Origin of the sequence: Pleomorphochaeta sp. DL1XJH-081, assembly GCF_049310885.1 — a bacterium.
Lineage (GTDB): Bacteria > Spirochaetota > Spirochaetia > Sphaerochaetales > Sphaerochaetaceae > CAYZJV01.
This window is the reverse complement of record NZ_JBMDYO010000001.1, coordinates 286,592-401,934: the sequence shown is the minus strand read 5'-3', so window position 1 is coordinate 401,934 and position 115,343 is coordinate 286,592. Positions and strand designations below refer to the sequence as shown.

Below are 115,343 nucleotides of genomic sequence, written 5' to 3'. Positions count from 1 at the left end.
GGTATCCGGTAGCGATTGCCCCAGCGCTATAACAAAAATGGAGCAAGGGGATGTATAAGGAGCGTTTTTCGTAATAATCACCAGCCAAGGCTGCATTCGATCCACTATCGATGAGAAAGGTTCCCAAACCCAATACCAGATAGAATATAAAGAGCGCTATGTTCCCCGTTGAGAAAGCTATACCGGTCAATGCCAATATGAGGAACAGGTAACCGATCTTCGCTACAGTCGATTGTTTCAACTTCTTCATTAGGACGAGTGAGGCTATCATGGAGAGTAGAGCCCCGATTTGTTGAAAACTTACGAGGCTCCCCGATTCGGTGAGTGTAAGTCCGGTGGTTTGCATGATATTCGTCGCTAATGGTCCAATCAGATTGTATGCGACAGCAAAAAAGAAGAAACCAATGAATAGTATGATAGGGTGCATGTAAGGATTCCTTATCTTTTAGGAGGTGCTGTAAATCTATCATGTAAGGATTTACTTATCAATCATTCTCGATACTGCAGGATAATTTTGATTGTATATGTATTTGGATTGCATTAGTATATGACAATGAAACGACTAATTATAAACATTTTGAAGCGTTTCTTGGCAATTATCCCTATCGTACTACTTTTTCTTGTTATGTACGAACAGTTGATCGTGCTTGAAAAGTCCAATGCACGGCAAAAAGTGATTTCAGAGCATACCGGACACCTCAACCTCATGGATTACATGATTTCGAATGTATTCGATGAATACTATTCTACCTTGCATTTAATCAAGAATTCCAATGAAATGTCCTCCTACCTTGCCAATCCGACCGCAGAGAACCAGAGAGAAGTAGAGCTGTTCTTCGAGCGCATGGCCCAGAATCGTTCCTATATCAAAGGCCTTGCTGTCGGCGGTGATCCAAAAGGCCCCAAACTAGCGCTTGAGGCTTTGGGCGATTCATACAATGTAGTGGAAGATAGCGTACCATACCCCGAATTCTGGAATCTGATCCGACAGGATGTATTGTCGCTACCGGAAGACGGATTTTTCTTCTCTCCTCTGATGACTCTCCCACCTAGTACGTCGATCTCCTCAATTACTCAAATAGTTCTCACTGGTATTCCGATCTATCGGGAAGGAAAGGCTTCATCATTGGTTGCCATGATGGTGGATGGAGATCATATTCTCTCAATTGTAAGTCAGTTTTTCGCAGAACATGCGGATGAGGTGAGTTTCTACCTTGTCGATAGTTCAGGCAATCTGTTTTTCAATAGCAAACCACATGGACAGGACGCAGGTTACGTGAATGGGGATGTGAATATATTTATGCCAAGAATTCTCAAGGAGGCCGAATTCGAGAACTCTGGAGAATTTTCAGTAGATAACCGTAACTTCCATTATAATACGTTCGATCCGTATGTTGGGCTCAGTTCATTCTATGATACTCATCCACATTTCCTCATTGGGGTAATTTCGTTTTCCGATGAGGATGTCGCTATTCTGGAAGATTCTTTTCTGTTGAGAAACGAGGAACTTCGATGGGTTTTGGCATTCTTGATCTTCTTGTTGGCTGGATTTATCAATCTATTGGCATATTTTAGAAGAAATGACCGAGAGTTGTTGTCAGTAAGCAATCTGGTTTCTGACCAGTCACACGATGGTGTCGTGATAACTGATACTTTGATGCACATAACTTATTGCAACCACACATTTGAGCTGATGACCGATCTGCGTAGTGATGAGATTAGGGCAGGAAAGCATGGTGTATTCAATTTGGATGGTTCTTTCTATAACGCTCATGATAAGTTAGCCAATGCATCAGATGGTGGTATGGACGTCAAATCATGGAAAGGTTTCGTTTGGTTACAAGGCAAGCGACACATCGGATTAACCCATCTCATGTTAAGCAGAATAGCGCAAAATCAAGGCCATGTGGTGCACAATGTGGGGCTATATTCGTATCCAAGGAATTTTTCTCGAGAGTCCTTCGATCAGTTGATCATATCGGGCACAACTGAGACCGAAGAACTCGATATGTTCCCAATAACGTTGATTGAGAAGAAAAGGACCCAAGATTCACCATTCCTTCTCATCTATATGAAGTTGGTTAACATTGATCTGATTGAGGCTCAATACACCTTGGAGGAACATTATGTTCTCAATGCACGGACTCGAGAGAGGCTCTCAGAAGTCATTGCCGATGATGATCTCATAATCCAATATTCTCCCGATACGTTTGTTCTCACACTTACAGTAGATAAAAAAGCTCAAGAACAGGCTCTGGATTTGATAAGGAAAGCCTTTGAGAAACCACTGGATGTCCATAATCAGAAAGAATGTATCAGCATTCGATGTGGAGTCTCCATGGTCAGTCATGCCTGTGCGAATGCAAATATGATGTTATCACAGGCAAAAATGGCAATCGCTGCCCAAAACCACTTCCAGCAAGAGGGGTTGCTGCGTTATGACGAGTCCGTGGATGCGTATCTCCGTCGATATCACGCAATTCTACAAGCCTTCCCTGAAGCTTTGGAGAGGGAAGATATTCAGTTGTATTTCCAGCCTGTAGTGGAAGTTTCGACGAACAGGATAGTTGGTGCCGAGGCTTTGGTTCGATGGACGCACCCAACTCTAGGATCAATCTCTCCTGGTGAGTTTATTCCGATTGTGGAACAAAATGGTTTAGAGAGAAGCTTGGGAATCTACGTTGTTCATACAGTTGCCAGTTTTTTGCATGATTTGGGAGACCATAGACCATCTGGATTCAGTATTTCTGTCAATCTGTGTCCTACTGAGCTCCAGGATGATGATCTCGTCCCACAAATCGTACGAGCCTTGGATGCCTTTTCCGTACCCCATGAAGCATTGGTCATCGAGTTAACCGAGCGTACTTTGCTCACTGATATCAAGGTAGCCAATTCAGTACTTAGGCAATTGGACGATGAAAGGATTCGTGTAGCGATTGATGATTTTGGAACCGGTTTTTCATCATTGAGTTATCTGCATGGTCTCGATATCGATGTTCTGAAGATCGATCGTTCATTCATCAAAGATTATCCGGCTTCTGATGAAGGGGTAATTCTCAAGGCTATGATTGGAATGGCGAAGGAGCTAGATATCACCGTTATCGTAGAGGGTATTGAAATTGTATCCCAGCTTGAATTTGTCAGATCCCTTGGGGTTGCCGCATATCAGGGTTTTCTCTTCTCTCCGGCAGTAGAAGGGTCGACATTAAAGCAAATGTTAAAAAAACGACATTGAAAATGTCAAAATAAATGTAATAAAACCTCTCAATTCATGTTATACCAGTAGTAAGCAGTAAAAATGCTAAACATTAAGAGAGGATTTGTTATGAAAAAAGCATTTCTATGTATCTTTGTCGTATTGGTAGTGTTGTTCGCTACCGGCTGTCCGGAAGCTTTAGGAGAATTGGAAGAGTTCGATATAGTTTCTTCTCCACTGAATTTACTTTTCTTGGAGAACTCACAAAATACCCCAACTTGGGGTCGTGAGGCAGATATGTTCTTTCCGTCAGTAGAAGACTTCGGAGCTAATCGTTATGTGCTCTACTATTCCACGACTAAAGATGGCAGCTACGAGGAATACAAACCTTATGGAGATACTATTGATGCCGTTCCGAAAGAATCTCCAACTGTTGGGTTTGGAGTACCTGTGCCATCGGGAGGAGCATGGTTCAAACTCTTAATCGAGGGAGGGGCCTATGATGGTGAATATTCAAATAGAGTTTTTGCTCCTGAGTGTACTGGAGATGGAAGATTGAGTGGTATGAGTTTGGATGAATCAGTTAGTAATACAGGTGTGATTGCTCCCACCGTTGGCTATGGTCTCTCGGCCTCTTTTACAGTCGTCGATTCAGACGATAATGTACTGACTGATTGTCTAGATTACCAATGGTACAGAATAGATCCTAACAATTGGGAAGATGAAGAAGCGATTGCAGGAGCTACCTCACTAACCTATACGACTACTGATGCGGATAGAGGTTATACGCTATTGATCCGGGCTTCTGGTAAGAATGGATTTGTGGGTGGGTTATTACAGCAACTTTCAACTAATGTAGTAAAATAATCTAATACACCCACGAAGCTCCCAGCATCATCGACAGTCCTGATGGTGTTTGGACGTTTGACTGCTCCCAACTGAACGTATCGGTGTCATCGCCTGCATAGATTGTGGCATACCCGTTTATGCTGAGGCCTTGCATGACATTCCAGGATCCTCCCAACATAATATTTGCACTAGCGTCGATAGGAGATACGACAGAACGGATGCTGAAGTTCCATACATCGTCCGGGGCGAAGGAGATTTCGGGATACAGGTACATGCCATAGTTCTTCTCTACCGATGTTTCCCAATCGCCGAATGGTCTGACCAAAGCCTCAAGCCTGAACGAGAGGGTACTTTGCCAACCGACGTTCATGATATGAAGTAGACCTCCGCTGATGATCCAAGAGTCTTCCAACTCATCTGCGATCTCTTCGGTAGGGTAGGCTACATTCACTGAACTGGCGACATACCAATCGGGGCCAAAGTTTCCCTGTAGGGCTATGTACGGGGAGAGTACTCGTCCCGTATCATTTGTTGTACTCGTATCAGCCCTATAGGCTCCGCCGATTTCAACCTTTGTTGACGATATCGTTGTATAGTACCGGCCGCCGAATGAAGTATTCCTCAGAGCGAAATCGGGCCCTTCAGGTGCAATTACCAGAGCCTCCAAGAACGAGAAGGGTCCTAGGGGGTAGGTTGCCGAGGTAAGCCACCTGGTCGCCGTGCGAAGCTCCTTGTCGGTAAGCGTGACATCGGTATTCGTGCTACCGAACAAGAGGTCGGCTGCATTGAACATCGCACCATCTCCCCAGCCGATTCGGGTCTTACCAGCAGTAATCCTGAACTTGGGGAAACGGACGCGTAGGTAAGCTCTATCGATTGAGAATTGTGGATCCCACGATGTACCTGAATATGAATCGACCATGGATATCGCCACATCACCACGGACATTGGATGAGTTGGGGCTTTTGAATGATATGCCTAGCTGTGATCCCATCATATAGGAAGGCGAAAGCTCTTCTCCATCATCAAGCAACCCCATGACATGGAATATATTCATATCCACTATTGTATCTGTTGCTGCAAATGTCCCAGCAGAACCAAGAAGGAGAAACAAGAGTACCATAACCAATCGTAGGGTTTTCATTGTAAGGCTCCTTACCAGGTGAGATTCTGCAGAGAGAATATTGAAGGATCGAGTTGCACATCGATCTCCAAGTGGTCGATCCTCATCTCTGTAGCTGAATCACGCTTCATCTTGTCTTCTATCTTCGTTATCTTGGATAGCGTCCTTCCATCCACTTCCATAGTTTCCAATACTTGCATCTCTTTCAGTAGACGCCCTGATTTGGTAGAGAATTCACCCTTCCAGACCATATAGGTCTCAGTATCCACCCATAGTTTTTGTATAGGATAGGCTACCGTCCTGGTTTTTGCAGTCAGTTCGAGGATATGGCATTGCCTTCCTTTCACCTGTTCAGTACCCAGTAACTTAGCTGAATAGTCGGACAAGGTATCTTTTTCACCAGTCATATCCTCATATGAGATATCGCTACCGAGCATCGATTGGCGCAAGGCGGCACCCTGCAGTCGAATCAATTCTTGGGCATCCGGGTAGAAAAGATAGAGCTCTCCCGAAGTCCTTAAAACCTTTTGCCCTCTCTCTGCTACACTGGTGAACTCGATCAAAGAATCATATGCACCTCTTGACCAGGCCTTGAATGTACTCGTTTTCACCCCGAATCGATCGGTGGTTACGATTTCCCCCTCCGAATAGGAGGTGTCGAATGTTTCCAGATCGTCCACAGAACGGACAACCTCTTCAGCGGTAATCGCCCCGAGTGTTGAAATTGCCAAACAGAGAATCATTGTTATTGCTATTATTTTGAATTTCATAAAGTTGCTCCTACACATAGCGTAATGCCTCGACCGGTTCAATGCGGGATGCACGACGGGAGGGAATCATAGTTGCTGCAGCCGATATTACCACCGAATAGATATATACGATAATGGTGGTCCAAATATTGAATTTTGGATAGAGTACGCTGGAAATTTCCATATCTATACCACTCATAGCATCGGTGAAGTTCAATCCGACATTTCCTAAGTACACGATCATCACCGTACCCAATAAGACACCCGCAGCGGCACCAATAGCGCTGATCATAGCGCCTTCTAGAAAGAACAATCGGGTCAACTCCTTCCCATGCATACCCAAAGCACTGAGTGTGCCGATTTCACGCATTCGTTCATAGATAACCATCATGGTGGTATTGATGATTACCGTACTGCCGAGGAGGAGGAAGAATACTCCGATCACATAGTAGATGTATTGTGCAATTTCTATGAAGCCATACATCATACTTATATCGGTATAGGCCTGTACTTCCAGCTCGTTGCCTGTAGCCGACTCCAGCCGTTCCTTGATGAGTGTCGCAGCCTCCCGCTCATCTTCATCAACGGTTATCAGGACCTCTTGTACTTGGTTGTCCATCCTCAGAAAGTATTGTACACGATCAAGCGGAGCCCAGAAAAATTGCGCATTCAAAGCAGCTACCGGGAATGCAGCGATTCCCACTACTTCGAAGGTGATGGCATTATTGCCCCTGGCTGCGGTCGTGCTGATTACCGTTATCTTATCTCCAATCGATGTTTTCAAGTCTCTGGCCAATACAGCTCCGATCAACATCTCATTCTTTCCACTCTCTGGAATGCGACCCTCTTTTATGATCGATTCGAGATCTTGGTAACTTGCTTCTCGATTAAAATCGGCTCCGATGCCAACAGCGGGATGATTTCCTCCATTGACGTAAAAAGCCGCACCAAACGTAATCCTTGGCACATAGTCGACTACACCGGGAGTCTGGGCCAAAGTCCTATCGATCGTCTCCCAATCCACAGAGAGATGGATTGGATTGTAACGCTCATATTCCTCATATTGAGCATTCCGTACCCTGACCTCTCCTGTATAATAAATTGCTAGGTTTTGTGCCATATCGTCACGCATTCCCTGTACCAATGCGAAGAGGAATACGATACTCATCGAAGCTACGGCAATTGCGATTCCCGAAAGGATAGATCGTCTCTTGTTTCGTGTTATGTTGCGAAAAGCAACATGTATCAATTTCATTGTCATCTCTTGGCTCCTTTACTGGTGTCTCAGACAGGACGGGATATCCATCTTCAGTGCCCGGCGGGTAGGGATGTACGCGACGAGCATGGACAGTATGGTGCCGAACAAGAATGCCGTAACTAGGGTAGATATGCTCCAAGCGCCTCTCATTATGCTCTGTATACGGTATCCCATATCCATATCGCGCATAAGGAATCCAAGGTCTATCCCTACATTGACCAAATAGAGATTTACTCCAATTCCCAATAAGACTCCTACGATGGATCCTATGAGTCCGATACCACCAGCTTCGATCATAAATGCCAATTGGATATTCCTATCTTGCATACCCAAGGCGCGCATCATGCCTAATTCCCGTATCCTTTCATAAATAGCCATGAGCATGGTGTTCGAGATTCCCACCGCCGCTATGATGAAAACCAGAAAGAGGATCATTCCCGTACCACCCCGTTTCGCTTCGGCAAGGGCGACATAGTCTTGAGCCAATTCGTCCCAAGTGGCAACACGGAGTTCATTACCATTATCGGTTATGAGTTGCTTGATCCTTTCCACCTCTTCAGGTATATCGGCACTTTCGGGGAGCCCGATATTGATCTCGGTAACATTACCTTCCATCGCAAGGTAATCTCCGATCGTATCGATGGGAACCATCAACAGTGTCCTGTTCACATTCGGATTTGGACAATTGACAATACCGACAATCTCCATATCCATCGCCTCATAGAATCCACCGTTCCCTCGTGTGACCAAAGTGATCCAATAGCCTACTTCGGCTCCGATATCCTCGGCAAACCAAGATCCAATGACCATCTGGTTTGTCCCCGGTTCGGGGAAGTTCCCTTCCACCAAGGTTTCCTCAAATCGGAATACTGTGTTATCCAATTCCGGATCTATTGCGGTTACTTGAACCGACATATTTCCCTCTTCTCCAAAATCGTCACTATAGAGGATCATATCGGCAGCAAAATTGATTCGTGGTGTAGCCGCTATTCCTTCATTGTGAAGTAGGTCGACTATTTCATAAGGATCTTCAATAGACATATCCAGCGGCATCAGCAAGCGGTCTTCCCAATAATCGGGATGCATGATCCGAGCAGCCGATGTCTCATACCATCGTAGGTTTCTCATCGATTCAGATTCAACACCAATCAAGACCGAATCCACGACTATGAACATCATCAATCCAATGGCTATGGCGAATGCTGTGATCAGCGTCCTCCGCTTGTATCTCGTAAGGTTCTTGAAGGCAAGTGTGATGATGAATTTCATCGTTACCTCCTCTCGTCATTGGTTATCTGCCCATCATGTAACAACACCAATCTTTTTGCATAATCCATTACCATGGCATCGTGGGTAGAGAAAATGAATGTTGTGTGGTACTTCTCATTCATTTGTTTCATCAGTTTGAGAATCTCTTCGCCAGTCTTTGAATCGAGATTTGCAGTCGGTTCATCGGCAAGCACAATCTTGGGATTTTTCACCAAAGCCCTAGCGATAGCTATCCGTTGTTGTTGTCCTCCTGAAAGACGATCAGGACGACGATGCTCCATCCCTTCAAGGCCAACTTCCTTGAGTATCCGCATTGTCCGTTCTTCAATCTCTTTTTCCGGAATGTTCAATATCGATAGCACGAATGAGATATTCTCATAAGCACTCAAGACCGGTATAAGATTGTATGTCTGGAACACAAAACCAAGGTTGTTTCTCCTGAACTCGGTCTTTGCCTTCTTGTCCATTCTCGATACAGGTATGCCGTCTATGGTGATTTCTCCCCCATCGAGTGCATCGATACAACCGATAAGGTTCAACAATGTGGTCTTTCCTGAACCGGAAGGTCCTGCAATTGAGACGAATTCTCCCTCTGTGATCTCCATCGATACACCTTTGAGTGCTTTTACAACGGTTTCTCCCGCTTGATAGTTTCGTACGACCTGTTGTACTTGAATCATATGACTCTCCTATTATTGATGTCTCAGACAGGTGGGAATATCTTTCCTTGTTGCCCGCTTAGTCGGAAACCAAGCGACAGTTACTGAGAGTATTACTCCTGCCACAAATGTCGTCAGTATTCCACGGATACTCCAAGCACCCCTGAAAATACTCTGTATTCGATATGCCATATCCATCTCACGCATGAGGAACCCAAAATCGATTCCATACTTTACCAAGAATATATTAGCCAAGATGCCTGCGATGGTTCCGGCGATAGAGCCCAGTAGCCCGATTCCTGCGGCCTCAAGGAGAAAGAGGAGATGGATACTTTTATCACTCATTCCTAAAGCCCGCATCATACCCAATTCCCTAATCCTTTCACTGATCACCATAATCATGGTATTGGATATGCCAACAGCGGCAATGAGGAATACCAGAAAGAGCATGAGGGAAGATCCACCTCTTTCAGCTTGTATCATTGCCATATAATCACTTGCCAGTTGATCCCACGCCATTACCGACAAAGGAGTTTCCCAATGCTCAGTCAAAGTCAAGATCTGTGCAGTCTCCCTTTCAATATCTGCCGATTCCGGTAGGGAGATATTGATCTCTGTAGCCATGTTCTCCATTGCCAGATAGTCGGAAATGGTATCTATGGGGACCATGAGAAGTGATCGGTTCACATTGGGGTTTGGGCAATTCACAATTCCCACAATCTGCATATCCATGGCCTCGAAGAACCCTCCATTACCACGGGTTACCAACGTTACCCAATAGCCTATCTCAGCATTGAGATCTTCTGCCAGCCAAGACCCAAGGACTATCTCATTGCTTCCCATGTCTGGAAAGCGCCCTTCGACCAACGTCTCTCCGAATCTGAAGACTTGTCTATCTAAGGGAAAATCTACCGCAGTCACTTGGACTGGTAGGTTTCCATTTTCTCCAAAATCATCGCTATACAGGATCAGATCGGCAGAAAACATGATCCTTGGAGTTGCCGTATATCCGGCTTCTTCCAGTTCTTCCACCAACCGGTAGGGGTGATCGATCGCCATATCCAATGGCATGAGAAGGCGGTCTTCCCAATAATCGGCATGCATTATCCGTATGGATGATGTCTCATACCACTTGAGATTCCTCACCGACTCTCGATCGATCCCGATAAGTAATGAGTCGATCAGGAGAAAGAACATGAGTCCTACGGCAATTACTCCGGAGGTGATCAATGTCCTACGCCGGTATCTGAAGAGGTTCTTTCCTGCAAGCAGTATCAGGAATTTCATGTTCTATCGATCCTCTTCTACCTCTGTTCCAGTCTGCCCGGAGGAGACCAGTTCAGGACTCTCCGATTGGAGTTTCTGTAAAGCGGCGCTTCCGAGTACTGTTCCAAGATTCATGTTATCGAGGATTGATGCCGGCATGAGCATCATGGAATTGTTCCTCCGTATCCCCTCGTATACCATATTCATTGCCCGCAACTGCAAAGCTGTTGGATTGTCGGCGTATTTTAGGGCAGCTTCTTCGAATTGTTTGGCAATCTCGACCTCTGCAGCAGCTAAGATGATACGTGATTGTTTTTCACGTTGTGCTTGCGCCTGTTTGCTAAGAGCATCCTCCAATTCCTTCGGGATAATGATGTCGGTTATTTCAATTGAAAGGATGGTGACACCCCAAGGATTGGTTTTCGCATCCAGCGCTTGTTGGATTTCCCTTCCGAGTTCCTCTCGTTCAGAAAGTAGTGACGATAGTTCATGTTTTCCAATTGCATCTCTCAGCGCCGTCTGTGCCGATAGTATGACAGCTTCGATATAGTTCTCAACTTCTAGAACCGCATGTTTGGCATCCCAGATCATCCAGAATGCGAGAGCATCCACATGGACTGGGACCGTATCTCGTGTAAGTGTCTTCTCAGCACTGAAATCGGTAGCTCGGATACGGGTATCGACAAATTCGGCGATTCTATCAACCAATGGGAAGAGAAAGAGCAACCCAGGGCCATGTACACGTTTGAATCGCCCCATACGAAGTACAACGACCTTGTCCCAGTGGAGCACCAATTGTACAGAAGCCGAGATGAACAGGCCTATAGTCCCAAGAACACCCAATGGATAGAGCGCATTCCCCAAGACACCGAGTATCACGAGCCACAGGATAACCGAAAGTTGGATAATCGATGCCCACAAGGGCAGAGCCGCAATGAGAATGCCAGCGACAAGGATCAGTACAGCCAGATAGATGACTGGTTGGAATGGTATCCTTGGGAACATGGACATCTGGAGCCATATGCCTCCTGCAATGAATAGTGCCAAAAGAAAGAATGATACAGAACCATAGGCAAAATCCTTTTTCAATGTGAAGCTCTGCATATTCTTTATACGTTCGAATTTCTTGGTAAAAAGGTTCATGTCTTTTCTCCTTTTTGTAGGGTGTCGCTTCCCAGTTCCTGTATGTGGTCAAGGATTTCCAGGAGTGTGAACCCGTATGAAGCTGCTTTGGTGATATAGGATCGGGTGATCTCGGTAAGGATCCTTTCCCGTTCGATGCTGTCTATACTTATTTCTTTATCACTGATGAAGGTACCGGATCCTTGTTGCGTGACCACAATATTTCGGATTTCCATCTCATTGTACGCCCTAGCTACCGTATTGGGGTTTATGCTAAGGTCAACCGCAAGACTTCTTACTGTGGGTAACCGTTCTCCCTTGGTAAGTCTACCGTCAGCAATCGCCATCTCTACCTGTAGGATTATTTGTTTGTAATAGGGGACCCCGCTTTTAGGATCAATCGTGAATGTAAGTGATTGTGGTTCGATCTGTTTTGTCATATCAATTCACCTGATAAAGATTGTACTAGTGTATTAGTACAATGTCAACAATAATTTTTAATTGCCTTCTAGGAGACTCTGAAACTTGACGCTTTGCCGATTGTTTATCATAGTACAATGAATTGAAGAAAGAGGTTTATACTATGCGTTACATGATACAGATGGTACTGTTACTGCTCATGATATTCGTCCCTTTGGTCTCCTGCACTGGTGGTGCCGGTTCGTCCGATAGGGCAGAGAGTGTGGATGTGGTTACTGCGATGACAGCCCAATATAGGAAAATTTCACCCCAACTCGCCAAAGAGATGATTGATTCGGGAGATCCCGTCACTGTTGTGGATGTCAGGACACCATCCGAGTACGCAGCAGGACATATTGAGGGAGCGCTCCTCATACCTAACGAAACCATAACGACTGCTAGTAATCCTGAGTTGTTACCGAATTTTGATGATACCATCTTGGTATACTGTCGTAGCGGTAACAGGAGTTCCCAGGCAGCAAGGAAATTGGTTTCGCTCGGATATACGAACGTATACGATTTTGGCGGCATAAATGATTGGCCGTATGAAATAGTGCGTTAGAATTCCACCATGGTAATACTCTCGGTTGAAGACATCTCCAAGACGCTTAAAGACACGCCTCTCTTTGAGCATGTTACTTTTGGTATGGAATCGGGTGACCGGATCGGTCTTGTCGGTCCGAATGGATGCGGTAAGAGTACTTTTTTAAAGATTCTTGGTGGTCGTATGGATTCGGACAATGGAACTATCGCAAAGGCGAAGGATTTGACCCTGTCCATCCTCGATCAGCAACCACAATTTACCACGAGTCAAACCGTAGAGGAGTTCCTCTATGACAGTGACCATCCAACTTGTCAATTGTTGAACTCCTATCGAAATGCCCTGCATGGACATACAGAGCTCTCTAATGGTTCCTCAGATAATACTTTACATCGGATCATGGATGAGATAGAGAGAATCCACGGGTGGGATGTAGAGACCAGATACAATTCATTTCTTGGGGAATTGTCCGGTCCAACTCCAGACCAATTGATGGAAACTCTTTCTGGCGGGATGCTCAAGAAAGTCGCCATTGCAAGAACCCTTGCCCCGAATCCTGACCTCGTTTTCCTTGATGAACCTACGAACCATCTCGATATCCAGACGATTTCCTGGCTTGAGCGGTATCTGGTCAACAGCGGTATGTCTGTCATCCTGGTAACCCACGATAGGTATCTTTTGGACCATGTCTGTAATACGATCATGGAGTTCGATAATAGTGCGGTATATAGTCATCCCGGTTCCTATAAAACTTTCTTGGAGAGACGTGGTCAACGTCTTTCCAGTCAACAGGCAGAGCAGGAACGTTTGAAAACAATTTTGCGACGTGAACTGCAGTGGCTCTCTCGTGGTCCGAAAGCCAGGACCGGAAAGGACTCTGGGAGAAAATCCCGCATCGAGGATATGCAAAGTTCTTTGACCAAGGAACAGGATATAATCGCCGATTTTTCATCCATGCATCGACGAATGGGGAAAAAGATCCTTGAACTTACAGAAATCGGTAAAGAATATGATGGACGGCGGGTTGTGGAACCTTTTTCACATAGTTTCTCACGAGGGGAGAGACTTGGGCTGATTGGTCCCAACGGATCGGGAAAGACCACTTTACTGGAGATCTTGAGCGGTCGAATAGAAGCCGACTTCGGCATGATAGATGTTGGTGTGAATACTGTTTTCGGCTATTACGATCAGATGGATGAGAATCTGGACACGAGTAAGACGGTATTGGAACATATATCCGAAATGGCAGAAGAGATTACCCTTGGTCCGGGGGAGACGGTAAGTGCTGTACGATTTTTGGAAATGTTTGGTTTTCCCAACTCTTTTCATCGAATGGAGATCGAAAGACTCAGTGGCGGTGAACGGAGAAGACTTCATCTGATCGGAATTCTGATCAAGGCTCCGAACTTCCTTCTTCTTGATGAACCAACCAATGACTTGGATATTGATACCATCCGAAGACTTGAGGAGTATCTTATCGATTTTTCCGGTTGTGTCATGGTAGTATCGCATGACCGAGCTTTCCTCGATCGCGTAGCCCAAACCCTTCTAGTGTTCGACGCAACAGGTACTATTACTGAATTCGCCGGCAGTTATAGCGACTACGAAGATTCCCAGAGAGCTCTTACCGAGCAAAAGGTGCAGGAATCCAAGAGTCAGACCCAAAGTGACAAGAACCGTAGCTGGCCTGTGAAGCGGGAAAAAAAACCGGGTCTTACGTTCAAGGAGAGGCATGAATTAGAGTCTCTCTTGGAAAAGATAGACAAGTTGGAACTGAGTATCTCTGCTTTGGAGGATAGTTTCGTGGCTTCAGATTCTGATCCCGAAACACTTGAACAGAGGACTAAGGAATACGGACTGAAGCGAACACAGTTAGAAGAACATATGAAGCGGTGGGAATATCTAGCAGAAAAGGATGTATAACATATCTTATCCTATGATTATACTAGGCAACTGTGTCTTTAGGCTCCCCTTGTCCTAGGGTTTTTGCACCTTTCATTTCCCACACTGAGAAGAAAATCAATGAGGTTACAACGGCTAAGTAGCCAATCATTCCTAATGGGGTCAGTCGTTCTCCCAGTACCACCATTCCCAAAAATGATGCAGTAATCGGCTCAGAGAGACCATAGAGGAAAGCATGGCTTGCTGGAATTCTCCTTGCTCCTGTAGTGAACAACCAATAGGGTATCGCAGCAGAAAGTAGTCCGAGTGCGAGGGAAAGAAAAATTACCCTACTATTGTCAATCCACGTCGCTGCCCCTTGGAGCAGTGCTATGGGTAACATGACCAAGGATGCAGCCGCCATTATGACAAATGAGGATTCAACTGGGGATGCAACCTTTTCCATATCTCTGAGCATAGTTCCCACCATAGTCCAACTGGCACCCGCGACTGTTGCAAAGATACTTCCCCATACCAAAGGAGAACTCTGTGCTGTCACACCTTCACTGATAGCCATGAGATAACACCCGAACGCTATCACAAGAGAAGATGTGAGCCATGACATGCTTTGCCGTTCTTTTCTAACTACAAGGGAATATAGGCCACTGAAGAGGGGAGGAGTACCAATGAATATCATGGTAGCAATCGTGACTCCAGCATTCCTAATACCTATATAGAGGGTTGTTTGGGCAACTGCCAATGCAATAGCCCCCAAGGCAATCGTCCCCAGGTTGAAGTGATTGCCACGTGTTATTACATGACCTTTATGTCTTATCGCAAGTACAAGAGCCAACCCAAGTGCACCTACTCCTAGACGGATGGTGCCCACGGCGAGGGATGGGATTCCCGCAGGCAAGTGGGATGCAATGGTTCCGTAGGTTCCCCAACATATGCCTGCTAGCAATACTTGGATCGAACCAAGAATGGATAGATGCACACAATACCTTCTTACATGAGAATTGAACGTAGGTAAGAAAAACGAAAAAGGTGCGTTCGGTATCGTGGTTTCGGTTCAACTTGTAGCCTCCAGCATGGGACAAATCGCTGGGATAAACTTACAATCACCTAATTTTCACAATCCGAATCAGCACCTTTTTACCACGAAAATCGTAAAGATATCCGCGACGGTTCAGGCTAGATTGGGAATCGAACCCGTTTCAAAGTCACCAGACCTTGCCTCTGTTCTTATGGTAAAGTATCAGTTTCTGCAGAAAGAGTCAAGTAGATTGGATTTAATTCAAAAATGGACAGAATAGCTGCGTGCTTAATGCTTGCATGCAGTTCAATGTGATGGTATCTTCACTCATACTTTCACCTAAATAAAGCGAGATCGGCAGGGTGACAACCGTTCTCAAGGGGAACTGGATGACAGGAATAGAGAAATTGCATGCCGCGATTCGGTTTGATATGGTCAAGAAGCCGATACGACAGAGGGGATTCCTTAGACCGCTTACCTGGATATTGAGTTTTCCGACTGTCTGGAAATATAGATTGAGGATCCATAGGCATAGGATGGAAGGGGTAGAACCTCCCTATCTCCTTCTCTGTACCCACCATGCTTTCAATGATTTTAAAGTAACCACCGCTGCGATATTTCCCCACCGAGCAAATTATGTAGTCGCTATCGATGGTTTCATAGGACGAGAATGGCTCTTACGGCAGGTTGGAGGTATCTGTAAGCGTAAATTCACTAATGATGTACAATTGGTTCGACAAATCCGCCATGTCCTTGTAAAACATAAGGATATCTTGGCGTTATATCCGGAGGCGAGATATTCCCTCATAGGAACAAATGCCGTATTACCTGAATCGTTGGGTAAGATGGTGAAATTACTGGGAGTTCCTGTGGTGATGCTCAATATGCACGGCAACTATCTGCATTCACCCTGTTGGAATCTCACACCAAGGGGAAATAGGCTTGAGGCTGACCTTTCCCAAATTTTCACACCGGAAGAATTGGCTACAGCGACCGTAGCAGAAATTAACGGAAAAATTAACGAGGCCTTTTCCTATGATGAGTATCGTTGGCAAAAGGAGCATGGAATTATCATTGACCACCCCAAGAGGGCAGAGGGATTGCATAAGGTTCTCTATCAATGCCCCCATTGTAAAAGTGAATATCGGATGGAAAGTGAGGGAACGAGAATAACTTGTGGTGCATGCAATAAGAGCTGGGAGATGACCACTCTTGGCGAATTGCAGGCAGTGGTAAAAGCTTCCGATGAGGAGGTATTGTATACCGAATTCCCCCATATTCCTGATTGGTATGAATTCGAACGATCCCAGGTGAGCCAGGAAATAGAACGGGGAGAGTATGCATTCTCCTGCGAAGCGACTGTTGATGCGTTACCGAACGCTAAGCGATACATCCGGTTAGGGACTGCGAAGCTTACTCATTCAAATCAAGGTTTTATTTTGGAAGGAGAATTCGATGGCGAGGCTTTTAGGTTGGAAAAACCTGTTCCTACCATGTACTCCTGCCATATTGAGTATGACTATTTTAATAAAGGCGATTGCATCGATCTCTCTACGCTTGATGACACCTACTACATATATCCCCATGGGAAAGAATTCTCTGTAACGAAGTTGGCATTGGCGACAGAGGAGCTCTATTTTGCGTTTAAAAAGTCTCCTCGTGGTTGATATCCTCTACCATGGTTATCAAGTCGGCCATAGGTAAATCAAGAGCTTTACAAAGGCGTTCGACAGTCACCAACGTAGGGCTATGCTCATCTTTCAGGATTTTATACAATTGGCTTCGTGACATTCCTGCAATTCTTGCAAAAGTGGAAATGGTGTAATTTTTTGCCCGTAAAACTTTATGCAGGACTTGTCCGATGTACATGTTTACATGTCTAACATGAACTGAAGAATTATTACAGACAATTTCCTGATATATTTGCGGGTTTATGAGAGAGCGCTCTCATCTATATCTGCATCGGGAGCAGCTCTTCCGATTGCTTCAATTCCATTCATGCAACCCGATTTCGTTGCATATCCCTCTTCTGCTATCGCAATATTCTGACCATTCGAAGCCAGCAGTCTATACCGATATTGATTCGCATTGTCGAGATACACTTCGTACTTGGGATTCTTCTTCGGTTCAGGTTTTTGCAACGTCTGGTCTTCTATCTGGGAAAGTGCATTCTTCTTGATAGCCTCGATGCCATCCTTGCAATTGCGCAGACTACTATAGTTCTGGCTTGTGAGAATCGTCTGGTAGTTGGCAGCCTGGAGGCTGAAACGAAAAAATCCTTTTGGTGTTTTTGAAATAATGAATTTTCCTGGCATGACCCTCTCCTTCTTTTTAGTATCAGACTTAGTATAGCCCAATACATGTGAAATGGGTATAAAAATTTAATAGGTACGTAAATGTATCCAGGTCATGGATGCTGATATAGTTCCTACTATGCGTAGTTATCAGATTTAAAAGAGGTCTTTTGGATTATGGTTTTAGTTGTTTGAAAAATGGAACAGTATTTCAAAAATCATTGACCTTTTTTCTACACATGATATAATTCCCATGAATCCAACTAGAAGGAATAGATTATGAAATATGTAACGACATTTGGCGAAATCATGCTTCGCCTCAAATCTCCTCACCATGAACGGTTCTTCCAATCTCCAGCTCTTGAAGCTACTTTTGGGGGAGGAGAGGCTAATGTAGCCGTTTCCTTGAGTCTCCTAGGCGATAAAGCGCGCTTTGTAACTGCATTGCCTAAGGATGCTATCGGTGATGGAGCCGTATCTGAAGTGCGAAAACATGGTGTGGATACCGCCTCCATCGTTCGGACAGACGAGGGAAGGGTTGGCATCTATTTCCTTGAGACAGGAGCTAACCAAAGACCATCCAAAGTCGTCTATGATCGAGCAGGCTCTGCAATTGCCATTGCTGAATCGTCACTTTTCGATTGGGCTGCTATCCTGAAAGATTCAGATTGGCTGCATATAACGGGTATTACCCCCGCCATTTCACAGTCGGCTGCTGATTGTGCCCTTGCCGCGATGAAGGCCGCAAAAGAACTTGGACTAACAGTAAGTATCGATTTGAATTACCGCAAGAAATTATGGAAATATGGCAAAAGCGCCCCAGAAGTGATGGGGGGGCTTACCAAGTATGCTGATGTGGTTATCGCAAATGAGGAAGATATCCAAAAATGTCTGGGTATCGAAGCTGATGTCGATGTAACCAAAGGTGAACTCTCCGATTCAGTCTACGAGCAATTGGCGAAGAAAGTCCAACTTCAATACCCCAATGTACGCAATGTCGCAATAACACTCCGTGAGAGTATCAGTGCTGACCGTAATGGCTGGCGAGCGGTACTTCTTGGAGAAAAGGGATTTCATGTGTCGCCCCGCTACGCTATTGACGATATTATCGATAGAGTAGGAGGCGGTGATTCATTCTCTGCCGGTCTTATTTTCGGATTACGCCATATGGAGGAGCAAGAAGCTTTGCGATTTGCTGTTGCAGCTTCCTGCCTGAAGCATAGTATCGGGGGTGATTTCAACTTGACAACCCGCTCTGAGGTGGAATCCCTTATGAAAGGTGATGGCTCCGGAAGGGTGCAGCGTTAGAGATCCAAACTGACATGAACGATCCCCTGGATCAGGATGTCACAAACCACTAATAACCCATGAGTGCCGATATCACATCGGCACTCTTTTTTACGGATTCGATGTAGTATTCCCGTTTGGCTTCATCGAATCGAAATGTTGGCCAAGAAACGGACAACCCTGCGATTACCCGCTTGGAATAATCGCGGACGGGAGCCGCGATACATCGGATTCCCTCTTCATGTTCTTGCAGATCTTCAGAGAATCCTCTCTCTCTGATCTGTTTCAGTTCTTGTTGGAGTTGCTGTTTCCCTACGATGGTAGTACGAGTGAATGGAACCAATTCCATGATGTCTATAATCTTTTTTGCATCATCCTCGGACTTATCGGCCAAGAGTATCTTCCCGATAGCTGTACAATAGAGAGGAATCCGTTTCCCTACTCGACTATACATTCGGATAGTGTATTGCGATTCAATCTTGAGGATATACATTGCCATATCATCATCAAGCACTCCCATATGGACAGTTTCCCCTAAGGTTTTGCCCAGATTCTCAGCAACTGGTCGGGCATCCTGGGCTAAATCCATATGGGACAGACCCTTTGAACCGACACTGAACATTCGTAGGGTCAGAGAGTATTGATCATTTTCATCTCTGAACACATAACCGAGATTCACCAACGTTGATAGGAATCGGTGAAGTGTCGGTTTGGGGAGTCCGGTTTCTTCGGCAAGTCGCTCTAGGTTAATTTTATGGTGTCCAGAGAGACATTCCAGGATTCCGAGGGTCCGTTCCACTGAACTGAGATGGGATCCCGCCTTTTTATCGGCGGGGTCGATTGGTATTACCATGTGCAGTTGCTCCTATGCGAAATATCGCTGGGCGTTGTGGAAGCTAATGTCACGGACTATCGTATCCAAAAGGACAGGATCGGCAGGAATTTCACCAGCTTCAGCCCACTTGCCCAGAATATTGCAGAGAATTCTCCTAAAGTACTCGTGTCTAGGGTAGCTAAGAAAACTTCGTGAATCGGTGAGCATACCGATGAACCGTGGGAGGGACCCGAGGTTGCCCAGAATCTTCATTTGGTCTTCCATGCCATCCTTATGGTCACAGAACCACCATCCGCTGCCGAGTTGGATTTTTCCTGGAATACCATCACCCTGGAAAGCTCCCATCACAGAACCCAACACATAGTAATCCTTGGGATTCAGGGTATACAGTACCGTCTTAGGTAATGCATGCTCTGATTCCAAGGCTCCTAGCATTCTGCCAAGCTTTTCGGCCATTGGAAGATCGTGCGAGGCATCGAAACCAGTATCGGGTCCCAGTTTCGAGAATTGTGGGGGATTCAGATTTCGGATTGAGTTCATATGGAGCTGCATCACCACCCCATGTCTTGCATACTCTTTACCAAGATAGAGCATAATGGAGGTCTGGTATGCATCCAGCTCATGGGCAGTGAGACTTTTACCTGTCAGTGCTTTCTGGAAAATCGCCTCTACTTCCGATTCCTTTGCTTCAGTATAGGGGACCATCGGAATACCATGGTCGCTTGCCTTACAGCCTTGGGAAACGAAGAATTCCAGCCGCTTACCCAACGCGGTTTTAACATTGGCTACAGAATCGATAGCAATTCCAGCTGCCTTTCCAAGTTTTTCGATATACTCTGCGAAGGTCGCATGTTGTGCAAGAAAAGCCTTATCTGGTCGGAAAGATGGCATGACAACAGTATCTATTTTTCCTATCGGGGCGTTTCCACTGTTGATCTTTTCATGGACAGCAAGATCGTCGGCAGGGTCATCTGTTGTTCCCACTGCTGCGACCTTAAAGTTTTTAAAGATGCTGGAGACCGCTAGATCATCCGATTGCAGCATTTCGTTGGCCTTATCCCATATGGATTTCGTACTCTGTTCATTCAAGGGATCATGGATGCCGAAGTATCGCTGTAATTCCAAATGGCTCCAATGGTAGAGCGGGTTACCCAGTAGCTGAGGCATTGCCTTTGCCCAAGCCATATATTTTTCGAATGGTTCGGCATCTCCGGTGATGTAGCGCTCCTCAATACCTACAGAACGCATTGCCCGCCATTTGTAATGGTCTCCTCCAAGCCAGATCTCGGTGAGATTGGCAAACTTTTTGTTTTCAGCGATCTGCTGAGGAATGAGATGACAATGATAGTCGAATATCGGCTGTTTCGATGCGCTATCGTGGTACAACGATCTCGCTGTTTCATTCTCCAAGAGAAAATCGGGGCCCATGAATGGTTTCATATCGTTACTCCATCATATATAGGATGTGTTATCCGAATTCATCGAATCCGTCGCCTTGCTACAGTATACCCCAAGTGGTACTACAGCACAAAGGGGTAAGCTAGGATAATACTGCTTGAAGTCTCTGGAGTGGTCACCTTGACCATGAACGTTCAGTATGATAGCACGATTCTTATGGAACAGATTCATTCCTTCGACCCCATAATCGATTCTGAGAGCAGGGTGCTGGTTCTTGGGAGTATGCCAAGCGTTAAGTCGCTTGAGATGGTTGAGTATTATGCTCACCCGACAAATGCCTTTTGGCCTATTATGGCGAGTCTCAGTGGACATGGGCTTTCAACATGGCAGGAGAAAGTCGCTATGCTGAAAACTTGGCATATAGCGCTTTGGGATATTGCGAAGGAGTGTTACCGCGACGGTTCCTCAGACAGCAGTATACGGAATGTCGGTTTCAACGATATTCGGCAATTGTTGATCGATCATCCGGGCATAAACTACATCGTATGTAACGGTACCGTCTCCATGCAGCTTTTCAAACGGTATTATCGATCATTGGGTGAACAAGCGATACATTTACCTGTTTTACCATTACCTTCAACGAGTGCAGCAAATACCTTGTTATATGAAAAAAAATTACAGAAATGGCATCAAACTATGCGAAAGGTATTGGATTTGTCTCAATTAAATCAACTCTGACGAATTGTAATATTGTGTCAAAGCTATGAATCGGGTAGACTGGAAATACTTGAACCGAATTCACTGGAGGCCTTCGTAATGGACAAAAAGAACCATACTCCGATATTTGACAAATGCTATGCATTTACCCAGGCTGCGGAGGTACGTGCCTCAGGCTTGTATCCTTTTTTCAAACCGATAGGGAGGAGCGAAGGCTCCAAAGTATATATCGATGGTCGAGAGATGTTAATGCTTGGCTCCAACAATTATCTTGGGCTTGCAAATGATCAGAGGATGAAAGAGGCTGCAGAAGCTGCAGCAGAGCGGTATGGAACCAGTTGTAGTGGTTCCCGCTTTATGAATGGTACGCTTGATCTTCATGAAGAACTTGAACATAGGCTTGCCCGTTTCATAGGAAAACCGGCTGCCTTGTGTTTTACGACCGGTTATCAGACAAATCTCGGTTCACTTTCAGCGATGTTGAATCGTGGTGATCATGTGATTGTAGATAAATACGACCATGCTTCCATCATGGATGGTATCTTTCTTGCCGATGGGACGAAGAAACAGATCAATCTACATAGGTACAAGCACAACAATCTTGAGGATCTCGAGCGGGTATTGGAGAGAATACCTTCTGGTGCCGGCAAGCTGATAGTCATTGATGGTGTATTCTCAATGGAGGGTGATATCGCCCATTTGCCCCAGATACGTAAACTCGCAGATGCTTATGATGCTGGGATATATCTCGATGAAGCGCACGCTCTTGGTGTCGTGGGGAAAACCGGTCGGGGTACCTGCGAACATTATGGTAATGATCCTTCCCTCTGCGACCTTTTGATGTGCACATTCAGCAAATCTTTCGGGTCGATCGGCGGATTTGTCGCAGGAGAGGAGGAGGTTATAGATTATATAAAACATTTTGCCCGTCCACTTATCTTCAGTGCATCCATGCCTCCGGCGAATATCGCAGCAACGATGAAAGCCTTGGAGATCATTGAGTCGGAGCCGGAACGGGTTCATAGGCTACAGCACAATGCTCGTCGTCTTATTGATGGTTTTACCGCTCTCGGATTCAATGTAGGAACGGCCGAGACCCCAATAGTTCCCTTGATCATTGGCGACAATGATAAGACATTCCTACTCTGGAAGAATTCCTTTGAAAGAGGGGTATATGTCAATCCGGTTATTTCACCAGCAGTCCCTCCTCAAAGGGCTTTGTTGAGGACCAGCTGCATGGCGATTCATACAGATGAGGAACTCGATACCGCGATGGGCGTGATTGGCGAAGAGGCGAGGAAACTCGGAATCATCTGAAGTACTGTCCGATTCCCTTGGGAATCGATATATTGAACATATGAAGAGAATCCAAGTCGATAATCCACAGGCCTTCGCACATATGGTAACCGCTCATATCCAACAAGTAGCTGAAGGTAACGATCGTGAAATCCTCATAGGAATTCCTGGCGGCAGGGGTGCAGTAGCGGTGGTGGCAGGAGTACTCGAATGCCAAGATGCCCTTCTCAAACGTATACAGCTTTTTCTTGTAGACGAGAGACTGGAAGGTCCAACCAATCTCGAGACACTTTTAGATGTGGGGTTATCCGATGCGATAGGAACCGGGAGATTGCGCTCCTCCCAGATTCAGGTGTTAGCTCTGGACAAGCCTTTTAATTCTACCGGCCGCCCACTTGATCTACTGTACCTTGGTGTAGGTGAAGATGGCCATGTTGCCTCACTTTTTCCAGGTTCTTATCCGGCATTGGATGCGAAGGATATTTCCGATACTGCTTTGGTTGAAGATAGTCCCAAACCGCCTCCTACACGGGTAACCATTACGTATCGTGGCCTAAAGACGTATGCGAAACGGGCACAGGTTTATCTTCTCTTTTTCGGAGAAGGCAAGCGTCTCGCTCTGGATCGGTTTCTGTCTGGTAATGAGAGCCCCTCAACTTTACCCTGTATATATTTCCCGAGGGAGTGGTTTTCGGTCGATATCGTTACTGATTTGAAGGAGGCTGTAGGATGAAGCAGGTGGTTGTCCAGTTCGGTGGTACAGGGGACTTAGCCCAAAAAAAGTTATATCCGGCGTATGAACATCTTATGGAGAAGGGCTTCGATTTCACCGTTCTTGCCCTAGGTAGAAGATTCAAGAAACGGGATGAATTTCTGAAGGCCATGCTTGAAGAGGGTACCTCGAAGAAATTCTTGGAAAGATTGCAATATCTCTACTATGATATGGCAGACGAGGGTGCTACCGGTCCCTTGAAGGAGCAGATCCAATCGATAATCGGAGACCATGAACAAGTTGAGCTGATCTACTATCTAGCACTGCAACCCTCTCTCTATGAAGAGGCAATCAGGCAGATCCAGGTGGTGGATTCTCAACTCTCATGCCATTGCAACCTTACCAAGAAGATTGTGGTGGAAAAGCCTTTCGGCTTCGATCTGGAGAGTGCTGAACGATACAATGAGATTCTTCTCAAAGCATTCGCCGACAAGGAAATCTACCGTGTAGACCATTATCTAGGTAAGGAATTCATGCAGAACCTCCTTATCTTACGATTTCATAACGATATCATACGAAGCATCTGGGACAATCGTTCGATTGAGAGTATTCAGATCATTTTCGACGAGACCCATGGAGTCGACCAACGATTGGGATTCTACGAGCAGATTGGTGTTGTCCGCGATACGATACAAAACCATATCATGCAGATTATCACTTATCTTACGATGAATGAGCCGGCTACGCTCTCGCCTGATGATATCGAGATAGAGAAGGTGAAGGTGTTGCGCTCGATCGCCCCCGTTTCGGAATTTCATACCGGTCGCTATGAATCTTTGGGAGTTAATAGTGGGCATATTGTTCATACACCTACGTATGCTGCTCTCAAACTTTCTGTGAATACATATTACTTTGCAGGCGTACCGATCTATATTAGGACTGGGAAGATGCAGAGTGAGGCGAAATCCCTTATCTATGTTAAGTTCCGTAATACTACGCAGAAGGTCATGCATGATGATACAATAGGGGAGAATGGTGTGATCATAACCATACATCCCGAGCTTACCATTGATATCAGTATGAATCTTAAGGAGCCCGATACCTCTTGGAAATCAAAGCCAGTGCGGTTCCGTTTCAACCAAGCTGAGACGTTCGGAGCCAATACTCCTGAAGCCTATGAGCAAATAGTCAAGAAGATCCTGCAAGGGGATAAGAGTCTGTTCCCATCCATGAGGGAGATTACCGAATCTTGGCGTATTGTCTCTCCCATGTTGGAAGACAAACAGCATATGGAAGTATACCCGGTACGGACGCTACCAAGATTCGCCCATGATCTGGCTGAAAAGAACGGATTTACCTGGTTTCAATAATTCTCACGCTAAAAGCAAAAATAATGGGCTGCTCCGGTTTTCACTGGAACAGCCCTCTATTCATACCGAGAGAATTACCATTCTACTCTTCATCGAGCAGTCTTTTATCTCCCTCAAGTTTTTGGATAGGAGCGATATTCTGTGTAACTTCAAGTGTACCGAGGTAAGTTCCCGCCTCATCACGGACAGGATAATACCGGATATGGGCATAGACTTCCCCAAGGTGGATGTAGAATTCAGCGATATCCCGTTTTCCCGACTTGAAATCATTAATAATTCGTTCAACGATATGCATGCTCGCTGGTGGATGACAGTTGACTACTTTTCTTCCTATGATTGCTGAAGTGCGGGGAAAGATTCTTTCACTTGCTTGTGAGAAATAGGCTACTTCATCGTTCGCATCGACAAAGGTGATATCAATCGGCAAGGTGTTCAGCACACGGGTTAACATCTCAGGAGTAAATGAACCTGTCGGCAAGGTTACCACACTTTCAGACATTGCAGCGGTTTTCGATTCCACTTTCATTTGAGCGGGAGGTGTCCATGTCGGGTGGTCATTGAGAAGACAATAACCAATCTCGGGGCTACCCTCGGAAATCTGGCGCCAGTCTGTAACGAAGAAGACTTCGCTGACCATTGGAATGAGAATATCTTCCTCCTTGGAGATCATCTCAATAATCTTCTCCTTCGTGGACTCAACATCGGAGACGAACTTCTGTAGCGCTTCAGGATTTGGCCTTCCGCCAGCGATCAATTCATCGAGATTCTTTCTGACAAGCTTGACCATATCGCGGATTTCATCATCCACTCCCCACATAACCTTAGGTGGAGCAGTTATCCCATAGCGCTCCATGATTGGAAACCAGAGATTTTCCTTCTTCGAATAGTGAATATCGATTTGCCAGAGATCCTTAAGGTCTTCGACCAGTGCAGTGATAGCTTTAAGGTCCCCTTTTTGCATACTAGCCATATGGGTGTCGATACGATCTGAAAAGAGTTTCTCAATAGCACGATTCTCTTCCCGCAATACCCATGTCGGATGCCCATGGTCCTTTGTTTGGTTTTTCTCGGCATGGATTTCAGCTACGGAGCCTTTGAATAATGAAGCATGTACATCACACAGTTTCTGCACCTCTTCAACCTTTACGGCTCCTTGGTCTATGAGGGCTTTCTCCACATTTGCGATCTCTTCAGCTCCGACACCCTCAAATTCCTTGGCGAAGTCGGCTTTTACCGCGTCGAAGTCATCTCCGGCATGGAGACGTCTGATTAAACCTTTCAACAATTCTTGACGATGGACGCTGTTATTGATTTCCGCACTCATTACTTTTCCTCCTGAGGATTGTTGACCACCTGGTATCCCTGTTCTTCCAATGATGTGATGATGGTCTTGATATCGAGGGACCGCATACTGGCCCCCTTGGGTAATGTCATGACCTTTCCTACTGTAGAGAGCATAATGGGTTTTACTATTTCGGTGAATCCCAGTTTTGCCAACACATGCACCAACTCCGGGTTTTCGGAGCAGAGCGCATGTACAGTTTTCTGTAGGTCGATAGTTTTGTTTGTCATAGCTTACAAATTCCTCTTTACCTTATCATGATTGGGTTTATTATTATGTTGCAATTGCAACAGTATAGAAAAAGAGCCCAGAAGAGGCAATACTCCAGGGCTCTTTCATAGCGGAAATTTCATGGCATATTATGAGAAGAGGGTAGCGATCTCCTTAGCATAGATTTCTGCGATCTTATGTCGCATGACCTCTTGCTTGGCCGAAAGTTCTTCTCCAACTTTGAACGAGTTTCGAAGGATTGCGAAACGATTGATCCGTTCGTAGCTCTTGAAACCATTCTTGGCACTCACCATCTCATTGATCTCGGTATTCAAAAGGTCGTGTACTTCAGGAAGATCGGTGATATCATACCGCGCCATATAAGGGATATTGTTCTCTTTTACATACAATTCGAGCTGTTTGGTATCGGGGACGATCAATGCAGCGAGGTACTTCTTATCCTGTCCTACAACAACTGCTTGCTCAATATATTCCGATTCCCGCAAACGGGCTTCGATGGGCACTGGTTCGATATTCTCTCCACCAGAGAGTACGATAGTATCTTTCTCACGTCCACGGATCGCATATTCGCCTTTATAGGTCCATACACCAATATCTCCGGTATTGATCCAACCCTCTTTATCTATTACCGCTGCAGTCAAGTCGGGGCGTTTGTAGTATCCTGCCATCACCTGACCACCACGGGCGTGGATTACTCCCTTTTGTCCAGGCTTCACAGTATTTCCCCGTTCATCGATTATCTTTATCTCCGTCTCGGGAAGGGGAGAAACGGTACCGGGAACCTGGTGCGCCATCTTTCTGAGACCGATTACAGGAGCCGTTTCGGTAAGCCCATACCCATCAAGCAATGTAATTCCGATTGCTTTAAAGAAATTGTCCACAGAGGATGGTAGTGATCCACCTCCCGAGACACCAGCACGGAAATTCGTTCCGAATTTTTTCTTGATGGTCTTGAAAACCAGTACATCCCCGAGCATCTTCAATGGTGTTAAAAGGATGACTGGTATTATCCCTACCAGAAGATCGAAAAGGTATACTCTCTTTCGGAACTGCGGCATCTTGTTGCCAATCAGGTTCATAGCTCTGGCATGGTTTGCACCCACCCATACGAAGAAATGGAAGAGACCACGTGCTATTGGACTTTTACCTTTTACATTTTGATATACTCCGGCTTTTACCGCCTCCCAAATTCTGGGTACAGAGCCCATCCAAGATGGATTAACCCGTTGCAGATCAACGAGCATGATCTTCCCGATCGGCTTCGAGTAAGCGATTGCTGATGCTTGGGAAATGATTACGTACTGGAGGATACGTTCGAAGGAGTGCCAGACCGGGAGTACACTGAGCCAACGTTCTCCCTTATGGAAATCGATGACCTTTGGCAGTTGCTCCAATTGGAAAAGGAAGTTCCTATGGGTAAGCATTACTCCTTTTGGTTCTCCGGTCGTTCCGCTGGTGAAAATGATGGTTGCGATATCATCTACTTTCCCCTTAAGGATCTCTTTTTCCACAAAATCGGCATGTTCTCCATTGGACTTCTTTCCGGCATCAATAACATTCTGGTAGGTAATGACATCGACATCATCACGATCATTCAACTCCTGTGTCGCATGGTGGGTGGTATCTATGACGATGAGGGTTTTCAGATGGGGCAAGTTCGTCTTCAGATCGAGAATCTTACGGGCTTGTTCCGAGTTCTCGGCAAAACACACCTTGCTTTCTGTGGTCTTCAGGATGAATTCCAACTCGTAGGGCATGGCATCACGACCTCTGGGTACGTCTGCTCCTCCCAATGAGAGGATTGCCATATCGGCAGCAAGCCATTCCTTCCGGTTGTCGGATATAAGTCCGATTGGATCTTCTCTCTTCACTCCCAAGGTCGCAAGTCCTGCAGCAAGGTCAAGTACTTCCCTGTAGAACTCCTTATACGTGCGAGCGATGAAGGATCCATTGTCATCTTTCGATAACTGGACTTCATTACTGGGGTATTGAGCTACGATGTTCTGAAGTAATTTGGGGAGGGTATTGTGCATAATCAACTCCTTTTAGTTCGGGTAACTGTTATTAAAATTACAAAAAATCAAATTGTGTCAAAAAGAAATATATATGTTTTTTCCAAGTGGAGCAAGAGATTGGACCTGTTCTCGATTGTTTTTTTGACAAATATTCAAATAATATCTAACTTGACACATTTTTATTAAACCGTCAGAATAAATATATCGGAACAGCTTGCTTGCATTACCGAGCGAGTGCAGGGAATGAAAGGAACTTACCTCACTCTTTGTCTTGGGGGATCGATACCTTTGAAGCTCTCTATTCCGATAAAATAACAAAAATGGCCGAACTTGTTGTATAATCAACATGTCGAGGCCAATGCGGTTTCTAGAATCTAGAGACCGATAGGAGGTCCTGCATGAATCATGTCCGTGTTCGTGACGATGAATGCAAAGGATGCGCCGTCTGCGTCTCCGTTTGTCCAAAAAAATGCTTAGCCATGTCTGGCAAGCTTAATTCAATGGGATACGAATATGTCCAATTCATTAATCCTGAGGCATGTACTGCCTGTGGGTTGTGTTTTCTTAGTTGTCCCGAACCGGGGGCTCTTACTGTGGTTTCAGAGGAGGAGCACTAATGGGTAGACGATTGATGAAAGGAAATGAGGCAGCTGTCCATGGAGCACTTATGGGTGGATGTACCCACTTTTTCGGATATCCGATCACCCCGGCGAGTGAGATTGCCCAAGCCGCTGCCTATTATTTTACTGGTGCCGGTAGGACATTCCTACAGGCGGAATCGGAAGTCAGTGTTATCAACATGCTCTACGGTGCCGCAAGCGCAGGAGCTAGGGTGATGACCGCATCCTCAGGTCCCGGAGTAGCTTTGATGGGAGAAGGTCTCTCCTATCTTGCCGGAGCACGTCTACCATCGGTAGTGATCGATATGCAAAGGGCAGGTCCTGGATTAGGAAATATCTGGCCAGAGCAGAGTGACTACAATATGGTGGTAAAAGGTGGCGGGCACGGAAACTATGCCAATATCGTACTGGCTCCTGCATCTGTCCAAGAGATGTTCGATTTCACTCGAAAGGCATTTACCTTAGCCGATACCTACCGGATGACAGTCTTCATCCTTAGTGATGCCTATATCGGACAGATGATGGAACCTGTTACGATTGAAGGTCCGGTTCTCCATGGAGAGAGGAAGGAATGGGCTGTCTACGGGGATGCTGCAAGTAGGAAGAACCTCATTTCTTCTATCTACATGAGTCCACCTTTACAGAGGAAACACAACGAGGATCTCCAAGAAACCTATAAGAGGGTAGAAAGGGAGATAGTCGACTATGAGACATATCTGATAGATGACGCGGATATCGTTTTCGTTGCCTATGGGATTGCAGCTAGGATAGCCCACTCAGCCATTCATACACTACGGGATAAAGGCGTGAAGGTCGGTTTGCTCAGGCCGAAGACACTTTTCCCTCTCCCCAGGGAGATAATCGAATCCATTGCCCGGAAGGGAGTTTCATTGGTCGTTGTAGAACTCAGCAGTGGCCAGATGGCGGATGATATCGAGCTTGCATCCAAAGGTATGGCGCCGGTATCACGATACCTCACTATGGGAGGGGAGACTCCCACCGTAGCGGAATTGGTCCAGCGTATCGAAGAGGATTTTGTACATGGGGGCAAGAAATGACCAAGGAGATACAACGATTCGGTAAAGCGGAAAGTTTTTATGATACCTATGAAAGAAAAGGTGAAGGTTCCTTTACCACCCATTACTGTCCTGGTTGCGGCCATGGTACCATCCAGAAGATGATCGCTGAGGCAATCGATGCACTTGGAATCCAGGATCGCACTGTTTTCCTCTCTCCGGTTGGATGTGCTGTATTCGCCTATTATTATTACGATACAGGTAATATTCAATGTTCACATGGCAGGGCTCCAGCGGTAGCTACAGGGGTTAAAAGAACAGTAAAGGATGCCATTGTAATAAGCTATCAGGGAGATGGAGATTTGGCGGGAATCGGTATGACGGAAATCATGCATGCTGCCAATAGGGGAGAGCCGATCACCGTATTCTTCATCAATAATGCGATATACGGTATGACCGGTGGTCAGATGGCCCCCACCACACCACTTGGACAGAAGACGTTGACCACGCCGTTCGGAAGAGATGAAAAACGTGATGGCAATCCACTGGGCATGGCAGAAGTCATGAATGCGTTGAAAGCTCCCATCTATATCGAACGTTGTGCAGTATCCAGCCCAAAACAGATCATAAAGACGAAAAAAGCGATCCGGAAAGCCCTCCAGGCGCAAGTAGATGGTTTAGGGTTCTCTTTTGTGGAAATTCTATCTCCATGTCCAACCAATTGGCGTATGACTCCCGTGGATTCTCGCGCATGGATTGACCAACAGATGGTTGAACAATTCCCTCTGGGTACGTTTCGAAATATCGACAAAGAAGGCGAACACACGCCCACCTCAGAAGAGATTCAACCGCTGGATGACCATGCGCTTATCGAGTTCTTAACATCAGATTCGAATATCCCCATTCTTCGGGAAGACCCTCTTCAGCAGACACAGAGGATCAAAATTTCCGGATTCGGTGGTCAGGGTGTCCTTTCGGCAGGTGAACTTCTGGCGACTTGTGGTATGATGGAGCATCTGGAGGTATCTTGGCTTCCCTCCTATGGTCCAGAGATGCGTGGCGGAAGTGCGAATGTTAGCGTCACACTCTCTAAGGATGAGATTGGTTCTCCATTGATCGATCATCCCAATGTGCTGATTGTGATGAATGGCCCATCGCTGGATATGTTCGAGCCCTTGGTCTGTCCTGGTGGTCTGGTTGTGGTTAATTCTTCGATTGTCGATCGAAAAGTAGAGCGGACAGATGTGCAGGCGATCTACATACCCGCGACCGAAATTGCCCGAGATGCTGGCCTCCAGTCGGCTGCTAATGTGGTTTTGGCTACAACGTATCTGAGTTTGAGTGGCGTCATACCGCTACAAACGCTTAAAGCATGTATCCCTTTGGTATTGCGGAAAAGGGAGTATCTGGAGAAGAATCTAAAGATTGTAGAAAAGACCTTAGACTACTTGGAGAATACGAATTGAGAGGATAATGCATGATGGAAATCCAAACTTCACTGGTACTTGCAATAAATCCCGGATCTACCACTACAAAACTGGCTTTATTCTCGGATGAAAAGGAGATAGCGACTGAAAACCACGAACACACAGTCGAAGAATTGGCTCGATTCGGTTCGGTTTTTGAACAGTTCACCTTTAGACGCGATCTCGTAATACAATTCTTGGCCAAGCACCATGTGCAACCAGGAAAATTGGCGATTGCCATGGGTAGAGGAGGCTTGTTGCATCCTTTACCTGGAGGAGTCTATCGGGTCGGACATCGTATGTTGCGGGATCTGGAATCTTGTGCCTATGGAGAACATGCATGCAACCTTGGGGCTCCTCTTGCCGATGCTGTGGCAAAACGTTTCGGGTGTGAAGCCTTAATCGCCGATCCGGTTGTCGTAGATGAGATGATAGATGAAGCAAGGATTTCGGGAATTCCAGATATTGAGCGAAAGAGTATATTCCATGCCCTGAATCAGAAATTCGTTGCTCGCAAAGCCTCGGAAATCATGGGTAGGCGGTATGAAGAGGTCAATCTTATCGTTGCCCATCTTGGTGGTGGGATCTCCGTTGGCTCCCACCGATATGGGAGAGTGATCGATGTGAATAACGCTCTCGATGGAGAAGGCCCATTCACTCCCGAACGCTCAGGCGGAGTACCTGTCGGCTCCTTGGTCCGTCTCGCGTTGTCGGGGACCTATACCTACCCTCAGTTGAAAAAAATGATTACAGGATCTGGGGGTCTCTATGCCTATACAGGAACGAGGGATGTCAAGAGTCTAGCCTCTCGTGCTGAAGAAGGCGATTCTGATGCTGAATTTTGGATTAGAACCCTAGTCTATCAGATTTGTAAGGAGATATGCTCCCATTTCGCGGTATTGGAAGGTCATGTCGATGCAGTTGTGCTCACCGGTGGGATAGCGCATAATGAAGGTATGATGAAGATGGTCGAAAGACGTATCGGTTCTTTGGCGAAAATCATAGTGCTTCCAGGGGAGGGCGAAATGCAGTCCCTTGCGGAGAATGCCTTTGCCGTTCTTAGACATGGTAGGGAGGTAATGGAGTATGAATGATCGGGATAAAGTAGTGGCGATCGTCGGCTCATCCCATGCCGAGAGCCTTCGGGCTATGGAAGCCTTGCGATCCAAACAAGGTGTGGACTTTGTTTTGTATGGAGACCGGCAAGAGACTAAACGTATGGCCGAAACCCTTGGCATTGATTTGACTGGGATCACGATGAACCATACGATGGATACCATGGAATCCTGCAAAGAGGCCGTAATTGCTGCTAGTGAAGGGCGTGTACAGGTTCTTATGAAAGGCTCGGTCCATACCGCCGAGTTCTTGAAGGCTGTACTCAATAAGGAGTTGGATCTTCTTCCCGAAGGAGCTCTACTCAGCCATATCGCAAAGTTGACACTGCCTTGGTATCACAAGATGCTGTTTCTTACCGATGCAGCAGTTTCAATTCTGCCTGATCTTGATAAAAAGGTGCAAATTATCATAAATGCTATTTCGGTTGCCCATAATCTAGGGATCGAGAATCCGAAAGTCGCACTGGTATGTCCTGTTGAGACGGTCAATCCACGTATCGTCTCAACAACCGATGCCTCTCAGCTGGTGTTTTTACAGAAGAACACTGAAGCATTTTCCCAAGCAGTGATTGAAGGCCCGTTCGGCTTGGATGTCGCTTTGTCACAGGATGCTGCCACCATAAAAGGTATAGAAGGCGAGGTCCCTGGCGATGCCGATATCCTGGTCTTTGGGAATATCGATGCTGCGAATGCAACCTATAAGGCTTTTCTTTCGGTTCCTGACGTGGCTTCTGCTGGGATTGTGGTTGGTGCGAAACTCCCCATTGTTCTCACATCGCGCTCGGAATCGATGGAAACAAGAATCGCTTCTATTGAATTAGCCCTCTCTGTTGCTCCATAATCGAATCTCCCTATAGAAGCAATTTATTAGGCATGGTACACTTGTGCTCAGGAGAGGGGAATCGGGTAGTGGATAAGGAATTCTATAGAAAAATTATCATTGAATCCTCTATCGGCTATGCTTATGCAGCCGTTGTCACCGATAACGACGGTAATCCTACTGATCTTTCATTGATTGAAGTCAACGATGCCCTCGCAAAACTTGTCGGTATGCAAAAAACCGATTTCGAAGGAAAGAATCTCTCTACATGTCTTCCCCAGATTCAAGGAAATGAATTCAATTGGATCGCATCGGTAGGTAGGGTAGGACTTACCGGTATTAGCCAACACGTTGTACAACGTGTTGACTATGTCGATCGTTGGTTCAGTGTACGTGTCAGTTGTCCTGAGAAAGGTAAGATCGTAGTACTGATAAACGATGTTACTGCCGAAGTCAAACGGACACGACTATATGAAGGTATAGTCAACCTTACCCCTGTTTTGATCTTTGTGATCGATTTCGAAGGTAAAATCATCATTGCCAATGATGAGTGGACTCATATTCTCGGTTACCCGAAACAATCTTTGCTCGGCTCCCATGTTTTCGATTATATCCATCCCGAAGATATCGAATCCACGGTTAAGGTAATGGAGGATCTGGATGAGAATCGGGTGATCCGAAATTTTGTGAACCGGTATAGAAATTTCGAAGGAAGCTTTAGATCCTTGGAATGGCGAGCCCATGTGAGCGATGGTCTAATTTATGGATCAGCCCGGGATATCACAGAGAGGATGGCAACAGAGAAGCAGAAACAACGGGAACTCGACTTGATGAACCTCCTTTTCGACCAGACTCTCACCGGAATGTTCATGATGATGTTGGAGGAACCGGTCGATTGGGACCAGGCTTCTGACAAGGATGCCCTTCTCGACTCAATGATGGAAGATCTCCTATTAGTGAAGACCAACCAAGCCTTCCTCGAACAGTTTGGTACCAATGCTGAACATGTTGCCGGTATGAGTCTTTCCGAGTTGTTCAGCAATAATCTCGAGACTACCAAGCAGGTCTGGCGTGAACTCATGGACCAGGGGAAGACAAGCCAGGAGTTCGAAGGACGCAAATTCGATGGTACTCCGATCTGGATAAGGGGAGATTACCACTGCCTGTACAACTCGAAACGGCAAATTGTCGGTAATTTTGGTATGCAACTCGATATATCCGATCGACGGTTGAGTGAAGTCGCATTAAAGAGAAGCGAACGAAGGTATCGGCTTATTGCAGAACATGCCTCCGATGTAATCTGGGTATACGATGTAGAAAAGAGGGCATTTGTATATCTGAGTCCCTCTGTACGGCAATTCCTCGGCTACGAACCGGAGGAGTTGATTGAGAAACCGGTCGAGTTCTCCCTATATCCCCAAGATGTAGAGCGGATCAAAAAGAAACTGGGTCATATGATCCTTGAATTTTCCAAGCATCCCAAATTGGAGAAACGGTGGAAACTGCAAATGCGCCAGGTTAAGCGGGATGGTTCGGTGATTTGGGCAGAGGCTTCCATTAATTTTAGGCTCAAGAGATCGCAGAAAGTGGAAGCGATCGGTGTAAGTCGTGATGTCACCACCAGAAAACGTAACGAAGAGAGGATTCTCCATCTGAGTTATCGAGACCAACTAACAGGACTCTATAACCGTCGTTACTATGAAGAGCGTCAGACAATACTCTGTTCCGATGAACGATACATGCCACTATCGGTCGTTGTGTGTGATGTGAATGGTCTAAAACTTACCAATGACGTATTCGGACATCAGATGGGGGATCAGTTGCTGGTCACTTGCGCCAACTCACTCTTAGCTGTGAATAAACAAAAAGATATCATTGCAAGGATTGGAGGCGATGAATTTGTTGTCCTCATGGCAAAGACTTCGCAGGAAGAAGCCCTCGAGAGAATAGAGGGAATGAGACAGGAAATTGCCGATAAACAGGTTGGCAAGACAAGACTCTCTGTCTCCTTCGGGTGTGCGACAGCCTATAAGACCTCAGATTCATTCGAAGCTATATTCAAACAAGCTGAAGATATCATGTATCGACAGAAGTTGTTGGAAAGCTCCAGTTATAAGCATGATGTCATAAAAGTCTTAATCCATAGTCTCTATGATAAGGGTCGTTATGAGAAGGACCATAGTGAACATGTCGGGGCGCTCTGTATCCAGTTGGGAAGAGAAATGGGCTTTCCGCCAGCCGAGGTGGATGACTTGCGTTTGGCAGGTATGCTACACGATATTGGGAAGATCGGAATTTCCCAGGAGTTGCTCAACCAGAAGAGACAGCTCTCGGATCAGGAATGGTCCCAGATGCGAAGGCATCCCGAAATGGGATTCCAGATTCTCCGCTCCGTCCAAAACTTTGGGCATATCGCCGATTGGATCTTGGCACATCATGAACAGCCCGATGGGAAAGGCTATCCCCGAGGCTTGACCGATACCTCAATACCACTGCAGGCCAAAATTATCGCTGTAGCGAATGCATTCGACTCGATGACCAGTCCAAGTGGATATAGGCAACAGCCGCTATCGATTGACGAGGCTCTTCGTGAGCTAGACCGATGTTCCGGAACCCAGTTCGATCCTTCGGTCGTGAAAGCCTTCCATTCGTTGCCAATATCCTATTTGTCCGACCCGACGCTACAGAAGGAGGAACTCTTTGATGAATCGGTATGAACAACAGGACTTGTATGGGAACTTACTCAAATCCATTGCTGATCCATTCTTTATCATCTCGGAAGACGGGACATATCTCGATGTCTTCGGAGGAACTGAGCGCACGTTGTATGATGATGCAGAGACATTGAAGGGGCGGAATATCTACGATTTCATGGAGAGGGACTTCGCTGAATTCTTCATGGAACAGGTCAAACGGACATTGGATGGAAAGGCAATGAATAGTTTCGAATACCAGTTGGCTACTGAGACGGTAGATGGTATTCCAAAGAATGGTCCCGGTGGAACACAGTGGTTCGAAGCCCGGATGTATCCATTGGATAGACTGTATGAAGGCCATCGCGCAGTTACTTCACTTATTCTGAACATTACCGAAAGGAAACAGCTCCAACAGAAGCTACGTGAACTGTCATACCAGGATTCACTTACCAAAATCTACAATAGACGGTTTTTCTTTGAACGATTCAGCGACCAATTGGAGTTATATACACAAGATAAGATGCCCTTATCAGTGGTTATCCTCGATATCGATCATTTTAAGGAGATCAACGATGGGTATGGCCATTTCGCAGGCGACCATGTCCTTAAGCAATTGGTCTCATTGATCCAAACACTGGTGGGAAAAGAGATCAATTTAGCCCGATTCGGAGGAGATGAGTTCATCTTTTCCTTGGAGGGTTACTCGATGCAGCGGAGCATGGATCTTGCGGAAGACCTGCGCTATAAGGTACAACACAATGCATTCACCTTCGGACAGACCCCAATTCCGCTTACCATTAGTATCGGACTCTCCGATGTTACGTTGTTCGATACCGATACCGCAAGTATCATCGCTAGAGCTGACAAAGCCTTGTATATGGCAAAGACCCAGGGGCGCAATAGAGTAGTAAGGCTATAGGAGATTTATGGTAATCGATATTATCTACAATATTTCACTTCTTTTATCCATCAGTGTCATCTATGCGACACTCCCTATAAGAAGGCTTCGAAACGACAGACTCTTCCTTTTCCTGATGGGATTCATATTGGCCGCTGTCGGTATCCTCATTATGTCTCGTCCTTTGGTAATGTCCCCAGGTGTGGTATTCGATGGAAGATCCATCCTTCTCGGAGTCACAGCGATGTTCTTCGGTGCCATACCTACTTGCATCGCAGCTTGTGCCATGATGACCTACCGGATCATTATTGGTGGAGGCGGAATGGTGACCGGAATTCTGGTGATTCTGACTGCGAGTGGTATCGGGGTAGCTTGGCACCATCTGAGATTCAATCGATTCATGGAATCGAAGTATACGAACCACATCGAATTGTATCTTGTCGGACTGATCGTCCATATCGTCATGTTGGCTTGTATGGTGTTCATGCCGGGCGAAATACGTACACAAGTATTCATGAGTCTGAGTCTTCCGATTCTGCTCGTGTATCCTTTGGGAAGCTACTTCCTTTCGATGCTTCTCTATAACCAGATGCTTAGGATAAAGATGGTCCTTCGCTTGGAAGAGAGCGAACAGTGGTTCAAGGCGATGTTCGAACAGGCTCCCATGGGTATCGTAGTAACGGATTCAAAAAGTGGAACGCCCGTTTCGGTAAATAGGAAATTCCTTGAAATCCTTGGAATGACAAAGATTGGCTATCATGGTCAATCTTGGAAAGAGATTACCCATCCCGATGATCTAGCTGAAGACGAAGCAATGATGCATCGTCTCATGGCAGATGAAATTCCTGCATTCACGATGGATAAACGCTATATCCGCCCCGATGGCACATCCGTTTGGGTGAATATGGCGGTTACCAAACTTGCTGCCGTAACAAAGGGTACTCCTCTCCATCTTTGTATGATTACCGATATTACCGCTAGGAAGGAGATGGAGCAGGCGATCCTATGGGCAAACCGCCACGACGTGCTCACTGGATTGGACAATCGGCAATCATTCGAAGAGGAGCTGGCGAAAGCCGATGAACGGAAGGATTATCCACTTGCTCTGCTTATCGGTGATTTGAATGGACTCAAGGTGGTAAACGATGCTTTTGGGCGTGAAGCAGGAGACAATCTGCTTATCAAGGTGGCACGGGTAATCGAGGATGAAGGACGTGATTGTATAGTTTGTTCCCGTTTTGGAGGGGATGAATTTGCCCTCCTGTGCGATAAGACAGAAGAACTCGAAGCATGGGAGATTGCGAATCGTATCAGTTCGAAAATCGAGAAAATCGGGGTCCATCATGTAACAGTTACCATGTCCTTTGGGGTTGCTGTAAAGACTCATGTCTCCGAGAGTTTGAACGAACTGGTAAAGAGGGCAGAAAATGGTCTGAATTGGAGTAAATTGAACGAGAGCCCGAGTACCCGAAGTAGGGCGATAAATACCATAATCAGCACCTTGCATGAGAAGAATCGTCGAGAAGAACTACATTCCCGACGGGTAAGTGTTTTGGTCGTCCGTATCGCTGAAGCCGCCGGTCTTGGCACGAAAAAAGTTGCTGAGTTACGTACAGCTGGCCTTCTTCATGATATTGGAAAGATAGCGATCGATGAATCCATTCTCAATAAGCAAGGGAAACTTACTCCTAGGGAGTGGGAAGCCGTCAGACGTCATCCTGAGACTGGTTGGCGGATTCTGGGATCAGTTGGGGAATTAGGTGAGATGGCCAACTATGTCCTAGCGCATCATGAGCGGATGGATGGAAAGGGCTATCCCAGAGGACTCAGAGGGGATGATATACCACTTGAAGCGAGAATAATCGCGATAGCCGATGCTTACGATGCAATGACAGCAGCAAGGACATACCGGGAGCCAATTGGGGATCGGCAAGCCGCGATAGAATTAAAAACATGTGCAGGCACCCAATTTGATAAGGACCTGACACGACTGTTCGTCGAGCAGGTCCTTCAGTTCGATTGGAATTCCCTATAGGCTACTTCACCCCGAGGACTGCAATCAACTCTTCCGGCTCCAACCGATAGGGGGAACCTTTACCTTCGTAGAATCCGTGGTCACGGACGAAATGGATGTGTAGATCGGTATAGACAACTTCCCTACCAAGACGCTTGTTCACTACGGTGGTATTCACCTTCTCATACATTCCGGGTCCTCCAAACGGAGAGGGAAGCTTTCCTCGAACGGAATCTACTCGCACATCGTACTCTTCATCTATGGTCATGAACTCTCCTAGCCCATCCAAACCGGCATCCCTGAAGTATTGCATCCGCTGTGCAATCTCCTCATGTGTAACTTCAGCACGTCGTACAATAGCGTCATCCGCGTTAAGGATGTCGATAAGCTTACGTGTATCAGTTCCAAGAAAACCATCTAGAGTTATGACTCCTGGAGCCATCTGTCGCTGTATTGCATCATATCCGGGTGTTTGTTTCATACTCATGTTCCTCCCAACGAATCAAGCGAATTTATCATAGTAGATCCGTTCTTCTGGCATGCCTAATTCCTGCAAGACCTTGATACAGGCATCGATCATTCCAGGACTACCGCACAGATACGCTTCGCTTTCAGAGGCGTTTTCGGTCATCCGTTTTACTACATCGGTAATAAGGCCAGTCTCTCCAGACCAATTATCCTCAGGTTGTGGTTCGCTAAGAGCTGGAATGAATTTAAAGTTCTCCATCCTATCCTCAAGAGCTTTCATCTCATCGAGCAGGAATAGGTCTTTTCCGGTTCTGGCACCAAAGAAATAACGTGCTTTGCGTGGACTCTTCTTTTCTGCCATATCCAAGAGTATAGACTTCAAGGGAGCCATTCCAGAGCCTCCAGCGATACAGATGATATCTCTATCGGTATCACGGAGGAAGAATTCACCGTAGGGTCCGTTCACTGTTACGGAATCTCCCTCTTTCAGGTGTTTATGTACATAGGTTGTACAGATACCATTTGGTACAAGTCGTATCTCAAGTTCGATATGGTTCGTATCGCTTGGGACAGATGCCATCGAATAGGCTCTATAAACTGGTTCATCGGTCAATTCATACGCTGGTACCTGGAATTGGATGAACTGTCCTGCTCGCATCTCAATTTCTGAAGGCTCAATGAGCTTAAGTCTCACTTCCTTGATATCGTGGGTCAAATCACGAATACTCTCTACCTTGGTTTCGAATTGGCGTACCGAGAACAGTTCTTCGGGGATCATGATGGAGACATCATTCTTTACCTTGAACTGACAGGAGAGTCGTACTTGGTTTTTCTTCTCCTCCTCCGATATCCATGGTAATTCCGTTGGTAGGTAATTCCCTCCACCCTCGATAACCCGGACTTTACAAAGTCCACAGGAACCACGTCCACCGCAAGCGCTCGGAATAAAGACCCCTTCGCTATTCAATGCTTTCAAAAGAGGCTGCCCACCGGCGACCTCCAGTTCCTTTTTGTCGTTGATATTGATTTTTACTACGCCATAGTTTCCTACAGTGGCATCGGCTATCACCATAAGTAGGGCAAGGACGACTGAAATCGCAGTAATTACCAGTACACTGATCAATAATGATGCAATCATCTTCGCCTCCCTATGAAATGGTGATCATGCCGGAGAATCCCATGAATGCCATAGCCATGAATCCTGCGATAATTAGGGCGATACCGGCACCTTCAAGTCCAGGGGGAATCTTCGCGGTCTTCAGTCGCTGTCGAATTCCTGCCATCGCCAAGATAGCCAATAGCCAGCCGAGTCCACTACCGAGGCCGAAGAAGAAGCTGGTGATGAAGGAATATTCCCGAATGACCATGAACAGGGATACACCAAGAATTGCACAGTTCACGGTTATCAAGGGAAGGAAAATTCCCAATGCGAAGTAGAGTCCTTCGCTATACCGTTCGATCACCATCTCAATCAGCTGTACGAAGGCAGCTATGACGATAATGAAAACAATGAATCGTAAGTACTCAAGCTGGAATGGTACCAATAGGAAATGATAGACCACCCAGTTGATCGCTGTAGTCACAGCAAGTACAAAGGTGACGGCGATACCGAGGCCAGCTGATGTCTCTAATTCCTTCGATACGGAGAGGAATGAGCACATGCCCAGATAGTTTGTAAGCAGGATGTTGTTAGTAAAGATCGCTGCAAAGAATACGGCTAGGGGAAACAAAAACTCACTCATGGCTGCCCTCCTTGAAAATTGCTTCACGGACAATCCACATGAATATCGCCAGCATGAAGAATCCTCCCGGCGGCATGATCATGATTGCCCAGCTAGTCCACCAAGAACCAAGGATCTGGATTCCCCAAAGGGTTCCTGTCCCAAGCAGTTCACGGAAGAATGCTATGATCAGAAGAACATATGCATATCCTAAGCCACTAGCTAGTCCATCTATGAGTGAGAGCGAGGGCTTGTTCTGGAGAGCGAAAGCCTCAATTCGGCCCATGACGATACAGTTTGTGATAATCAAACCTACATATGGTCCCAGTTGTTTCCACATCTCAGGATAGTAGGCCTTGAGCACGATATCGACGATGATGACATAGGTAGCTATTATCATGGTCTCCACCATCATGCGGATGCGGGATGGAATCCATTTCCTTAACATCGAGAGTGTTAAGCTGGAGAGTGCCAATGTAAATATCACACCTAGGGACATAACCATTGTATTCTCTAGTTTGTTGGTGACCGCCAAGGTGGAACAAATTCCTAAAATTTGTACAAAGACCGGATTATCTTTCCCCAATGGGGCCAAAAATGTTTTTTTCATCATTCCTGCAGCCATATTATTGCCCCCTCGAGATCGAGTCGCTATCTGCGACAGCTCTATTAACGATATTCCTAAAGGATTCGCTTGTCCTGGTAGCTCCCGTGATCGAATCGATCTCATCAGCAGCATCGGCGGTTCCCTCTTCCACGATACGGAATGGTCCCTGCCTGCCTGCGAATTGTGCGGTAAACCATGGTTCTTCTATTCTAGCACCAAGTCCGGGAGTCTCATTCTGACTCACGATGGAGACACCAGAGATCGTCTTCAGATCGTCTTCAAATCCTATCATGATGGTAATCGGCCCCCAAAGACCTGGTCCTGTAATCTCTATCACATGCCGCTTTCCACCATCGGCTGTCTCGGCATGGTAAATGCCCGAATCTTCATTAACCTGTTCTTGGTAAAGAGATGCAACAGAAGCCGGTTGCCCATCGTGGGAAATTCCAGCGGCATCCAAAATACTTCTATACAGGAAGAACTGTTCATTGGTCTCTACCCGCTCTAATGTTGAGAGATGAAGGGATGCCGTAACTACAATACAGGCAACAGTGACCAATGCCATGACAACAAGGGGGTGGATCCGTTTGGTATAAAAACTTTCAGTTTTCATGCAGCACCTCCCGCTTTAGCCTTAGCCTTCTGCTTGGATTTGCGTTGCTTGAAATAGTAGTCGAACAATGGACCGAACATATTCACCAAGAGGATGGCGAATGTAACTCCTTCAGCCCAGTTTGCAAATACACGGATCACTACGGTGAGCAATCCAAATAGGATTCCGTATACCCAACGGCCAGGATCGGTCGATTGAGAAGATGAAATGGGATCCGTAATCATGAAAAATGCTCCAAGAAGGAAAGAGCCGCTTGCAAGAGCATACAGTGGATCCGCTGCATTGGGATGGCCCGCTAACCAAAGGATAGTCTGCAGAATAAGGAAGGATGAGATGGATCCTACGACAATCTTCCAGTTGGCGGCTTTTTTATATACGATGTACAGTCCACCGAGGAGAATCAGGATGGCCGAAGTTTCACCAAAACTTCCGCTGATATTTCCTAATAGAAGGTCTAGATACGGTACGGATTTGGTTGCCATCGGAGTTGCTGCCGAGACGCTGTCGGCCGTGGTGAGCCATGTGCCGAATCCTGCAGGAAACCAATTTATAGTGGTTTGGGGCGCTAGGAATCGTGCTGTCATAGGAACGCCAAAACTGATATAGACGAATGCTCTTGCTGTTATCGCTGGATTGAATACATTCTTTCCAAAGCCTCCAAATACCATTTTGCCGAAGACTATACCAAATGCGATACCCACAGCGGCTATCCAAAGTGGTATGCCTGGTGGTAATGAAAGTGCGAACAATACACTCGAAACGAAGACCGATTCGGTCATTTTCAGTTGATAGCGTTTAGCCATCAGCCATTCACTCAGCAGTCCTGTTGCCACAACTATTGCCAGTACGGCAAGGAATCGCCAACCATAGAGATAGATAGCTGCAAGACACAATGGAGATAATGCGAACAGGACATTCCGCATTACCTGTTGTTTTTGGATTTTCACCGTTTCCTCCCTCTGATTTTGTTCCATTGTAACGCATGTTTTGGATTCTGTAAAAATTTATTGGAAATAATATAATTATGGAATCCCCTTTTTAGAGCATTATTGGACTGATTGCACTGATTTCCACATAGAGGGCACCCATATCATCGCTTACTGTTCCCCGAATTATCAATGGACGTTGGCTATAGAGCAGTTTTCGATACTTTTCATGAAGCTGGGGGAAAAGAATAGTCTCGTAGAGTGCACTTTCGTCCTCAAAAGAGATGAAGTCCATCGGCAAGCCTTGCTTTGTCCATACAGTCTTGCGGGTAATCGGCCAACCGAGTAGTGATATTTGTTTCCCCTTGAATGAGGCCATCTCCATTGCCCTGATTCTTGGGATCCTCGCGATTTGCCCAGCCCAAAGCATGAGTGGATGGTGCTGTCGCAAGAATCCCAGAGCCTCGAACTCACGTCTGAGCTCTGCTTCAGTCTTTCCTTTCTGGATTGGTTGTACCTCTGTCCGCATTGTTTTTATGGTGGGGGAGGTTTCGACATTGAATAAGAGTCCCTGAGATGATTTGTCATCTCTTCCTGCTGTTTTTGTTGTCAGAAGACGCCGGATTTGACCACTTCTCGGAGTTGTAGGGGCTAGTGAGTCAAAAACACCTGCTGCAACTAGGGATACATAGTCATCCCTCTGAAGGGAAAGGCGACTAGCTGCCTCTTCCAGAGAAACGAAATCGCCATCTCTGTTCCTTTCCTGGAGTATTGAAGTTACAGCCGATTTGGAGAGGTTTGCGATAGCCATGAAACCAATGATGATCGAAGATCCTTCTGCATGATATCGGAAACGGCTTTGGTTAATGTCTGGACCCTGAACCCATAAGCCCATTCTTCGGGCTTCACTTATGTAGGCCTGGGGAACATAATACCCACCACCATTTGAGAGTACTGCAGCCATGAAAGCAGCAGGGTAGTGTACTCTGAGAAAAGCTGATTGGAATGATACCATGGCATACGATGCCGAATGTGGTTTACAGAACGAGTATCCCTCGAAGGAGAGCATCATTTCCCAAATTTTGACAATAGTCTCCTCTTTTACTTGGTGCTCTCTACAGCCGTTGAAGAATTCCTCCCTATATCTATCTAACTTTTCCCCACTAGCTTTTTTAGCGATTACTTTCCTGAGTGCATCGGCATCTGCTTCATTGAAACCGGCGAGAGCCACTGCAGTCTTAGATACATCCTCCTGATAGCAGAGGATTCCATATGTCTCGTCTAAAATCGAAGCGAGAAGAGGATGCAAGGGATCCCAAGCCTCACCTTTCAGTCTTCTGACATATTCATTGATGAAAGCATTTGCTGCTGGTCTGATGATTGAAGAATGGATGACTATATGGGCAAAATCGCCTCTCCCTGTCTTTTTCTGTAACTGCCGCATAGCCGGTGATTCAATATAAAAGACTCCAATGGAATCTCCCCGGGACAAGGCTGCTATGGTGGCGGAATCTTCGGCAGGTCTCCATGTCTGTTCATCTATTTCGATCCCCTGTTCTCGTAAATTCTGTAGGGCATCTCGTATTACGGCAAGCGAGCGATTACCCAGCAGATCTATTTTTACCAATCCTGCGGCTTCGGTGCCCTCCTTTTCCCATGCCAACAAGGGGTACCCTTCTGCCGATTTCTCGACGGGAACATAGGTTTCAATCCGATCTGGGGTAATGACCATCCCTCCACAATGCATGGATAGTCCTCTGGGGAGTCCTTCGATTCTCGTTGCTGTGGCTCCGATTGTATGCCATAAGGGATCTTCTACTTCTATGGTGGAAAGACCCGATTCGTAGAACTTGCGTTCAACACGGGTGATATCGGAGTCGGGGATTCCGTAGGCTTTCGCTGTCTCTCTTAGGGCGGAACGAAATCTGAACCGATTATGGTTTGCCACCCTGGCGCAATGTTCTCTCCCAAAACGTCTTATGACCTCCTGCAGGATTTCATCCCGTTCATCCCAAGCAAAATCGACATCAATATCGGGAGGATCTGTCCTTGCCATGGTTAAAAACCGTTCAAAATAGAGGTTGTGTGCTATCGGGTCGACATTGGTTATTTCCAGCGCATAGGATACGATGGAAGCCGCACCGGAACCTCGTCCACAAGTCCTGCTTGCCATAGAAACGATATCATCCATGACCAGAAAGTAGGGGGCGAATCCTTTCCTTACGATAATATCCATTTCATAATCGATACGTCCTAAAATTGCATCCGATAACTCACCATAGCGACGTTCGGCGCCCAAGAGGACCCTTTTGCGGAGTTCTTGCTGTGGATTACTGTCGGCAACAGGGTATGCGGGGAAGACAAAGGAATCGAAAAGAGGAATATCGGCACACTCGTCAGCTATAGCATCACTTGCCTGTACTGCCTCAGGCCAAGAGGAGAATGCTTGGGTATATTTGGAGGCGGAAAGGATGGTATGCCCGGACGATTCCACCTGTTGCTGGGTAAGCATACCTATCGTTTTTCCCAGATCGATAGAGCGGAGCACAGCGTGGGTCTTATGGTCCTCCTGCTTGAGGAACGTAGCATCATCGATCGCTACAAGTGGTAAGCCCAACTTCCTTGCCGTAGAGATGACACCCCAATCATACGGTGTTATAGCCCCGTAGAGCTCAACCACCTTTTTGGCTAGTCGTTTCAAGAGAGAAGGGGAAGCTGTAGCGAGTATAAGCCCCTGTGTATCGGTAGTCAGGGCTGTCATATAGTCGAATTCGACTTCTTGTTGTCGTCTTGAAAGGATCGTGCATAAACGAGAATATCCTCTTTTAGTCCGTACGAATGCAAAAATAGACTCTTTTCCAACTACCAGTTGGACCCCGATGACCATCTTTATGTGGTGTGATGCCGCCTCTTGCCGGATTTCATGCAATCCATAAAGATTATCCCGATCGGTGATTGAGATTGTCTTACATCCCTGGGTTGAAAGATAATCGATGATCGATTTTGGTGAGTTCGTTCCCCAGAGAAGAGAGAAGGAAGAACGGATTCCAAGGCGACTATGCATGGAAGACCGCCGCCGCATGAGTCAGCGCTGTCATGCCAAACCGAATACGGGTAGCGTCCACAGCAGTCTGCAAACGTTCCTCACGTGAAAGGCCTGGTGGCGTAAACAGATCTGGTTCTCTTCTTGCTGGGGCCAAGCCTTGTAGGGTGATTACGATAGCCCGAATCCTGACACGACGTTTCAATGCCAACTGTAGGGCCTTCCATGAGCCCTGTATGATGTGTGCATCGAGAACCATGGGCTTACAGCTACGGTATGTAGCCTCATTGGATACTCCATCTGCCCAGAAGAGGGTACAAGAAATCGATGAGCAGGCTAGAAGTTCCTTTCTCATGATTACGCCGGCATCCTCCGATGCCGCGACCATAGCTGCATGAATGGCATCCATATCGAAAGCCGGTTCGGAAAAATCGATACGCCGACGAATATTTCTGGTTCCTAGGGCACGGGAATCCACCGGAGAGGTGTCCCAGCCCCTTGCGGCATTCCTGAGGGCAATGCCACGTTTTCCAAGAAGGGCTACAACCTGTTGATCGTCCAGCTCAGCAAATTGCCCAATATCCTGGAAACCTGCGACAGAGAGTAATTTTCCTATCGAAGGACCTACTCCCGGAAGTAGTGCAATATCCTGCATCGCGAGAAACGCTGATTCATCACCCTCCCTTATTTGGGTGATTCCACTTGGGCGGATGGTCCGCGTCCCAATCTTTGCCACCAATTTGTTTGAAGCTACGGCAACTGCGGGTTCCACACCCATTGCTTCCTGGATCTCATTCCTTAGATGGACAGCACAATCCACAGGTGGTCCGAATAGACGTGTTGTCCCGGCGACATCGATATACAGGTGTCCGCCAAGATCATGTTGGATGGTCGGGGAAAAGCGTGATGCGACAGAAAACATGACCTCCTCCGCCTTTGCTGTGGCTGTAGCATCGGGGCAGATAGTCTTTAGGGACGGGAGTATGCGGATAGCTGTTGTCACCGGCATTCCGGCATGGATTCCCTCTTCCATGGCTCTCTTGGATGGAGAAAGGACCACCTGCCGTGCCGAGCCCTCCTTTGCGATAACAAAAGCGGAATCGGCCAATGAAGGATCCTTTGCCATGGCAACGGCGGCTGCAAAGTTGGTTACATTGATGTGGATGATACTGGCTCGGTCACCTATCATCTCTTTATGCTCCCCGAAGTGATCAATTTTTGGAGGATGAGAGCATTTTGTGTGGCTTGTCCTTTTCTGTGGTTATTGAAGTAGACCAATACCAATCGTGTCGAGGTTGCAAGACTTTTAATCCTTTGGGCTATGATCGAAAGTTCCTGTGGTGAATACAGATAGTCATATCGGCTAGCGGCATCCGATCCCCACCAACACTCTTTGTTTCGACCATGAAGACGCACGTAGGATAATGCCGATGTGGCTACATCCATCATGGGAGGAGAACTTTTGATGTCGGGAAGATCCAAAGATGCCAAAGCGACTTGTCGCTCTCTCAATGCATCCAAGGTCCTGTTGTTGTACCACTGGGCATTACGGAATTCCACGGCGAGGGGGAATCCTTCGAAAGTTCGCAGAAGTTGGTCGAGATATTTGCGACGATCCGGCTCATAATGGAAAGAATAGGGGAATTGAAAAAGAATGGCCCGTAGCGCTCCACGATCCTGAAGTGCGGTTACCGCTGTACGGTAAGTCTGCGCAGAGGATCGCCAGTTTGCGAGATCTATGGTATGGGTAAGCGATTCGTGGGCCTTTATGGCATATCCGATCCCAGGTGCTTGGTCATGCATCGCAAGTAATTTCTCTGCTTGTGGCATACGGTAGTAACTGAAGTTGAGCTCTACTGTTGGAAATATGGTCGCATAGTGAGAAAGATAGGATTCAGCCTTTGTCCCTTCCGGATAGAAAGGCCCAACCCACTCTGTGTAGCTGTATCCCGATGTACCGATCAATATCGTTGCCATGACTATGGTTTACTATACATCTGTATAGTAGTCAAGGGGTGTTACGTCCTCCGTGGTATATCCCGTAGCGCCCCCTTTCTTGTTCTTTGATAGCATAGACTGTCATTTCGGCACGTTTTATCAGTGTATTGGCATCTTCTCCATGTTCGGGAAATAAGGAAATACCCAAACTGGCGGAAACTTCCAATGCGATTCCTTGAATGTGAAATGGTTCTGAAAAAGCCAATTTAATCTTCTTTGCGACGGACAACACATCTTTTCTGGATCTAATACCGCCAAGGAGTATCAGGAACTTGTCACTACCGAGACGCGAGACCAGGTCACTTTTTCGCAATTGTGCCTTTATCCTCATGGCTACAGACTGGAGTATCGCATCACCTGCAGAAAACCCATAGGTTTCATTGATTTCGGAGAAGTAGTCGATATCGACGATAAGGAATGCCACCAAATCATTAGTATATCGTGCCTGGCTAAGAGTCAGTTTTGCCTGGTCTTGGAAGAAATTCCGATTTGGAAGACCGGTGAGGATATCTTGTGTTGCGAAAAACGAGAGTTTGTCCTCCCACTGCTTTTGTAGTGTTATATCCTCTATGGCACCATCATAGTAGGCAACTTGCCGATTATTGTCATGGATAGATCTGGCCGAATCCCGTATCCAGATCGTGCTTCCATCGGTTCTCTTCATGGAATGGATGAAGCCTTGGATACATTCCTCACGACCGATTGTCTCTTTCCAGATTTCCACATCCTCTTCATTCACAAAGAGCGAAAAGTAATTGTTACTTTCTTTAGTTGTTCGGTCTGTCTCGTTGCACAAATCTTTGAATGTACGGTTTCTTTCTATGAAAATTCCCTCAGGACTAATCCGATAGAGTCCGATAGGTACATTCTCAAAAAGAGAATCGTTTGAATCGGCATTTTCGTCCATTCGAACAGTTCTCGCTATGAGTTCGGGAACGTGAGGTGAAATGGCTGAAAGGATTTCTATAATTTTGGCGTAGGCTTTTTCGGTATCGGTCAATGGGATGATAGGAGAATTATCATCTTCGATATCCCTATCGCTTACTTGGATAATTCTTCTGATGGAACCGATATCGTGTAGTATTCTTGATATGGTTTCCTGTGGGTAGAAGTCTTCCATATCCATAGAAAGGATGGCTATATCAAACCTTTGTCTTTTTAGTTTTGCCAAAGCATCGGTCATGGTATCAACTCTAGTTGTCAGATTAACTTCAGTTTGTAAAAATTTGGTCATTTGTTCTTTGCTGCCGGAGGATTCCGCGATAATAAGCACTCGAATATGGTCAATCATGATACTCCTCCAAGATTCTCTTATTATCAATCCAGGACAACCATACTGTCAATGTCGGTATTTTTATATCTTGGGTTGTCTTTCCCCGGTTTCAGGGAGATAATGCGCTATATGAATACTCATGTGATCCTATTGTCCGGTGGTTCGGGTAAACGGTTATGGCCATTATCGAACGATATCCGATCAAAACAGTTCCTCTCTCTCCTTGCTGATAGCAATGGAGGATTGGAGTCAATGCTCCAACGTGTATATCGCCAACTGCGAATCGAATTTCCCCATGAGCGGGTTGTCTTGGCTACCGGAGGAGCTCAAAAGGAACAGATAGAGGCTCAGCTGGGAGTTTCCGTAGACATCGTCTGTGAACCTGCCAGACGAGACACCTTTCCAGCCATAGCGCTCTCTTGTACGTTTCTTGCCGATAGCTGCAATGCCGCTTTGGATGATGTAGTTCTGGTATTGCCTGTCGATGTGTATGCAGATCAGGAGTATTTTTCTACGGTAAGGCAGATACGTGATGCGGTTGCAAGAGATGCCGCCGAGTTGGTGCTTATGGGCATTGCCCCGAATATTCCTTCAGACAGGTTTGGCTATATGGTTCCTTCCTCCAATAGGCGGGAAGGGTACCCGCTTATAGATCGATTTGTAGAAAAACCTGTTATAGAAGTTGCTCAGAATCTCATTATGCAGGGAGCGCTCTGGAATGGTGGCGTGTTCGGATTCCGTCTAGGGTATCTGATGGACATTGTCGATCGCCAGATCGGGGAGTCCAGTTATGGAGCCTTGCTTGATTCCTATGCCTCTGTAGAGAAGATCAGCTTCGACTATGCTGTGGTCGAGAAAGCCGAGTCTATAGCCCTAGTTCGCTACTCAGGTATGTGGCGGGATCTCGGTACATGGGAAACCCTTTCCCGCGAGATAGGAGCTGATGGGATAGGACGTCATACCAAGTCGCAAACAGAAAACACTATTGTAGTAAATGAGTTGGACATTCCAATCGTAGCGATTGGAACAAAGGATTTGGTGATTGCTGCTAGTGCCGATGGAATCCTCGTTAGTGACAGGAAAACCAGCAACGGATTGAAGCCCCTAGTAGATACATTCGAGGATCCTCCCCGTTTTGTACAATATGCCTGGGGAAGCAGTCGGGTAGTAGATCGTATTGTCGGTCATGGAAAGATTAGGCAAGAAACCCGTGTGCTCGAAATACGTGCAAATCAAGAATATAGATTATCCTGCATCGCTGGAGAGGAAAAGACTTTCCTCTGCATTGAAGGTGAGTGCAAGATTTTTTGCGAAGGAGAGGCGAACCCTCTTGAGCGTGGTGAAAGAGTACTCTCATCCAAAGAACGTAGCTATCGGATTACCTGTACTACTGCGTTACGGGCTTTGGAAACAGTGTGGTATGCGGTTTAAACCTTGATGCATGTTTTATTTGGATTTATTCCATCTGCTCTAGCCGATTGACCTTTTCATACAGTACACTAGAGAAAATTGAAATTTGTATAAATTTGATGTGATGGAACGCATTGCCCGAAGGAGGTGCTATGGTTGGTCATCGGAGATCGAATTGGATTGGCATTGGAACTCTTTTGCTGATCTTAATCTTTGTCTCATGTGAAAAGGAGACTCAGGAATCGGCAGCAGTCGACTCAGTGACAGCGACGACCGATTATACCCAACTGGTGAGCTCTACAGTGGTGGTGGAGAGGGCAGCCTTACGACCCACACTCTTCGCTAGCGGTGTGGTCAAGGGGCAACATGAGGTTTTGGTAAAAGCCCGTACTTCTGGAGTGGTGAACTCTATCGATTTTTCATTAGGCCAGCAAGTCGAACAAGGGCAGACCCTCGTTGTGCTTGATGATACGATTGCAAAACTTTCGGCAAGCCAGATATCCCTACAAGTCCAGAATGCTCGTAAAGAACTAGATGTGCAGAACCAATTGTATGAGCGGGGTGCGATCTCGCTCAGCATGCTAAACCAGACGAAATCTGCTTTGGATGGGCTGGAAGCTCAGCTTGAACGTGCGCAGGAGACTCTTCGTGATACTACCATTTCAGCTCCGATTGCGGGGAGTATCGCCGATGAAGGTATCTCATTGATCCTAGGGGACACCGTCCAGGCAGGGCAAACCATTACCCGGATCATAGACCTGAACGAGATGCGTATAGCACTTTCCCTTGGCCAATCCCAGATTTTCTTCGTGCAAGAAGGTGCAAAGGCGACCATAGAGATCATGACCCCAAACGAAGTGATTAGGGCAGAAGGTGTCGTTGGTGCCGTCAGTTCAGGAAGCGATTCACGTACCGGCAGTTGGACAACTTTTGTCGATTTTACAAATCCACGGCCTGATTTAATACGCGCTGGAGTCTCAGCCAATGTCACTATCAAGAATGATTTGGCACCATTGCACCCACTGGTACCGAATGCAGCAATGGTGAATCGTGAAGGCAAGACCTATGTCTATGTGAAACAGGAGAACTCGGCTAGATTGGTTGAGGTCGAGGTGCTAGATCGCTATGGAGACCTTATGGCGGTCGAGCCGATCGATGATTCCTATGACCTTGTTGGAAAGGAGGTCCTCACGAGTGGATTGTCCAGGATCGATGATGAAACATCGATAGTTACCCAGTATGAATGATGGGATCGGAGAAGCATATGGAATCTGAAAACAAAGAGAGAGAGGCTCCCCGGTTCAGTATAGGAAGATTCTCGGTTACAAAACCAGTCCTAATTAATATTCTTATGATAACGATACTTGCGTTAGGTGCATTCAGCCTTATTCGTCTACCGCAGGAGCAGTTCGCCGAGGTCCCCTTCTATTGGGTTAATATCATAGTTCCCTATCCAGGCGCGAGTGCAGCCGATCTGGAGTCTTCGGTCACTATTCCGGTGGAAAATGCATTCCAAGGGATCGATAAGCTGAAGCGAATTTCTTCCACTACAAGTGAAGGTCTCTCCGTCGTACGTGTGGAATTCGACGACGGGATCTCCAATGAGGAGTTCAGGGCACTATATCAGGATGCCCAGACTCGTTTTAGCCAAGTCTCCCTACCTGAAGGAACGTTGGATCCACTGGTTGATGATTTTTCATCGGCAGATTTTCTTCCCGTAGTCGAGGTAGTAGTAAGTGGTAACCTTCCTTACAATGAATTGCGGGAGGCGGCACTCTATTTACGTGATAGGATTCTTCGTGTACCGGATGTCTCGGATGTGGATATCATAGGACTTCCCGATAGACAGATTCTGGTCAACCTTGATCCCGTAAAACTTGCTTCGCTTGGGCTGTCTGTGAACGAGGTACTGCGAGCTGTCCAAGATCAGAATCGTATTATTCCAGGAGGAACTCTCCCCAGCGGTTCACGTGAATACCTGCTGAGGACACTAGGCCTCATTGAGAATGTGGACGACATTTCCGAGGTAATCGTACGTCGTTCATCAACCGGGTCTGGTACCGTCCGGGTCGGTGATGTGGCCACAGTGGTCGACGGTTTCGATCCCGATGCATCAATCTCCCGTTTCGATGGATCTCCTGCGGTTTCACTTCGGGTAACGAAGGTTCCACGCGGAAGTTCCGTTTCAGTAGTTACCGGTACACAACAGATCGTTGACGATGCAGCACAAGGTTTACGTAACGGCGCTCAAATCACGTTGTTCAATGATTCCACGGTACAGATAGCTTCAAGTCTATCGGTATTGGCGATCAATGCATTGATGGGATTGGCGATACTCTTAGTCATACTTTGGCTGTTCATCGGTTTCAGAAATGCTCTTATGACCGCTTTGGGTATTCCAGTCACATTCGCATTGACCTTCTTGGCTCTCGACTTGCTTGGAGAAACCATCAATACTAATACGCTATTCGGTTTGGTGCTTGTGCTGGGGCTCATCGTCGACCATGCCATTGTAATAATTGAGAACTCCTATCGCTACCAACAATTGGGATTATCTCGGCATCAGGCGGCTATACAAGGAACAAATCAGGTCGTTTGGCCAATCATTGCCGCAACCGGAACCACAATCGCAGCATTCCTTCCACTGATGATCATTCCAGGTACTATAGGGAAATTTCTACGGGTTATTCCTCTTACCGTAACCGTTGCTCTAGTTGCCAGTACGGGTGAAGCTCTCTTCATTCTCCCAAGCCACTTCGCCGATTGGGGAAAGGAAAAGAAAAAGAGTCGTAGGCGACCACAGGGGGCTTGGTTTGTAGGTGTCCAAAATGGGTATGCGAGGATGTTTGATTTTTTCTATCGTTTCAAGAAGACCTTCCTTATATTATTCATGGTGATCATGGTAGTATCCTTCTCTCTTGTCTCCTTTTTGCAGGTGGATCTGTTTTCCGCAGAGGATTATAGTTATTTCACCATCGATATAACGACACCTAAGGGAAGTAGTATCGAAGTGACCGATTCAGTTGTCCGAGAATTCGAGGCTATCCTTTTACCAAAAATCGGTCAGGGGAACGTTCTGTCGATCAGCAGCAGTATCGGAACCAGTAGCGGAGATTCCGGTTCTGGTCGAACCTCGAATGCTGCACAGATCATCGTTGATCTGGCAGAGAAAGATGACGGGCGAACCAAGAGTATTGATGAGATAATCCACGAGATCGAACGGGAAACCTATTATATTGCTGGTGCCGAACAAGTCTTCTTTCGCAAGGCTCAGAATGGACCCCCGACCTCAGCACCCTTGAGTTATCGTGTCTCTGGAGACAACTACGCAAGTATAGTTGCTGCCTCGAAAGAGATCATGCAAGTCCTTTCAGATGTTGAAGGCGTATTCACCATTGAAAGTGATTATGTGGAGGGAAGTCCAGAACTGAAAATCAGACTTAATCAAGAACGGGCAAGTGCCTTGGGCGTCTCGGTCCAAACATTGGGCACATTTGTCCGAGCCCGTTTCGAAGGTTTACCCATAGGTAGTATTTTCCTAAACAATGAAGAGATATCTATGGTTGCTAGGTTCGACTACAATGGTTCTGCCGATTACGCCGATCTTGAACAGGCAATGATACCGACCGACGATGGACGTCTGGTTCCCTTCTCCAGTGTGGCGACTATTGAAGCCGGCTCATCAGTTGGTTCTATTCGACGGGTGGATGGAAAACGGGAGATTACCATAACTGCAGAAGCCGATGAAAACTTGGATTTACAGGCAGTTGATGCATTGGTCGATGGCTATTGGGAAGATTCAATGCAAAACCGATACGAGGATGTCGTATATGGTACTGGTGGAGAGTTCAGTGAGTTCGCTACCTTGCTCATCGATATCCTGCGGGTATTCCTGCTAGGAATTTTTCTGATCTATTTGATCTTGGGAGCACAATTCAATAGCTATAGTCAGCCCCTGCTTATTTTAATATCGGTCCCATTCGCGTTTGTCGGGGTAATCTTGTATCTCTTCTTCTCTGGCACGCCATTTTCCACTACGGTCATCTATGCCGGAGTGGCATTGGCAGGTATCGCAGTAAATGATGCTATCGTGCTAATCAGTTTTATTAATGAACTCAGGTCCGAAGGTAGTTCAGTGATGGATGCAGTGAAGGAGGCTACAAAGAGTCGTATCCGTCCGATTTTACTGACGAGTCTGACTACTATCGGTGGATTGTTACCCACGGCTCTTGGGTTGGGAGGAACCTCGGTCGTCTGGGGGCCAATGGCCAGTACGATCATGTTCGGCTTGCTCTTTTCCACCTTAAGTGCACTCTTCATCATTCCACTCCTCTACGGTCTTTTTTACGGGCGTAAGGAACGGAGGTCGATATGATTAAAAGCTTTACTATGAAGTTGCTGTTACTTTCACTTCTTCTTCCAATCACTTTGCCAATCTGGAGTACGGATCTCTCTTTCGGATATCCCGATGTGCATGGGGTTATCGGAGTAGAATTTTCTCCTACACCAACTGTGGATACCGAAAAGCTCATGGATTTCTTGGATCAATGGGATGCTTCGTTCGATGGTGTAACCGAATCATTCGATTCCAAACTTACTGCAGATAGTGCAACCGTCGCACAGCTTGAATCGGTCTACAGAATACAAACGGCACAACTAGAACAATTACGGCGTGAAGCAAAACCAGTACTCTCCATTATTACCGATCCATCCAATCCGATCTATGGTTTCAGTAGGATTCGGACCGAAACACCTCCAGGTTCAGGCACAACCCAAACAACCATAGCCCACACCTTCGGCATCGGAGCTGGACTTTCGCAACAACTGGCTACCGCAGGTTCTATTGATGTCTCTTTGAAGCACAACATGTCATATGCATCGGGTGATGGGGGAAGTACCTATTCTTGGGAGCAAAATCCTTCAATCGGATTCACTTTCCAACAACCTCTGGGAATAGGGGATCGTCTTATCGATGGCTCTTATGGAAGAAAGATTGAAGAGAAGCAGATTTTACAACAGACTAGCGCAGCAGAAGCTGTAGCGACAACATCGGGTGAATTGGCAGTCCAGATCATGCAACTCTATCATACCAGGCAAGCGCTCTTAGAGAGTCGGTGGTTATTATCACAACAAATCTCGCTCAGCAAGGAAACTTTGGAAAATGCTGAGTTCGATTACGCTGCAGGTCTGATAAGCCGAAATCAAGTCTTGGAACAGGAATTAGCCTTAAGGGAATTGGTCAATCAAGTCAAGCAGCTCGAAATGGAGATTGAAAGTCTGGAATCCTCGATACATACCATCTCCGGGCTAAATGATATGGACTCCCTTGCTAATCTAGCCTTGATACCTCTGAATGTATTGGATAGGGTCCTCTTATTCGCTGGTGAAACAATTTCCCAAGATGATCAAGCTATTGCTGTAGCACTGATAAACGATACCGATTATACGACAGCGGAGAGAGAATTACGTATAGCCCTACTGGATAGGGATTTGGGCAACCCTGGAGATGCCCCCCGTCTTTCGGTTTCTCTGCAGCTTTCTCCTTTCTATACTGTTACTGCGGGGAACTCGCTTTGGGATTCGGTAGACAGTCTATTCACATCGGCGAGTCCGAATTTCAGTGTTTCTGTCTCATTTCTGGCTACCGATCTATCCCGTTCACTTAGTAGGACTACTGCAAAATTGGTGGACGAAAAGATAATTCAAGCTACCATATCCAAGAACCAAGCCCGTTCTGCAGTCGTGGATCGGCTAGCAGAACTACAGCGTGAAACCGATAGTGCAGTAGCAAAATTGTCACTGCTCATGGATTCCTATACATTAGCTGTGACCGATGTTGAGGTTGAGCAAATCAAGGCCGATGCTGGAATCTCGGATAGGAGCAGGGTAAAGAGAGCTCAATTGGGCATGTATGAAGCTGCATTCGCAATCTTACAACAGCTACGTACATTGAGACTGATAGATGCCCAACTGTCCCTCTTGGTGCCCCCTAATTATCGGTGACTTTCGGTTTCTTCTGGTATCCGGTATGTAAGAGATGGTGTGATTTTTCACTCAAGGGTTTGTCCAAGAATTCCTTGTAGAGCGTCTGTACAGCAGGATTTTCATGGGATTGCCGGTAGGTTTTCCCTTCATCTTCTCTGTAGATGGCCTCAATTCTTGCCTTTCGGACCTCATCAGTGGTGAATCTGGGCTGTCCGCCGCCACCAATACATCCCCCTGGACAGGTCATGATCTCGACGAACTGAAATTCGTCGGGATTCTCCCTGATATGCTCAATCAATTTCGCTGCATTGCCTAATCCATGTGCGACGGCTACCTTGACCTCTTTCCCCTCAAGGAAAGACCATGCATCTACCGTTCCCGTTAGTGTTACCGCAGCGGTCTTGATTCCCTCCAAACCAGCAAGGGGTTCTATATGGAGATTCCCGGTTGGAATATTGCGTCCAGTCGTTATGGCATGTACGGTACGCAATGCAGCTTCCATCACACCTCCTGTATTTGCGAAGATATCGGCAGCACCGGTGGAAATTCCCAATGGATCATCCATGGTTGAGTCGGCAAGAGATGCAAAATCAATACCAACCATCTTTATAAGATCGCCTAACTCTCTTGTTGTCAGTACATAATCGACATCCTGAAATCCACTGGATCGCATCTCTGGCCTTGCTGCTTCAAATTTCTTTGCTGTGCAAGGCATTACCGAGACTACCACAATCTTTGAGGGATCAATGCCAACTTTCTGTGCATAGTAGGTCTTCGCCAATGCCCCGAACATCTGTTGGGGTGATTTACATGAAGATATCTTGTCCAACATATCGGGAAAATAGTGCTCAGCATAGTTTATCCAACCAGGAGAGCAACTGGTGAATTGTGGAAGACGATGCTCATTTCCCAATACAAAGCGATTGCGTAACCGGGTAAGGAGCTCTGTTCCTTCTTCCATGATTGTCAGGTCGGCAGAAAAATCGGTATCGAATACTGCATCGAAACCCAACTCCCTCAGTGCTGAGACCATCTTTCCTGTTACCAGCGTACCAGGAGGAAGGCCAAAGCATTCTCCCAGAGCTGCCCGGATTGCGGGTGCTGTCTGTACTACCACATGCTTGTGCCGATCATCCAAGGCTGTAAGCACCTGTTCGATATGGCTAGTCTCCACGATAGCACCTACAGGACACACCGCAGCACATTGTCCACATTGGACACATGAAACACTCTCCAAGGGGTCGGTGAAAGCCGGTCCTATTGTTGTCTTGTATCCCCTGTATTGGGCTGAAAGGACCCCGACATGCTGTATTTCAGAACAAACCTGTATGCAGCGTCTGCATTTTATGCATTTGCCATTGTCTCGGACTAGAGCTACCGTGGAATGGTCTGTTGTAGTATCTGGCTTTTCTCCCTCATAGCGATTGGTCCTTATGCCAAGGTCTTCGGCTAGTTGTCGTAATTCACAATCATTACTTCTCGCACATAATTGGCAATCACCCTCATGTTCGCTCAATAGAAGCTCAACAACAGTCCTACGGCCTTCGCGAACCCGTTTTGAATTGGTATGAATGATCATTCCCTCCCGTACCGGAGTAGAACAAGAGGCCGTAAGAGTAGGTGAACCCTCTATTTCCACGAGGCAAACCCGACAAGCTCCCATAGGAGTCAAACCCTCCAGATAGCAGAGTGTTGGTATGGTTATTCCAGCGGATTTAGCAGCTTGCAAGATGCTGGAATTCTCTTCAACCGAAAACGGTTTTCCATTGATGGTTATATTACACATGGGAGGCCTCCCTCTTACTAGATTTTGCAAACACCTCAGGTTCCTCATTGATGTGCTTTCCGTAATCGCATCGTAGACAACGGTGCGCCTGGGCAATCGCTATAGCTTCGGTCCAGGGCAGCTCCACCTCTTCAAAATTATGGCGTCTTCTCTCTACAGGAATCTGTCTCACCTGAGCACGTTTTTCCATGGACATCTCTTCATCGGGATCATAAGCGGTCTCGGTTATCTTCTCATAACGCCAAAATGCATGGTTTTCACCAGTAAGAAGCTCATCAATGCCTACAGCAGCACGTTCTCCAGCTGCTATCGCCTGAACAACAGACGACGGTCCATCGGTACAGTCTCCTCCAGCGAATACACTAGGAATACTCGTTGCTCCGGTCACAGGATCAATCGAAATGAACTTCTTGTCATTGAGTAGGAGCCTCGCACTACCGGTCAATCTTGAGATATCCAGTCTTTGTCCAATTGCCATGATTACCTGATCGGCTTTGATAGTGACGGGATCTTGGCTTTGAGCCATCGGTCTTCGTCTTCCTGAGGCATCGAAGGATCCTAGACCCATCCTTAGGCAAGAGACAGCTTTCACTGCACCCTTTTGGTCTTTGATTATCTCGATAGGTTGGGTGAGACAACTAATGGTAACACCCTCTTGGATGGCCTCGGCTACCTCCTCCTCATAGGCGGGCATTTCCTCTTGGCTTCTCCGATACACGATTTTTACCGACTGAGCTCCGAGACGCAGTGCGGTTCTAGCGGCATCAATGGCGGCATTTCCTCCCCCAATGACCACAACGTTTGTTCCTACATCTACCGATCCCCTAATGTTATACCGTTGCAGGAATGGTACGGCTTGAACGACTCCATCGGCATCTTCTCCGGGTAAGCCCATGGAGAGCGAATCGGGGGCACCGAGCGCAAGGAATATAGCTTCATTACCGTCTTTGAGAAGGCTTTCCAAGGTAAAGTCAGTACCCATTTCCTGTTCGGTAACGATTTCTACCCCCATCCTCTCGATCATGCGGATTTCTCGTGCCATTGTTTCCCGAGGTAACCGGTATGCTGGAATCGTCTGCACCAGCATACCTCCAGGTCGGACTGAAGATTCCAGGATTGTAGGTTTATAACCGATCCTAGCTAGGAAGTAAGCACATGATAATCCTGCGGGACCGGCTCCAATGATCGTTACTTTCCGTTTCGCATTGGTATCGTTGGGACGGACTTCAGGGATCTGAATGGTAACCTCTTGATCTACGAGGTACCGCTTGATACTTCTTATGCTTACCGACTCATCCAAGGTCGATCTTCTACATTTGTCCTCACAGGTGTGGAAGCAGACACGTGAACAAATTGCAGCTAGCGGGTTTCTCTCTCTATGCAAGAGTAGTGCCTCGGCATAGCGCCCTTCACCCACAAGAGATACGAATCCCGGTACATCGACATGGGCTGGACATGCGCTTTGACAAGGTGCTCTAACTAGAGCTGGGCATACTCCAGCTTCGCAATGGTGGTCCCGGATGTGCGCTTCATATTCGTCTCTGAAATGTCGGATTGTTGAGAGTACAGGATTAGGAGCTGTTTGACCTAAACCGCACAGGGCTGTCTGTTTTATCCAAGTTCCCAGTTCAATGAGTTTCTCAATATCGCCCTCTACTCCCTCTCCATTGCATATCCTCTCAAGGATTTCGAGCATCCGTTTCGTGCCTACTCGGCAGGGAACACACTTTCCGCAAGATTCTTCTTGTACAAATTCGAGAAAGAAACGTGCCACATCGACCATACATGACTGGTCATCGAGGACTATGAGTCCTCCAGATCCTATGATTGCCCCAAGAGCCTTCAGCGGCTCGTAATCCAATGGTACAGAGAGGTGTTCCTTCGGTATACAACCACCAGAGGGACCTCCTATCTGAGCTGCTTTGAAACTTCGCCCCTGTTTGATCCCTCCTCCTATGGAGAAGACCAAGTCTCCAAGCGAGGTCCCAATAGGAATCTCTACCAGTCCTGTTGTCCTTACTGCTCCAGCAAGAGCGAATACTTTAGTCCCTTTGCTTTCATCTGTTCCCAATGAGTTGTACCACGCAGCACCCTCGGCAATAATTGCTGCAATATTTGCATACGTCTCCACATTATTGAGAAGGGTGGGACATTCCCATAACCCTTTTTGTGCTGGGAAAGGTGGTCTTGGTCTGGGTTCACCCCTTTTGCCTTCTATCGAATTTATCAAGGCGGTCTCTTCTCCACAGACAAAGGCGCCAGATCCCATACGAATATCGAGGTCGAATCTGAATGGAGTCCCTAGGATCTGCTTGCCTAAAAGCTTTTCTTTACGCGCCTGTTCGATCGCACGCTGTAAGCGGGCGACAGCCAAAGGATACTCAGCCCTTACATATACATACCCTTGGGTAGCGCCGACAGCGTATGCCGCAATCGCCATTCCTTCTATAATTGAATGGGGGTCACCTTCCAATACCGAACGATCCATGAATGCTCCGGGGTCTCCTTCATCTGCATTGCATAGGACATATTTTTCCGATCCAGCAGCTTCAGCAGTAAATTTCCATTTCAAATAGGTAGGAAATCCAGCTCCTCCGCGACCTTTGAGTCCAGATTCCTTTACTGCCTCAATTATCTGGTTCTCATCCATCTCCGTCAGTACTTTGACGAGACTCCGATAACCTCCTCTAGCCATATAGGATGTGATCTCTAAAGGGTCTATAAGACCGCAGTTGCGAAGCACGATCTTGCGCTGTGGAGAGAAGAAAGTTGAGTCAGATTCCGAATCCATAATCGATCCATCATGATCATCGGTAAATTGAAGGCGTTTGACCGGTTTTCCTTTGGCCAGGTGGACTGCCACAATCTCTTTTACATCTTCGACCGAGAGATTCTGATAGATGGTATTATCGGGAAGGATTCGTACTACCGGGCCTTTGGAACACGGTCCCATACATCCGGTACCGATCACCTTGATCTCCAATCCAGAGTTGTCGATAGCCTCTTCAAATGCTTTTACAATAGCTAACGAACCGCTTGCTATGCAGCCTCCGCCGGTGCATACAAGGACTCGTTGTTCTTGTTTTTGTTTTTCAGCCTGTGCGGTAGTTGTATCCGATTTCTGAAGAAAAGCTTCAATCTGTCGTTTATTCGCCATGTTTAGCCTCCTCATCCTCTACGTTGCGATAGGATTGGAGTAGTTCTTTGATTCGACTCGGCTTTACCCGTTGATGTACGGTCTCATCTATCATTACTACCGGAGCAAGACCACAAGCCCCGAAGCAGCGACCGATTTCGAGGGAAAACAGACGGTCTTCTGTTGTTTGGCCAACTTCGATGGAGAGTTCATTGCTGATAGCTTCAAGAACATCTTTGCCGCCTCGTACGTAGCATGCGGTTCCCAAGCATACCCTGATAGTATGCTTGCCCTTTGCTGTCGTAGTGAATAGTGAGTAGAAGGTTACCACTCCGGCGACTTCACTATAAGGAATATCAAGTTTCTCGCTGATGTGTATGAGTATCTCCTTCGGGAGATACCCAAGGAGATTTTGTGCAGATTGTAGAACAGGAATGAGCGCCCCCTTCACGCCTCGATACCGTGTGATGATGTCATCGATTACGGGAATGACATCCGCCCATTCGATTTCGTGCCCGATTTTCGGGGAACCTGGCTGTGTTGCCATGGTAGTTTGCATAAAATCCACTCCTTGTGTTCATAATGACGTTCTTACATCAGCTGCTCCATAAATAATGTTCTTTTCGTAACATGTTAACATTGAAAATGCATAAAATCAAATTGAAATTTGTCTTATGATGATATAAAAAAAGGAGCGGACAATTGCCGCTCCAAAATTTAGGATAGTACAGATCTCTAGTATGCAGTCTCTGGATTCCTTTCATTCCAAGGTGCCCAGTTTGCATTCGTGATCCCTTTCACGATCTTAAGCATATTCCGGTCTGCAGGGTTAGCTTCGATCTTAACACTGGCAGGATTGGCCTTCCAGCGGTCGTCTGTCGTTCCTGGCGCGCCGCCAACCCATTCATATTCGACAAGATATTTGCCAAAGGATTCCGTTTGGGCTGCTTGTAGTTCGAGTACGACCGGCTTGTCCAATGCGAACTCTTGGACAATGTGGTATACATTTTCAGTAAACGGTTCGTAGGAGGGAATAAGACCTTCGGGAAGAAGACCATAATCAGTGTAGACATGTCTGAATCCTTTCAGTGTATAGGTACCCTCCATTACATTCGGAGCAAAATAGAATGTTCCTGCATCGGCAAGGATATTCACCATCTGGAATGGGACGATATTGCCCTGCTCATCTTCAACCCAAGGCGCCCAACCGGTAGCATTGTTGTTGATCAAGCCGTTATCGTCATCATCAGCAACAGCCTCAAGCACCAACATGGATGCATCAGGTGAAACGGGTTGTTCGACTGTAAGGGCTGTGAATAGCGATGCACAACCACTCAATGCCAAAAGGACCAATAGCAGTGTTAGCAATAGGCTAAGTTTTTTCATAGCAATCTCCTTTATTTGTATGGCACAATTCTAAGCCGTTAGATTTGTTCTTGTCAAAATAATTCCAAAATAATTTCTGCATAAAACATGACACCTGTTCTTGGTATTTTTAATGTATATCTCTAGCCCCAGCATTTTTTCGGCTAATATCTATTGTGTCCAACCTCATCGATTTCGTGTAGAATAGGGATAGAATACCAAGGGAGGTAGTAGGCATGGCAGAATTTACATCGGCATGGGTGGAAAAAATCGGGAAAGTCGTTTACAGAAGACTGGAAATTCCTCAAATAGGGGCAACGGAAGTCTTGGTCCGAGTGAAAGCTTGCGGAATCTGTGGTAGCGATATCCATTTGTACCGGACGTATCCACGAGGAAAAATATCTCCATTAGGTCACGAGGTTGCCGGGATAGTTGAGTTCGTGGGATCTGATGTAAAGAATATTTCCAATGGCCAATCGGTGATCGTCCAGAACCATGTGCCATGTGGTTATTGTGAATCTTGCTTGAACCAGCGTTACGATGCTTGCACGAATATCCAGACCTATATGGATGACCAGGCAGGTATGGGAGAATATCTCGTAGTTCCAGCAGCCATGGTTATTCCTTTCGACAGTGGAAGTCTCAAGTATTCCGAAGCAACCTTGGCAGAACCGATTACCGTAGCTTTGGATCTTTGCCGTGAAGCTGAAGTCAGATTGCACGATAATGTGCTCATCATGGGGCCAGGCACCATTGGTCTCAGTTGCATACCGCTTGTAAAAAAGCAAGGTGCACGCAATATCGTAGTAGCAGGACATGATTTGGAGACAGTCCGTGGAAAGCATAGAGTAGAAACCGCACTATCATTGGGAGCGGATCTCGTTGTGGATACAGCCAAACCGGATTGGAAAGCGAAGCTCACCAAACAATATCCCGGTCTATTCGATCGCGTTATTGTAACCTCTCCTCCGAAAACCATTGCCGATGGTATGGATCTGGCTGGTTTCCGTGGTTGGATTGTCTATGATGGAATCAGCTATACCGACGATACGGTGACATTCGGAGCGAACGATTTCCATTTCAAGAAGAAGCGTCTTATCGCATCCCATGCTATTCCGAATTGGGGCTTTCCCCAAGCTCTCGCGTTACTGCAAGAGGGGACTATTCCACCTAAGGCAATCTTGACTCATCGTTATCCCTTATCCGATCTCGCAAAAGCTTTGGAAGACTATAACTCCAAGGAGCTCGAAATCATAAAGGTGGCAGTTGAGATAGATTAGCCGATCGTTCCATGGAGGATGCGTTTTTACATTAACTTTTGACTTTACCCACCAACTGTACGTATACTATGGATACAGGCGGCTTGTCTGTCCGCCGTAGGAGGTTAGTATGATGGAACGTGCAATTATTGCCACCGACCTTTCAGAGGCTTCCGATATCATGGTTAAACAGCTAGGATTTCTCAAAGATTTCGGTGTTTCTTCACTCCTGCTCTTACAGTGTCCCGATTATCAGGAGGTGGCTTCAGAGGTCTTTCCTTATGTCGCTACCATCCAAACGGATGCAATAGAACGACAGAAGAAGGACTTGGAAGATCTAGGATTCACTGTGGAAAGTCGAATATCACCGGGAAACGCAAAGCGAGAGATAAACCGTATTGCCGATGAAGAGGGCTATCCGCTGGTTGTCGTAGGATCCCAAGGACGTTCATTGGTTGGTGGAGCATTTCTTGGTGGTGTCGCCCATGAGGTTATGTTAGGAACCCGAAAACCACTGATCATTGTCCGACTTACCGTAGATGAACATAGGCATCTAGAAGTTACTGGGATTGCTCCAGAGGGCGTGACAAAACGGATTCTTTATGCAACCGATTTTTCTCCTGGAGCGAAAAGTGCATTCATTCATCTCGAGAAACTCATCGATAGTGGAACCGTCACGAAAGTTACCTTGCTGCATGTACAGGATAGGAGCCATATTGAACCACATCTCGTCGAACGCTTGGATGAGTTCAATGCGACCGATCGTGATAGACTTGAACAAATGAAAGCTAAGCTGGTCGCTGAGAGTAAAGTGAAAGTAGAATGCAAACTGGTTTATGGCAATCCCCATACGGAAGTGATGCGTGAGTTGGAAGAGGGGGATGCTACATTGGTAATGATGGGGACCCAAGGTCGAGGATTCCTACGGGAGTTGTTTGTCGGTAGTGTTAGCCAATATGTAGCTAGGCGGTCCAAGGTTCCCGTACTGCTCATTCCTATCAAAGAAGAGCAGTAGACTTGATGGTATAAAAGCACTGATTTGACACAAAATATGATATGTGGGATGATAAAACTACAGAAAGAGGTAACACATGTATATAGCGATTATCAACATCCATGGATTGGTCCGAAGCAATAATATCGAAATGGGCCGCGATGCAGACACCGGAGGGCAAACTCGATATGTTATCGATTTAGTCAAGGAATTGTCCACGCGAGAGGATGTTGAAGTAGATTTATTCACTAGGAAAATCGGTGATAAAAGATTGAGCAATGACTATAACAAGGCAATCGAACAGATAGCAGATAATGCGCGCATCGTCAGGTTGCCTTGTGGTGGAGTGAAATATATCCGCAAAGAACGGCTTTGGCCGCACCTAGATGAGTATGTGGACAATCTGATCGAGTTTTTCCGCTCTGAAAAACGGGTTCCCGATATCATTCATGGCCACTATTCAGATGGTGGCTACGTTGCAACTGAAATAGCAAGCTATTTCCATACTCCCTTGGTGTTCACAGGTCACTCGTTAGGCCGAAACAAATTCGAATATCTCAAATCGATCGGACTCTCAGAAGAGAGGATTGAAGATTACTACACCATGTCGACCCGTATTGCCCATGAAGAGAGGACAATCCGAAAAGCCGATATGGTCATTACAAGCACGAATTACGAGCGGGAGGAGCTCTATAGTTCGTATGAAAATCGGGTCCTGGATCGTTTCGTTGTGATTCCTCCAGGTTTGGATCTCGAGAAATTTTTCCCATACTATCATTATGAGATACAGGATCCATCAATCACCGAAGAGCAGAAGTTAGCGCAATTCAATATGATGAAAGAGCTCCAACGATTTTTCACCGTTCCGGAAAAACCGCTCATCATGGCTTTATGCCGTCCTGAAGCTAGAAAGAACATTGACGTTCTCATCGATATCTACGGAAAAAATAAGGATTTACAGGCGATTGCGAATCTCGCCATATTCGCTGGTATTCGGGATGATATCAATAGTATGGAAGAGGGCGAAAAGCAAGTATTGACCGATATGTTGCTGCTTATGGATCGTTATGACCTCTATGGAAAAATGGCGATCCCAAAACACCACAATCCCGAGAGGGATGTTCCCGAATTGTACCGTATCGCAGCGATGAAGAGAGGGGTCTTTGTCAGTGCGGCGGCGTTAGAGAACTTTGGCTTGACCTTTATTGAAGCATCCGCAGTAGGATTACCATTCATCGGTACCGATAAAGGTGGAGTACAGGATATCAGGAAAAATTGTGATAGTGGTGTCTTGGTCGATATTACAAATGAAAAGGCTATCCATGACTCAATCCATAAGATCCTTACTGATGCCGACTTGTGGGATAAGCTGTCCAGGCATGGGGTAGAACGGATTAGAGAGGTTTATAACTGGAAGGCCCACTGTGATACCTATCTTGAGCACTTAGGCCGTGTTCTCACCGAACATAGGAACAAAAAGACTCCCGATGCCCGCTATGAGCGGAGCATGGCAAAGCGGATGAGTACTCTCAAATACCTATTGGTTAGTGATATCGATAATACGCTTACCGGCGATGATAAAGCTATTGAAGATCTCAAGAAACTTCTTGAGGAGTACCACGAAACCGTGGGCTTTGGTATAGCGACAGGAAGAAGTGTAGATTCCGCAAAAGAGATCCTCGAACAACACGGATTTCCAAAACCGGATGTGCTTATCACTTCCGTCGGATCGGAGGTCTACTATGGAGAGAACCTGATAGCCGACAAGGGATGGTCCCACTATATACGTCGAAGGTGGCATCCCGAGCGGATACGGGAAGCTCTAGATCGGATTGAGGGCTTGGAACTACAACCTCAAGAGGATACCCAGAGGGCTTTCAAGGTAAGCTATAATGTGAAGAATCCTGACTCCATAGAAGATCTTATGGAAGAAATCCGCAGAGCTTTGGAAAGTACGAAATCTTCATGGCATATCGTCCTTTCACACAATCGCTACCTCGATATTCTCCCGTATCGTGCTTCAAAAGGGACGGCCGTTAAGTATATTGCTTGGAAATGGCACATCGATCTCAAATCGGTGATAACGGCTGGGGACTCGGGCAATGATGCCGATATGCTTATAAAGCCATTGAAGGGCATTGTGGTAAACAACCATGAAGAGTCACTCGAGACTTTAAGGAAACAAAAACACATCTATTTCGCTGAGCATTCGTATGCAGGAGGCGTAATCGAAGGCTTAAGAAAATTCAAGGTCTTTCCCTCGTGATGTTGATTTCTCGAGCGAGTTCAGGAAACGAGAGATTGCATCATACCTTTCATTGTGTGAGGCTCAACAAGTGTTGAGCCTCATGTATCATATACAGTGGGATATTCACTAATTCATCATCCTGTTTCAGATTGAGCATGGATATCCGTAGGGCGATCTTTGGTCCATATTGCCTCCTGTAACATGCCAATGAATGAGATTTGACATTGCGGGCCGTCTTCACTTCGACCGGAATAATTTCATTTCCCAGTATCGTGACAAAATCCACTTCCGCCCGGTGACCCGATTTCCAATACCAGATTGGATGGTCACTCAATTTGAGTAGTGCTGTCAAAGCATAACCTTCGGTGAGATTACCGCGAAACCGACTCAATTCCGGCAGCTCTTGATTCACCGTTCTCGCCGGTAATTTAGCTAGACGTCTGAATAAGCCTGAATCTAGGAAATAATATTTATATTGGCTCTGATAGATGAAGGATTCCACCGGTTGCCGAGGCTTGTCTATCTTTCTCACACGATAGATAATGCCTTCTTGCACAAGGTATAAAATCAAGATATCCAAAGGATATCCATTAGCCTCGTCCTTTGGTTTGGTATTGTGGAATCGGGTATTCTCACGTGCGATCTGCGCAGGAAGCCGATACCACATCGATCTACACTGTTCTATTTTTAGTGATAATGCGGCCGCACTTTCGTTGACTAATGCTTCCAGATGTTGATCGATTTCCCTATCAGTTTTATCAAAATCATGAGTTCGTACCCATGATTCGACTATTGATGGTATGGATCCGGTAGCCATATGTATTCTGACCAGATGAGATAACCGCGCTGCTTCTGATTTCGGTATCGGTCGGATCTCATCGATTTCCCGAAGTAGTTCTAACAAGTTTGTATTTCCTGTCATTTCAAGGAAAGCGGGGAAATCGATGTCCATGGTAATCAACTTTCTATATGCTGGGCGTAGAGAATCGATCGTAGGACATAGTGGAGAATTCCCCCATTCCGATAGTATGCGATCTCGATGGGAGAGTCGAGTCGACAAACAAGGGTAATATTCTTTTTGGAGCCGTCATCTCCTTCAACACGTAGTACCATGGGCATTTTTGGCACGATCTCCGTTGGAATGGCTAGCGAAAATCGTTCAGTACCATCTAAGCCCAACGTCTGCATTGTTTCTCCTTCTTCGAAGACCAATGGCATGATTCCCATACCCACCAGATTACTACGATGTATCCGCTCGAATGATTCAGCGATTACAGCCCTGATTCCTAAAAGACTGGTCCCTTTGGCAGCCCAATCGCGCGATGACCCAGTTCCATACTCCTTGCCTGCTAGGATGAGGAGATCTGTCTCTTCCTGCATATAGGCCATTGCTGCATCGAACACATGCATTAGCACGTTTTCGGGTAGTTTCTTGGTATAACCGCCCTCCTTTGGATGACTGAGTTTTTGCTTTATTCTTGTATTGGCAAAAGTCCCCCGCATCATGATCTCGTGGTTTCCACGTCTGCTTCCATAGGAGTTGAATTGATCCGAGGGAACATCTTTTTGAATAAGGTACTTCCCCGCTGGATAGCTTGGATCGATGGAACCGGCAGGACTGATGTGATCAGTGGTTACAGAATCTCCCATGGCTAATAATGCCCGTCCTTCTACAATATCTCCGATTCTTGGCGGTTCAATAGGAAATCCATCGAAAAATGGAGGCCGTGCGATGTACGTGGAGTTGGTATCCCATGTGAAGGTTTCTCCTTCAGGAGCTTCCAGTCTTGCCCACCTGTCATCTCCAGTGAATACATCGCGATATTTTTCTATGAAAGATTCTTTTGTAACATATTTGCCTACCAACTGGTTGGCTACTTCCTGTTTTGGCCAAATATCATTCAGATAGACTGGATTTCCCTCGGTATCCAAACCAAGCGGATCTTTTGTGAGATCTATATCCATTCTGCCAGCCAAGGCGTATGCCACAACCAACGGTGGACTCATAAGGAATGAAGCTTTCACGTTCTTATGGATCCTTCCATCGAAATTTCGATTTCCCGAAAGAACGGATGCCAAAGTAAGATTATGCTCCTGTTGTGCTTTCTCGATTGAAGGATGCAAAGGCCCCGAATTACCGATACATGTTGTACAACCAAAGGCGGCTATGTGGAAACCTAAAGTCTCAAGAAACGACAACAATCCCGACCCGGTAAGGTAATCGGTAACCACCTGAGATCCAGGCGCCAGGGATGTTTTAACCCAAGGAGCAACCTGTAGGCCTCTAAGGACAGCCTCCTTGGCCAACAACCCTGCAGCTATCATCACCGAAGGATTGCTGGTGTTCGTACAACTGGTGATTGCTGCGATTGCAATAGCTCCATCGGGTAAGTCCACGGGGATGCCATCGATATCAATTCCAACAGTTTTCTTTCCATCGATTCCCGTTACCTTGGTAATCTCTATTGCTGCTTCGGAGAGCGAAATCCGGTCTTGAGGTCTCGAAGGACCGGCAATGCTTGGTACTACGGAGGAGAGATCGAGTTCCAAGATTTGGTCGTAGATAGCCTCTTTTGCCGGATCATGAAATAGCGCATTAGTGCTACAATAGATCTCTGTCCGTTCCGCTTGGGCGTCCCTTCCGGTGGATCGAAGATATTCGATGGTCCGCTCATCCACAGGAAAGAATCCCATGGTAGCACCATATTCCGGACTCATATTCGCGATGGTCGCTCGATCTGGGAGATCCAAGGAAGGAAGCCCGGGACCAAAGTATTCCACGAATGCTCCCACCACTCCAATTTTCCTCAGCCGATTGGTCAGCGTGAGTACAAGATCTGTTGCAGTACACACCGGATCCATGGCTCCTGTAAGACGTACCCCGACAACGCGTGGAATTGGCATGAAATAGGGTTGTCCTAGCATCACGGCCTCAGCCTCGATACCTCCAACGCCCCATCCCATGACCCCTAAGCCGTTTATCATTGTAGTATGGCTATCGGTTCCAACAAGCGAATCTGGAAATACCATAGAACCATCGGCACGCACACAGTCTGCCAGATACTCTAGGTTCACTTGGTGGCAAATACCCGAATTTGGAGGAACGATCCGCAGATTAGTGAAGCTTTTTTGTGCCCATTTCAAAAGACTATAACGTTCATGGTTTCTTTGGTATTCCAAACCTACATTTATAGATCGTGAATCCTCTTCTCCATAGCTGTCAATCTGCACCGAATGGTCCACCACAAGATCTACTGGGACTTTTGGATTGATTATCTTGGGGTCCTTTCCAGCCTCTTTGACCGCATCCCTCAATGACGCGAGGTCAACCACAGCCGGTACCCCAGTAAAATCCTGCATAAGTACGCGTTCAGGATGGAAAGGAACCTCCTCAGGCTTTTCCACGTCAGCTCTTCTCTCAATGATTGCATTGAATAACTGTTCATTCGCAATACCTTTGTCGGCATGTCGCATCAGATTTTCCAACAATATCCGTAAAGAGTAGGGGACCGAGTCGATCCTATCTCCCGCAAAGCGCGATATATCGATATAACGGTAGGTCTTTCCACCGATAAAGATAGTGCTTGTGTACGATTTGGCCATAAGTACCTCCAATTGATAAAGTGAAGATATCTACAGCATACTAGGCCTCTGTAAGCCGTGCAAGCTCTATAAATTGCTTTTAAGGGTAGTGAAGAGTTCTTCCTTGGATCCGAAGAGGTTCGCAAAATTTACTGCAAACAGAAATCGGCTTTGGTTATGCTTGATGCTCAAGGCAATACCGGTAGATGCCTGTAGAGTGAATGAGGCTCCAATGGCGAAAGATGCATGTAGCGTGGTGCCAAAATAGAAATCATCCCCCCAATAGAGGTCTCCATTTCCCTTGTGAAGTAACATTTGCCCATGCGTAGAGATCCCCATGCCGATGATTCCCCCATACGGGACAACTTTGTCCACTATGCCGAAGGGTATGCTGTAGCGGGCAGTGAAAAGTGCCGATGCTGGTGCTTCACCTGCTACAGAGAATCCAATCGGGTTCAAGTTCTCAATTGTTCCTCCGGTTAGGGAAATACCCCCATCTATATCCAAGCCGATAACCTGAGCAGACTTCCCAATTGATTTTTTTCCTCTGATACCACCTACTATCGTAGGAGCTGTCTTCTTATCGGTGCTCCGGTAGTCTCCTCTCATGCCTCCCGAGACTGTAAATGAAGTAGACCCGAAATATTCGGTAGGCACAGCTGGTCTGCTCCATTCGTAGCTAAGGTATCCTAAGCCAGTAATCGCATAATCGATATCTTGGAACATTGCCCCGAACGAGAGGGCTGCAGATAATGTTTTCCTACTTTGCGGCGTTATCATTTTCCAAAAAGGGATATAAGTAGTCGTACTAAGGTTGTGATTACGTCTTACTAATGCAGTTTTTTCATTCAAGTTTCCTTCGAAGGAGAGGAGATAGCCGCCAGGTGAGAACTGATAGGTGATATTCGCCAATGGCAACATCTCTTCAATCTGGTATCCGACACTCGCTTGCAGTACATGTTTCCCAAGAATGCTTTTAAACATTGCTGTAGCTCCGGGAACCAACTCAGGAATATTCATGGTTACGGGGACCCAGACGTTGAACCGTAGAAGATCATGATACTTCTGCATCGGGTAGTCGGCGGTAAGGGCAGTCGATATCTCTTCGTTATACGATGATTCTGTTTCCAACAACTTCAAATCAATTTCTTGCCGTTCGAGTTGATCTTCTTTCGTCGATCTGAGTGCATATCCACTGGCAGTGTATGTACTGTAGATGATCTGGTCATTCCACAAAATTGCGCCGACAATCCCGATAGGGTCTCGTAAAAGCCGGAGAACCTGATCTGTTTGCATATTTATTTCGTATAACGCGAGTCTATCTTCCATATCGCTAGCAAACCATATGGTATTCTCGTCAATAAACCGTGGATTATGGTATTCCGCTTCACTATGGGGTAGAAGAGCGGATGCCTTGCCAAAGGAGTCGATTATAATGAGTGTCGATTTGCCAGAGACGATTTCAACAGCAACGATCGATTCTCCGTTTACAGAGAAGCTTGGTTGATAGACAGAACCAGTTGGATGCTCATACAGGGTAGTGATTTTTCCTGTTACTATATCTACCGACACGAGTCTCCAGCGGTCTTCTATCGATTCTATTGCAACCAATTTTTGTCCATCTGGACTAATCGCAGGGTGGGTAAGTCGTCCTTTGGTTGTGATTCTTCTGTACTTCCCTGTTTCGGTGTCATACCGATATATGTCTGAGTAGCTTGGAGTTGCTAAATTGATACTTTCCTTTGCAGTTGTGTCACTCCACAAGAAGCTGATATAAGCATGTGAACCACTTTTGGTGATCGTGGAATTATCGGCTCCATGTGTGGGAAACTCTGCTACTTGGGTAATAGTTCCTTCTCCAGTGTTGTATAGGACAAGTTGACCACTTTCGAAGGGTGTATTTGTCTGCCCTACCAATCCAATATCGGTGACATGAGGAAGATAATAGTCTCCAATTCGATTGGGAGAGAAGAGCGGTTGTGGTTTTTGATCTTTCGTTAAGATCATTTCTGCTTTGGAGAGAGCTTCAGCATAGACCTCAGATGCAGTTTTGCCAGTCACTTTCTTGAAAGCTGGATCCATCCCGAAAAACGGCCAGGCGGCAAAGCGTCGATTAATATCTACAAAAGCCTCCTTGCCATACATATCATATACCTGCTCGACCATGAGGTACCCGGTTGTATATATACGTCCCCTTGGTGGATTGAGGGAATTGTAGGAGCCTTTTGAAAGGCTCCACATCGACTCTTCGAGTAATGGAGCTTCATAGGTGAAAGCAAACGTAGGAGAGTTTCCCCGTCCTCCATGCACAAGAGTTGATTCCATATAGGTGGTAATGCCCTCCACCCACCAACCAGGCATGAGAAGGGTATTCATGGCAGGGACATCGGGACCAAAAATTGGAGTGAGAAATTTTGGCGGCCCCACTGGTGCGGTAAGATGGATATAGTGTGTCAATTCATGTGAGAACAATGCACGTAACCAACTGCTGGTACGAGAACCGATGAACCGGTTGGCTGGGCTTGTTATGTAGAGTATTACTTTTGCTGGGAATGGCGAAAAATAGCCATTGGCTTGCACTGGTCGACTGGTTATCACTACAGGAATTTTTCTTGACGGAACATGGTCAAGCAATACTGTGAGATCTCGGAAAACCGTATCGGCGAAAGTGGTTATCTCCTTTGCCGCCCAGGCATCCTGTGGTTCGAAGATGATGGAGAATCGGTCTGTTTCAATTTTCATGCGACCTTGATATGGTAGTTCTTGACTCGACCATAGGCTCGTTGAAACGAGAAGCAAAAGCAATGCGAGTACCAGTTTTATTCTTCTACACATGTGCTAAGAGTAATTTCTATCGGTAAAGAAGGCAAGATAGCTGGCATACCATACATATCTGTGGTTCAGACAGTCGAAAGGAAATTGGTGTTTCTCAGTTTTTCTTCCATTTTCGGCGTCATCACTTTATACTCTGGCAATAAGAAGGGAGTTTTGACACACTATGGAAACATCCATGATTTTGTTTGCGTTCGGGCTTACGATATTCGCGGGATTGGCGACAGGTGTCGGGTCGATAATGGCGTTCTTCTCAAGGAAGTTCAATCCGAAATTCCTTGCGGCAGCTTTGGGATTTTCTGCTGGAGTTATGATTTATGTCGCGCTAATAGAGATTTTCGTTAAGGCAAAGGATTCTCTCGTAGGAGCTATGGGAGATAAAGGCGGTTACTGGGCAACCGTCGCTTCTTTTTTCGCAGGAGTAGCCGTAATAGCTATTATCGATAAATTGATCCCATCGTACGAAAACCCCCATGAAATGCATGCAAAACCCTGTGACCAGAAACCGGAAATGGATCCAAACGATCCGCGATTGATGAGGATGGGTTTCTTCAGTGCCTTGGCAATCGCAATCCATAATTTCCCCGAAGGCCTGGCGACGTTCATGGCAGCATTGACCGATCCTGGGTTGGGTGTCAGCATTGCTATTGCCATTGCAATCCACAATATTCCTGAAGGAGTAGCCGTGTCGGCTCCTATCTATTTTGCAACAAAAAGTAAAAGGAAAGCCTTCTGGTTCTCGTTGCTATCTGGACTGTCCGAACCCATTGGGGCTCTTATTGGTTTCTTTCTCCTAAGGCAGTGGTTCAATGATGTTACATTTGGTGTGGTATTTGCTGCAGTAGCGGGAATCATGGTCTATATATCGCTTGATGAATTATTACCCACAGCGGAAGAATATGGTGAACATCATATTGCCATAGGCGGAGTGATCGCAGGTATGGTGGTTATGGCTTTGAGTTTGGTCATGTTAGCTTAATCGGATTCTTTTATCTGTGAGACAGGTCTCGAGAATGGAAGTCTGGCAGTAACGATCAATAATATACAGGCTGCTATAGCGCCGATGATACCCATCGATCTGTAAGATCCTGTGGTGGAACGCACAACACTGAATAGCCAAGGACCGAGAGCGCTTCCGGCAACCATGATGGACATGGCAAAACCGCTGATCGCTCCCAAATGTTTTCTTCCGAACAACTTAGGCCAAGCAACTACACTAAGCATGCTGAAAAAGCCACTGCCGATTCCATAGGATGCGATCATGAGCCAAGTCCCAAAATCACTTCCCAATAGATAGATGGCCATAGAACTTACCATGATGGATGAAGTGAAAGCCATGAATAACCACTTCAAACGGATACGGTCGCTCAGATAGCTACCAAGGAACTGGGCTGCTACTGAGATGAACGAGATGGGAAGAAATATCTTCACTGCTTGTTCGGCTGCAACGCCGATCTCCGCATGGATAGAGACCACATGGAATGTAAAAGCAGTGGTAAATAGGGTCCAAAATCCCATAGTGACCATCATTACCCAATAACGGACTTGTTGTTTAGCCTCTGCAACACTGTACTCAATCTCGGAGTCTTGGTTCAGAGAGCTCTTGACTATGTTTCGGGGTGGTAACCCTTCCTCAACTTCCAGGCCAACAGATTCTGGATCAGAGCGGAAGAATAGGATCACGATTGGAAGGTAGATCACCAACAGCAAGAGAGAGATAGTCTGGAGGGCTCCAACCCATCCATATCGAGTCACCATTGCTTGGAGGGGTTGGGGTGCATATGAAAACCCGAAAGCCGTGGTGACTCCCATGATTCCTACTACGAGACCTCTTCTCGGTCCAAACCATTTCGCTACCATAGTTCTTGCAGCAATTGAGGTGACACCTTGCCCGAAAAAGCGTATCCCAAGGAATCCGAATGTAGCAACTATAAAAGCGATTGCTACTTCACCTGAAGGAATCAGAGATACGATTGCTTGTGTAATTAGAGGAGAGAAAGCAAGTATAAGAAGGGAGCAGACCAAACCCAGTGCAGCAATCGTCGCTGTCGGTCTAGCTCCTCGTCTATCGAGAAAGATACCAGCATGGGGAATCAACAAGCTGCTAGATAGTGTTCCTACCATGTAGGCAGTCGATAAATTGACTCTGGAGACACCGAGTGAAGAGATAAGGTGGTCAGTGAAGACTGAAACTCCCATGGTTTGCCCGGGGATGCTCGCCAGAATACCGATTGAACTAGCAACAAGTATGACCCAACCATAATAGAAAGGGAATCGTTTTGGGAAATTCGCATGCTTTTGGAGATGTAATGATTTCAATCGGGGAGCTCCTTGTAGGGTAGCTTATTCTTGCAAAAAATAGCGACTTGTTCAATGGAGGGGAATTCCATACTAAGGCACTGGAAGATTCGTACCGTTGTTACCTTTAAAATCACTCCAATTCCATTGAGTTGGAAGCATTGGTGGACACGTAAAAGGATTCAATTGCTATTTGACAGCATACGGCGTAAAATTCGATTAGATATTATCGTTTTTCAGAAGGAGGTACCTATGCGTATGAGACATACTTTGGTAATCGTGTTGATATTCCTGGTAGTTGGGACAGTCGCCATGGCAGCGACTCCTAGCATTTTCGAGGTAGGATTAGTTAACTCCTATGCAATCCAAGATCTAGTCGATACCAATTTTGCCAGTTATTCCCCGTCTATACGGATGGCTTTCTACATCAATGAGTGGTTCGGGTTATCGACAGATGTACTGCTACAAGATCCTTTTGACAGTCCATCCGATTTGTATGCTTTTTATATTGCCACAGACTTGGTCTTCCGTTGGCCGCTAGGATTCTTCGAGCCCTATGTTGCCCTTGGTCCGGCGTACCGCATTGAGCTAATTAATGGAGATCCTGCACTTCCTGAAGTGATTCCCTACGGAGCGAGGGTAGGTTTCGATTTCAACATTACCCCCGTACTCGCCTTGGGAATTGAAGGTAAGCACCTGATTCCAAATCTTCCCGATTTGGTCGGCACCTCGGCCACTGGATTTGATCTTACCGGCGATACTCATGTAGGCTTGGTCGTGAAGGCGAAACTTTAGCGAATTACAGTTTCAGTTGGAAGGAGTTCTTGTGCCGTTAGGAGGATTTTTCTTCATATAGGCATGCTCTTCTGAGACATCTTTAACCACCTCTTTCAGCTTCATCTCTAATGAGTGTGCCGTAGTGGTTGCGAAAGCCACATCTTCTGTTGTTCCTATTTCCCGCTTTACAGCCCTAAGGACTGCAAATATCTGTTCGTTGGTGAATCCATGCAGGATCACGACTTTTTCAGTAGGCTTGTCTTCATGTATCTGTTCCATACCCAGAAGGTACGATGTTCTGTCGCCTGATGCAAGGTCCCTACAGTCAATCGGGTAATTGGAACCCCATGATTTCTTGAATTTTTTTTGCTACTCCATCATCGTCATTATGGGTTGCTGTATCAGAAGCTACCGATTTTATCGTCTCATGAGCATTCCCCATAGCTATACCGAACTTTGCCCAGGTGAGCATCTCTTTATCGTTATCCGCATCACCAAATGCCATCACTTGATCTGAGTGGATACCATACATGTCCATAAGACGTTCAAGTGCCGATCCTTTCGTAGCTCCACCAGTCATGATCTCAAAGTAGTCAGCATGGGAGTATACGAGATGCAAGGTAGAACCGAATTCGTTTTTTAGCAAGGATTGTATGCGATCGGTTTCCGTTCTTTCTCCAATAAACATTGCCTTAGTGAATCGAAGTGGCGAGAGCTTGGAAAAATCGATAGCCTTTCCCGTTTTTCCGCTCAATGGTTCAAGATAATCTGCGTTTCGACCGTTTTCGGTAAAATAGAGTTCATGTTCTTGGAATGCATGCAGATGCGCGGGAGATGTCAGGCTAATATCGACAATCCTCTTACATATAGATGAATCAAGCGCAATGTGCCAGAGGTCTTTATTATTGGAAGGATCATAGATACATGATCCGTTGTAACAGACTGCAGGAAATTTGGTACCGACCTGTTCGATAAACCTACTGGCAGTAGTGAGACTTCTTCCTGTCGCGATAGAGACATGGATTCCATTATCCATGACATGGCGAAGTGTCTGAATGGTTCTATCTGTAATGATTTTTTCAGTCGTAAGTAATGTGCCATCGAGGTCGATGGCTATTGCCTTGATTCCGTATCTGTTTTCCATACGGCGTAGTATGGCGAACAAAACAAGTAATGGCAATATGGAAAAATGTTGTATTCGTGCCATGGGTGACATAGAATCGATATATGAGAAGTCTGGTCGTGGTATTGGGTATACTCTTGATCCTTTTGGGGCTTGTCGGTGTCTTTACCAATATAGGTTTGACACATGCTTCGCCGCACATTGAGAACGGAGTCCTGACGGTGGAAAAGACCCCTTCTCCGTTAGATAGGCCTACTATGCTTGATGGACTGTGGCGGTTCTATCCAAATTCCCACATCGATCCCATAGACATACCAGAGGTAGGTTTCATACCAATCAAGGTTCCCGAAGACTGGCGCAAAGCTGGTATGGGAAATGGACAGACAGGATTTGGTATCGGTTCCTATGTATTACGACTGGAAAATATTCCCCCAGGACAATACGGACTACTGCTGGATACGATCTACACCTCCTATGATCTGTTCATTGAAGGACAATTTGTTGGAAATTGTGGTAACCCCGGTTCTCAAGCGCAAGAAACCCTAGCCAGCTTTGGCGATACGCTGGTCAATTTCTCTTTGAACAAAACTATGTCACTCACAATTGTGATTCATGTAAGCAATTTCTATCACCCCGTCGGGGGAATGGGAGTTGCTCCCATCATTGGCCCTGCCGAACAAGTGATACGCTTCTTTATTCTGAAAATTGGGTTATCGATCGCATTGGTAGCGTTGTTTCTCAGTGGATCATTCATGTTTCTCCTGTTCTACGGAAGATCGGAAGATGGGAGCAATGAAGGTGGGCTCTTCGCTCTACTGTGCATCACATTGTCATTGAAATTGGCCGCTTCCAATTCTCTGTTGACGTGGTTACTACCATCTATTCCCATCTGGTTGGTATCGAAGATCGAATATGGGACCATTCCCGTGGCAGCAGCTATATTCCTCCTTTACTCCCAGAAGGCATTCAAGATACGTCTGCCCAAATATTTTGAGATACCGTTTTTTGGTATCATGGGTATCTATACCGCTGTAGTGACCATATTCCCAATCATCTACTACCAACAGTACATTTCTATCATAACTATAGGTGTTATCATCGGTCTCTTAGTATGGATAATACTATTCGTCACGCATAAGGGACCCTCCTTCTCATATCTAGTGGTGTTTGGTGCGTGTGTATTGGTATGCACTATGGTTTTACAACAAATCTATTATGATCAAGGGATTCCGAATGTATTCCTCAATCAGATTGTAGGGATGGGAATGGGATTTTTCATGCTCGTTCATGCCCATGCTTTCTCAGAACGGTTTATTCGGGCAGAGCATGATATCCATATATTGACCAGAGAACTAGAAACGAAGGTAGAGGAACGTACAAAACAGCTTCATGAATTGAACGAGCAGCTCTCTTGGAGAGCTTCCCATGATCCGCTTACCGAGGTCTACAATAGAAATATGCTGGTACAAGTCATGAAAGAGGAGCCTCTTGATGGCCCTGTTTCGGTCTTCTTTATCGATTTGGACAATTTCAAATATATCAACGACACTTACTCCCATGAGCATGGTGACCAAGTGCTTAAGGAATTCGCTTCATATATCAAAAGGATTTGTAGATCTACCGATGGAATTTTTCGAGTTGGAGGAGATGAGTTCATTATTATTTTGCGGGATACAGGGAGCAAAGGAGCAGAGGCTCTTGCCAAACGGTTGCTTGCGTTTACCTGCCTTCAATCGACTGATTCAGCCGCTGAAGATTATTGCCAGATAACGTGTTCTGTAGGGATAGCGATTGCTAAAGATGGCGTGGAAAATCTGGATAGCCTTGTACGGTTAGCAGATCGAGCCCTGCTTATCTCCAAGAAGCAAGGTAAGAACCGGTATACTATGCATCTGGTTTGAATACAGGCCGCGTCAGTTTGTCGTTTCCTCCCATATTCGCTATATTCATAATAAACATACAGGAGCATCTATGAAGAGATTTACCGCACGAGAAACAAAGGCGTGGGTGGATGCATTGATTGACAATCCCCAATCGCTTTACCAAGGGATGATTATCAATAAACGAGGTCGCACCCAGGGGTCCGACATACCGTACAGTGAACTGGTCGCTAAACGACTTTTACATACCCATGCCCTTCCAGAGCTACTTACGAACCTCCCCAAGGTCAACAAGGGGTATGGATTCAGACCTGCAGACCATGATGGCACTACGTTGGATCCTACCATACTCGGCATGGAGCAAGAGGCTAGGGTAGCAGTTGCACTTTACAATCACCACCTTCTTGGGGCTATGGGGAAAGTGATTGACTATCAAATTCCTATTGTAGTCAATGAAAAAGAGATAGGAACCATAGACCTTATTGCTTTCGATGCAAAGACAAGAACTCTATTTACCATAGGATATTCATATCATGAAGAGAAACGCGATACACTGCTGAAATGTGTATTGGAAATCGCTACATTACGGAACTCTATTAACGACGAAGGGCTCATACGCTCGTATGCAGACCTTCTTGTAGGAGACGATGGAAATCTGATTGATCCAAAGGAGGTCTCCGTTCAGAGTGCTGTACTATTTTTGGAGGGTTCCTACCAGGATAGGTCTGTTCGTGCACTGAAAAGGATTCCCCATGTAGCAGATCTTATAGTAGCCCTTGGTGTGAGGGTTTTTGTCATTGGAATCGAGCTGCAGTTACGTGATAAATCCCGTTTCAATCGTAAACAAGTAAACTATCCTTATAGGCCGGTATTCCACTTCATGCCAGTCCTTCGAGAGAGGGATATTCATGTGGAATAGTGGTTTCAAAGCCACTTCTTTCGTTTGAATACGAGTACCATAACAATCGCTACTACGACCAAAGCTCCCCAGAAGATAAAATATCCATACTTGAAACCAAGTTCGGGAATGTAAGCGAAATTCGTCCCATAAATTCCTGCAAGTAGTGAAAGGGGGATGAATATCGCGGAAAAGACCGTAAGGAATTTCATGACATCGTTCAATCGATTTCCCGTACTGGCTGTATGACTATCCAATTGGTCCTGTATCATCTCCCGGTAGGAGTCCATTGCCTCCACAGCCTGGGTTACCAGATCATTCAGGTCTCGGAGGAAGATGAAAGTGGCAGGGGATACAAGATCGGTCTCCAATCTCGCAAGCTCTCTCAAGGCATCTCTAGCAGGTCTGACTGAAGTCCGTAAGAAGTGCAACTCCCTTCTATTTTCATTGATTTGACCAAGTATTTGCGCCCTAGGATCATCGATGATCTGTGGTTCCAGAGATTCCACCTGTTCCCCAAGACGTTCTATAAGGAGCATATAGTTGTCAACAATAACATCGAGCAATGCATAGGCGAGGTAGTCTACACCAGAACGCCTGATCCTCCCTTTTCCCAGTCTTAAACGATCCCGAATAGGATCGAAAACATCTCCTTCTCTTTCTTGAAATGTGAGAAGGAAGTCAGCTCCCCAAACCAAGGAAAGCTGTTCACTATGGATCATGTTATCGGTCGGTTCAAGACGCATCATTTTAACAATGACGTTAAGATAGTTATCGAATTCCTCAACCTTCGGACGTTGTCCGGTATCGACAATATCTTCAAGAGTCAGGGGATGTATACCAAAAAGATCCTCCGTCCTGCCGATAGTCTGTGTGTCGTGCAATCCGACGATATCAATCCAAGTATATAATTCGTCATCCAATCTGGCATGTGCCTCTTCCAATGAATTGACCACCGTTTCTTCAAAACGTTCTTCATTGTATTGGATGATCCGGATGCTGAGTTGATCCATTTTTTTTCGCCCAACAAAAACCAGCTCACCAGGGATTTTCCCCTGTGTTGCTTTCCGACTTTTAAGAAAACGCGCCATATGGACCTCCTGGTTTTCCATTCATCATGGAATGGTATTCAGTATACATCTGCAAGGGAACCAATTCCTCCGGCATTATCAGGTGACCAGCCATGCAGTGTTTTGACAACCAATTCTTCCGGGATGTCTTGGAGGAAATATGGCTCTCCTTTAGCAGGCGAATGTTGGACCCAAAATGCATTTCGATTGGTCGAAGCCCTTGTGATAATCAACTCGTTCTGGGCTCTGGTACAAGCGACATACAATACTCTTCTTTCTTCTTCTTCCGATTCCAAATCCCCGAGACTCCTGAAATGGGGATAATTCTGTTGAGTAGCTGAAGCTACGATGCATACAGGAGCTTCGGTCCCTTTCGCGCTATGGACTGTGATCAGCGTTACTGCATCATCGTTGTAATCATTACTAATCTGGGTATCGTTCAATGGTTCAAGCGTGAAATCGTCAATGAATTGGGAAGTGGAGGTGTAGTTTTGGGCAACTTTTTCCAGCAACTTCAGATCCTTCTCACGTTGTTCCCAATGGTCGTATCGTTGCGATAGTATCGGTTTGAGATGCTTTACGATGTTCTGGATACATGTTGTGGGATTATTAAAAGTAGAAACAGCTTCCTGTAATGCTTTGATTGCAGGATGCTCTTCACCCATCGAACCGCTTAACACCCCAATCAAAGATTCGATGTCATTGTTGTTATCGTTGATTACCTCGAGAAGCCTTTCGGAGGTACGTTCACCGATCCTCGGCCATAATTGAAGATAACGCAGCCATGCCAAGTCATCCCGTTGGTTCCGTGAAAGCCTGAGAAGTGCAAGAATATCCCGAACATGTGCCGATTTGGTCAGAACCAATCCCCCAATAAAGCGGTATGGTATACCACGACGGATACACTCTGCTTCAAGATTTCTTGCCTCATAGGCTGATCTATAGAGGACCATGAAGTCGGAGAGAGTTAACTTTCTCTCGGTTCCTGCCACGATATAGTCGGCTATCCAGGAGGCCTCATCGCTTTGGTGTTCGAAATCTTCAAGTTGAGGGAGACTCTCTCCCTTACCCCGTGCAGCTTCAAGATTGTTTTGGTAGTCGAAAGGCGATTTTCCTAGTAACCAGTTCGAGAAATTCAGGATTTCCTGAAAACTCCGATAGTTTTTAGAAAGAGGGAAGACGATACTATCAGGAAATATTTTCTCGAATTCATATACATGTTTAAACTCTGCCCCCCGAAAACGATAGATCGATTGGGCAGGGTCTCCAACACAGAATAGACGGACACCTTCTGAGCTGAAATGCTTGAGGATTTCAAATTGTATGGGATTGGTATCTTGCATTTCATCTACCAAGACCTCCTCGAACAACATACAGACAGCTTTTCGCAATTTTGGTTTCTTTCCTAGGATGTCCGAAAATTGCTGTAACAGATCATCATAATCTAAATAGCCTCGCACTTCTTTGGCTTTTTGATATGCAGTGAAGATTTCATCGCACAAGGCTATCTGTAGCGGTTCCATGTCAGTTTCCCGTTGTAAATAGTGCTTTGGGACTGAACAGGTGTTTCGGCTATATGAATAATAGTGAATGAGTTGTTCGGTAGAAGGGAATCCTCGCTTGGGACCCTTCAGTCGTTTTAGCACCTCTTTCCGTATCATGCCCATGAGTGTTCCCTGGTCATCTGAATCAATGATATGCAAACCATTGATCTCGAAACTTTTTGGAATTTGTGACATGACCTTTAAACAAAATGCATGGAAGGTTCCTGCCTGAATCTTTTCAGCAGATTCTCCCAACTCGCTCTTCAATCGTTGTTTCAATTCACGTGCGGCTCTATTAGTAAATGTCATGATGAGCAGTCTTGAAGGATCGGATCCTTGTTTGCATACATGGGCAGCTCTGGCAATTATGGTCCTTGTCTTCCCACAACCGGCTCCAGCTGTGACGAGGATATGCTTTTTCTCTCCACGATAGTGCACCGCATTATGTTGTTGTTCATTCAATTCCATATATACAACAGTATAGCGAAAGTCTCCCGCTTCGCAATCCTCAGCTATAAAAGATACGGGTTATGTCTGAAAGGTTTTAAAAGTGATGCAAATCTGAATTTTGTTTGTTATAGTAATGAATAAAGTATTTGTACTCCAAGGGGAGAGCGGTTTGCATTCATTTCTTCGTATATCTTCTATCGTCCTGATAACCCTGTCCTGCCTAGTTGTAGGGATATTCTATAGTGTAACGACCAATCGTATAGAAGAGATTTACGCCAAAGACACCAAAGATACTATTTATATGCTGAAAGAAGATTTCCTACGGGACACTGTGAACAATCAGATACGGAGGATAGACGCAAGAAGGGTTGTGGAACTGGATCGCTATTCCCAAATTTTGCCAAAAACCACCAAGATGTTGGTGGAAGTTGAAGCTGATACAACTGAGGAAGAATTCATTCGGATTTTTTCTAATCATTTCACGTTTCGTTCCGAAGCAGGAGTGTGGTCGGCCCTCTTGTGGGATATCGAGAGTGGGCACGTCATAGTCGATACCGATGGTTTTTTCACGACACAGGAAATTTCACTGGAGTCACTTACCGAATTGGAGGAACTGTTCGCTATTGTCGACTCCCCAATCTTTGGCAAGATGAAAGCTCTTTACGGTGTTCGCAAAGATAGGATTGATTCTATCGTGAAAGAGGCTATCACGACAGAAATTCACCATACGGAATTTGCTGAGGATTCCTACATATGGGTAAACGAAGTGCTCGACTATCGTGGTGGAGAAAATTATGCCATACGGCGAATTCACCCAAACTTGCAGGATACCGAAGGAATGTACTTGTCTACCTCTATGACCGATATCGCAGGGAACTTGCCCTATCTGGAAGAGTTGGAAGGTATAAAGAAGGATGGGGAAATCTTTTTTACCTATTTTTTCAAGCGGAAAGGATCTGAAGAAATCGCAGAAAAGCTGACCTATGCGAAGCTCTATGAAGAGTATAACTGGATTGTCGCCATGGGAATTCATCTTGAGGATATGGATAACTATATCGATACGACTAACCAAAAAAGTGGCGAAGTCTCAGGTCGGTTGTTTCCGATCTTTCTCGTTATATTGGTTTTTCTTGTCGCAGGAGGTTCTGCGATGATCATATTCGTGGAGAGGTGGAAAACTAATAAAGGGAAACGGGAGCTCGAAGAACAAGCTAATCACGACGTACTTACTAAAGCGTTCAATCGAAGAATGGGATTGCATGATCTTGCACGCATATTCCTTCGGTTTGCCAAGGCAAAGGAACCGAATCCTGCTATCATTGTATTCGATATTGATGACTTTAAGTTGATCAATGACAACTATGGTCATTTCAAGGGCGACGAAGCTCTAAAGAAGGTCTCTAGTACAATCTTATCTAGTATCAGGAGTACTGACAAACTCTACCGTTGGGGTGGAGATGAGTTCTTGCTCTTATGCGATGGAGTGCAAACAGAGTATGTAGAAGTATTTTGTAAGAATCTACTGACTCGATTCTGCACTCTCATGGAAGAATCGCACGAACCCGAACTTAAGATGACACTTTCTATGGGAGTATCCTATTTCCATTCTAGCGATTCCTCCCATCTGGATGCCCTGGAACGGGCTGATCGTGCGCTGTATCGGGCTAAACGTAATGGGAAAAATCGTGTCGAATTAGAATTATAAAAATGGGGGCTCCAAAGGAGCCCGCATGCTATCGAGTAGTAAATGAAACCTGTGAAGACCATGTCTGGCCATCGTGATCGGTGAAAGTAAGGGTAAACGATATGGGAGTTCCCTTGGGTGTAGCTTCATCGATAACTATTCGGAATGTATTACTACTTCCACTGATCGCCTGTTGAGTCGAAGTTGCGAATCTACTGTTGTTTGTCCTATGGCGACCGGCTGGAATATCCCTGACCATTACCGTATCACATAATATCTTGACATGAGGGCTTTCGGTTGTCAAAGTTGCTTCAATATTCCTTAAATTCGTATTCCCCCCATTCGCAAGAGAAAATCCGACCGCTAATTGCGTATTGGTCGGTAGACGGTCGAAACCATAGTAAAGGGGACTGATAGCCTCAACAGAGAGTTGCTTCCACAAACCCTCAAAAACAGCTCCTTTTCCCTTTACCGTGTACTCTGACTCGTTATCCAACAATGTACCGGTTGTCCTATCGTACCAGCCTATGAATCGGTAAGAATCAGCTGGGCTTTCGATGACCGGTACGGGGACGATATCTCCCTCTTTGACTCCCTCGTGTTCAACAACTGTTTCAGTGATCGCATCGGAAAACCGCACCGCGTTCGTCCAGATGGCATACAATGTCTGATCAGTAAGGGGCATGGAAATCGTTTCTCCTGGAGCATACGTGGCTTCATCTGGAGTAATGCCCCATCCTGCAAGCATACCGATATGGGATGTGTTGATCCTCATATTGGAAAGATCGGGCAGAGTGATCTGTGTCCCAGGTGCTTGGCGCAACTTCTGAGCATAACTGTAATGGTAGGTATCTCCATCCACCGAGAAATCAATGGTGAGGGTAGGGCGATAGTATCTACTCCTCCTGTAGAGCCAATTCGCATAGTCGACCCTACGTTCATCATTTTCTTTGAGTATCCTTGATAGGAGACGCTCAGTCTCTTCCTTTCCCATCGCATACTCGGTCATTGCCGAGTAACGATCGAATGCCTCCCTATATGCCCCCACATCACCCTTAGAACGAGCTTTTTCCATGTCTTTCAAGGCGTTTTCAGCAATTTTTTCGATCCTTTCATAGAAGTCGTCGTATGCTTGTATGATGGAATCGACATCCTCTTGGGAAAAATCCATGGATTGGATCTTTTGATACGTGTTCTCAGCTATCGGTGCAGCGGATACAGGTACCAGGACAGCACCAATCAGGAAACACGCTACGAGTAGAATAGATGTGTGTTTCATCGTGTATTCCTCCTGTCTTATGCTCTGTTTTCTCTTTAAAAGATACCCAAACAAAGGGAATACGACAAGAGAAAAATGTTCAGGTGTACGTGGATTAACTCTATCTGATGAATGTAAATCTGCTATAGTTTTAGCGGATCAACCAGAGAGCAAGTGCCGCAGTTCCGACTGAGAATGAGACGAACAATCCATGGAAACTCCTCGGACGATCTTTGATTGCCTTCAATACTTTAGCGACAAGCTTGTTCTGGAGTGCAAGGTAGAGGAGAAGTCCCCCGACCATGGTAAGAAGTATCTTCAAAAGGTTGTCGACGGTATACAATGGTGGCACATCTATTATTAATGCGCTCCCCTGAGAGAGCATTCTTCCTATGAGAGAGAAGATGGTAGGAGTCCACATTCCGCCCGCGATACAAAGACCGGCCAACAACAATTGGGATATCGATCGTGGAACAAAGCCCAAAAATGTCTCTGTACCCTCTTGTGATGTCGGAATCTGCAACGAACAGGTTTTTCGCATAGGCCAGTATATTCTTGAAAGCTTTATGAAGGATGCAACGGTTCCAACACTGGCAGCTGTAATGAAGGGATAGAGCCAAGAACCTTTCATGGCGTAAGTTATGGCTGTCTTACTGACGAATCCATTCAATGGGGGTATGGCACTTATAGACATGGCTCCGATCAGGAATGTTATGCATGTGATGGGGATCTTTTCTCCTCTATTGCGGAGTATGGTGTTTGCACCTCTCAGTTCATACACATTGCGTTGTCCCGTTGCATCAATAGTGGTTCCTACACTAAGGAAGAGAAGTCCTTTAAAAAGAGCGTGATATAGGGCATGGAGGTAGGCACCCGTCATAAGCGATAGTCCCAGGACGGAATCGGTTCCCAGATGGATTGCCATACCCCAAGCTGCGACAATGTACCCTATTTGGCTAATGGAATGGTAAGCCAACAGCCTTTTCGCATCTGATTGGGAGAGTGCTATCAGTACTGCCACCAATGCGGTGAACGCGCCTGCTATACTCATTAGTTGTCCCACTTCAACTCCAGCTTGGAAGAGCAACAGGACTCTTGAAAGGGCGAAAAGCGGTGTCTTGATCAATACACCGGAAAGTACTGCCGATACGGCGTGGGGTGCAAGTGCATGTGCATCGGGAAGCCAACCATATAGAGGCATGATTGCAACACGGATAGCAATTGCAGAGACCAGAACTGCCAATGCCATGAGAACAACCAAGCGATCTTGGGCTCCTATTGTCTCCAAGCTTTTGGTGATCCCCTCATAGGACAATGTTCCGGTAATCCGATAGAGACCATATGTGCCTAGAAGGAAGAAGACCATAGCGGTAGCACTAACCATGAGATAGGAGAATGCAGCGAGAGAGGCTCCCCCTTTTTTCGATGTGGGAATAAGTACATAAGAGGTAATGCCGAGCACTTCTAGGCAAACGAAGAGATTGAACAAATCCGTGGTCATGATCGTGGCAGCCAATGCAGCTGTCTGGATTAAGAACACTCCTGTAAATGCTGGACCTCTTGGACCCCCTCCTAGAGCATAGATATATGCAGCGATAGCAATAGTGAAGCCAAGCACATGGATAAGCCATGCCAAACCATCGAATCGGTAGGATATACCTACTCCTGGATACCAACTTCCGACAATACCCGTAATTGCCTCTCCTTGGAGAACTAAGGGAAACAATCGCACCAGTGCTATCCATGGAAGGACTAGACCTACAAACGCTCCCCCGTACTCCAATAATTTTACAAGAACTCTCTCTTTTCCTACGATTTTTGCGCAGAGGGATATTGCTGCACCCAGTAGAGGAAACATGATGGTTGTAAAGACCAGATTGTTAAGTTCCATCCTTCACCCGCTCCCTAATTTCATCAATGTCAAAGGATCCACTTATACGGTAAAGGTGGACAGCCAAAGCGAGTGAGAGCGCGGTGATACAAACTCCGATTACTATAGCTGTCAGCATGAGTGCTTGGGGAATGGGGTCGACAAATGCAAGTACATCACTATCTACAATCGGAGCATCATCACCTATGGTACTGCCTTCAAGAATGAACAAAATAACAGTTGCTGCATTGATGATATTCAAACCAAAAATTTTTTTAATGATATTCCGTTTACTGACTATTCCCCAGAAACCGATTATGAAGAGGACGAGTAGGAGCATACGATCAACCATCAGGAACCTCCTCCCATCATAGCTATGCACATGAAACCAATACTTGTGCCTACTTTAAGTCCAATAATCGCATTGAGAAAGATCATATAACCGACCGGGTAGAGTGTCGCATCCAAGGGATTACCGAAAAAGCCTGAACCTACTAATAGTCCACTGAACGAAGCCAGTACCAAGAGGAGAAAGGTTATAGTCTCCATACGACTGAGCATGATCGAGCTAGACAACGGTGAGGAATCATCCTGTTGGTTTCCTAAAGCTAAGAATACGATTCCAGAGGCTACGATCACGCCTCCCTGGAAACCTCCTCCCGGGGACATGTGACCATAGAGCATTACATAAAATCCAAATAGGAGGACGATAGGTCCAATTTTTCCAGTTACTACCTCAAGCAGGTGGGTACGCATCGCATGTGATCGACGTTTTTCGGTAGCTAGGGAGAATGCTGAAATGGTTCCGATTGAATTCTCATCATCATGTGGTGCCTCGACAAGGGACTCGATTCTAGAGAGGATACTCATCGTTCCCAGTACTGCAACGAGGAGAACGATTGTCTCTCCCATGGTATCGAACAAACGGTAACCTAGGTAAATGGCACTGACCAGATTGCTAGCTCCACTCTCGGAGCTGCCATATTCGGAGAGATAATCGCGAGCAAAGGTAGGCCAAGGTGATTCGCTGAGGAAAATTGGGAGCATGACTAGACCCATGAAAAGGACAGCAACGAAGCTTGCGATATTTGACCAGAGATGTCTTTTATTCTCACTTTTCGCCATGGTCGCTCCTCTGTGAATGGCGCAAAGCCCAAACGAAGATTACCGTTGAGACACCAGCTCCAACCGCTGCTTCAGTGATGGCAACATCGGGTGCATGCATGAGATAGAAGATGATAGCCGAAAGGAGACTTATCGCAGACATTGCGATGACACCATGCAATAGATCGTTCATAGTAAGGGTGCAAACTGCAAGAACGATGATCAATACTAGCAGGAGTGTTGTCATTCAACCTCCTTCGAATTGCTCCGTGTGGTAAGTCGTTTCCGGGGTCTCCACTCTGAAGTTCCCGACTGCCATATGAATCTCGCTACTATGTAGGATCCGGTTGGAGCGCTGATCAGGAAAAATACCATGATTATCACGATTCTTGCTGTCATTGCCCAGTGAGGAGAGAGCACTAGCGCACCAATGAATGAAGAGAATATCGCAGTTGTACCGCAAAGACTACCCGATTGCATACGGGAGTAGGGATCTGGGAATCTAAATAATCCTACCAGGCCAGCCAGACCGAAGATTGTAGCGAGCAAGAATGCTGCGAATGCTATCCACTCCTTGATTGCCATATACATACTACTCCTTCTCTTGGGAAAATTTATCCCTCAAAAAACGGGCAATGGCCATGAAACCAAGGAAACCGAAAATATCGTACACCAAGGCCACATCAAGATAAATAACTCGCGCTTGAGCAACTCCCCGAATCACGAGGAATCCAAGTGCGACACCAGAGAGGATGTTCAACGCGACTAGGCGGTCTGCCGATGTAGGACCTATGACCAATCTACATATGCATCCAATTGCACAAATGAGAAAGAACCATTGCATATACGTGAGCATGATAGTCATCATAGCCATACATTCCCGATGAATTTTTCTATTCGTCCCTTTACCTCTTCTCCTGCAGCTTTTGCATGGTTTGTATCGCAGAAAAACCAATGGACCGTAAGATGGTCGTCATTCAAATCTAACGTTATGGTGCCAGGGGTCATGGTAATGGAATTTGCCAGAGTCATACGTGCTAAATCTGACTTGAGACGAGTTCGGAAGTGGACGATCCTTGGACTTGCCTTCTTGGTAAAGACAGCTTTCAACATGATAAAACTGGATTGATAGAGCTGGAACACGAGAACGGTTACAAATATGACAAGCGAGAGTGGATTCGGGAGGATATAACGGATATTGGCTTGATGTTGGGCAATGAATACATTATAAGTCAATGCTCCTATTATTACCGATCCCATGAATCCGAATAGGACGGAGTAGAGTTCCAGACTACTGGTGAACAACAACCATACACCAAAAAGAAACAGTGTGGTAAAGAGGAAACGGATTACTTTCCATCTTCCCCCTATGCTCATACACGCATCTCCTTCTCAATAATCGTATCCAAGAATTCTTGGGGTGTCTTGGCTTGTTTGAGCGCAATCCGGAACCGTTCATCATGTAGCAATCGGGCAAGTTTCGAGAGGATTTTCAAATGAAGAGAGGCCTTTAATGGGGGACCGACAAGGAGGAAGACGAGAGACACTGGTTCTTCGTCCGGTGTATCCATCTGCAGGGGCGTGGCTAATCTTGCAGCTGCAATATAACTCGATTTCAAACCTGTCGAATGCGCATGGGGTACGGCGCAGCCTGAGCCAAGGCATGTCGAAGCTATGTTTTCACGTGCAAGGATATCCTCGATGAGTTTATCCACAGCAGTGATCGGATAACAAGATCGGAGGGCGTCCACCATCTGTGAAATTACTGCCTGTTTGTCGGATGCGTGCAGATCCAGCAGTATGCAAGCTGGTTGGAGACGCTTTCCTATTCCTTCCATGTCTATACCTCTTCATCTTCCGGAACCAGACCCGATACCCAATCTACTGGTATGGTGAACATGATCCCTGTGCCAGGATTATCTAAACCTCCCACCAACGGGTCTATAAGGGATCGTACTTCCTTTACTACAGCATCGTCACGAACGACTGAAAGTATGGTCTTGTTGTAGGGTTTGTTGCCTTTCATAAATTCTTTGAATCCTGCGAATAGAGGTACTTCGTAAGCAAGGAACCTACCCATCCCCTCACTATCGAGGATAGTTGCGCCGGTAACCCCAGCCTCTACATAGGCTTCAAGCACCTCTTCGAGAAATTCCTCATTGTTCAAGACAAAGACCAATAATTTCATATGTGTACGGATCCCCTTGTCGGTTCCCTGTTGTTTGCCAATACCAATGTGGTTGGATACTACCATGGGTTTTCATGTGAGCACAAGTGAAAGAAGATGTAGCACCTTTGCCATTGCAGCCAATTCTTATCTTGTTATATCAAAGTAAGTAGTGTTATAGTTGTAGGTAGTGATGAATAGCAACGGAGGATCTCATGAAAATAGCAATTATCTATTCTTCCCATCAAGGATATGCCCTTGAATGTGCAAGGCAGATTTCAGAAGGGCTATCAGTCGATGGAAACCAAGCCGATTTGATCGAAGTTAAGAAAGAAACGAAAAAATTGGACCTAGCGAACTATGATACCGTCGTTATTGGGGGGGGTATTCATGCTGGGCATCTTTCCGGAGCACTTCGTAGGTTCTGTTCCAAATATGAGGCACTCCTGCGTACCAAACGATTGGGTCTATTCGTCTGTGGGACCGACAAGGATAACCAGGAGAAGCAGTTTGTTGACAACTTTCCTCAATCGCTGTTGGATGTCGCCGTAACCAAGGGGTGGTTTGGTGGAAGAATTGTTTTCGCCGAGCAAAAGGGGATTATGCGTTTCATGCTGAAAAAGATTCTCAAGGGTGAACGCGATGTACACGAGGAAAAACCAGAGGCTGTGAAAACTTTCATGCATGAAATGGGTTAAGGGAAATCTTCTTAGACCAAGCTCTTTACCGTATCTCCAATGATCAGCCTTGTTGGTAATTGCATGCTTTCGTTTTTTTTCTGAGGATTTTTAATTAACTTTTCAAGCAAACGAACCGCCGACTGCCCCATGCCAGAGAAATCCTGGGCTACGGTAGTCAATCGGGGTGAGAATAAAGAACATATGGGCAAGTTATCGAAACCTGTGATACTGAGGTCCTCGGGTATTCGTATTCCCATATCGCGGGCGACATTCATGGTATACAGTGCAATGTAATCATTAGTCGCCGCTAAGGCAGTGGGGGCAGTGGGTAATCCCATGAAATGCTCCAACATCTGGATTGTAGCTTTTCGTAGTTGTTCATTTCCTGCTACTGTCTGGTCGTAAAAAACCTTGTTATAATCGAAAGGAACAAGATCGTGCAGGATAAATTCATCCCTGACCGGAACACGATAACCATTCATGGCTTGGAGATATCCCGCAAACCGATCACTTCTGCTTGTTGATCCGAATGTACTTCCTGAGACAAAGGCAATGTTGCGATGTCCCCTTTGGATAAGGTGTTCTACGATAGCGAAGAATCCGGATGTATTGTCTGAACTAATGAAAGGAGCGCTTATGCCAAATACTTTCCTGTCTATCATGACAAACGGAAAAGCATGTCTCACCATGCTACTATACATCTCTGGACTACTTTGACTGGAGTAGGGAAGAATAATTGCACCTAGGGCTCCGCTATCGATAACCTCGCCAATAAGGTTTTTCTCCCGATCAATGGCCGTGAGGGCATTACCATCCTCCAGATCTAGGCTGATTACCGATAGTCCGTATCCAAGTTTTCGACATGCTACCTCTACACCGGAAAAAACCTCCATGTTGAGTGCGACTTTCGACACTGGTGCAGGGAATACGATACTGATAAACGGTCTATTACTCGTACTATTCTTTGTACTACCGATATTCCACTGACTTCGAGAGCTTACAAACGTACCCTTTGCCTTTAGACGCTTAACGTATGATCTAATTTCTAGTTCCTTGACAGCACGTGAAACCGTAATCCGACTTGTCCGATAAGTAGCCATCAACTCTTTTTCTGTTGGGATCCGACTACCTTCCGGATACCGACCACTTTTGATATGGCTTTCCAGTTCCAGGAAAATTTGTTGGTATAATGGAATCTCAGGCGCATTATTTTTCACACATATCTCCATGGGGCGTATTATAAAGATATAGCATTGTAGGAAATCTTCTCCAAATTTAGCCAATCTATATAACATTATAGAACTCTAAGGAAATTCGTGCAAGGAAAATAACAGCTATCATACATTATGATAGCAAAAATTATTAAATATCTAGAATATAATAGAATAGATATTTAATTTGATAACCGGTATCTCCAAGAACTTTTTTAAAAAAATGTTTGACAGGTTCCGAATCATGGTTAATAATGACATATCTATTAATTGGAGGTATGTATATGTCATTTACTAAGAAAGTTGGCATGCGTCTATTTGTGGCTGCTCTGCTTGTATTGTTGGTACAGGCAGTTGTTTTCGCTGGTGGTGAAGCTGAAAGTGCTGCTTCAGGCGAGAAGAAGGTTATCGTACTTAATGGTGCGTCGATGTTCGATGTCGATCATCCCTACACCCAGACACTTATCAAGTTTGAGGAACTGGTCAACAAATATCAGGATGAAGCGACGATTGAAGTTCGTATGAACCTGAACAAATCACTTGGAATCGAATCCGATTATCTTCGCTTCATGAGCCAAGGTGAATCGGTTGATCTTGCCATTATTGCTCCGGCACACACTGCACAACGTGTACCTGCGATCGCAATCATGGATATGCCTTTGCTTTTCAGGGATTTTGAGCACAGGGAAGCTGTATTGGCAAGCGATCTATTCGATTCAATCACCGAAGAAATTATCCAGAAGGCAAAGATCAGACCAATCGGTTATGCCGGTGGAGCTTCCAGAAACATTATCTCGAACTATCCTATCCGTAATATGGAAGAGCTCAAGGGATTCAAACTCCGCGTACAGGGTGCTCCTATCTGGGCAAAAGTGTTCAGTGCTGTAGGTGCTGTTCCTTCTGTTATCGCGTATGATGAAGTTTACAGTGCAATCCAGACTGGAGTTATCGATGGTCTCGAGAACGAGAAAGTCGGTTATGCACAGATGCGCTTCTTCGAAGTTGCTCCCCACTTCACCGAGAACGACCACTCGATTACTGTTCGCCCCCTTTACATCTCTGAGGCTACCTACAAAAAACTCTCTCCTGTTGTACAGGAAGCAGTATTGAAAGCTGGTGCTGAGGCTGGAGCCTATGGTGCTCAATTCGAACTCGATATGGCAGATAGCGAATTGCAGAAACTTGTCGATTCCGGTCTTGCAAACCACCACATGTTCAGCGAAGCCGATCGGGCAGAGTTCCGCAGACTCGCAGAACCTGCTCTCATGGAGTATGTTGACGAGATGGGATTCAGATCCCTCTACGAAGCAATCCAGGCAATCAAGTAGAGGATACGCTCTTTTCGAAATAATTTGGTCATATCTCTGGAGAAATCCAGAGATATGGCACGTTTGAACTAAATGTTACGAGGTAGTTATGAGAACATATAGCCTGATCATGGACCGTATCCAATGGGTCCTTTCACACGCAGTGTCCCTCTTGCTTGGGTTTTTGGTGGCGATCGTCACATTGCAAATCGCAGGACGCTTGCTTCCATTTATTCCATACATGTTGTGGACTGAAGAGATAGCCAGATTCTTACTTACTTGGTTGGTATTCCTCGGTGCGGCAGTTGGTGTAAAGGAGCATTCCCACTTCCTTGTAGACATCTTTCCTTTGGTAAAGTCAAAAGTCCTTCAAGTAGTATGGGATCTTTTCATCTCCCTTGGAATGGCCACTGTAGCCATAATTTTCGCCGTACGCGGGTTCAAGTATGCCATGGTCCTTGTCTATGATATCTCTGACATCGCCCAGATTCCCATGATATGGGTAGGGGCTGCTATTCCAGCATTCGGTATACTATCAATTCTTTTCATGATAGAAGAAATCCTTAAGACACTATTTGTAAGGCAGGAGGCATAGATCATGGGTCCATTAGCAATAGCAGGTATCTTGTTCGGTACTTTCCTCCTGTTGGTCTTTCTTCGGGTTCCGGTGGCTTTCGCCTTGGGCTTGGCGACTGTACCCGTTATCTTCATGACCCCAGGTGTCACATTTTTCGCATTGATCGACCGTACCTACATTTCATTCAACTCCTTCCTCCTTCTTTCGGTTCCATTCTTCCTGCTAGCGGCGAACCTTATGAATGAGAATGGAATTACGAAGAAATTGATTGATCTCGCCCGGGTTACCGTTGGGCATCTCCCTGGCGGATTAGGACATATCAATGTCTTGGTATCGATGCTTTTCGCAGGAATCAGCGGATCCTCGAATGCAGATGCTGCAGGAATAGGGAAGGTGCTCATTCCTGCAATGATCGACCAAGGGTATGAGAGGAACTTCACGATCGCCATTACAGCATGTTCGGCAGTCATGGGAGTAATCATTCCTCCAAGCATCCTCATGTTGGTATGGGGAGGAACAATGTCTATTTCGGTAGGATCCTTGTTCCTAGCCGGAATTGTTCCTGGAGTACTTCTTGGGCTCTCTATGATGGTGACCGTTTACATTTATGCAATCAAGTATAAATATCCAGTATACGAGCGATCGACATTCAAAGAGGTCGTTATCGCGACTGTTACCTCGATTCCCGGCTTGATGACTCCGATTATCATTATCGGTGGTATTGCGTTCGGTATCTTTACTCCCACTGAGGCTTCAGCCATCGCGGTAATCTATTCCCTAGTTGTTGGCGTGGTAAACAAGTCGATGACTTGGAAGAAATTTGTCCGCGTACTCAACGATACAGCAAAATTAACCGGTATTACTCTGTTTTGTGTAGGAACCGCCTCAGTGTTCAGTTGGTTGTTGGCGTACCATCGAGTTCCGCTCGCCTTGGTCGAATTCGTTACCAGTATGAATCTTGGGCCTACCGGAATCATGATGATCATTGCAGTGATCTTCCTGATCGTTGGTATGTTCATCGATGCCATTCCAGCCATCATAATTATGGGAAGTATTCTCTATCCCATCGCGATGCAGGCAGGAATCCATCCAATCCACTTCTCGTTGGTAGGAATCGTATCACTCGCTTTCGGATTGGTTACACCTCCTTACGGCATGTGTCTGTTGATTACCTCCCGGATTGGAGAGCAGCAGGTCCCGAAGGTTCTCAAGGATGTTGCAATTATTCTCGCACCTATGTTGGGAATCTTAATTCTTTTGGTCCTTTTCCCCGATTTGGTACTGTTCTTGCCTAGGTTGATCGCACCACAATTTCTTTAGAAGGTATACAAGTTATGAAACAGCAGACGAATCATCCTATCAAACTGGAGACTATGCGCGTGAAGCGGACCTATACAGGAGGGAAGCTTCTCGATACCTTACAGTCGATCTCACCTCCGAAAGATGGGAATATGCCGGAGGAGTGGGTTGCATCGACCATTACCTCTCGTTTCGATGTCAATCCGAACGCAGGTCTGAGTATCGTCGAAGAGGGTTCTCAAAAGGGTCGATTCCTCAGGGATGTGATATCAACCGATCCTTCAGGAATACTCGGCAAGACTCATGTCGAAAGCTTTGGTGAATCCTTGGGATTTTTGGCGAAGTTGATCGATTCTGACAAGCGATTGAATATCCAGACTCACCCTGACAATGAAAAGGCAAAGGAGTACTTTGACTCTTCATTTGGTAAAACAGAGGCTTGGTATATAATCGATACCCGTATCATTGATGGGCAAGAGCCCTTCATCTATCTCGGGTTCAAACCTGGCATAACTAAGGAAGATTGGATCAAATGGATCGAAGAGCAGAATATTCCTGCCCTGGAAAATGCTCTCCATAAGATTCCGATTAAAAAGGGAGAGGTCTACCTGGTAGAAAGTGGGATGCCTCATGCGATCGGGACAGGGACATTCTTAGCAGAAATCCAAGAACCTACTGACTATACCTTCCGGGTAGAGAAAATGACCAATGGGGGTGAGCCCTATCCAGAAGAGGTCTACCATCAGGGAATCGGTTATGAAAAGATGTATGAATGTTTTCATTACGATGGTTACACGCTAGAAGAGCTATTGGATAGAACTAAGATTGTGCCGACGGTGAAAAGTTCTGACGAAGGACATGTCTTCGTGGAATTGCTGGGGACTCGAAACACTACGCGATTTTCCATGGATAAACTTATAGTGACCACAACCGGGACGATTCCTCCAAAAGGGACTTTCAGTACAGCAATTGTTCTTTCTGGTGAGGGATCTCTCCATCATGGTGATATGTCGCTCAACGTTGCGAAATCAAACGAGTTGATTATCCCAGTCTCCGAATTGCCGATAACATTCGAATCCTTTGGAGAAGAACCGCTGGAATTATTGATCTTCTATCCCCCCGTTTCTACCATGTAAGCGAAGAGCCAAGGGTCTACATCCTACTGTCGATTCTTGGCTTCCTTGTATTCGATTGGATCAAAAAGCATGAATGTCGCTTTTCCCGCTTGCTTTGCTTTATACATAGCAAAATCGGCATAATCGATTAGTGTATAGATATCGTTGGCATCCAGCGCATAGAAAGCCATACCGAGAGAACAGGAGATCGGCAGATTGCCGCAAGTCGTGGCAATGGGAGTACTCGTAACGGAGTTTTTGAAATTTTCCCAGAGTGTATCACTGAAAGTCTTCCTATCCGTTTTTATGTCGTGGATATAGAGTCCGAATTCATCTCCTGCGATCCGGATAGGGATGGTAGCGGATTCTGAAGGAATACTTCTTAATCGTTTTGCGAATTCGACAAGGTATTCATCTCCAATCGCATGACCATAGGTATCGTTGATGCCTTTGAAATTATCTATATCGATGAAACAGAACATTCCTATCCCATGAGGAGCTTTTGCGATGGTACTCTCCATTTCCGATCTATACTGGTAACGGCTTACCAGACCGGTGAGAGAATCTTTAACAAGACGATTATTGAGATCCTCATTCAACCGCTTTAGCTGGGCATTTGCCTTTTGGAGCTTTCGGTGCGTATTCATCAATTCATTGTTCAACATTTGAATTTGTTCAAAATGGTTTGTAGTAGAGGAGTCTCCGAATTGGGAACGGATCGATTGTTCTAGCACTGCGATCATGAATCGGTCTATGGAATAATCGCCACTAGCGCCGTTGTGGCCAAAAACTAGGACATGCTCCTGCATAACGGCCAAATGGCACTGTATCGATACATCTAGTCCTTTGATAGGGTGTTTTTCTTGGGAGCAACTGGGTCTATCCGAAAGCAAGGAACTCTTGAAATTCTCCTTTAGATGCTCGACATGATCGTCTGGGAAAATTGAAAAAATAGAGTGTTGTGCTTCGGATATAAGCCAAACTGGATCACTCCAGAAGATCTCCTCTAATATGCCGAATCGATCGACTTTTACTAGGAAACTGATCATTGAGATACCGATGTGCTTATGGGAATAATATCTTTCGCCCAATTCATCAATTCACGAGCTGATCGAGTGTATACATCAATCGGCCAGCGCTGCCAAAGGTTGTCTGTCATCTCGAAGGCTCTACCTCCTACTGCAATCTTGAGTTGGGGAAACTGTTCCCTAAGAGCATGTACGATATTTCTACAATCGACTAGATAGTGGGGCATGGTGACAGAGAGGGCAACCAAATCGGGGTGGTGTTCCTGCACAGCCGAGATGATAGAGGGTTCGGGAACCGCAGCACCTAGGTAGATGCTGTCCCATCCGTGGTACTCAAAAATATCCGATACCATCCGTCCTCCCATTTCATGCAACTCACTTCCTACACAGCAGGTAAGAATGACTTTATCGCATCTGTCCTTGCTGAAGATGACATCATAGAACTGTGACAATACCATTTGTGTCGTACTGGTGCAGTAATGTTCCTTATCCACCGTAATCTGGTTGGTATGCCATAACTCGCCGACTTCATGCATGGTCTCTTCAAGGATATCTTCGTAAATATCTTCCAAGGGGATTCCGGATCTTGCGGCGTCGGCTATGATTTGGGATGCCTCACGAGTTTTACTCCGAAGTAGCGCATGCAGATATGCCTGTCTGATTTCGACATATTTACCGGTCAAGAATCTATCACTGAATGGAATATTAGTGACAGCCTCCTCAGTTGCATCGATCGCTGCCTGCAAATATTCAATTGCGATAGGGGCATCCTCTTCGCCGAATAATCCAGGAGCTTCCTTGATGATGAATCTGTAATGTTCAACCATCTGGTCTTTTATGATATCCCTGTCGAACTGTTTCATGAGGCTACAAAGTAATTCGTATAACCAAACGGCATATCGGGTAAATAAGACTTTTTCCTTCAACTGAACGGCAGTATTCAGATAGCTAATATTGTAGAGGATGTCCTGATACCACAGTCGTTTTTGCCGATCATCGTACATATCTTCCAATTTGGGGTCTCTGCTGAACTGGCCATCGTAAATCTTTTTGGCAATCTCAGAGATCCTAGGGTCTTGATTGGTAGTAAGTAGACTCATACGTATTCCTCTTGTCCCGAGTATGCACTACGGTGTGTGATTTGTCCATGATAGAACAATTTAAGCTACCAAAGTATGGCGATCATATCATAGGCGATGATGACTAGGGAGAGGGCAAGCAACGATTGGATAATCTTTGCAGCTTGAGAATTTTTCATAAATGAGGCGATACCTACCCCGAACAGAGCCCATGTCGTCGTAGCACTGAGACTTATCGTCGCAAAAATAATCGGAGCCGCGAAGAATAGGACGATATTCTTGGGTAGTGAAACTAAGTAGGTGCTGAAAATGGTCAATCCATATAGTATTACCTTCGGATTCAGTACCTGCAATACCATGCCATTAGTATAACCGAGTGGTTTTTGGAGTTTGTCTTCGACTGAGTAGGAAGCTCTGTACGTCTTATATGCTAACCAAAGGATATAGATAGCGCCTATTACTGAGAGTATGTTACGGAATTGTGGAATGACCTGTGCAAGTGTAGTTGCTATAAGTGAGCACCCAATGAATACGATTACAAATCCAGTCCAAATGCCTATGAGGAACGGAAAGGTTTTCCGATACCCGTACTGCATGCCCATTGAGGCTGATATCAAGGTATTTGGACCTGGAGAGAAAGTAGTGATCAGTGCGAAGGGTATAAGTGTAGCGAAATCAATATCCATGAGGGGTATTTTGCTGTGTAAATAGGTGGAATTGCAAGGGAATTCTTCACAACTTATGTAAGAAGCAAAAAAAGCAGAAGTTTGATAATTTACCCTCTTAAGTCAAAAATTTGCTAACCAATAGCAAGAGCCCTTGTCACATCCCCATAATCTGACTTGACGCTAGAGAGATCTGCTTCATCTCAGTAGTGTCAGATGCAGTATGTATATCTGTTCAAAATAGAATGATATTGCTTGAACAGTCAGTTAAATGCTTTTTATTTCAATAAATAAGAATATGGCAATTTTCAAATCTCTTGTCACGACATCTTTAGATGGCATCTTTCTTGCATAGTCAAATGACATGTGTGAAGGCCTTGACCGACTTCTTCACTTCTTACATTGATCTGGACACGGGTATTAACACATAAGGGGCTTTCTGATAAACTGCAAATCGATTTGAAACGGAAATTTATATACTATCAAGAGAAAGAGGAATATTGATGGAACAAAAAGTAACCATGGGGAGCAAGGCCCTTATCGTCCCGGATAATCCGACTATCCCCTACATTGAGGGAGATGGCATTGGTCCGGACATCTGGGCTGCTGCTGAAAGGGTTTTTGATGCTGCAGTCCAGAAAGCGTACGGTGGAAAACGGAAAATCTCATGGAAAGAGGTTCTTGCCGGAGAGAAGGCATTCAAGAAAACCGGAGAATGGCTTCCCAAGGCCACCGAAGATGCATTGAAAGAATATTTGGTCGGTATCAAAGGTCCTTTGACTACACCTGTGGGCGGAGGCTTCAGAAGTCTTAATGTTACCATTAGGCAGCGGTTGGATCTGTTCGTCTGCCTACGTCCGGTAAAGTACTATCCTGGAATTCCATCACCGGTAAAACAACCTGAACTGATCGATATGGTTGTATTCAGGGAGAACACCGAAGATGTGTACGCCGGATACGAATTGAAAGAGGGTACCCCTGAGGCAAAAGAACTCATCGCTCACCTCAAGGACCGGTATGGATGGAGTATCCGTCCCGATAGCGGCATCGGTATAAAACCTGCTAGCATTACCGGATCCAAGCGTCTGATCAGGGCTGCTATCAAATATGCGATAGAACATAAGCGACCATCCGTAACCCTAGTACATAAGGGGAATATCATGAAGTTCACCGAAGGTGCCTTCAGAGAATGGGGCTATGAGATAGCGAAGGAAGAATTTGGCGAGTATACCGTAACATGGGATGATCTCGTAGATGGGAAGATCCCTGAAGGAAAAGTTCTTATTAAAGACGTTATCGCCGATGCATTCCTCCAACAGATCCTTACCCGTCCGTCGGAGTATGGTGTCATCGCAACCATGAACTTGAATGGAGACTATATGTCGGATGCCCTTGCTGCCCAGGTTGGGGGTATCGGTATCGCTCCGGGTGCCAATATCAATTATGAGACTGGTAACGCGGTATTCGAAGCTACTCACGGAACAGCGCCAAAGTATGCGGGTATGGATAAGGTCAATCCCAGTTCTGTTATCCTTTCCGGCATGTTAATGCTTGACTACCTGGGGTGGTCTGAAGCTGCTAATCTGATTGACAAGGGGGTAACCGGAGCCTTGCAGGCGAAGGAAGTCACGTATGATTTTGCCCGTCTTATGGATGGAGCAACCGAGGTCTCTTGTAGTAAATTCGGCGACAGTATTATCAATCATATGTAGTTAATTTAAACAACGTACCTGTGTCCCCGGGTCTTATTGAGGCTCGGGGATTATATTGGTAGATAGAAAAAAGCAGATGTTGTTATAAATTACCCTTATAGGTCAAAAAAATACCCGTATTGGTTTTTAACCTATGACAGCCCTCTATTATGGGTGTGATCAAAGTATTTCATGGTGGGTGCGAAGCATGTCAGATGTTAAGACCCCTTCACCAGAGCTCTTGCTCAATTTCAAGTGAATATTTTATAAATTCAGTTTAATTTTCATTCTGTATGTAATTTTTGCTATCATTTTGTGTTTTAAGCCCCTGACATAACTGGACGAGAAGGATGATCAGTACCTATTCCTCATGTCATGTGTAAACCGTTTACACACTTCCGACATTCTCATTATGACATCTACCATCAAGGATTTGGCCAAAATCACCACAAAATTACCTTGATCCATGATACACTTCAGACCGAATATGATATCTTTAGTATTACTCATGGGAGGGCTCATGAAAATTCAGAGCATCAAAAGAACCGTTTCTGTGGCTGTTATGTGTCTATACTTGCTTATTGTTACGATCAGTTGCACGACCAGTACGGCCTTAGAGAGAGAGGATGATACGCTGTATCAGATATCACTACTCAATGCACTCATGCTCGGTGACTATGACGGTATCGTCACGGTGGATGAATTCCTTCTTCATGGTGATACGGGAATAGGGACATTCGATACTTTGGATGGAGAAATGATTCTTATAGATGGAGAAGTCTATAAAGCTACATACACAGGTGAAGTAGTGAAACAAGAAGGGAGTGAAACAATCCCATTCGCTATCACAGCCCATTTCGATTCAGAGTTTGAGAAGATCATTGAGCGGGAATTGCATTCTATAGAGGACATAAAAGAACTCTTAGATGCAGCAATAGTTACGCATGAAAATGATTTCAATAGCTTTTATGCCGCAATCATACGGGGAGATTTTTCCATGGTGCATATACGTAGTGTGCCACCACAGGAGAAACCGTATCGAAAATTGTCAGCAATTGCTTCTACCCAACCCGAGTTCATCCACAACGACATAACCGGTACGATAATCGCATTCCGTTTCCCCGATTACATGGATAAGATCAACCTCCCCGGGTGGCATCTGCATTTCATATCGGATGACCGAACCATTGGCGGCCACCTACTGGATGCAACAATCCCTTCAGGATCGCTGGCTTTGGATGCAAAGAGAAATTTCTCGCTTGTCCTGCCTGAAAGAGATTCATTCGCCCAGCTACCAGTATCTGCCGATTTGGGTTCACAGACAGTTCGTGTCGAGGGTAAAGAGTAAAATTAGTTTGCTATTACCCCGATTTCCCTCTTGTAGCGACTATGACTAAGCACCAGAAGGAGTATCATGATCGGGATTATGGCGATAGCCACCAAGTTTCCTTGGAACAATGTAAGTCCCCAGTATCGGATAGGATTTCCTCCATCGGTCATTGCTGTTATTAGTACACCATCTGGTGTTGCAGCTCCTACCTTATTCGATAGTGCTGTAATCATTGGCGCTAAGTTGGTTGCGATCAAAAGATATCCGATCACCAAAGGAATACCAGTGAGCACCGAGCGTAATACATTTCCACGGGATACGAGAACAATTACCGCGACTTGGGCGATGAGCGCTGGCAAATCACCAAGGGGGAGGGTTTTGTTTCCTGGCAGTATCAGAGCTATAAGGATAGCTATTGGCATGAGGATGATTCCGGTTGTGAGGATTGACTGGTTATGCATTACCACCCCGGAATCGAGTGCGATATACAATCCTGTCTTCTTAGGAAATTTTTCATGGATAGTATCTCTCAATTTGGATGAAATTTCTCCCATTCCCTCCCCAATAAGATTGCCGCATTTAGGCAGTATGAACATCACCGCTGCAATATGGATGCTCAGTTCCAACATCTCTTTCAGTGGATAAGCTGCCGCAAGACCGAGTGCGATTCCTACAAGAACGCCGATCACCATGGGTTCGCTGAACACTGAAGGTTCGTGTTGTTTCTTGCTTGGATTGTAGTCTAGCTTCCGTAGTCCAGGAATGTGGTCGTACAGCCAATCCAGACCTTGGGCATAGGGTAGTAATCCTACAGCACTGAGAGGAGAGAGCGTGATGCCTTCCATACCCATCTCTCTTTTCACTAACGGTCCGGTCCAGTCCGCCATCTTGATAGTGTAAATTGCGATAAGAGCTGTGGCCAACAGACCGAGTAAAAGACTCTGGCTCACGCTGAGAACAAGGGCTCCGAGCAAAGCAAAATGCCAATAGTTCCAGATATCGATATAGATTGTCTTGGTAAGATTGGTACTCAACATGACGATATTGATCACGATGATGAGCGGTATGGAGATATGCGCAACTGGAGAAGCCCATGTAATAGCGGCTAATGGAGGCCAGCCGACATCAAGAACGGGAAGGTCCAAGCCACGTACCTGTACGAGGGCTTGTACGGCGGGATTGATATTAGCCACAAAGAAATCGAAGGCAATGAAGATTCCAGCGAAGCCTGCAGCGAGCTGCAAAGAGGCCATGAGGGCCTTTTTCAGCTTCATCCTGACAATCAGTCCAATGACAAGAACGATCAGCGGTAGCATCACATATGCCTTGAATTGAAAGAATCCATCGATAATCGATTGTAGTGTCTGCATCAATACTTCTCCTAAAAAAATCGGAGTCTTGGTAGACTCCGATGAAGTTATAGGGTCAAAAACCGTTTAGTAGCGGTAGTCGTTCCTAGTCTGGCGGGGCTTTGCGATAGCTTCGTTAACACGAAGGTTACGGCCATCGACATCCTGACCATCAAGCTGGGAGATAGCAGCGGTTGCTGCACTTTCATCTTCCATTTCTACAAAACCGAAACCCTTGGGGCGTCTTGTTTCGCGGTCCATGATGATGTTCGCACTTAAAACTGTTCCGTACTGGGCGAACAAATCCCAAAGCTGTTCCTCTGTAGTGTTGTAACTCATGTTACCGACATAAATTTTCTTTGCCATGATAAGCATCCTTCACAGGCTTCTTGCCTGTTCACAAAAGTATTGTGCTCCAATTGGGCAGTCTGAACGGGAATCTTGTCTGCTGGAGTGTGTCAGTGAAGAACGCAAACGTACAAAGCAAGTATATCGAAAGATCTGCAACGCAAAATTAGTAAGCCTGCTAAACGTATCACAATATGGAAGTAGCGTCAATCTGTCGACAAGTAGCTTCAGCGCAATAACTTTCGTACAAGTCGGAATTTCTTTTCGGTATGCGGATGGTAGCGAAAGGGGAAGTCCAAGTATTTTGATCTTTTCACGATACCTTTGAAGTGGGTGAAGGTTTCGAAGCTGAATTTGCCATGGTAGGATCCCATACCGCTTTCTCCCACACCGCCAAAACCCATATGTGGCGTCGCTATATGTACGATCGTATCATTGATACACCCCCCTCCGAAGGAGACATTCCTCATGAAAGCATCCTCAGTTGCCTTGTCATTGGTGAATAGATAGAGTGCCAATGGGTTCGGACGTGATACGATACTTAGCATGGCCTCATCGATGGAGTGGTAGGTAAGTATGGGCAGAATGGGGCCAAAGATTTCTTCCTGCATGATTGGAGAGTCGAAGCCGACAGGCTCCACGATAGTTGGTTCTATAGCTAAAGTAGTTTCATTGCCCTTTCCGCCGATGATTACCTTTTCATCCTTGATTAGACCCATTATACGGTGGAAATGTTTTTCATTGATGATGCGGGGAAGGTTTTCGTAGTCCTTCCCTGGAAAGAATTCATCTAGATACTGCTTCATATGGTATATGAGCTTGTCTTTGATATGCTTGTCTGCCAATACATAGTCGGGTGCGATACAGGTCTGGCCTGCATTCATCATTTTGCCAAATATGATCCGTTTGGCGGCCAGCGGGATGTCTGCAGTCGAATCGACGATCGCAGGACTCTTTCCTCCCAGCTCCAAACTTACCGGGGTAAGGAATCTTGCTGCCCGATTCATCACGATTTTCCCAACCTCCACACTTCCTGTGAAGAAGAGGTAATCGAACCGATGTTCTAGTAAAGCCTCATTTTCCTCTCTTCCCCCTTGGACTACTGCGACATACTCAGGGTCGAAAATCTTGCCCAACAATTGTGCTATCACCTTACTTGTATGTGGTGCGTATGCAGAGGGCTTGAGTACAACAGTATTGCCGGCACATAAGGCTCCAATGAGAGGTGCCATACAGAGTAAAAATGGATAATTCCATGGAGCCATGACCAGAACGACTCCGTAAGGCTCAGCCATAATGAAACTCTTAGCCGGAAACTGTGTGAGAGGAGTCCTGACCCGTTTTGGTTTTGCCCAACGTTCCATGTGTCGGAGTATGTATCCAATTTCATCTAGGACCAATCCGACTTCACTCATATATGCCTCGAAATTATTTTTATGGAGATCGCTTGCTAATGCATCGAGAATTTTCTGTTCTTCCTGTTTGATTATGATCTTTACGCGGCTAAGATACCTTTTGCGTAGCTTGATATCGGAAGTGCCACCTTGTTGGAAGAAGGTTCTTTGGTTCTCAATGAGATTTCGGTAGTCCATCGATCAGGTCCTTGTAATGCCAACGATACCGGGCACCGGAGGTATTTGGTGGAACCTCTGCCCAGTACATGAAGGAATTGTAGAAATGGTACTTCGCTTAGTATTGCGAAGCAGGAGGCAACGCCTCTCGTGTTCAGTGGAAGTCTCTACTATTATGATTTTTGGATTTGCATGATCGATGCTAGGACAATAAGATGCAATACCACCTGTTGTATCCATGCAAGCCACTCGGATCCATCGAAACGACCGAAATCGATAGTGAGGATATCCAAGATCACAATCAGAACGATCCAAATGATCCAAATTGCGGTCAGCGATGTACTGACGAATTTAGCTGGGATGGAGGGAACAAAAAAAGTAGCTCCAAGAATCAGACCACACACCAGCTCGACGGTAGACAAGACATAGAGTAGGATTTCATTATCCCCACCAAACATATTGGAAAGCTCACGTGAGAGTTCGCCTGCCACACCACTTCCTGTAGCGAAGCCCAACATACCCATGGAGAGAAAGAGTAGGGCAACCAAGAGTTGCAATGCTTTCGCCGAAGCGAGTATCTTTAGTGATTCTTTCGCATTCTTTGCCATGATATGCCTCCTGCTTTATATAACTCTAATCCAAAACAATTGGTACGTATAGGGTGGTTTGTCATGCTACACTGCAATAAAGGGGAAAAGTGTGCCAAATGGAATTAAATAGGCGAACCAAAGATAGCTGGGAGATCAGATTACTTCGGCTTCTCGTGTGGGGGTATATCCTTTTGTGCTTCGTCATCGCTGGATTGAACTATGGATATGCCCAAAATGCCCCAGAGCGAGTGGCACTTGCTATCAACTCATTCTGGCATTTCTATGAGAATTGGATAAAATCCTTCCTCATTCTCGGCTGTGGGTATCTGACGATCCGCATAGTCGGGAAAAAACAACGTACTACCATGTATAAGCGCAATATCATCGGCTTTTCTGTTGCCGCACTGGCTATCCATATTGTGATTCCGCTGGTATCGGGAAATCCGGAAATCTATTTCTATGGTATGCCACTACCTTGGTCCAATATCCCTCTTCAGAGTACACTTTCGTTCACCGACTTCACCCAACGGCATCTTCCATTGTGGGGAGCTGATGGTATTACCTTCGCACTTACTTTCTTCTGGATTGTGAACATCCTAGTTTTTATAGGGACTTTGATTTATGGTCGACGCTGGCAGTGTTCCACTCTCTGTCTTTTCAATGGATTCGCATCTGAAGTCTTTGGCTCCGTGCTCCCCCTATTATCCCGTAAGCGAAAGAATGATCCCAAGCCAGCACTCGCTATAACGGAGAAAACGGTGAAGCGATTCAATCTGATCCGGATTATATTCTTCTTTATTGCAGTGGGGCTAACTATCTACTGGTTGCTGATGATGGCAGGTCTCCCGTTAGATCGTATCATGCCGATGCTTGAGAAGGTTGAACTGTACAAATATCTCGTATTTGAGTTGATGATGATGATGTTCTTCTGGATTGCTTTTATCGGTCGTGGGTATTGTCTCTACTGTCCCGTTGGTACGACAGTCGCTCTGATAGGTCGTCTAGCCGGTCAGAGGATCGAGACTACAGAGACTCATTGCATCTCTTGTGGTGCCTGCAGTCGCGCGTGTCCAGTGGGTATCGATGTGAAAGTCCTTGCACAAGCGAAAGAAGTGGTCGACAACCTACGTTGTGTAGGGTGCGGACACTGTATCGATGCTTGTCCTACCAAGACTCTCCGTTATACGACTACGGTGTTGGAATTGTTCAGAAAAGGGTAGTACATGAAGAAGTTGTTTTACTCCGGAGTAGAACTACGCTACGGAGACCACAGTCGCACAATGTCCAGGATGTGGAATGTATAGTTCTTACTACGATTTTCTCTTCTTTGTGACCATAGCAAGAAGCTTGTCTGTTGAACGGAGCCGGCGACTGATATCGCGGGCAAGATTCATGATAATCATGGTATATACATGCAACTGGGTCTTGGAAAGTAAATACAGGTCCCTGTTGGTGAGGGTAATTGCCTTTACCTCAGTAAGACAGGTCGCCGAAGCGGCACAAGGTTGGATATCGATAAGCTCCATCTCCCCAAACGAATCTCCCGCATGCAATGTAGTAATATCACGCTCCTCTTGTTCACCCTCTTCAGGGTGCTTTTGGATTGCTACATCCCCAGAAACAATGAAATAGACGGTATTGTTAGGTTCTCCTTGTGTGAGTATCATGGTACCTTTGGGATAGATATGTTCATCGAGCGATGGGCGGATGATATTCAATTCATCGTCTGACAAACCACCGAACATACTGTGTTTACAGAGAAATTCATTACTGATCGAACATTCAGACATACTCTATGATACTACTGCATGGTATCCATTGCAAGGATAACAGTATAGGTGCAAATTCAGTTTTTTCTCGGGTGGACCAACCGTTTTTCAAGGGAATCGGTTGTAAGATACAAAGCCAATCCTACGAGGCTAAGAACCACAATTCCTGCATACATGCCAATGTATTGAGCCATTACCCAATTGTTCATGATGTAGTACCCCAACCCAAATTTTGCTGCATAGCTCTCACTGATAAAGAGTACTGAGAGCGATATCCCCAAGGTTATGCGGAGGGAAGAGAAGATTCGGGGAAGAATTGCAGGCCAGATGATTTCACTGATAATCTGTCTTTGCGTGAGATGATAGGCTTTTGCCAACTCGATATACTTCGGTGAGATCTCTTTCACTCCATCCCTAATAGTGACTGCCGCAGGAAAAAACACGATAACCGATATGAGCATGAGCTTGGAGAGATCCCCAATCCCGAAAAGAACCATGAAGACAGGAAGAAAAGCGATCTTTGGCAGTGGATACAACAAATAGAGTACAGGAGAAATAATGCTATCGATAATTCTTAGTCGCCCGGCGATCATCCCGATCGGAATAGCAAAGAACAGAGCAATGGATAAGCCCATGAATATACGGTAGAGGGAATGCAGCACATGCCGATGTATATTGGTTGAGATACCCTTGCTTACGATATACTGAACTACGGTATGGGGATACGGGATAATGGGAGAAGATACCGATAACGCCAGCAGGTACCACAAGACAAGTACCAATAATGTTCCACGAACATATCTCATCCTGTAGCCTCCAAAGCCTTACGCAAACTCTTTTCCATACTGAAGAATTCACTCTTATTGCGGATGTCCTGCTGATCGTGGAGTGTATTAGTCTGTTCGAACGAGATCCCCCCTGCAGTCATGATTACCACACGGCTACCCATGAAGATGGCCTCCCGAATGCTATGGGTTACAAATAGCAGTGTTATCCTTTTCTGTTGAACATACGATTTAATTTCCCCTTGCAATCTTTCCCTCTGTTGTTCATCTAATGCAGCTAGTGGTTCATCGAGCAACAAGATACGAGGATTCCTGATCAAAGCTCTTGCAAGAGCTACCCGTTGTCTCATTCCTCCGCTCAATTGGTGAGGGTAGAGCTTTTCTGCTCGTGTGAGTCCTACGATATCCAACAGCAATCTGGCTTCATCCTTGAAGGTCTTGGGTAATCCAAGCAGGATATTCTCTATCGTATTCTTCCATGGAAGCAACCGATCTTGTTGAAACATGATACTACAAGTAGCTTGCGGATTCTTGAGGCTGATCGTTCCTTCGGAGAGAGGAAGAAGCCCAGCAATCGCATAGAGGAGGCTAGTCTTTCCGCAACCACTTTTACCAACAATACTCACCATTTCTCCTTCCGCCATAGAGAGGGAGAAATGTTCGAAGGCTGTATGACCCGGATAGTCGAGCCGAGCCTCCACAATATCCAACATCAATCTGCCTGTGTGAAACGATAGTCGTAGAGATCGTCGATCGTAATCTCATACGTCTCATGGGTTATATCTGCAGTCCAGTCGATGATTTCCTGTGTGAATGCACTGCTGGGAAGGCGAGGAGTGTGGTAGGTCGGAATATGGATGGAATCTCGGATGCTCTCGGGAAGGTTCGGAATCACCGTGAGCAAGACATCCCTTGCCAGATCTGGGTTTTCCTGCAAATCTTTTACCGCTTGTGCATATGCTCTGTGGAAACCGGAAATCTGGGTGGATTTGTCCTTAAGGGCATCTTCTGTAAAGGCTATAATATTCAGGCTTTCAGCAGGGATTCCTTCGAAGATGGTCTTTTCCAAACCTCTCATTTGTCCGATGGAGGCAAATGGCTCGGGGAAAATTCCTGTATCCAGCTGTCCCGAAGCTACCGCTTCCAAACGCGCCGGAATCTCATTGATGTAGACTTTCTCGACTATATGGCTCTTACCGAGGTATTGCTCAAGCAGATAGTTCGTTACGCTGATTTCCATGGTTCCTGCTGTGACAGCCTCTTTATCCTGCAATTTTTCCTGTGAGAGGAGGGGGAAATGTCCGTCTGTCGATACTGTTCCGGTAAGACGGAAATCGCTTGCCGTTTGCGTAATGAGGGCTACCAGGTCTGTCATTGCACCATCTACTTGGCCGGTTTGGAGGGCGGTCTGGCGATGTTGTCCATTCGTGAAGAGGATAAGTTCAACCTCGACACCCGCATCATTATAGTAACCCCGTTGTTCGGCAAGGTAGAACGGTGCAGCATCGACTGCGCTCATCATTCCTACGGTCAACTTTGGGGCATCGGCCGATTGCATTGCAGCTATGGTTGGTTCTTCCGTACTAGCTGTCTCTGGGGTCTGGAGGGTTTTCGCCTCCTTTGAACATGCTCCGAATGAGAACAGGAGAACAATGGCGAAAACAGTGAATACTAGTCGTTTTTTCATATAAACCTCGGGTGTAAAATCTAGCATGACCTTATCACACCTCAATTATCTATTGCAACGATACCAGACACCTTGTCGAATGAGGTTGTTCGTGGTTATCTATTGATGCGGGAGATAAAACGATATGGATATTGCCCAGGCTCAAAAAAGAAATTTTTCCGGTTTTCTGGTTCATGCGCTGTTTCTTGCCCTCACGCTGAACTTTATCGATGTGAATACCGTGGTTCCGAACATGCTTGCAGAGGCAGGAGGTACGGCCTTCCATATGGGACTCCTGAGTGCAATCATGGTCGGGGGAACCAAATTTATGCAACTGGTATTCGCAGGAATGATAGTTCCCCTTGAGAGAAAAAAGGGAGCCCTCCTCATTGGCATTTATATCAGGGTCGCTGCCCTCTTAGTCATGGGAATGTTCCTTAGGACCCTTTCCGGGGAAGCAATGTGGAAGGTCTGGGCTATCATGGCAGTAATGTCAATATTCTCATTCAGCGGAGCATTCGCGAATATCTCCTATACCGATATCATGGGTAAAGTCATTTTGCCCTCACACAGAAAACGATTGATTGTTGTTAAACAATTGATCTCGAGTATCGGAGTCATACTCTCTGCCCTATTAGTTAAAGTAATACTTTCTCGAATTGCCTATCCGAACAATTACAGCCTCCTGTTCCTCTTTGCAGGCGGTCTCTTGCTATTAGGAACCATAGGTTTCTGGATGTTGATCGAACCGAGAGGGAAAGCTACGCAAAAAAACAGTCTCTCGGAGAAAATTAGCCAATTTTGGCAAGTCCTGAGAGAAGATGCCGATTTTCGCAAATACCTATTTCTCATCAATACCACAGGTGTTATAGCAGCCATGTTACCGTTTCTCATCCTTTTCGCGAGACAACGGTTCCAAGTCGACGGAAACCTTACCGGTACATTCCTGCTAGTCCAGATGGTTGGAGGACTTGGTGCGAACATCGTCCTGAATATCTTCTCAAAAGACCAGAAGTATAGACCGCTAATTTACCTCTTTGTCCTTATAAGTGCGGTTACACCGATTTTAGCCTTGGTGGTCCCAGCGAATCCAAAGTGGTATGCTGTGGTCTTCTTGCTCAGCGGAGTCTCTCATACATTGAACCAGATATTGTCCTCCGGAATTCTCTTGGAGATATCCAATGATGAAAATCGAGCAATCTACACCGGTTTATCTGGAGCCGGTTCCATCATGCAGGTGCTCTATCCGCTCCTCGCCGGACTCCTTGTGGGAATCATAGGATATACTGCTGTCTTCATAATGAGTGGGGTATATATCCTATTAGGTCTCTATACAGCAAAGACGATAACCTGTTCCCACCTCACTATCCAAGCCTAGTTATTGAAGGAATAAAAAACTGCCGCACCATACGATGCGGCAGTCACATGGATGATCAGGATTTAGAGACTAGGTCTATTCTTCAAATAGGGTGAGTAGACGACATCACCGACAATCGCTAAACCATTTCCACTTGGATTATTCTCTGTTGCCGGTCCGGAGGGGCTGCCCCACCAGAGTTGCCTCGCGTCTATTGTTCGTGAACCACTATTCTCAACTCCTTTACCGCGCAATCCTTCGAGGGCACTATTGTTGATCACGATCCGGGCATCCTTGAATGTTTGGACACCATCCACGCTCCCTGTAATCTCACTATCGGTTACGGTGATGGAGGAGGTATCATCTCCAATGAGTGCAGCCTCACGCCAACCACCTTCGATGACATATCTGGTCCCTGTGTAACGCAAAGCTGTCCGCTGCAAGTCGACTGTTCCATTATTATAGCTATAGATACCTTTCCATTGTCCAGCTTCACCCTTGGAGGTACTACCGTCACCGTTGGTGTCGCCAGCGATATCGTCGTTCGCACTGGTAAGGATAACCGGTCTTCCCGTGGCACCCGTGGCTTTCAACTTTCCAGCGACCTCCAGACCGCTACCCGCATCGAACTTCAACACGACGCCCTCGGCCAACGTCATAACTGCACTTTGGTTGATCTTAAGACCGCCACTGTTATAGGGGAGATTGTCGTAGGAGGTGAGGGTGAACTCGACATCGTTGATATTGCCGAAGCTCAATCGTATGCCATGATTGGTTACCTTGGCATAGTCGTTGCCACTTATGGTGGTAGGCAATGCCTCCGGTCCAAACAGCTGTATGGGCCAACGGACACCATCGAACAGGGTTCCGGTAATTGTTCCTCCAGCTTCATTGAAGAGAAGCAGAGCATCACCACTACTCTCTGAGATTTCACTATCGGTTACGGTGATGGAGGAGGTATCATCTCCAATGAGTGCAGCCTCACGCCAACCACCTTCGATGACATA

General features: G+C 45.9%; 100 protein-coding genes and 1 pseudogene (1 of these 101 cut by a window edge). 39 read left to right on the top strand and 62 right to left on the bottom strand.

The window, feature by feature from the left end:
• Positions 1–427, bottom strand: partial view of an MFS transporter gene (locus tag ACODJP_RS01790; protein WP_422477852.1) — the 5' portion only. The gene continues 755 nt to the left of window position 1, outside the view; the window shows 427 of its 1,182 coding nt (coding positions 1–427); its start codon is at positions 425–427; the stop codon falls past the left edge of the window.
• Positions 428–553: 126 nt separating this feature from the next.
• Between ACODJP_RS01790 and ACODJP_RS01785 the strand changes: the two genes are divergently transcribed.
• Together ACODJP_RS01785 and ACODJP_RS01780 are read left to right on the top strand one after the other, a co-directional pair.
• On the top strand, positions 554–3,235 hold the full coding sequence (locus tag ACODJP_RS01785; RefSeq protein WP_422477850.1) for an EAL domain-containing protein: 2,682 nt from the start codon (positions 554–556) through the stop codon (positions 3,233–3,235).
• A gap of 90 nt (positions 3,236–3,325) precedes the next feature.
• A complete protein-coding gene (locus tag ACODJP_RS01780) occupies positions 3,326–4,063 on the top strand; it encodes a hypothetical protein (RefSeq protein ID WP_422477848.1) in 738 nt (245 codons plus the stop codon).
• Between the two features lies 1 nt (position 4,064).
• Here the strand turns inward: ACODJP_RS01780 and ACODJP_RS01775 are convergent, their stop codons facing one another.
• Genes ACODJP_RS01775 through ACODJP_RS01740 form a run of 8 tightly spaced genes read right to left on the bottom strand, consistent with a single transcriptional unit; the run spans position 4,065 to position 11,931 of the window.
• On the bottom strand, positions 4,065–5,189 hold the full coding sequence (locus ACODJP_RS01775) for a hypothetical protein (RefSeq protein WP_422477846.1): 1,125 nt from the start codon (positions 5,187–5,189) through the stop codon (positions 4,065–4,067).
• Between the two features lie 11 nt (positions 5,190–5,200).
• Entirely contained in the window at positions 5,201–5,938 is a 738-nt protein-coding gene (locus ACODJP_RS01770; protein ID WP_422477844.1) for an outer membrane lipoprotein-sorting protein, read from the bottom strand.
• 10 nt (positions 5,939–5,948) lie between these two features.
• Positions 5,949–7,172 (bottom strand): ABC transporter permease, encoded by a 1,224-nt coding sequence (locus ACODJP_RS01765; RefSeq protein ID WP_422477842.1) that lies wholly within the window; start codon positions 7,170–7,172, stop codon positions 5,949–5,951.
• 18 nt (positions 7,173–7,190) lie between these two features.
• Positions 7,191–8,444, bottom strand: a complete 1,254-nt coding sequence (locus ACODJP_RS01760; RefSeq protein ID WP_422477840.1) for an ABC transporter permease — start codon at positions 8,442–8,444, stop codon at positions 7,191–7,193.
• Positions 8,445–8,446: 2 nt separating this feature from the next.
• Positions 8,447–9,124: an ABC transporter ATP-binding protein gene (locus ACODJP_RS01755; RefSeq protein ID WP_422477838.1), complete on the bottom strand. Its 678-nt coding sequence runs from the start codon at positions 9,122–9,124 to the stop codon at positions 8,447–8,449.
• A gap of 12 nt (positions 9,125–9,136) precedes the next feature.
• Positions 9,137–10,390: an ABC transporter permease gene (locus ACODJP_RS01750; protein WP_422477836.1), complete on the bottom strand. Its 1,254-nt coding sequence runs from the start codon at positions 10,388–10,390 to the stop codon at positions 9,137–9,139.
• 3 nt (positions 10,391–10,393) lie between these two features.
• The gene (locus ACODJP_RS01745; protein WP_422477834.1) at positions 10,394–11,512 is read right to left on the bottom strand and encodes a slipin family protein; all 1,119 of its coding nucleotides are present in this window, start codon (positions 11,510–11,512) and stop codon (positions 10,394–10,396) included.
• Positions 11,509–11,931, bottom strand: coding sequence for a GntR family transcriptional regulator (locus ACODJP_RS01740; RefSeq protein WP_422477832.1), 423 nt, complete (start codon positions 11,929–11,931; stop codon positions 11,509–11,511). Before ACODJP_RS01740 ends, ACODJP_RS01745 begins: the two co-directional genes overlap by 4 nt.
• 143 nt (positions 11,932–12,074) lie before the next feature.
• Here ACODJP_RS01740 and ACODJP_RS01735 point away from each other — a divergent pair, with 143 nt between their 5' ends.
• Positions 12,075–12,512 (top strand): rhodanese-like domain-containing protein, encoded by a 438-nt coding sequence (locus ACODJP_RS01735; RefSeq protein ID WP_422477830.1) that lies wholly within the window; start codon positions 12,075–12,077, stop codon positions 12,510–12,512.
• 9 nt (positions 12,513–12,521) lie between these two features.
• On the top strand, positions 12,522–14,414 hold the full coding sequence (locus ACODJP_RS01730) for an ABC-F family ATP-binding cassette domain-containing protein (RefSeq protein WP_422477828.1): 1,893 nt from the start codon (positions 12,522–12,524) through the stop codon (positions 14,412–14,414).
• 22 nt (positions 14,415–14,436) lie between these two features.
• Here ACODJP_RS01730 and ACODJP_RS01725 read toward each other — a convergent pair whose 3' ends face one another.
• Positions 14,437–15,369, bottom strand: coding sequence for a DMT family transporter (locus ACODJP_RS01725; protein WP_422477826.1), 933 nt, complete (start codon positions 15,367–15,369; stop codon positions 14,437–14,439).
• Positions 15,370–15,797: 428 nt separating this feature from the next.
• Between ACODJP_RS01725 and ACODJP_RS01720 the strand changes: the two genes are divergently transcribed.
• Positions 15,798–17,075 carry a hypothetical protein gene (locus ACODJP_RS01720; RefSeq protein WP_422477824.1) on the top strand — a complete coding sequence of 426 codons (1,278 nt, stop codon included), beginning with the start codon at positions 15,798–15,800 and terminating at the stop codon, positions 17,073–17,075.
• Here ACODJP_RS01720 and ACODJP_RS01715 read toward each other — a convergent pair.
• Both ACODJP_RS01715 and ACODJP_RS01710 read right to left on the bottom strand, forming a co-directional pair.
• On the bottom strand, positions 17,053–17,277 hold the full coding sequence (locus ACODJP_RS01715) for a helix-turn-helix domain-containing protein (RefSeq protein WP_422477822.1): 225 nt from the start codon (positions 17,275–17,277) through the stop codon (positions 17,053–17,055). The genes ACODJP_RS01720 and ACODJP_RS01715 overlap by 23 nt on opposite strands.
• 62 nt (positions 17,278–17,339) lie before the next feature.
• Positions 17,340–17,723: a YegP family protein gene (locus ACODJP_RS01710; protein ID WP_422477820.1), complete on the bottom strand. Its 384-nt coding sequence runs from the start codon at positions 17,721–17,723 to the stop codon at positions 17,340–17,342.
• 258 nt (positions 17,724–17,981) lie between these two features.
• Here ACODJP_RS01710 and ACODJP_RS01705 point away from each other — a divergent pair, with 258 nt between their 5' ends.
• Entirely contained in the window at positions 17,982–19,010 is a 1,029-nt protein-coding gene (locus tag ACODJP_RS01705) for a PfkB family carbohydrate kinase (protein ID WP_422477818.1), read from the top strand.
• Between the two features lie 49 nt (positions 19,011–19,059).
• On the opposite strand, the gene ACODJP_RS01700 is transcribed toward ACODJP_RS01705, so the two are convergent.
• Both ACODJP_RS01700 and uxaC read right to left on the bottom strand, forming a co-directional pair.
• The gene (locus ACODJP_RS01700; RefSeq protein ID WP_422477816.1) at positions 19,060–19,842 is read right to left on the bottom strand and encodes an IclR family transcriptional regulator; all 783 of its coding nucleotides are present in this window, start codon (positions 19,840–19,842) and stop codon (positions 19,060–19,062) included.
• 12 nt (positions 19,843–19,854) lie between these two features.
• Complete coding sequence (gene uxaC, locus ACODJP_RS01695; RefSeq protein WP_422477814.1) at positions 19,855–21,264, bottom strand: glucuronate isomerase; 1,410 nt, start codon at positions 21,262–21,264, stop codon at positions 19,855–19,857.
• A 144-nt stretch (positions 21,265–21,408) separates the two neighbouring features.
• Between uxaC and ACODJP_RS01690 the strand changes: the two genes are divergently transcribed.
• The 4 genes from ACODJP_RS01690 (at position 21,409) to ACODJP_RS01675 (ending at position 25,317) form a co-directional block, all read left to right on the top strand.
• Complete coding sequence (locus ACODJP_RS01690; RefSeq protein ID WP_422478833.1) at positions 21,409–21,960, top strand: DNA-deoxyinosine glycosylase; 552 nt, start codon at positions 21,409–21,411, stop codon at positions 21,958–21,960.
• Positions 21,961–22,038: 78 nt separating this feature from the next.
• Positions 22,039–23,256: an aminotransferase class I/II-fold pyridoxal phosphate-dependent enzyme gene (locus ACODJP_RS01685; RefSeq protein ID WP_422477812.1), complete on the top strand. Its 1,218-nt coding sequence runs from the start codon at positions 22,039–22,041 to the stop codon at positions 23,254–23,256.
• A 40-nt stretch (positions 23,257–23,296) separates the two neighbouring features.
• Positions 23,297–23,968 (top strand): 6-phosphogluconolactonase, encoded by a 672-nt coding sequence (locus tag ACODJP_RS01680; RefSeq protein WP_422477810.1) that lies wholly within the window; start codon positions 23,297–23,299, stop codon positions 23,966–23,968.
• Positions 23,965–25,317: a glucose-6-phosphate dehydrogenase gene (locus ACODJP_RS01675; protein WP_422477808.1), complete on the top strand. Its 1,353-nt coding sequence runs from the start codon at positions 23,965–23,967 to the stop codon at positions 25,315–25,317. The genes ACODJP_RS01680 and ACODJP_RS01675 overlap by 4 nt, the downstream gene beginning before the upstream one ends.
• Before the next feature lie 82 nt (positions 25,318–25,399).
• Here ACODJP_RS01675 and ACODJP_RS01670 read toward each other — a convergent pair whose 3' ends face one another.
• The 3 genes from ACODJP_RS01670 to ACODJP_RS01660 all read right to left on the bottom strand — a co-directional run bounded on the left by ACODJP_RS01670 (position 25,400) and on the right by ACODJP_RS01660 (position 28,923).
• Positions 25,400–26,641, bottom strand: coding sequence for a DUF438 domain-containing protein (locus ACODJP_RS01670; protein ID WP_422477806.1), 1,242 nt, complete (start codon positions 26,639–26,641; stop codon positions 25,400–25,402).
• Complete coding sequence (locus ACODJP_RS01665; RefSeq protein WP_422477804.1) at positions 26,641–26,889, bottom strand: DUF1858 domain-containing protein; 249 nt, start codon at positions 26,887–26,889, stop codon at positions 26,641–26,643. The genes ACODJP_RS01670 and ACODJP_RS01665 overlap by 1 nt, the downstream gene beginning before the upstream one ends.
• Before the next feature lie 129 nt (positions 26,890–27,018).
• On the bottom strand, positions 27,019–28,923 hold the full coding sequence (locus tag ACODJP_RS01660; RefSeq protein ID WP_422477802.1) for an AMP-dependent synthetase/ligase: 1,905 nt from the start codon (positions 28,921–28,923) through the stop codon (positions 27,019–27,021).
• A gap of 380 nt (positions 28,924–29,303) precedes the next feature.
• On the opposite strand from ACODJP_RS01660, the gene ACODJP_RS01655 reads away from it, so the two are divergent.
• Genes ACODJP_RS01655 through ACODJP_RS01620 form a run of 8 tightly spaced genes read left to right on the top strand, consistent with a single transcriptional unit; the run spans position 29,304 to position 39,571 of the window.
• The gene (locus ACODJP_RS01655; protein ID WP_422477800.1) at positions 29,304–29,522 is read left to right on the top strand and encodes a 4Fe-4S dicluster domain-containing protein; all 219 of its coding nucleotides are present in this window, start codon (positions 29,304–29,306) and stop codon (positions 29,520–29,522) included.
• On the top strand, positions 29,522–30,583 hold the full coding sequence (vorB, locus tag ACODJP_RS01650) for a 3-methyl-2-oxobutanoate dehydrogenase subunit VorB (RefSeq protein ID WP_422477798.1): 1,062 nt from the start codon (positions 29,522–29,524) through the stop codon (positions 30,581–30,583). Before ACODJP_RS01655 ends, vorB begins: the two co-directional genes overlap by 1 nt.
• Positions 30,580–32,007: a 2-oxoacid:acceptor oxidoreductase family protein gene (locus ACODJP_RS01645; RefSeq protein WP_422477796.1), complete on the top strand. Its 1,428-nt coding sequence runs from the start codon at positions 30,580–30,582 to the stop codon at positions 32,005–32,007. Before vorB ends, ACODJP_RS01645 begins: the two co-directional genes overlap by 4 nt.
• Positions 32,008–32,021: 14 nt before the next feature.
• On the top strand, positions 32,022–33,101 hold the full coding sequence (buk, locus tag ACODJP_RS01640; RefSeq protein ID WP_422477794.1) for a butyrate kinase: 1,080 nt from the start codon (positions 32,022–32,024) through the stop codon (positions 33,099–33,101).
• Positions 33,094–33,963, top strand: coding sequence for a phosphate acyltransferase (locus ACODJP_RS01635; protein WP_422477792.1), 870 nt, complete (start codon positions 33,094–33,096; stop codon positions 33,961–33,963). The genes buk and ACODJP_RS01635 overlap by 8 nt, the downstream gene beginning before the upstream one ends.
• A 32-nt stretch (positions 33,964–33,995) precedes the next feature.
• Entirely contained in the window at positions 33,996–36,659 is a 2,664-nt protein-coding gene (locus ACODJP_RS01630) for a sensor domain-containing diguanylate cyclase/phosphohydrolase (protein ID WP_422477790.1), read from the top strand.
• Positions 36,646–37,557 (top strand): sensor domain-containing diguanylate cyclase, encoded by a 912-nt coding sequence (locus ACODJP_RS01625; protein WP_422477786.1) that lies wholly within the window; start codon positions 36,646–36,648, stop codon positions 37,555–37,557. The genes ACODJP_RS01630 and ACODJP_RS01625 overlap by 14 nt, the downstream gene beginning before the upstream one ends.
• A gap of 7 nt (positions 37,558–37,564) precedes the next feature.
• Positions 37,565–39,571, top strand: a complete 2,007-nt coding sequence (locus ACODJP_RS01620; RefSeq protein WP_422477784.1) for an HD domain-containing phosphohydrolase — start codon at positions 37,565–37,567, stop codon at positions 39,569–39,571.
• Position 39,572: 1 nt separating this feature from the next.
• On the opposite strand, the gene ACODJP_RS01615 is transcribed toward ACODJP_RS01620, so the two are convergent.
• The 10 genes from ACODJP_RS01615 to ACODJP_RS01570 form a co-directional block, all read right to left on the bottom strand.
• Complete coding sequence (locus ACODJP_RS01615; protein WP_422477782.1) at positions 39,573–40,031, bottom strand: hypothetical protein; 459 nt, start codon at positions 40,029–40,031, stop codon at positions 39,573–39,575.
• A gap of 21 nt (positions 40,032–40,052) precedes the next feature.
• Entirely contained in the window at positions 40,053–41,156 is a 1,104-nt protein-coding gene (locus ACODJP_RS01610) for an NADH:ubiquinone reductase (Na(+)-transporting) subunit F (RefSeq protein ID WP_422477780.1), read from the bottom strand.
• A 10-nt stretch (positions 41,157–41,166) separates the two neighbouring features.
• Complete coding sequence (locus ACODJP_RS01605) at positions 41,167–41,760, bottom strand: Rnf-Nqr domain containing protein (protein WP_422477778.1); 594 nt, start codon at positions 41,758–41,760, stop codon at positions 41,167–41,169.
• Complete coding sequence (locus ACODJP_RS01600) at positions 41,753–42,364, bottom strand: NADH:ubiquinone reductase (Na(+)-transporting) subunit D (protein WP_422477776.1); 612 nt, start codon at positions 42,362–42,364, stop codon at positions 41,753–41,755. Before ACODJP_RS01600 ends, ACODJP_RS01605 begins: the two co-directional genes overlap by 8 nt.
• A gap of 1 nt (position 42,365) precedes the next feature.
• On the bottom strand, positions 42,366–42,959 hold the full coding sequence (locus tag ACODJP_RS01595) for an FMN-binding protein (protein WP_422477774.1): 594 nt from the start codon (positions 42,957–42,959) through the stop codon (positions 42,366–42,368).
• Positions 42,956–43,906: an RnfABCDGE type electron transport complex subunit D gene (locus ACODJP_RS01590; protein ID WP_422477772.1), complete on the bottom strand. Its 951-nt coding sequence runs from the start codon at positions 43,904–43,906 to the stop codon at positions 42,956–42,958. The genes ACODJP_RS01595 and ACODJP_RS01590 overlap by 4 nt, the downstream gene beginning before the upstream one ends.
• 91 nt (positions 43,907–43,997) lie before the next feature.
• Complete coding sequence (gene dnaE / locus ACODJP_RS01585) at positions 43,998–46,949, bottom strand: DNA polymerase III subunit alpha (protein ID WP_422477770.1); 2,952 nt, start codon at positions 46,947–46,949, stop codon at positions 43,998–44,000.
• Positions 46,942–48,117, bottom strand: a complete 1,176-nt coding sequence (locus ACODJP_RS01580) for a DNA polymerase Y family protein (RefSeq protein WP_422477768.1) — start codon at positions 48,115–48,117, stop codon at positions 46,942–46,944. The genes dnaE and ACODJP_RS01580 overlap by 8 nt, the downstream gene beginning before the upstream one ends.
• Positions 48,114–48,905, bottom strand: a complete 792-nt coding sequence (locus ACODJP_RS01575) for a DUF72 domain-containing protein (RefSeq protein ID WP_422477766.1) — start codon at positions 48,903–48,905, stop codon at positions 48,114–48,116. The genes ACODJP_RS01580 and ACODJP_RS01575 overlap by 4 nt, the downstream gene beginning before the upstream one ends.
• 31 nt (positions 48,906–48,936) lie before the next feature.
• Positions 48,937–50,217 carry a diguanylate cyclase domain-containing protein gene (locus ACODJP_RS01570; RefSeq protein ID WP_422477764.1) on the bottom strand — a complete coding sequence of 427 codons (1,281 nt, stop codon included), beginning with the start codon at positions 50,215–50,217 and terminating at the stop codon, positions 48,937–48,939.
• 111 nt (positions 50,218–50,328) lie between these two features.
• On the opposite strand from ACODJP_RS01570, the gene ACODJP_RS01565 reads away from it, so the two are divergent.
• The 4 genes from ACODJP_RS01565 to ACODJP_RS01550 all read left to right on the top strand — a co-directional run bounded on the left by ACODJP_RS01565 (position 50,329) and on the right by ACODJP_RS01550 (position 57,612).
• Complete coding sequence (locus ACODJP_RS01565) at positions 50,329–51,630, top strand: sugar phosphate nucleotidyltransferase (protein WP_422477762.1); 1,302 nt, start codon at positions 50,329–50,331, stop codon at positions 51,628–51,630.
• A gap of 131 nt (positions 51,631–51,761) precedes the next feature.
• Positions 51,762–52,856, top strand: a complete 1,095-nt coding sequence (locus ACODJP_RS01560; protein ID WP_422477760.1) for an efflux RND transporter periplasmic adaptor subunit — start codon at positions 51,762–51,764, stop codon at positions 52,854–52,856.
• A gap of 17 nt (positions 52,857–52,873) precedes the next feature.
• Positions 52,874–55,984, top strand: a complete 3,111-nt coding sequence (locus tag ACODJP_RS01555) for an efflux RND transporter permease subunit (protein ID WP_422477758.1) — start codon at positions 52,874–52,876, stop codon at positions 55,982–55,984.
• Complete coding sequence (locus ACODJP_RS01550) at positions 55,981–57,612, top strand: TolC family protein (protein ID WP_422477756.1); 1,632 nt, start codon at positions 55,981–55,983, stop codon at positions 57,610–57,612. The genes ACODJP_RS01555 and ACODJP_RS01550 overlap by 4 nt, the downstream gene beginning before the upstream one ends.
• On the opposite strand, the gene ACODJP_RS01545 is transcribed toward ACODJP_RS01550, so the two are convergent.
• The 4 genes from ACODJP_RS01545 to ACODJP_RS01530 form a co-directional block, all read right to left on the bottom strand.
• Entirely contained in the window at positions 57,599–59,380 is a 1,782-nt protein-coding gene (locus ACODJP_RS01545; RefSeq protein ID WP_422477754.1) for an NADH-dependent [FeFe] hydrogenase, group A6, read from the bottom strand. The two genes, ACODJP_RS01550 and ACODJP_RS01545, sit on opposite strands and share 14 nt — an antisense overlap.
• Positions 59,373–62,537: an NADH-quinone oxidoreductase subunit NuoF gene (gene nuoF, locus ACODJP_RS01540; protein ID WP_422477752.1), complete on the bottom strand. Its 3,165-nt coding sequence runs from the start codon at positions 62,535–62,537 to the stop codon at positions 59,373–59,375. Before nuoF ends, ACODJP_RS01545 begins: the two co-directional genes overlap by 8 nt.
• Entirely contained in the window at positions 62,527–63,075 is a 549-nt protein-coding gene (locus ACODJP_RS01535) for an NAD(P)H-dependent oxidoreductase subunit E (RefSeq protein ID WP_422477750.1), read from the bottom strand. The genes nuoF and ACODJP_RS01535 overlap by 11 nt, the downstream gene beginning before the upstream one ends.
• A gap of 176 nt (positions 63,076–63,251) precedes the next feature.
• Positions 63,252–63,902: a hypothetical protein gene (locus ACODJP_RS01530; RefSeq protein ID WP_422477748.1), complete on the bottom strand. Its 651-nt coding sequence runs from the start codon at positions 63,900–63,902 to the stop codon at positions 63,252–63,254.
• A 215-nt stretch (positions 63,903–64,117) separates the two neighbouring features.
• Here ACODJP_RS01530 and ACODJP_RS01525 point away from each other — a divergent pair, with 215 nt between their 5' ends.
• The 3 genes from ACODJP_RS01525 to ACODJP_RS01515 all read left to right on the top strand — a co-directional run bounded on the left by ACODJP_RS01525 (position 64,118) and on the right by ACODJP_RS01515 (position 68,400).
• Positions 64,118–65,161, top strand: a complete 1,044-nt coding sequence (locus ACODJP_RS01525) for a zinc-dependent alcohol dehydrogenase (RefSeq protein WP_422477746.1) — start codon at positions 64,118–64,120, stop codon at positions 65,159–65,161.
• A 109-nt stretch (positions 65,162–65,270) separates the two neighbouring features.
• Entirely contained in the window at positions 65,271–66,155 is an 885-nt protein-coding gene (locus ACODJP_RS01520) for a universal stress protein (protein ID WP_422477744.1), read from the top strand.
• 76 nt (positions 66,156–66,231) lie between these two features.
• On the top strand, positions 66,232–68,400 hold the full coding sequence (locus ACODJP_RS01515) for an HAD-IIB family hydrolase (protein ID WP_422477742.1): 2,169 nt from the start codon (positions 66,232–66,234) through the stop codon (positions 68,398–68,400).
• A gap of 49 nt (positions 68,401–68,449) precedes the next feature.
• Here ACODJP_RS01515 and ACODJP_RS01510 read toward each other — a convergent pair whose 3' ends face one another.
• The 3 genes from ACODJP_RS01510 to ACODJP_RS01500 all read right to left on the bottom strand — a co-directional run bounded on the left by ACODJP_RS01510 (position 68,450) and on the right by ACODJP_RS01500 (position 74,706).
• Complete coding sequence (locus ACODJP_RS01510) at positions 68,450–69,334, bottom strand: DUF4143 domain-containing protein (protein WP_422477740.1); 885 nt, start codon at positions 69,332–69,334, stop codon at positions 68,450–68,452.
• Positions 69,335–69,339: 5 nt separating this feature from the next.
• Positions 69,340–71,985 (bottom strand): aconitate hydratase AcnA, encoded by a 2,646-nt coding sequence (gene acnA / locus ACODJP_RS01505; protein ID WP_422477738.1) that lies wholly within the window; start codon positions 71,983–71,985, stop codon positions 69,340–69,342.
• A gap of 66 nt (positions 71,986–72,051) precedes the next feature.
• Positions 72,052–74,706 carry a hypothetical protein gene (locus ACODJP_RS01500; RefSeq protein ID WP_422477736.1) on the bottom strand — a complete coding sequence of 885 codons (2,655 nt, stop codon included), beginning with the start codon at positions 74,704–74,706 and terminating at the stop codon, positions 72,052–72,054.
• 268 nt (positions 74,707–74,974) lie between these two features.
• On the opposite strand from ACODJP_RS01500, the gene zupT reads away from it, so the two are divergent.
• Positions 74,975–75,775 (top strand): zinc transporter ZupT, encoded by an 801-nt coding sequence (gene zupT / locus ACODJP_RS01495; RefSeq protein ID WP_422477734.1) that lies wholly within the window; start codon positions 74,975–74,977, stop codon positions 75,773–75,775.
• Here the strand turns inward: zupT and ACODJP_RS01490 are convergent.
• Positions 75,772–77,115 carry an MFS transporter gene (locus ACODJP_RS01490; RefSeq protein ID WP_422477732.1) on the bottom strand — a complete coding sequence of 448 codons (1,344 nt, stop codon included), beginning with the start codon at positions 77,113–77,115 and terminating at the stop codon, positions 75,772–75,774. The genes zupT and ACODJP_RS01490 overlap by 4 nt on opposite strands.
• Positions 77,116–77,346: 231 nt before the next feature.
• Between ACODJP_RS01490 and ACODJP_RS01485 the strand changes: the two genes are divergently transcribed.
• The gene (locus tag ACODJP_RS01485) at positions 77,347–77,889 is read left to right on the top strand and encodes a hypothetical protein (protein WP_422477730.1); all 543 of its coding nucleotides are present in this window, start codon (positions 77,347–77,349) and stop codon (positions 77,887–77,889) included.
• Between the two features lie 12 nt (positions 77,890–77,901).
• Here ACODJP_RS01485 and ACODJP_RS01480 read toward each other — a convergent pair whose 3' ends face one another.
• Together ACODJP_RS01480 and ACODJP_RS01475 are read right to left on the bottom strand one after the other, a co-directional pair.
• Positions 77,902–78,150, bottom strand: coding sequence for a DUF3783 domain-containing protein (locus ACODJP_RS01480; RefSeq protein WP_422477728.1), 249 nt, complete (start codon positions 78,148–78,150; stop codon positions 77,902–77,904).
• 46 nt (positions 78,151–78,196) lie between these two features.
• Positions 78,197–79,015 (bottom strand): Cof-type HAD-IIB family hydrolase, encoded by an 819-nt coding sequence (locus ACODJP_RS01475; protein ID WP_422477726.1) that lies wholly within the window; start codon positions 79,013–79,015, stop codon positions 78,197–78,199.
• An 83-nt stretch (positions 79,016–79,098) separates the two neighbouring features.
• Between ACODJP_RS01475 and ACODJP_RS01470 the strand changes: the two genes are divergently transcribed.
• Together ACODJP_RS01470 and ACODJP_RS01465 are read left to right on the top strand one after the other, a co-directional pair.
• Positions 79,099–80,895, top strand: a complete 1,797-nt coding sequence (locus tag ACODJP_RS01470) for a diguanylate cyclase (RefSeq protein WP_422477724.1) — start codon at positions 79,099–79,101, stop codon at positions 80,893–80,895.
• 70 nt (positions 80,896–80,965) lie between these two features.
• Positions 80,966–81,793, top strand: a complete 828-nt coding sequence (locus ACODJP_RS01465) for a hypothetical protein (protein ID WP_422477722.1) — start codon at positions 80,966–80,968, stop codon at positions 81,791–81,793.
• 5 nt (positions 81,794–81,798) lie between these two features.
• Here the strand turns inward: ACODJP_RS01465 and corA are convergent, their stop codons facing one another.
• Positions 81,799–82,863 carry a magnesium/cobalt transporter CorA gene (corA, locus tag ACODJP_RS01460; protein WP_422477720.1) on the bottom strand — a complete coding sequence of 355 codons (1,065 nt, stop codon included), beginning with the start codon at positions 82,861–82,863 and terminating at the stop codon, positions 81,799–81,801.
• A 38-nt stretch (positions 82,864–82,901) separates the two neighbouring features.
• The gene (locus ACODJP_RS01455; protein WP_422477718.1) at positions 82,902–84,854 is read right to left on the bottom strand and encodes an ATP-dependent helicase; all 1,953 of its coding nucleotides are present in this window, start codon (positions 84,852–84,854) and stop codon (positions 82,902–82,904) included.
• 115 nt (positions 84,855–84,969) lie between these two features.
• Here ACODJP_RS01455 and ACODJP_RS01450 point away from each other — a divergent pair, with 115 nt between their 5' ends.
• On the top strand, positions 84,970–86,541 hold the full coding sequence (locus tag ACODJP_RS01450) for a diguanylate cyclase (protein ID WP_422477716.1): 1,572 nt from the start codon (positions 84,970–84,972) through the stop codon (positions 86,539–86,541).
• A gap of 28 nt (positions 86,542–86,569) precedes the next feature.
• Here ACODJP_RS01450 and ACODJP_RS01445 read toward each other — a convergent pair whose 3' ends face one another.
• The 10 genes from ACODJP_RS01445 to ACODJP_RS01400 form a co-directional block, all read right to left on the bottom strand.
• Positions 86,570–87,799 carry a hypothetical protein gene (locus ACODJP_RS01445; RefSeq protein WP_422477714.1) on the bottom strand — a complete coding sequence of 410 codons (1,230 nt, stop codon included), beginning with the start codon at positions 87,797–87,799 and terminating at the stop codon, positions 86,570–86,572.
• A 130-nt stretch (positions 87,800–87,929) separates the two neighbouring features.
• Positions 87,930–89,669, bottom strand: a complete 1,740-nt coding sequence (locus tag ACODJP_RS01440) for a complex I subunit 5 family protein (protein WP_422477712.1) — start codon at positions 89,667–89,669, stop codon at positions 87,930–87,932.
• Complete coding sequence (locus ACODJP_RS01435; protein ID WP_422477710.1) at positions 89,659–90,000, bottom strand: sodium:proton antiporter; 342 nt, start codon at positions 89,998–90,000, stop codon at positions 89,659–89,661. Before ACODJP_RS01435 ends, ACODJP_RS01440 begins: the two co-directional genes overlap by 11 nt.
• Positions 90,000–90,773 (bottom strand): MnhB domain-containing protein, encoded by a 774-nt coding sequence (locus tag ACODJP_RS01430; protein ID WP_422477708.1) that lies wholly within the window; start codon positions 90,771–90,773, stop codon positions 90,000–90,002. The genes ACODJP_RS01435 and ACODJP_RS01430 overlap by 1 nt, the downstream gene beginning before the upstream one ends.
• A complete protein-coding gene (locus tag ACODJP_RS01425; RefSeq protein WP_422477706.1) occupies positions 90,760–90,999 on the bottom strand; it encodes a Na(+)/H(+) antiporter subunit B in 240 nt (79 codons plus the stop codon). The genes ACODJP_RS01430 and ACODJP_RS01425 overlap by 14 nt, the downstream gene beginning before the upstream one ends.
• Complete coding sequence (locus tag ACODJP_RS01420; RefSeq protein WP_422477704.1) at positions 90,996–91,337, bottom strand: cation:proton antiporter; 342 nt, start codon at positions 91,335–91,337, stop codon at positions 90,996–90,998. The genes ACODJP_RS01425 and ACODJP_RS01420 overlap by 4 nt, the downstream gene beginning before the upstream one ends.
• 7 nt (positions 91,338–91,344) lie before the next feature.
• Positions 91,345–91,608: a monovalent cation/H+ antiporter complex subunit F gene (locus ACODJP_RS01415; RefSeq protein WP_422477702.1), complete on the bottom strand. Its 264-nt coding sequence runs from the start codon at positions 91,606–91,608 to the stop codon at positions 91,345–91,347.
• An 8-nt stretch (positions 91,609–91,616) separates the two neighbouring features.
• A complete protein-coding gene (locus ACODJP_RS01410; RefSeq protein WP_422477700.1) occupies positions 91,617–92,129 on the bottom strand; it encodes a Na+/H+ antiporter subunit E in 513 nt (170 codons plus the stop codon).
• Positions 92,126–92,590 carry a PTS sugar transporter subunit IIA gene (locus ACODJP_RS01405; protein WP_422477698.1) on the bottom strand — a complete coding sequence of 155 codons (465 nt, stop codon included), beginning with the start codon at positions 92,588–92,590 and terminating at the stop codon, positions 92,126–92,128. Before ACODJP_RS01405 ends, ACODJP_RS01410 begins: the two co-directional genes overlap by 4 nt.
• A 2-nt stretch (positions 92,591–92,592) precedes the next feature.
• A complete protein-coding gene (locus ACODJP_RS01400) occupies positions 92,593–92,940 on the bottom strand; it encodes a P-II family nitrogen regulator (RefSeq protein WP_422477696.1) in 348 nt (115 codons plus the stop codon).
• 194 nt (positions 92,941–93,134) lie between these two features.
• On the opposite strand from ACODJP_RS01400, the gene ACODJP_RS01395 reads away from it, so the two are divergent.
• A complete protein-coding gene (locus ACODJP_RS01395) occupies positions 93,135–93,617 on the top strand; it encodes a flavodoxin domain-containing protein (RefSeq protein ID WP_422477694.1) in 483 nt (160 codons plus the stop codon).
• 11 nt (positions 93,618–93,628) lie between these two features.
• Here ACODJP_RS01395 and ACODJP_RS01390 read toward each other — a convergent pair whose 3' ends face one another.
• Positions 93,629–94,816 (bottom strand): GntR family transcriptional regulator, encoded by a 1,188-nt coding sequence (locus tag ACODJP_RS01390; protein WP_422477692.1) that lies wholly within the window; start codon positions 94,814–94,816, stop codon positions 93,629–93,631.
• Positions 94,817–95,094: 278 nt separating this feature from the next.
• Between ACODJP_RS01390 and ACODJP_RS01385 the strand changes: the two genes are divergently transcribed.
• The 4 genes from ACODJP_RS01385 to ACODJP_RS01370 all read left to right on the top strand — a co-directional run bounded on the left by ACODJP_RS01385 (position 95,095) and on the right by ACODJP_RS01370 (position 99,129).
• Positions 95,095–96,138, top strand: coding sequence for a TRAP transporter substrate-binding protein (locus tag ACODJP_RS01385; protein ID WP_422477690.1), 1,044 nt, complete (start codon positions 95,095–95,097; stop codon positions 96,136–96,138).
• Positions 96,139–96,226: 88 nt separating this feature from the next.
• Positions 96,227–96,712, top strand: a complete 486-nt coding sequence (locus ACODJP_RS01380) for a TRAP transporter small permease (RefSeq protein ID WP_422477688.1) — start codon at positions 96,227–96,229, stop codon at positions 96,710–96,712.
• A gap of 3 nt (positions 96,713–96,715) precedes the next feature.
• The gene (locus tag ACODJP_RS01375) at positions 96,716–98,014 is read left to right on the top strand and encodes a TRAP transporter large permease (protein WP_422477686.1); all 1,299 of its coding nucleotides are present in this window, start codon (positions 96,716–96,718) and stop codon (positions 98,012–98,014) included.
• 14 nt (positions 98,015–98,028) lie between these two features.
• Positions 98,029–99,129 carry a type I phosphomannose isomerase catalytic subunit gene (locus tag ACODJP_RS01370; protein ID WP_422477684.1) on the top strand — a complete coding sequence of 367 codons (1,101 nt, stop codon included), beginning with the start codon at positions 98,029–98,031 and terminating at the stop codon, positions 99,127–99,129.
• Positions 99,130–99,152: 23 nt separating this feature from the next.
• Here ACODJP_RS01370 and ACODJP_RS01365 read toward each other — a convergent pair whose 3' ends face one another.
• The 3 genes from ACODJP_RS01365 to ACODJP_RS01355 form a co-directional block, all read right to left on the bottom strand.
• Positions 99,153–100,157 carry a GGDEF domain-containing protein gene (locus ACODJP_RS01365; protein ID WP_422477682.1) on the bottom strand — a complete coding sequence of 335 codons (1,005 nt, stop codon included), beginning with the start codon at positions 100,155–100,157 and terminating at the stop codon, positions 99,153–99,155.
• Positions 100,154–101,236, bottom strand: coding sequence for a cobalamin B12-binding domain-containing protein (locus ACODJP_RS01360; RefSeq protein ID WP_422477680.1), 1,083 nt, complete (start codon positions 101,234–101,236; stop codon positions 100,154–100,156). Before ACODJP_RS01360 ends, ACODJP_RS01365 begins: the two co-directional genes overlap by 4 nt.
• Positions 101,237–101,301: 65 nt before the next feature.
• The gene (locus tag ACODJP_RS01355) at positions 101,302–101,901 is read right to left on the bottom strand and encodes a LysE family translocator (protein ID WP_422477678.1); all 600 of its coding nucleotides are present in this window, start codon (positions 101,899–101,901) and stop codon (positions 101,302–101,304) included.
• A 482-nt stretch (positions 101,902–102,383) separates the two neighbouring features.
• On the opposite strand from ACODJP_RS01355, the gene icd reads away from it, so the two are divergent.
• Positions 102,384–103,592 carry an NADP-dependent isocitrate dehydrogenase gene (icd, locus tag ACODJP_RS01350; RefSeq protein WP_422477676.1) on the top strand — a complete coding sequence of 403 codons (1,209 nt, stop codon included), beginning with the start codon at positions 102,384–102,386 and terminating at the stop codon, positions 103,590–103,592.
• A 499-nt stretch (positions 103,593–104,091) separates the two neighbouring features.
• Positions 104,092–104,919, top strand: a complete 828-nt coding sequence (gene budA, locus ACODJP_RS01345) for an acetolactate decarboxylase (protein ID WP_422477674.1) — start codon at positions 104,092–104,094, stop codon at positions 104,917–104,919.
• Positions 104,920–104,921: 2 nt separating this feature from the next.
• On the opposite strand, the gene ACODJP_RS01340 is transcribed toward budA, so the two are convergent.
• The 4 genes from ACODJP_RS01340 to ACODJP_RS01325 all read right to left on the bottom strand — a co-directional run bounded on the left by ACODJP_RS01340 (position 104,922) and on the right by ACODJP_RS01325 (position 108,777).
• Positions 104,922–106,271 (bottom strand): PTS transporter subunit IIC, encoded by a 1,350-nt coding sequence (locus ACODJP_RS01340; protein ID WP_422477672.1) that lies wholly within the window; start codon positions 106,269–106,271, stop codon positions 104,922–104,924.
• A gap of 66 nt (positions 106,272–106,337) precedes the next feature.
• The gene (locus tag ACODJP_RS01335) at positions 106,338–106,616 is read right to left on the bottom strand and encodes an RNA recognition motif domain-containing protein (protein WP_422477670.1); all 279 of its coding nucleotides are present in this window, start codon (positions 106,614–106,616) and stop codon (positions 106,338–106,340) included.
• A gap of 209 nt (positions 106,617–106,825) precedes the next feature.
• Positions 106,826–108,190, bottom strand: a complete 1,365-nt coding sequence (locus tag ACODJP_RS01330; RefSeq protein ID WP_422477668.1) for an aldehyde dehydrogenase — start codon at positions 108,188–108,190, stop codon at positions 106,826–106,828.
• Between the two features lie 152 nt (positions 108,191–108,342).
• The gene (locus ACODJP_RS01325) at positions 108,343–108,777 is read right to left on the bottom strand and encodes a hypothetical protein (protein ID WP_422477667.1); all 435 of its coding nucleotides are present in this window, start codon (positions 108,775–108,777) and stop codon (positions 108,343–108,345) included.
• A 98-nt stretch (positions 108,778–108,875) separates the two neighbouring features.
• Here ACODJP_RS01325 and ACODJP_RS01320 point away from each other — a divergent pair, with 98 nt between their 5' ends.
• A complete protein-coding gene (locus tag ACODJP_RS01320; RefSeq protein WP_422477665.1) occupies positions 108,876–109,979 on the top strand; it encodes a 4Fe-4S binding protein in 1,104 nt (367 codons plus the stop codon).
• A 90-nt stretch (positions 109,980–110,069) separates the two neighbouring features.
• On the opposite strand, the gene ACODJP_RS01315 is transcribed toward ACODJP_RS01320, so the two are convergent.
• From ACODJP_RS01315 to ACODJP_RS01300, 4 genes are read right to left on the bottom strand one after another with little or no spacing between them, the layout of a single operon-like run.
• A complete protein-coding gene (locus ACODJP_RS01315; protein WP_422477663.1) occupies positions 110,070–110,549 on the bottom strand; it encodes a Crp/Fnr family transcriptional regulator in 480 nt (159 codons plus the stop codon).
• A 56-nt stretch (positions 110,550–110,605) separates the two neighbouring features.
• Complete coding sequence (locus ACODJP_RS01310) at positions 110,606–111,334, bottom strand: ABC transporter permease (RefSeq protein ID WP_422477661.1); 729 nt, start codon at positions 111,332–111,334, stop codon at positions 110,606–110,608.
• On the bottom strand, positions 111,331–112,026 hold the full coding sequence (locus tag ACODJP_RS01305) for an ABC transporter ATP-binding protein (protein WP_422477659.1): 696 nt from the start codon (positions 112,024–112,026) through the stop codon (positions 111,331–111,333). The genes ACODJP_RS01310 and ACODJP_RS01305 overlap by 4 nt, the downstream gene beginning before the upstream one ends.
• A complete protein-coding gene (locus tag ACODJP_RS01300; protein WP_422477657.1) occupies positions 112,026–113,000 on the bottom strand; it encodes an ABC transporter substrate-binding protein in 975 nt (324 codons plus the stop codon). Before ACODJP_RS01300 ends, ACODJP_RS01305 begins: the two co-directional genes overlap by 1 nt.
• 124 nt (positions 113,001–113,124) lie before the next feature.
• Between ACODJP_RS01300 and ACODJP_RS01295 the strand changes: the two genes are divergently transcribed.
• Entirely contained in the window at positions 113,125–114,357 is a 1,233-nt protein-coding gene (locus ACODJP_RS01295) for an MFS transporter (RefSeq protein ID WP_422477655.1), read from the top strand.
• 62 nt (positions 114,358–114,419) lie between these two features.
• Here ACODJP_RS01295 and ACODJP_RS01290 read toward each other — a convergent pair.
• Positions 114,420–115,343: pseudogene (locus ACODJP_RS01290) on the bottom strand (hypothetical protein); the annotation flags it as partial.

Excerpts from the sequence above, each read along its gene's own strand:
- ACODJP_RS01295 (WP_422477655.1), top strand. The coding sequence starts at position 113,125 with ATGGATATTGCCCAGGCTCAAAAAAGAAATTTTTCCGGTTTTCTGGTT.
- ACODJP_RS01530 (WP_422477748.1), bottom strand. The coding sequence starts at position 63,902 with ATGAAAAAACTTAGCCTATTGCTAACACTGCTATTGGTCCTTTTGGCA.
- ACODJP_RS01670 (WP_422477806.1), bottom strand. The coding sequence starts at position 26,641 with ATGAGTGCGGAAATCAATAACAGCGTCCATCGTCAAGAATTGTTGAAA.
- ACODJP_RS01470 (WP_422477724.1), top strand. The coding sequence starts at position 79,099 with ATGAGAAGTCTGGTCGTGGTATTGGGTATACTCTTGATCCTTTTGGGG.
- ACODJP_RS01700 (WP_422477816.1), bottom strand. The coding sequence starts at position 19,842 with ATGGTAATACCAATCGACCCCGCCGATAAAAAGGCGGGATCCCATCTC.
- ACODJP_RS01410 (WP_422477700.1), bottom strand. The coding sequence starts at position 92,129 with ATGAGCATAGGGGGAAGATGGAAAGTAATCCGTTTCCTCTTTACCACA.
- ACODJP_RS01435 (WP_422477710.1), bottom strand. The coding sequence starts at position 90,000 with ATGGTTGATCGTATGCTCCTACTCGTCCTCTTCATAATCGGTTTCTGG.
- ACODJP_RS01635 (WP_422477792.1), top strand. The coding sequence starts at position 33,094 with ATGAATGATCGGGATAAAGTAGTGGCGATCGTCGGCTCATCCCATGCC.
- ACODJP_RS01610 (WP_422477780.1), bottom strand. The coding sequence starts at position 41,156 with ATGATTGCATCATTATTGATCAGTGTACTGGTAATTACTGCGATTTCA.
- ACODJP_RS01770 (WP_422477844.1), bottom strand. The coding sequence starts at position 5,938 with ATGAAATTCAAAATAATAGCAATAACAATGATTCTCTGTTTGGCAATT.
- ACODJP_RS01755 (WP_422477838.1), bottom strand. The coding sequence starts at position 9,124 with ATGATTCAAGTACAACAGGTCGTACGAAACTATCAAGCGGGAGAAACC.
- ACODJP_RS01660 (WP_422477802.1), bottom strand. The coding sequence starts at position 28,923 with ATGCACAATACCCTCCCCAAATTACTTCAGAACATCGTAGCTCAATAC.
- ACODJP_RS01675 (WP_422477808.1), top strand. The coding sequence starts at position 23,965 with ATGAAGCAGGTGGTTGTCCAGTTCGGTGGTACAGGGGACTTAGCCCAA.
- ACODJP_RS01615 (WP_422477782.1), bottom strand. The coding sequence starts at position 40,031 with ATGAAACAAACACCCGGATATGATGCAATACAGCGACAGATGGCTCCA.
- ACODJP_RS01715 (WP_422477822.1), bottom strand. The coding sequence starts at position 17,277 with ATGTACATCGGACAAGTCCTGCATAAAGTTTTACGGGCAAAAAATTAC.
- ACODJP_RS01305 (WP_422477659.1), bottom strand. The coding sequence starts at position 112,026 with ATGTTGGATATTGTGGAGGCTCGGCTCGACTATCCGGGTCATACAGCC.
- ACODJP_RS01685 (WP_422477812.1), top strand. The coding sequence starts at position 22,039 with ATGGACAAAAAGAACCATACTCCGATATTTGACAAATGCTATGCATTT.
- ACODJP_RS01450 (WP_422477716.1), top strand. The coding sequence starts at position 84,970 with ATGAATAAAGTATTTGTACTCCAAGGGGAGAGCGGTTTGCATTCATTT.
- ACODJP_RS01550 (WP_422477756.1), top strand. The coding sequence starts at position 55,981 with ATGATTAAAAGCTTTACTATGAAGTTGCTGTTACTTTCACTTCTTCTT.
- ACODJP_RS01730 (WP_422477828.1), top strand. The coding sequence starts at position 12,522 with ATGGTAATACTCTCGGTTGAAGACATCTCCAAGACGCTTAAAGACACG.
- ACODJP_RS01485 (WP_422477730.1), top strand. The coding sequence starts at position 77,347 with ATGCGTATGAGACATACTTTGGTAATCGTGTTGATATTCCTGGTAGTT.
- ACODJP_RS01335 (WP_422477670.1), bottom strand. The coding sequence starts at position 106,616 with ATGGCAAAGAAAATTTATGTCGGTAACATGAGTTACAACACTACAGAG.
- icd (WP_422477676.1), top strand. The coding sequence starts at position 102,384 with ATGGAACAAAAAGTAACCATGGGGAGCAAGGCCCTTATCGTCCCGGAT.
- ACODJP_RS01775 (WP_422477846.1), bottom strand. The coding sequence starts at position 5,189 with ATGAAAACCCTACGATTGGTTATGGTACTCTTGTTTCTCCTTCTTGGT.
- ACODJP_RS01705 (WP_422477818.1), top strand. The coding sequence starts at position 17,982 with ATGAAATATGTAACGACATTTGGCGAAATCATGCTTCGCCTCAAATCT.
- ACODJP_RS01320 (WP_422477665.1), top strand. The coding sequence starts at position 108,876 with ATGGAATTAAATAGGCGAACCAAAGATAGCTGGGAGATCAGATTACTT.
- nuoF (WP_422477752.1), bottom strand. The coding sequence starts at position 62,537 with ATGGCGAATAAACGACAGATTGAAGCTTTTCTTCAGAAATCGGATACA.
- ACODJP_RS01420 (WP_422477704.1), bottom strand. The coding sequence starts at position 91,337 with ATGGCAATCAAGGAGTGGATAGCATTCGCAGCATTCTTGCTCGCTACA.
- ACODJP_RS01380 (WP_422477688.1), top strand. The coding sequence starts at position 96,227 with ATGAGAACATATAGCCTGATCATGGACCGTATCCAATGGGTCCTTTCA.
- ACODJP_RS01310 (WP_422477661.1), bottom strand. The coding sequence starts at position 111,334 with ATGAGATATGTTCGTGGAACATTATTGGTACTTGTCTTGTGGTACCTG.
- ACODJP_RS01370 (WP_422477684.1), top strand. The coding sequence starts at position 98,029 with ATGAAACAGCAGACGAATCATCCTATCAAACTGGAGACTATGCGCGTG.
- ACODJP_RS01415 (WP_422477702.1), bottom strand. The coding sequence starts at position 91,608 with ATGCTCACGTATATGCAATGGTTCTTTCTCATTTGTGCAATTGGATGC.
- ACODJP_RS01385 (WP_422477690.1), top strand. The coding sequence starts at position 95,095 with ATGTCATTTACTAAGAAAGTTGGCATGCGTCTATTTGTGGCTGCTCTG.
- ACODJP_RS01680 (WP_422477810.1), top strand. The coding sequence starts at position 23,297 with ATGAAGAGAATCCAAGTCGATAATCCACAGGCCTTCGCACATATGGTA.
- ACODJP_RS01300 (WP_422477657.1), bottom strand. The coding sequence starts at position 113,000 with ATGAAAAAACGACTAGTATTCACTGTTTTCGCCATTGTTCTCCTGTTC.
- budA (WP_422477674.1), top strand. The coding sequence starts at position 104,092 with ATGAAAATTCAGAGCATCAAAAGAACCGTTTCTGTGGCTGTTATGTGT.
- ACODJP_RS01515 (WP_422477742.1), top strand. The coding sequence starts at position 66,232 with ATGTATATAGCGATTATCAACATCCATGGATTGGTCCGAAGCAATAAT.
- ACODJP_RS01690 (WP_422478833.1), top strand. The coding sequence starts at position 21,409 with ATGAACGTTCAGTATGATAGCACGATTCTTATGGAACAGATTCATTCC.
- vorB (WP_422477798.1), top strand. The coding sequence starts at position 29,522 with ATGGGTAGACGATTGATGAAAGGAAATGAGGCAGCTGTCCATGGAGCA.
- ACODJP_RS01360 (WP_422477680.1), bottom strand. The coding sequence starts at position 101,236 with ATGAGTCTACTTACTACCAATCAAGACCCTAGGATCTCTGAGATTGCC.
- ACODJP_RS01580 (WP_422477768.1), bottom strand. The coding sequence starts at position 48,117 with ATGATAGGTGACCGAGCCAGTATCATCCACATCAATGTAACCAACTTT.
- ACODJP_RS01625 (WP_422477786.1), top strand. The coding sequence starts at position 36,646 with ATGAATCGGTATGAACAACAGGACTTGTATGGGAACTTACTCAAATCC.
- ACODJP_RS01745 (WP_422477834.1), bottom strand. The coding sequence starts at position 11,512 with ATGAACCTTTTTACCAAGAAATTCGAACGTATAAAGAATATGCAGAGC.
- ACODJP_RS01510 (WP_422477740.1), bottom strand. The coding sequence starts at position 69,334 with ATGGACATCGATTTCCCCGCTTTCCTTGAAATGACAGGAAATACAAAC.
- ACODJP_RS01375 (WP_422477686.1), top strand. The coding sequence starts at position 96,716 with ATGGGTCCATTAGCAATAGCAGGTATCTTGTTCGGTACTTTCCTCCTG.
- corA (WP_422477720.1), bottom strand. The coding sequence starts at position 82,863 with ATGGCGCGTTTTCTTAAAAGTCGGAAAGCAACACAGGGGAAAATCCCT.
- ACODJP_RS01545 (WP_422477754.1), bottom strand. The coding sequence starts at position 59,380 with ATGTGTAATATAACCATCAATGGAAAACCGTTTTCGGTTGAAGAGAAT.
- ACODJP_RS01620 (WP_422477784.1), top strand. The coding sequence starts at position 37,565 with ATGGTAATCGATATTATCTACAATATTTCACTTCTTTTATCCATCAGT.
- ACODJP_RS01520 (WP_422477744.1), top strand. The coding sequence starts at position 65,271 with ATGATGGAACGTGCAATTATTGCCACCGACCTTTCAGAGGCTTCCGAT.
- ACODJP_RS01565 (WP_422477762.1), top strand. The coding sequence starts at position 50,329 with ATGAATACTCATGTGATCCTATTGTCCGGTGGTTCGGGTAAACGGTTA.
- ACODJP_RS01570 (WP_422477764.1), bottom strand. The coding sequence starts at position 50,217 with ATGATTGACCATATTCGAGTGCTTATTATCGCGGAATCCTCCGGCAGC.
- ACODJP_RS01750 (WP_422477836.1), bottom strand. The coding sequence starts at position 10,390 with ATGAAATTCCTGATACTGCTTGCAGGAAAGAACCTCTTCAGATACCGG.
- ACODJP_RS01735 (WP_422477830.1), top strand. The coding sequence starts at position 12,075 with ATGCGTTACATGATACAGATGGTACTGTTACTGCTCATGATATTCGTC.
- ACODJP_RS01605 (WP_422477778.1), bottom strand. The coding sequence starts at position 41,760 with ATGAGTGAGTTTTTGTTTCCCCTAGCCGTATTCTTTGCAGCGATCTTT.
- ACODJP_RS01765 (WP_422477842.1), bottom strand. The coding sequence starts at position 7,172 with ATGAAATTGATACATGTTGCTTTTCGCAACATAACACGAAACAAGAGA.
- ACODJP_RS01595 (WP_422477774.1), bottom strand. The coding sequence starts at position 42,959 with ATGAAAACTGAAAGTTTTTATACCAAACGGATCCACCCCCTTGTTGTC.
- ACODJP_RS01405 (WP_422477698.1), bottom strand. The coding sequence starts at position 92,590 with ATGGAAGGAATAGGAAAGCGTCTCCAACCAGCTTGCATACTGCTGGAT.
- ACODJP_RS01365 (WP_422477682.1), bottom strand. The coding sequence starts at position 100,157 with ATGATCAGTTTCCTAGTAAAAGTCGATCGATTCGGCATATTAGAGGAG.
- ACODJP_RS01315 (WP_422477663.1), bottom strand. The coding sequence starts at position 110,549 with ATGTCTGAATGTTCGATCAGTAATGAATTTCTCTGTAAACACAGTATG.
- ACODJP_RS01655 (WP_422477800.1), top strand. The coding sequence starts at position 29,304 with ATGAATCATGTCCGTGTTCGTGACGATGAATGCAAAGGATGCGCCGTC.
- ACODJP_RS01575 (WP_422477766.1), bottom strand. The coding sequence starts at position 48,905 with ATGGCAACGATATTGATCGGTACATCGGGATACAGCTACACAGAGTGG.
- uxaC (WP_422477814.1), bottom strand. The coding sequence starts at position 21,264 with ATGAAACCATTCATGGGCCCCGATTTTCTCTTGGAGAATGAAACAGCG.
- ACODJP_RS01785 (WP_422477850.1), top strand. The coding sequence starts at position 554 with ATGAAACGACTAATTATAAACATTTTGAAGCGTTTCTTGGCAATTATC.
- ACODJP_RS01600 (WP_422477776.1), bottom strand. The coding sequence starts at position 42,364 with ATGGCTGCAGGAATGATGAAAAAAACATTTTTGGCCCCATTGGGGAAA.
- ACODJP_RS01630 (WP_422477790.1), top strand. The coding sequence starts at position 33,996 with ATGGTACACTTGTGCTCAGGAGAGGGGAATCGGGTAGTGGATAAGGAA.
- zupT (WP_422477734.1), top strand. The coding sequence starts at position 74,975 with ATGATTTTGTTTGCGTTCGGGCTTACGATATTCGCGGGATTGGCGACA.
- ACODJP_RS01535 (WP_422477750.1), bottom strand. The coding sequence starts at position 63,075 with ATGCAAACTACCATGGCAACACAGCCAGGTTCCCCGAAAATCGGGCAC.
- ACODJP_RS01665 (WP_422477804.1), bottom strand. The coding sequence starts at position 26,889 with ATGACAAACAAAACTATCGACCTACAGAAAACTGTACATGCGCTCTGC.
- ACODJP_RS01645 (WP_422477796.1), top strand. The coding sequence starts at position 30,580 with ATGACCAAGGAGATACAACGATTCGGTAAAGCGGAAAGTTTTTATGAT.
- ACODJP_RS01325 (WP_422477667.1), bottom strand. The coding sequence starts at position 108,777 with ATGGCAAAGAATGCGAAAGAATCACTAAAGATACTCGCTTCGGCGAAA.
- ACODJP_RS01395 (WP_422477694.1), top strand. The coding sequence starts at position 93,135 with ATGAAAATAGCAATTATCTATTCTTCCCATCAAGGATATGCCCTTGAA.
- ACODJP_RS01760 (WP_422477840.1), bottom strand. The coding sequence starts at position 8,444 with ATGAAATTCATCATCACACTTGCCTTCAAGAACCTTACGAGATACAAG.
- ACODJP_RS01355 (WP_422477678.1), bottom strand. The coding sequence starts at position 101,901 with ATGGATATTGATTTCGCTACACTTATACCCTTCGCACTGATCACTACT.
- dnaE (WP_422477770.1), bottom strand. The coding sequence starts at position 46,949 with ATGCATAGTCGCCTTGGAATCCGTTCTTCCTTCTCTCTTCTCTGGGGA.
- ACODJP_RS01340 (WP_422477672.1), bottom strand. The coding sequence starts at position 106,271 with ATGCAGACACTACAATCGATTATCGATGGATTCTTTCAATTCAAGGCA.
- ACODJP_RS01425 (WP_422477706.1), bottom strand. The coding sequence starts at position 90,999 with ATGACAACACTCCTGCTAGTATTGATCATCGTTCTTGCAGTTTGCACC.
- buk (WP_422477794.1), top strand. The coding sequence starts at position 32,022 with ATGGAAATCCAAACTTCACTGGTACTTGCAATAAATCCCGGATCTACC.
- ACODJP_RS01480 (WP_422477728.1), bottom strand. The coding sequence starts at position 78,150 with ATGGAACAGATACATGAAGACAAGCCTACTGAAAAAGTCGTGATCCTG.
- ACODJP_RS01475 (WP_422477726.1), bottom strand. The coding sequence starts at position 79,015 with ATGGAAAACAGATACGGAATCAAGGCAATAGCCATCGACCTCGATGGC.
- ACODJP_RS01330 (WP_422477668.1), bottom strand. The coding sequence starts at position 108,190 with ATGGACTACCGAAATCTCATTGAGAACCAAAGAACCTTCTTCCAACAA.
- ACODJP_RS01500 (WP_422477736.1), bottom strand. The coding sequence starts at position 74,706 with ATGAAAATTGAAACAGACCGATTCTCCATCATCTTCGAACCACAGGAT.
- ACODJP_RS01780 (WP_422477848.1), top strand. The coding sequence starts at position 3,326 with ATGAAAAAAGCATTTCTATGTATCTTTGTCGTATTGGTAGTGTTGTTC.
- ACODJP_RS01560 (WP_422477760.1), top strand. The coding sequence starts at position 51,762 with ATGGTTGGTCATCGGAGATCGAATTGGATTGGCATTGGAACTCTTTTG.
- ACODJP_RS01440 (WP_422477712.1), bottom strand. The coding sequence starts at position 89,669 with ATGGAACTTAACAATCTGGTCTTTACAACCATCATGTTTCCTCTACTG.
- acnA (WP_422477738.1), bottom strand. The coding sequence starts at position 71,985 with ATGGCCAAATCGTACACAAGCACTATCTTTATCGGTGGAAAGACCTAC.
- ACODJP_RS01465 (WP_422477722.1), top strand. The coding sequence starts at position 80,966 with ATGAAGAGATTTACCGCACGAGAAACAAAGGCGTGGGTGGATGCATTG.
- ACODJP_RS01400 (WP_422477696.1), bottom strand. The coding sequence starts at position 92,940 with ATGAAATTATTGGTCTTTGTCTTGAACAATGAGGAATTTCTCGAAGAG.
- ACODJP_RS01555 (WP_422477758.1), top strand. The coding sequence starts at position 52,874 with ATGGAATCTGAAAACAAAGAGAGAGAGGCTCCCCGGTTCAGTATAGGA.
- ACODJP_RS01740 (WP_422477832.1), bottom strand. The coding sequence starts at position 11,931 with ATGACAAAACAGATCGAACCACAATCACTTACATTCACGATTGATCCT.
- ACODJP_RS01445 (WP_422477714.1), bottom strand. The coding sequence starts at position 87,799 with ATGAAACACACATCTATTCTACTCGTAGCGTGTTTCCTGATTGGTGCT.
- ACODJP_RS01525 (WP_422477746.1), top strand. The coding sequence starts at position 64,118 with ATGGCAGAATTTACATCGGCATGGGTGGAAAAAATCGGGAAAGTCGTT.
- ACODJP_RS01455 (WP_422477718.1), bottom strand. The coding sequence starts at position 84,854 with ATGGAATTGAATGAACAACAACATAATGCGGTGCACTATCGTGGAGAG.
- ACODJP_RS01710 (WP_422477820.1), bottom strand. The coding sequence starts at position 17,723 with ATGCCAGGAAAATTCATTATTTCAAAAACACCAAAAGGATTTTTTCGT.
- ACODJP_RS01720 (WP_422477824.1), top strand. The coding sequence starts at position 15,798 with ATGACAGGAATAGAGAAATTGCATGCCGCGATTCGGTTTGATATGGTC.
- ACODJP_RS01430 (WP_422477708.1), bottom strand. The coding sequence starts at position 90,773 with ATGGCGAAAAGTGAGAATAAAAGACATCTCTGGTCAAATATCGCAAGC.